The organism is Sphingobacterium suaedae (assembly GCF_042684625.1).
Taxonomy (GTDB): Bacteria; Bacteroidota; Bacteroidia; order Sphingobacteriales; family Sphingobacteriaceae; genus Sphingobacterium; species Sphingobacterium suaedae.
On the sequence record NZ_JBHULR010000001.1, the window covers coordinates 249,118 to 364,460 of the forward strand.

The following is a 115,343-nucleotide window of genomic DNA, read 5'->3' on the forward strand; positions in this document are numbered from 1 at the left end:
GGTGCGTTGGTGCTTAATGCTCGCAATAGGATTACTGCTGTCCCAAAACGTTTCATCGATGGTATACCGGCTGGCTTTATAATCGTTTACTAAATGGACAACCGCTATATCCATATAAAGTGCGTGCGACAATTTTATTCCTAAGCCCATGCTGCCACTGTATTGTTTGTTGTCTGCATTTTTATACGGATTACCGAAGTAATTAAATCCGAGGCGGCCGCTGATGGCGTTTGTAAACAGGTACTCACCGCCGGCACGAACATTGACAACTGCCTGATACGTATCTTTCATATCCGCATCCCAGCCTTCTTCCCACGAAGGATCAATAGCTCCGCTTGTTCTGATTTTTGTACTTCCGTAATTGATATATTCTGCGTCGGCGCTGATTAACCCCCTACTAAAGAATTTCGATAATCCCACACCGAATTTCCAAGGCGTAACGACGCGGTATGTGAATTCTTGATCTTGATAAAAAATATCAGCCCCAAAAAAAGAGTCGCTGGCTGTCTCATTGTCATAATAGTCTGCCGTGATCGTGCTTTCTGCGTACCGATCTATCGTATACCAGGTAGGAGAGGTTATAGTTGCTCCGATATTCCAATCTACTGCCGGTTTGAAAATAGCTCCTACTTTAAAATCTATTCCCGCTCCTTCTGATTCAATGTAATTCTCATCGAACAATTCATAGTTGGCATCCAGGATTTTGGAATTTTCGTGATCAGGATCTGCAAAGGTAGACCCAGGGTTGTCAGCTAATACAGTCGCTCGGTTTTTCGTCCAGCCCCTTTCGGAAAACTGGTCCGAATTTTCATACCGGAAAGAGGAAAATCCAATGGTACCGCCAATATAAAATTTATTGTTATAGTTACCTCCGAAGGCGATGGCTGTACGAGAACTGAACCCTTTCGTGAGGATATCACTCACTTGTTGTTTGTCTTCCATTTCATTGGTAATTGGAAAATAACCTTGTTGAGCATCTGCAAAACGTTCGATTAATTTCAGACGTGTAAGGTCGTCTGCGAATGCTACGTTCTTGGTTATATCAATCTCATCGGAGTAAGCACTAACGATCGTATTATCAGGATTTGTGCCCTCATAGCGTACATGGTTATTAAACGAATTAGTGTTTTCGTAGCTTAGACCGACGTTGAAATTCTGCCAACCGTAGTATCCTTCATTTTTAGGGAAATGAAATACCGTACCAGCATGATCGATTCCAAATCGACCTTTGTTTTTGTTTACCTTAGATCCGAAATAAGAGCCTTCATTAGCGGCATTATTATAACTTGCTGTAATCGATATGTCTGACTGCCCAAAGAAACCCAGCCCAGCGGGATTGCCCGTGATAGAGCTGATATCGCCGCCTAAAGCCGTTTTTGCGTTTCCTAAACCTTTGAAGCGAGCTGTCCCTCCGTTATTTTCTTGCGAAAATAGAAAGCCCTCATTGATCGTTTGTGCTTGGATGGTTGTTGCGCCAAAACTTGATACACATAGAGATGTTAAAAGTATGTTTTTTAGTTTCATAGTCTGTGATAAGCGTAAAAAAATAGCCAATATGTAGAGAGTATATTGGCTATTGGTAATTTTTATAGCGTGTTTATCGTGTCCTTCCGCCTCCAGAACGTGCGCCTCCACCGCCGCCTGAGCTTCTCGATGAGCCGCCTCCGCTGCTACCTCGCGACATGGAACTGCCTGAAGAAGAGCTTCGTGATGGTGTGTATGATGATCCTGAACTTCGGCTGGTGTTACCGCGAGAAGGCGTGTAAGATGATCCTGAACTTCGGCTACTGCCCCGGGAAACGTTGCCGCTAGAAGTAGGTCTAGTCGTAGAACGTGTCACACCAGAGCTCCGCGTAGTTCCAACCCGAGATCCGGTTGTAGGTCTCGTCGTCCGTATTTCAGATCCGCCCCGTGTATTAGGTCGTGTACCGACGCGACTAGAGCCCACCGCCCGGTCTGATGTTCTGGATGTTGTTCCGCGTGTTACCCGCCCATTTTCTGTCCGCACGCCAGAAGTAGATGTACGTGTTGTAGTTGCTGCTCTAGCGGCACGACCGGTAAGAATCCGTCCGCTGCCATCTCGCACGATACCAGAGTTTCGTATGCGTGAAGAGCCCCCTACGCGGTTCGTGTATGCCGACCGAGATCCCGTACGTACCCGTGCGTTATCTGGACGAACGCGATAGCGGTTTCCGCCATAGTAGTTATTCCCGTAATAATAATTATTGTACCCATAAAATGGATGTCCCCAGGCATTATACCCGCCCCAAAAGCTGCCGTAACCGTAATACGGGTATCCCCATCCCCAGTTTCCATAGCCATAATATGGATAACCACCCCAGCCGAATCCTAGAGACCAGCTAGGCCCCCAGCCCCAATTCGACCAGCCGAATCCTAATCCAAATCCAGAGTATCCATACCACGGATCAAACCATGGATCATAATAACCCATGCCAGGCGTTGCGTAATAGAAACGATTGATGCGGTTTGCATACTCCAAATTCTCATCATACCCGGGACCTTCGACATATTGGTCATCAGTGTACTCATCCGCGTAATATTCGTTTTCCGTATATTGGTTTTCGTCTTGTTCAGTTGTTTCCTGTCCATCCGTATAATAATAGTCTGGGCTCTGATAATCTCGAGGAGCTTTGGACTGATTATTATACATATCGTCTTTGTAAGCTACTTGCCTACTCGTCGAACACGAACTCAGTGCAAAGATTGCTGCCAACGTTAGACTTCCGATTAATAATCTATTTGTTTTCATGATATCCACTACAGTTAAAACTTCGTTAATACAGTCTTTATTATTATCTTAGACGCATATTTTCTATAGGGGTTTAATTCCTTATCAAAAATATAAATAAAACTTTAGTACTCGCTAAGGTTTTTAGGAATAAGACGAGAATATTACACGAATTGTTACAGAAAAATTGAAATAAAATACATGGGAAAAGGAATTACAAGCCGGACTGAGGATTATTCACAATGGTACAATGACTTAGTGATCAAGGCCGATTTGGCAGAATATTCAGCTGTCCGGGGATGTATGGTCATTAAACCATATGGATATGGTATATGGGAGCGTATGCAATCGATTTTGGATAAGCGATTTAAGGAAACCGGACATTCGAATGCGTATTTCCCGTTGTTTATTCCAAAATCTTTTTTTTCCAAGGAAGCTTCCCATGTGGAAGGTTTTGCGACAGAATGTGCGGTGGTGACACACTATCGACTTAAGAATGACGGACAAGGTAATATTGTGGTGGACGAAGAAGCAAAGCTGGAAGAGGAGCTGATCGTTCGCCCTACGTCGGAAACGATCATTTGGAACACGTACAGGGGATGGATTGAATCGTATCGAGATTTGCCCATTTTAGTGAATCAGTGGGCTAACGTGGTCCGTTGGGAAATGCGTACTAGACTTTTTTTGCGGACGGCTGAATTTTTATGGCAGGAGGGACATACGGCGCATGCAACGAGAGAAGAAGCTGTCGAAGAAGCAGAGCGTATGTTGGAGGTGTATGCTGATTTTGCTGAAAATACCTTAGCGGTGCCCGTGGTTCGTGGGCGGAAGACCGAAAACGAGCGATTTGCAGGGGCACTAGACACTTATTGTATCGAAGCGTTGATGCAAGACGGGAAAGCCTTGCAGGCCGGTACATCACACTTTCTGGGGCAGAATTTTGCAAAAGCTTTTGACGTTAAGTTTACCTCTAAAGAAGGTAAATTAGAGCATGTTTGGGCGACTTCTTGGGGTGTCTCCACACGCTTGATGGGTGCCTTAATTATGGCGCACTCGGACGATCATGGTTTAGTACTCCCGCCAAAATTGGCGCCAATACAGGTGGTCATCGTTCCGATTTATAAGACGGACGAAGAGAAAGCTAACATTGATCGTTTCGTAAATGAGTTGACGCAACAGCTCAAAGGGATGGATATCTCTGTTAAGTACGATGATCGAGATACGCAGCGTCCTGGATTTAAGTTTGCCGAATGGGAACTCAAAGGGGTACCACTTCGTGTCGCGGTGGGTTCACGCGATCTCCAAAATGGCACAGTAGAGCTGGCAAGGCGCGATACGCAAACCAAAGAGACCGTATCCCAAGAAGGATTAGCGGTCACGATCGAAAACCTCTTAGGAATTATCCAGGAAAATATTTTCCAAAAAGCACTGGATTACCGAAATAGTCATATTACAGAAGTCAACTCGTACGATGAATTTAAGAACGTGCTGGAAAGCAAAGGCGGGTTCATTTCTTGCCATTGGGATGGTTCTGTGGAAACGGAAAAAAGAGTAAAGGAAGAGACTAAAGCAACGATCCGATGTATACCATTAGATGCAAAAGCCGAAGACGGTCTCTGCATTTTTACAGGGAAGCCTTCTAAGCAACGTGTATTGTTTGCGAAAGCGTATTAATAGCCGATCAAATAGGGCAGCCTGCTGTCCACAAGTGTGCATTTTAGTATGAAGTTTTTGATATTAGGCTGTGGTTGGGTCGGAGAGTTTTTTGCGAGACAAATGCTGGCTGAAGGTCATGAGGTCTTTGCCACGACGACACAACAACAAAAATACCAACGTTTAATGGACGGTGGTATTTTTGCTATTCGTGCAGATTTTGACTACGCCGTGTCGAGGGACCATTTTCCGACCGACGTAGACTTTGTGCTCAACAGTATTCCGGCAAGTCGACGCATCGAATCGAATGTGTTGGACGCTCGGCTCACACAAATCAGCGCACTGCTGACATCTGTTTCTTATAAAAAACATATTTTTCTTAGTTCTGTCGGCATTTATCCGGATCAGGACGGCGTGTTTACTGAAGCGTATCCGGTAGATCTCGCGCAAAATCTAGCTGTGGCCGAAAATGCGATGCTGTGTCTTCCTGAAACAACCGTTTACCGTTTAGGGGGACTTTTTGGAGGTAATCGTATTTTTGCAAAATATTTTGAAAATAGAATTTGCACAATAGGTAGACAAACGGCTAATTTTGTTCACCGCGATGATGTCACGGCATTGATCCGTAAAGGCTTTTTATTCCCGTTGAAGCAAAAAATCTATAATATAGTAACTCCAGAGCACCCTGCTAAATCGGAAGTGGTGTTCGCATCAGCCGCGAAGTACAGTTTTTCGCTACCTGCGGCGTTTGAAGACGGGCAAGCCTTTCAAAAGATTGTCGTTGGCCAGCGTATCGCAGATGATTTAAATTATACTTTTCTGTTCAAATCTCCGTTGGAATTTTAAGTTGATGGCCTTGGCGAGAAAGATTGCTTTTCCAAGGTTCTTTTTTTAACTTCACCGGTAGGTTTAACTTCGCTTGGGGACATTTGCGAATCGCTCTGGGCATTTCTTTATTTTATATGGCATATAAATTTGCAACAAAGGCGATCCACGCCGGTCAAGAGGCAGATCCTACAACTGGAGCTGTCATGACACCGATATACCAAACGTCTACTTATAAACAAGTATCACCTGGCGATCATAAGGGTTTTGAATATTCGCGTGGCACAAATCCCACGCGTAAAGCATTGGAAGACTGTCTGGCCGCGTTAGAGAACGGGAAATTTGGCTTAGCCTTCGCTAGCGGGATGGCCGCTACGGATACCGTGCTGCGCCTACTGAAGCCGGGCGACGAGGTGATAACGGGAGACGATCTATATGGAGGATCGTATCGCATTTTTACAAAGGTATATGCGCAATATGGCATTAAGTTCGTGTTTGTTAATACGTCGGATGTCGGTCAGGTAGAGGATGCCGTGACAGAACGGACGAGATTAATTTGGGTGGAAACGCCGACGAATCCGACTTTAAAATTAGCCGATATCGAAGCCATCGGAAAGGTAGCGCGAAAAAGTAATCTCCTTTATGTAGTGGACAATACGTTTGCTTCGCCCTATCTTCAAAATCCATTGGACTTGGGTGCAGACATTGTTATGCATTCCGCTACGAAATATTTAAACGGTCATTCGGATGTCGTGATGGGAGCCTTGATCCTAAACAACGAAGAATTGTACAAGCAACTATGGTTCTATTACAATGCATGTGGAGGCACGCCTGGACCTCAAGATGCGTTCTTGGTCTTGCGTGGGCTAAAAACATTGCATGTCCGCATGCGGGCTCATTGCGAAAACGGACGAAAGGTCGCCGAATTTCTGAAAGATCATCCGAAAGTAGAAAAGATTTATTGGCCTGGATTTTCAGACCATCCAGATCATGAGGTGGCACAAAGGCAAATGCGCGACTTTGGTGGAATGGTTTCTATAGTCCTGAGGGATGCCGATTTACACGAAACATTCCGTATTGCTTCGGATTTTAAAGTCTTTACGTTGGCAGAATCGCTCGGCGGAGTGGAGTCGTTGATCAATCATCCTGCGACGATGACGCACGGATCTATTCCGAAAGAGGCCCGTGAAAAGGTTGGTGTAGTAGACAATTTGTTACGCTTATCTGTTGGTATCGAAGACGCTGAGGATCTGCTTGAGGATCTGCGGCTCGTCTTAGGGGATAAGTAGTAATCACATGTGGCCGTGCTAGGAAAAATAAGCGGGTTGCCGGTGCTGTCGGATGCCCGCTTTTGTTTTCATGCTAAATTGTTTTCTCACTGTAATAAAAAAGCATGCTTGCTATTTTTCTTACGTAATGTTTTCTAAATAATTTTTACCTTTGCAGCATCAATTCAAGCTATGAGTGACGCTATAAAACATGAGTGCGGTATAGCACTCGTTCGATTACTGAAACCCCTCTCTTATTATCAAGAAAAATACGGCACGCCCTACTATGGCATTAATAAGTTGTACCTCCTGATGGAGAAACAGCATAATAGAGGCCAGGACGGTGCGGGTATTGCAACGATCAAATTTGATGTAAAACCCGGTAACCGTTATATTTCTCGATACCGTGCGATGGGATCGTCTGCCGTTGCAGACATTTTTGAGTATGTGCAGAAGAAATTTGCTGCAGTGAACAAAGCTTATCCGGTGGAATCTAAGGACACCCAATGGTTGAAGGAACATGTAAGTTTCACGGGGGAGGTGCTTTTGGGACACTTGCGCTATGGGACGCACGGAAAGAATAGCATCGAGAGTTGTCACCCCTTCCTTCGTCAGAATAATTGGATGAGCCGTAATCTCGTAGTGGCAGGTAACTTCAATATGACGAATGTGGATGAGTTGCTTCAGCAGTTGTATGAATTGGGCCAACATCCAAAAGAACAAGCCGACACCGTAACTGTTTTGGAAAAAATCGGACATTTTCTAGACGACGAAAACCAAGAGCTGTTTGATAAATTTAAAAAGGAAGGATATTCCAATATAGAAATCAGTGCGCTAATCGCGAAGAATCTAGATGTCGAAAAGATTTTGACACGTTCGGCAAAAACTTGGGATGGGGGGTATACCATTGCTGGTATTTTTGGACATGGAGATGCATTTGTTATGCGTGACCCTGCAGGTATTCGTCCTGCGTTTTATTACCAGGATGAAGAGGTTCTTGTTGTAGCCTCGGAGCGTCCGGTGATTCAGACCGCATTCAACGTTCCGTTACAAGCCGTTAAGGAGATCAAACCAGGACATGCCCTGATCGCCAAGAAAGATGGAACCATCACGGAGGAGATGTTCCGGCAGCCTGTCGAACAAAAGTCTTGCTCGTTTGAACGGATTTACTTTTCTAGAGGTTCAGATGCCGACATTTACAAGGAGCGTAAGGAATTAGGCCGTTTATTATGCCCACAGGTATTGGATGCTGTTGACAGCGATATCAAGAATACCGTATTTTCCTTTATTCCAAATACAGCGGAGGTGTCGTATTACGGAATGATGGAGGGGATTAATACCTATGTGCGCAATTACCAAAAGGATGTGTTGTTAAAACGTGCAGATAAAATTTCGGACGAAGAGCTGGAAGAGATGATTAACATCACGCCACGTTTTGAAAAGCTGAACGTGAAGGATGCGAAATTACGGACATTCATCACGCAAGATGCCGACCGTACCGATATGGTACAACATGTTTATGATACGACCTATGGGATTGTCAAAGATCATCAGGACACGATTGTTGCCATCGATGACTCTATCGTACGGGGGACAACATTGAAACAAAGTATTTTGACCATACTCGACCGTCTGCATCCGAAGAAAATCGTGATCGTGTCATCGGCACCTCAAATTCGTTACCCCGATTGCTATGGTATCGATATGTCGCGGATGGGGGAATTTGTCGCATTCGAGGCGGCGATCTCCTTATTAAAGCAAAAAGGGCTGGCCCATGTTGTCGATGAGGTATATCAGAAATGTTTGGCATCTATTTCTAAACCAAAAGATGAAGTCGAGAATTACGTGAAAGCGATATATGAACCATTTACTGATGAAGAGATTTCAGCGGAAATAGCGCGGATCATTCGCCCGCATAACCTAAATGCCGAGTTACAGGTTGTTTATCAAACATTAGATAATCTGCACCAGGCCTGTCCTAACCATTTGGGAGACTGGTATTTCTCTGGAGATTATCCTACCCCAGGAGGTAACAAGGTAGTCAATAAAGCGTTTATGAACTGGGTGGAAGGAAAGAATGTGCGTGCCTATTTTAGCAATTAAAGGCATGTTGTTCAGGCATCCTTTGATTGGATGATAGTGCGGTAATGAATTTTTAGTTTGGATTTTTTATTTTATTTCATATCTTTGCAACTCATTAAATATTAACAAACATATTTTTAACAATGTACGCAATAGTAAATATAGCAGGACAGCAATTTAAGGTTGCAAAAGACCAATATCTTTTTGTGCACCGTTTACAAGGAGACGAAGGCGCTAGTATTGAATTTGACAATGTATTGTTAGCAGAAGACGGTGGTCAATTTACTGTAGGTACACCAAGTATCTCAGGTGCTAAAGTTTCAGCTACTATTTTGTCTCATTTAAAAGGTGATAAAGTTATCGTTTTCAAGAAAAAACGTCGTAAAGGCTACAAAAAGAAAAACGGTCACCGTCAACAATTCACTAAAATCCAGATCACTGGTATCAGTTTATAATTGAATTTTTAATCTGACTTTTCGAGTCATAAATTAAGATAAAGAAATGGCACATAAAAAAGGTGCGGGTAGTTCCAAGAACGGCCGTGAGTCACACAGTAAAAGATTAGGTATCAAAATTTTCGGTGGTCAGCAAGCTATTGCTGGTAACATTATCGTTCGTCAACGTGGTACGCAACATAATGCTGATGCGAACGTCGGTATTGGTAAAGATCATACGTTGTATGCTCTAGTTGATGGTACTGTTGTTTTCCGTAAGAAAGCAAACAACAAATCATACGTTTCCGTAGTCCCTGCTGAGCAAAACTAATACGGATTTAACGAGACAGAAAGCGCTGGAGATATTTCTTCGGCGCTTTTTTGTTTTCTGTTTTCTTCTCTTTTATTTGTTTTGTGGCTTTTGCTTCCCTTTAAGGTATAAATAGAGCCCTACCAAAAATGTAGGCGCAGTCGCGTACAAACAATATTTACTCGTTTGTCCTACCAGTGGGGTTATCGATTTACTTATTTGAGATAGGCATACAAAGCACATAATAATACCGAGTGCCATCAATATTTTACCAGTATTGCTCATATATTCAAGTTTATCTAAGGGATAAATATAAACAAAAAATGGTAGGTGACAAACGTAGCGGTTTGAGGAAGGAGAGAGCAAACTGCACATGGCCAAAAAAACAGAGCTATGTGCGTATGCACATAGCTCTGTTAATACTTCCTCCTTACCCGTGGCCACTTAAATAATCAGCATGGCGTCTCCGTAGGAATAAAACCGGTATTTTTCTTTAACAGCAACTTCATAGGCATTCATGACGTGTTCATAGCCGGCGAATGCTGCAATCATCACCAATAATGTGGATTCTGGCGTGTGAAAGTTTGTAATCATTGAATTGGCAATGCTGAAGTCATACGGCGGATAGATGAATTTGCTCGTCCAATCGTTTGCCGCTTTTAGATGCCTGTCTGCCGATACCGAAGATTCAATGGCACGCATAGACGTGGTTCCGACAGCGCATACGCGTCGTTTTGCATCTATTCCTTTATTCACCACACGCGCAGCTTCGTCTGTAATGATAAATTGTTCGGAATCCATTTTATGTTTGGTCAAATCTTCGACCTCCACCGTACGGAAAGTTCCTAATCCTACATGTAATGTTACTTCCGCAAAATTCACTCCTTTCAATTCCAAACGTTTCATCAATTCACGTGAGAAGTGAAGGCCAGCAGTTGGAGCTGCTACAGCTCCCTCGTTTTTAGCATAAATTGTTTGGTAGCGGAATTTGTCTTCTGGAGTTGCTTTTCGTTTGATGTATTTAGGTAGCGGTGTTTCGCCCAAAATCTCTATGTTGCGACGAAACTCGTCATCCGTACCGTCAAATAAGAAGCGGATAGTGCGTCCCCGAGAAGTCGTGTTATCAACAACCTCGGCAACTAACAAGTCATCATCTCCAAAATACAATTTATTTCCCACGCGAATTTTACGCGCTGGATCTACCAGGACGTCCCATAGACGTAACTCTTTGTTTAATTCTCTTAATAAAAACACTTCGATCGTCGCTCCGGTTTTTTCTTTATTGCCATACATACGTGCAGGAAAAACCTTGGTGTTGTTTAGGATCATAACATCTTGATCATCGAAATAATCCAATACGTCCTTGAAGATTTTGTGCTCTATTTTTCCAGAATCACGGTGTAAAACCATTAAGCGTGACTCGTCACGTTGTTCAGACGGCTCAGATGCTAATAATGATTCGGGTAAATTGAATTTAAACTGTGATAATTTCATCTTTATTCTTCGCTATTTTTTGTTCCGTTGCTACCTTAACAACTTAGCGCTGTTAAGATTTCAGAAAGGCTTACAAAGTTAAGTATAATAAAATGAAAAAGCGTATTTTTTGGCTTTATTATTCCTTTGATGATATAAATAGACTATATTTATAGACAGATATGTTTTTACGTTTTACACTCCTAAGAGAAAGTTTTTTATTCGCGTTGTCGGCATTGCGCGACAACCGAACGCGAACACTTTTGTCGCTGTTAGGAGTGACGATCGGTATCATGACGATCATCGGCGTTTTTTCGGCTGTTGATACATTGCGGAACAATTTAGAGGATTCGGTTCGGAAAATTGGTAGCCGAACGCTATATATTGAGAAATGGCCCTGGGACGGCGGTCCGGATTTTCCGTGGTGGAAATATGTCAACCGGCCAGAACCAAAGTATACTGACTTTGAAGCGGTACGCGATCGAATGACCACAGCAAGTGCCGTGGCTTACGCAATCAATATTCCAAATTCTACCGCGAAATTTAAGAATAATTCAGCATCAAATATCACGGTTGCAGCGGGAACGCAAGAGATTTTACAAATTAGAAATCTGGACATCATCGAAGGACGATATTTTACCGACCAAGAATCTAGATCGGGGGGGAATGGTGTTATTTTAGGAGCGACCATCGCTGAAGGTTTGTTCCCGAGAGAACGTGCCGTGGGGAACTACATTACCTTGCTGGGGCGAAAATTACAAGTTATTGGTGTCTTGAAAAAGGAAGGATCAGGTATGCTTATCGATGTTTCGAATGATGATGTAGCCTATATTCCGTTTAGTATGGCTCGCAATCTCGTGAATTATGAGAATTATAACCCCAGTATCTCGATTGAGGTGCAAGCTCCATTCTCATTGGAAGAAGCCGAAAGCGAGTTGGTTGGAATTATGCGTTCATCCAGAAGACTCTCGCCGCAGCGTGAGGAAGATTTTTCCGTGAATAAAACGACACTGATCACCGCTCAACTGGATCAGATGTTCGGTATCATCAACCTAGCGGGGCTTAGTATCGGCATTTTCTCTATCCTTGTAGGTGGATTCGGGATTGCAAATATCATGTTCGTTAGTGTGAAGGAACGGACGAATTTAATCGGCATCCAAAAAGCCTTGGGAGCCAAGCAGTTTTTTATCCTTTCCCAATTTTTAATTGAAAGTATTCTTCTTTGTTTGATCGGAGGTGCTATCGGTCTACTCTGTGTGTTTGGCTTGGCAGCTCTGGCAAAATTTGCATTGGACTTTGCTGTTGTAGTCAGTCTAAAAATGGTCTTTCTAACGACAGCTTTATCGACCGCAATCGGATTAATTGCAGGGATTGTCCCCGCGATAAATGGCGCTCGATTGGATCCGGTCGAAGCTATTCGAAGTAAGTAGCAGTTCTCCTCTCTTTTGCTGTATCTGCATAAAGCAAATATATCTATAGGTTCTGTGCACGGCAACGCCTAATAGCAGTACAGGTGACCGTATTCTTATATACTTAGCCAGTGGGCTCGCTTTTTGGAGAAAAAAAACGCTCACTTTCAAAAAAATAATTGTAATTTAAAAGCAATGTAAATCAGTGTAAATTTAGATAAGAAAGAATATGGCCGAATCGATAAAGAAAGAAGACTTTGCCACCGACCTATTGGGTGAGGAAAGCTTAGATAATATACACCACGTAAATAATCCTGTCTTAGATGTTCCCACGATAGAAAAAAAATATCTTGGAAAGGTTGTTTCCTATGTAAAAGACCAAAGCGCGTTTATTTTCACCGATGGCAAGGCTAGCGTAGAAATAAAAGTGTTTTCCGATGAGATTATACGTGTTCGATTAGCACCTCAAGGTACCTTCCTTGATGATTTTTCGTATGCCATCAAGAAAGACCTTGATCTTCGTCCAACATCTTTCTCGTTTGACGAAACAGTAGATACGTATTGTATACGAACAAGCGTTGCTGTTTGTAAAATTCAGAAAGAGAATTTTTTAGTATCGTTCGAAGATGCGGAAGGTGCGGTGATCAATGCAGATCGCGCGCCTATGCATTGGGAGGAAAGTCCAGATTTTGGAGGATACTATGTATATTGTACCAAGGAAACCCAAGCTGACGAAGCATTTTTCGGACTAGGGGATAAGTCAACGAATTTGAACCTTCGGGGGCGCCGTTTTCGAAACTGGAATTCCGACACTTACGGGTTTGGTTTTAATCAAGATCCGTTATATAAAACGATACCATTTTATATAGGTGTTAGCTCGGGCCATGCTTATGGGATCTTTTTTGATAATACGTTTAAGACTTTCTTTGATTTTGCGGCGGAAAAAAATGACCGTACAAGTTACTGGTCGGAAGGTGGCGAAATGCAGTATTATTACATCCACGGCCCGCTGATGATGGATGTGGTCAAACGATATCATGAACTTACGGGTACACATTACATGCCTCCCCTTTGGGCGATTGGTTATCATCAGTGCCGCTGGAGTTATTACCCAGAAGCAAATGTTCGGGAGGTGGCACAACAATTTCGTAAACGCGAAATTCCTTGCGATGCAATCTACTTAGATATTGATTACATGGATGGCTATCGTTGTTTTACATGGAATAAACGGTATTTTCCAGATCCGAAAAAGATGATATCCGACCTTGCGGCCAATGGCTTCAAAACCGTGGTAATGATTGATCCCGGAATTAAAGTGGACGAGGATTATTGGGTCTTCAAAGAGGGAAAGGAAAATAAATATTTCTGTCGTCGTGGTGATGATTATTTCATGGAGGGTTATGTGTGGCCCGGACGTTGTCAATTTCCAGATTATACGAATCCAAAAGTGCGGGATTGGTGGGGCACGCTTTATAAAGGACTAGTGGACGATGGGGTTGCTGGTGTTTGGAATGATATGAATGAGCCGGCTGTTTTTGGACGGGGAACGTTCCCTGATGATGTACGTCATTATTTTGAAGGGCTACGTGGCTCACATCGGAAAGCGCATAATATTTACGGAATGCAGATGGTCCGGTCTACATACGATGGTTTAAAAAAATTGCAACGGAACAAACGTCCGTTCACGATTACCAGAGCTGCATATGCGGGAACACAACGTTATTCGTCGGTATGGACAGGAGATAATATTGCCACTTGGGAACATTTACGAATCGGGTTGCTCCAACTTCAAAGGCTCTCTGTCTCTGGACTTTCATTTTGTGGTACAGATATTGGTGGATTCACAGGTGAACCCAATGGCGAATTATATACCCGATGGATGCAGTTTGGTGTTTTTTCTCCCTTTATGCGTGTACATTCGGCAGGAGATACGCGAGATCGGGAACCATGGAGTTTTGGACCGGAGTGGGAGGCCATTTGTAAAAAATTTATCGAAATACGGTATAAACTTCTTCCCTATATCTACACCGTATTTTGGCGTCAACATAAGTATAAAGAACCTATTTTACGACCTATATCTTTGTTAGAGCAGCATAAACCCGAAAATCTGCAACGGGAGGAGGAATTCGGATTTGGACATCATATCTTGGTTTCTCCTGTTATTCATCCTGGACAGCAATCAAAAATTGTTTATTTACCGGAAGGGACATGGTATTATTATTTCGATCATACGAAATATTTGGGCGGACAAGAACATCAAATCGATACACCGCTCGACAAGATGCCTGTGTTTGTTCGGGGAGGTAGCGTTATTCCGGAATATCCGGTGATGCAATATACGGGCGAAAAAAATATAGATACGTTGCAGCTAAATGTGTATTGGGCGGAAGGAAGGTACGATTCGGAGGTATATTTGGACTATGGGGATACCTTTGCTTATGAGCAGAGTGTATACAGCGAAAAACATTTTATTGTCGAAGGAAAACAAGATAGCTTAACCGTTGTTCAATATCAAGAAGGGATGTACAATGAGCGCTTTGATACCTATAAGATGTATTTAGTAGGAGTACCTTTTACCATCAGCCGTATCGATGCAGATGGAAGTATATTGACGATGAATACCGACGATCAAGGTCAGTCGTATGTCAGCGTGGAGAAAGAATTTAGGAAATTAACCATTATATAAAATATTGTAAACACCTGAAATTATGAGTGAGGCGGTTCGTGCGTATTCATTACTAACAGAGTTTGATGTTTCGTTGTTTCGATCGGGGAAACATTTTAAACTTTATGAAAAACTGGGGTCACATACCGTGATCAGAGAGGGAAAAGAAGGGGTGCATTTCGCTGTTTGGGCACCTAATGCGCACGCGGTGTCGGTAATCGGTAATTTTAACGGATGGAATCCGCATAGTCATCCATTGTATGTCCGTTGGGACAGTAGTGGTATTTGGGAGGGCTTCATTGAGGGACTGCAACTAGGAGAGGTGTATAAATATCATATTCATTCCAATACCGGTGAGCATCTTGAAAAGGCTGATCCGTTTGCACTGTTAAACGAGACACCTCCTATGACGGCATCTGTTGTTTCGACGACATGGTACCAATGGGGTGATAGTGCTTGGATGCGTAATAGGAAGGATCAGCAACGATTGGACAAACCGTTTTCGGTCTATGAGATGCATGTTGGGTCTTGGATGCGTGATCCTTCTGACCCAGCACGTTTTTTAACGTATCGCGAGGTGGCGGAAAAATTGGTTCCCTATATCAAGGAAATGGGTTTTACCCATGTAGAGTTTCTGCCGGTTATGGAACATCCATATTATCCCTCCTGGGGGTACCAGATCACGGGATATTTTGCTGCTTCTTCCCGTTATGGAAGCCCTCAGGATCTTATGTACCTGATTGAAAGCCTCCACAAGCAGGATATCGGAGTAATCTTAGACTGGGTGCCTTCGCACTATCCCGGAGACGCGCATGGGCTTTATAAATTCGATGGATCGCATCTATTTGAGCATGCCGATCCGCGTAAAGGATTTCATCCGGATTGGAAATCCTATATCTTTAATTACGGACGTAACGAAGTGCGGTCATTCTTGATATCGAACGCCTTTTTTTGGTTGGATCGATATCACATTGACGGCCTTCGGGTAGATGCGGTGGCGTCTATGTTATACCTCGACTATTCACGTCAGGTAGGAGAATGGGAGCCTAACGAATTTGGCGGACGAGAAAACTTGGAATCTGTACACTTCTTAAAGGAACTTAATGAAGCTGTCTATAACCATTTTTCCGATGTACAGACTATCGCTGAAGAATCGACCTCTTGGCCAGGTGTCAGTCGACCGACGTTTCAGGGTGGGCTTGGCTTTGGTATGAAATGGATGATGGGGTGGATGCATGACACGCTAAATTATTTCAAGGAAGATCCTATTCACCGGGCCTATCATCATGATCAGATGACCTTCGGAACGGTGTATGGTTTTCATGAGAATTTTATGCTGCCGCTATCCCACGATGAAGTGGTTTACGGAAAGAAATCGTTGGTCTACAAAATGCCCGGAGACGAATGGCAAAAGTTCGCGAATTTACGCGCGCTTTACCTATACATGTATACATTTGTCGGAACGAAGCTCTTGTTCATGGGGGGGGAGTTTGGGCAAACTTCCGAATGGAATGTGAATCAATCCTTAGACTGGCACTTGACTCAGTATGCACCTCATCGAGGTATGCAACGTTTTGTTCGGGATTTGAATATGCTTTACCGATCGTCTCCTGCGCTGTATGAAAAAGGGTTCAGTCCCGACGGATTTCATTGGATAGAGTTGGGTGACCGGGAGAATAGTGTGTTTGCGTATAGACGTAGTGGACATGATGATGCAAACGACATTCTTGTGGTTTTAAACTTGACACCCGTGGTGCGAGATTATCGCGTTGGTGTTCCAGCCGAGGGGATGTGGGAGATTGTGTTAAATTCCGATGATGTATCGTACTACGGTAGCGGTATACATCAACAATCGGCGGAGTCCGAGAAAATACCGTGGATGAATTGTCTTGCATCGATTGTAGTAAAATTGCCACCGTTGGCTGGGTTAGTGCTTAAACGAATTTAATATGCATGTTATACATTTGAGTGTCGAGTGTTTCCCGCTGGCAAAAGTAGGAGGATTGGCTGATGTGGTGGGAGCATTACCGCGGTATCAGCGTAAGTTGGGTGTAGACGCGTGGGTAGTTTGTCCCTATTACGACAAGCGTTTCACAGCTGATCATCAATTTTTGGTCGTGTATGAAGGCATTTTTTATCAAGGGTCAGAGCAATTAACGTATCGTGTATTGAAGGAATCTTCGGATACATTGGGTTTCCCATTGTATCTCATTCATATTCCTGGCAAATTAGACCGATCAGAGGTTTACTGCTACCCCGACGAGGCCGAACAATGGATAGCATTCCAACACGCCTTTTTACATTGGGCGAAAAGCTGGGATAAAAAACCTGATATTGTTAATTGCCACGATCATCACGTGGGACTTCTTCCATTTCTGATGAAATATGCGGATGACTATCGGATGTTTGCCTCCGTGAAAACGGTGTTTACGGTACATAATGGACAGTATCAAGGGTGGATGAGTTGGAACAAAGGAATTTTGTTGCCTGCTTTTGATACATGGAAATGGGGACTATTGGATTGGGATGGTTTAATTAATCCGTTGGCGGCGGCGATAAAATGCTGTGATGCGTTTACGACAGTGAGTGCAGGCTACTTGCAAGAGCTACATATGGAAGCGAATGGATTGGAAGGGCTATTCCGATCGGAATCTGCTAAAGGATATGGCATAATCAATGGAATTGATACACTTTATTGGAATCCTGAACTGGACCAATTGATCTCTGAAAAATATGTTGCTGCCAATGTAGCAGAAGGAAAGCTGGTTAATAAAATTTCGTTTTGCAAAAAAATGGGGCTTCCTACCGATCTGCCATTGTTGGCATTCATAGGACGTTTTGCGCTAGAGAAAGGGGCTGATCTTTTACCGCAAATAATTACGCAGGTTTTGTCGAATCCTGAAAATAAAATTAGTATATTTATTCTAGGGTCGGGAGACGCAGGAATTCAAGCTGGTTTAGAGGCACTGTTACTTGAATATCCGAAAAGATTTTCTGTATTTTTCGGTTATAACGAAGCGTTGGCTCATGAGGTTTACGCGGCTGCAGATTTATTGCTCATGCCATCACGTATAGAACCTTGCGGTTTAAACCAATTGTATGCCATGAAATACGGTACAATGCCGATTGTCAGAGGTGTCGGAGGCTTGCGCGACACAGTAGTGGACGTGGATTACGATAGCGATGGATATGGATTTGTTTTTGCAAATGCTGATTCCGCCGATGCGTGCACAGCTATTGAGCGGGCTCTGAAGAAGATGCAAGATACACGTACATTAAATGAAATTCGACAGAAAGAGATGTCTTTGGACTTTTCTTGGGATAAATCAGCGCGACAATATGTTAAATTGTATGACCAATTATTAGATTGAGGTATGGTACACAAAGTAGTTTCCATTGTTTTGGGAGGGGGCCGAGGAACGCGTCTTTTCCCTTTGACCCAACAGCGTTCGAAGCCAGCGGTTCCTATAGCAGGAAAATATCGCTTGGTGGACATTCCAATTTCGAACTGTCTAAATTCCGGATATAATAAAATATTCGTCTTAACACAGTTCAACTCCGCATCCTTAAACAAGCATATCAAAAACTCGTATAACTTCAGTATCTTCAGCAAGGGCTTTGTAGACATCTTAGCTGCGGAACAGACTATGGAGGGAGATCGGTGGTTCGAGGGGACGGCAGATGCAGTGCGGAGGACGCAGAAGAACCTGCATAACGTCGACTATGAGTATGTGCTGATTTTGTCGGGTGACCAGCTCTACCAAATGGATTATTCAGCTTTAGTTGATTTTCATGTGGAGAATGGCGGTGACGTGACGATTGCTACCATTCCTGTGAACGCCAAAGATGCTACAGGATTTGGTATTCTGAAAGCCGACGAGTCCAACGAGATTACGGCCTTTACGGAGAAACCAAATAAAGAAGAAGTACTAAAATGGGCTTCTGAAGTATCGGAAGAAATGGATAAACACGGTCGTCATTATCTAGCTTCTATGGGAATCTATGTCTTTTCAAAAGGGGTGTTACGGAACTTATTGATTGATAATCCAGGTATGGATTTTGGTAAGGAAATTATTCCCGATGCCATTGGCAATCTTAAAGTGTTGAGTTATCAGTTTGACGGATATTGGACGGATATTGGTACCATAAAATCGTTTTTCGACGCCAATATTGGATTGACAGATGATATTCCTGATTTTAATCTCTTCGACGAAACGGTTTACACTCGAGCGCGGATGCTGCCTCCGTCGAAAATATCTGGCACCACTTTGAATAATACGATTGTGGCTGATGGATGTATATTAAATGGCGATAAATTGGAGCGTTCTGTCATTGGTATACGTTCCCGTATTGGCAAAGGTACGGTGATCAAATCTACCTATATGATGGGGACAGACTATTACGAACAGTTGGAAGATGTGCTCGAACTCGGCAATACCCAAAAACCGCCACCGGTAGGCGTTGGTGAGCGGTGTTATATCGAAAATGCTATTCTGGATAAGAATTGTCGTATTGGAAATGACGTGCGTATCAAAGGTGGAGCACATTTAGAGGATGGTGATTTCAAAACACATACCATTCAAGATGGTATTGTTGTCGTAAAAAAAGACGCTGTAATTCCGAACGGCGTGACTATAGGTTGTTGACCAAACCAAACCTTATATACGAGAAGAGGCTGCTACCGATAGGTGCAGCCTCTTTAGTTATCCATACCGCATGTTGCATTATGATTAGAAGCAAATTATACCAATTTGCCTAATGCGTCTTTCATGCGACGTAAAGCTTCTTTTAGATTCTCGTCAGATGCCGCGTAAGAAAGACGGATGTAGTTGTTGTTGCCAAAGGAGTCGCCGCCAACGGTGGCAATATGCCCTTCGTTTAACAAGTACAACGCAAGATCAGCAGAGTCCTTGATCACATTCCCATGAGGATCTTTTTTTCCAAAGAAAGAGCTTATTTCAGGAAAAAAATAGAAAGCACCCTCCGGTAGATTTGTTTTTACACCTGGAATATCATTCAGTAGGTCATACACAAGCTGCCGGCGGCGTAGAAAGGCTTCTTTCATAAGTTTTACACTTTCTAAACCTTGGTTATATGCTGTAATACCTGCGCGTTGTGCTATTGAGCACGTACCAGAGGTAGTTTGTCCTTGGAGTTTATCATTAGCTGCAGCAATTTCTTTGTTTGCCGCGATGTACCCTAACCGCCATCCGGTCATGGCATACGCTTTAGAAAATCCATTTACGATGATCACTCTGTCCTTAATGCCATCGAATTGTGCAATAGATTCATGTTTATCTACAAAGTTGATGTGTTCGTAAATTTCGTCCGACAAGATAAAAATGTTAGGATACTTTTCAAACACTTGTGCCAATGCCGCCAGTTCACTTTTGCTATAAACGGACCCTGTTGGATTACATGGGGAAGAGAACATAAACAATTTAGTACGCGGTGTGATGGCCGCTTCCAATTGTTGCGGTGTGATTTTAAAGTCGGATTCGATATCGGTGTCAATAAATACCGATTTTCCTTCTGCAAGTACGACCATCTCTGAATAAGAAACCCAATACGGAGTTGGAATGATCACCTCATCGCCAGGATTGATCAATGTAAGAATGACATTGGACAAGGATTGTTTCGCTCCCGTAGAAACAACAATTTGAGATGGATCATAACTAAGTCCATTCTCGTTTTTCAATTTATCGACAATCGCTTGACGTAGATCTGGATAGCCAGGTACCGGAGAGTAACGTGTATAGTTCTCGTCCAATGCCTTCTTTGCAGCTTCTTTTACGTGGTCAGGCGTATTGAAATCTGGTTCTCCCACACTTAAACTGATAACGTTGATGCCTTTGGCAGCAAGTTCACGACCTAGTTTGGTCATTTTTAGGGTCGCCGATTCGGATAAATTGTTAATCCTATCGGATAAATATGATGTCGTACTCATGATATTACAAATATATTATATACTCTTCATTTATCACATCGAAATTTTGATAAAAAAGAAACAATGGACGCGTATTTTGGGAAATCTGTCAATCCGTGTGATATGTGCTGAAAGAAGCTTATCTTCGTTCACATGAGATTACGATTTGACGGCTTTATTGTTGCACTGTTCCTTTTTATCCTTTTGGCCTATCTTTTTCCTCAATTGTACCAATGGAGGGACGGAGAGATCCTGTCTGGAATATCAACAGTCGGCATTTCGTTGATATTTTTCTTCTATGGTCTGAAACTGAATTTTAGGCAGATGCGTGAAGGGCTGCAGAACTGGCGTTTGCATGTACTTGTCCAAAGCTCTACGTTTATTTTGTTTCCACTTTTGGTGTTGGCGTTTTATCCATTGGTTCATAATGAGATACATTTTGATTTTTGGCTTTCATTTTTCTTTTTGACGACCTTGCCCTCGACGGTGTCTTCTTCTGTTGTCATGGTGTCAATCGCACGCGGAAATATTCCGGCAGCTATTTTTAATGCCAGCATTTCGGGTTTAATTGGTGTGATAGTCACCCCGTTATGGATGCAGTTTTTTTTAGACGTGGGAGAGATAGATGTCCTTTCAGACGTATATGTTGGATTGGTACGAGAGATCGTCATTCCGGTTATATTAGGGATGTTGTTGCAGCGCTATTTTGGTAATTGGGTGATTCGGTATGGAAAGCAGCTGGGAAGCTTTGATAAATTGATTATTTTATTGATCGTGTATGGAAGTTTTGCAGAGTCTTTTGAAAGCGGTATTTTCGATCAGGTAGGGACGACCTATATCTTCTTCGTATTTTTGCTAGTGGTAGCACTATTCGCTGTCGCCTATTTGATCATTTATGTGCTTTCCAAGCGCGTGTTGCGATTTAATACACCCGATCAGGTAACGGCTTTATTTTGTGGATCGAAGAAGTCGCTGACGCACGGTTCGGTTTTTAGTAAGTTTCTTTTTGCACATTCGAGCAGTGCCGGTCTATACTTTTTGCCGCTCATGCTATTTCATGCATTTCAGATCCTCATTGTCACAATCATCGCGCAGCATTATGCGAATAAAGCTAATCCACGTATTATTACGTAGCTTTTTCTGCCGTCAAAGCATATACCATCGGTAGCTTATTGTCGAGATGTGCTATCCGATATTTATCCTTGGCTACTTTCACTGTGTGTTTAAAACAATTGTACGGTGAATAGTCGAATTCCTGGAAGGCTGTCAGCCGAAGTTGATTGGCGAGTAGACCACTAAGAACTTCACCTATACTATGGTTCCACATCACATAGGATTGCTGCAGCGGAGCGTTGCGATCTGCGTAGGTTCCATCCTCCTGTTCCACAATGGGACCCGTGTTAAAATAATTGTAACTTATCTCGTGAAAGTTATCGTCGAACATCCACACCGCCGGATGAAATTCTACAAATACAAACTTTCCACCAGGTTTTAGGAAATGTGCTATTACGGAAGCCCATTGATGTATATCTGGCAGCCAACCGATGGTTCCGTAACTGGTGAACACAATATCATACGTTTGATGCAGATTTTTAGGAAGCTCGTAAATGTCGCAACAGATAAATTCGGCGGAAACCTGGATTTCCCTTGCCAAATCGATGGCCTCATCGATCGCCTTGTCTGATAAATCGACGCCCGTGACACACGCCCCCAATCGTGCTAAAGATAAGCTGTCTTGCCCGAAATGACATTGTAGATGAAGAATGTTTTTATCGGTAACATCGCCCAACAATGCGAGCTCTATTTCGTTTAAAGAGGAGGCTCCCCGTTTAAAGCCGTCAACATTATAGAATGCGGATTGAACGTGTGTTTCCACACGGTTGTTCCATGATTTCCGGTTGATGTCCAAATAAGGTATCTGATCCATGGCTTATTTATTGCTATGTATTGCAAGCTACGAAATTTTAAACGAGCATAGGTTAAAAAAGCGCCTTTTTCCAACACAAGAAAAAAGCGCTTTTTATAGTTCAGACAGTACTACCGGCCGTATATGTCATTTAGCTCGTGCGCGAGGCGAATGCCGCCTTTTAGGAGGCATTCTTCCATCTTATACTTGAAGCGATAGATATATTCATAACGAAGGTTTGCATTCTCAGCTACCGCATCGTAAATCAGATTAGCAAGCTGATGCGACTCGTACAGCCACTGTTCGAAGTTGGTATTTGTATATTGCCGGTAATATGCATTATTATAAATATCTAACACTCGAGCGTATTCTGTGTAACTGTATTTTTCATTGTCTACGAGATCTGAGTCCCAAACGCGGTGGATATTTGCTTTCTTCCCGAAGAACTCTACTTCGATTTTATTTCCGCCGAGGTCTTCGGCGCGGCTGACGTGCATGGGTTGATGGGCGTCACCGAGCAAATGTATAATAAAATACAAATTCTGCTTTTGCTCTTTTAAGGAGAGGTTTTTTCGATTTGCCTCTTCTTTAATCCGTACATACGATTTATAGAGATTGTTATCAGGGGACGTTGACAGCTCACTCATAAACTGTTGAAAATCTAAATTAGCGGCTGTGTTCAGAAAATGGAAAGAACCGGTACTGTTTAGGTCCGGATCCGGATCTGATTTAATGAAGTCTGCCCAGTTTGACCAATAAGCTAATCTCTGGTTACCGATGATTTTTTTGATGTTTTTTCTGGCTTTTTTGCTGAGGTGGTTTTCGGCAATTTCAGCAATAACGCGATGACCGGTCATTCCCCATGCACTTGCCCATTGATGTTGCATAAAAAGAATGCAAATAAAAGCAAGTTTTACAATATTGTTCATATATCTCATTTTTAACGATTGGGCAAAATTAAAAAACTTCATACGTTTAATCGGTCGTTTTCTTACTTAAATATTTCGAAGCCATATTTTGCCGTTGACCAAAACGCATCCAAGGCGATAATCCTAGGTTTGAAGAAAGAAATGAGTGTTGGCCAGTCTTCCGGTTTAAACACAGAAATCTTTTCGTCCAAGTGCATACTGATACGAGCGGTTTCTTTTCCGTGTATATCATAATATACAGGATCCCATATCCATTGTTCAGCCAACTCTTGATGGAGAACAGTCTGATATGTCAGGAACTGTTCATACATCAATTCGCGTAGATCTTTATCCGGATGAGAAATTTCTATATAGATGTACGCATATTTATTATCTACTTCCATGCGGAAGTAAATATGTTTGACCCCCGTTTTATAGTTGATCCAATTAATTTTTTGGCCTTCACTGTTCGGTACCAACGTCATGAATTTCCCGAAGCTGGTCCAGAATTTTTCTTTTAGTTTTTTTGCTTCTTCTTTCGAGTACAAGGTGCTTTTTTTTTCAAAACTATTAATTTACAAACAAACTTTGCTTAGATCTAACTGTTATTTAAGCATGATGGACAAGAAAAAATCACTTTTGTTATTGACTGCCGTAGCGGCTGGAACGACACTCTATAACATACTAAAGCCTGTTCGGTCAACGGTACCTGTAGTGCAAGGGTTTAAAAAAGAGAAATATTTAGGTGATTGGTATGAGATCGCTCGAATTGACTTTTATTGGGAAAAGAATCTAAAAAACGTAATGGCAACTTACTCGTTGGATGACGAAGGCAGTATAAAAGTGCTTAATCAGGGCTACGATATGGTCAAGGAAAAGTATAAGCAAAGTATCGGCAAAGCTAAATTTATACGAAACGAGGATGAAGGAGCGTTAAAAGTCTCTTTCTTTGGACCATTTTATTCGGGATACAACGTTGTGATGATCGATGAGGATTACGATTATGCACTGGTATTTGGCGAAAATCTAGATTATATGTGGATACTCTCCCGTAGCAAGCAAATTCCAGACGAAATCAAGGAGAGATATTTGAATTATGCGCGTCAATGTGGATACAAGGTAGATAGGCTCGTGTGGACAGAACAGGACTGAATTAATTATTGACGGCTTGGGCGGTTGTTGGTGTAGCACCTGTATTAACAAAAAAAGCCTGGATCGTTGTCCAAGCTTTGTGGAGAATATCGGAGTCGAACCGATGACCTTTTGGCTGCCAGCCAAACGCTCTAGCCAGCTGAGCTAATCCCCCTTAAAAATCATCCAAATATAGGATTTAATATCGAATAGTCAAGTGTCGGATCGGAAATAATTAGTTCGGATAATTGATCTAAATCGGCGTCAGTTATTCGGTTGCCCATCCCTTTGTTAAAAGATTTGCTGAGTATCAATGCGGTATCTTTTCGCTCAGCTGTATCAATAAGTTGGCTACCGCTGTAAAAGTTAGTTAATGAAGTTGCAAAAGAAACGAAGGTTTCTAAAGTAAAGGGACGTTTTTGCAGAAGGACATGATGCATGTACTTCTCAAAATCGCCGATAATCATATTGTGTTGTTGTGTGGTCATCGGCACAAAAATAGGATTTATCGCTGACACCTCGTGTAGGGATTTAAGGATAGCCTGCGATGCTTTACCGCTATTGGTTTTGGAGCGTGTCCCGTTCGGTGCTTGGATCATTTTTACCTTGACATCCTCTGCCAAAGAAAAACCATGCCGCTATAAGAAGTCCTAGAACGATGATCCACCATACATTTGATCGGCGCTGTTGCTTGCCCACCGTCTCAGGAGTGTGCACAATGGATTGCCTGTTGTCAGATCCTTGTCGGGGAGAAGTGTGTGTGGGGTCGATGATGGCATCTGCGACTGTGACGGGGGGCACACCTGTATGCATACCATGATCCATGCGGGTATCTACTGTTAAGGTATTTAAATCGGGTGATAACGCATCTTGAATGCCTAATTGATTATCCTGTAAAACGTTACGGATGTGATCGGACCGCCAATCTGATCCTCCTCGTGACAGAACCGAAAATACAGCGGGAAGGGTGGCGGACAGTAATACGTTTGTCGCATGTGCAGGAACGCCCATAGCATGTTGTAGTGTGTCAAAAATAATATGTGCATTCCCACCGAAAATCTGTTGCTGTAATTCGTCGTGCAACAGGTGAGGTGCTGTCATATATTCTAAGGTGGAGTCTCCATTGTCGAAGACATTGCCTGCATCGAACCCACCGAAAGTTGATTTCGCGCGATCTACGATAAGATGGAGTGTTTGTTGGTCTTTTCGTTGTAATGCTAACAATACCGTCGGGATTATGTAATCCAACCCCTTTTTAACATCGCCGGGTGTTTGTTGAACATTCATGGCGATCTTATTCAGCATGTCCGGAGTGAAGAGCGCTTCGGTCGCATCAATCAGTATGTTTTTCATAACTTTCCGATTATAGTTTCGTTTAGTTGAACAATTTGTAGTATCTTTTGTTTTTGCTTTCTCATTGTAACCTTAACACTGAGTTTATATGAACATCGTATATTTACCGGATAAAAACTTTTGAAATGAAGAGAACCAGTTTACTTTTTTATCTTTTTTTAATTTTTACGCAAGCCGTATCCGCACAACAAAGGCCTAAGTACATTTTTTTTATGATCGGCGATGGTATGGGACTTAACCAAATCAATCTTACGGAGGTGTTTTTAGCTGCGCAGGAAGATCGTAACACGGTATTTCCGCTTGTCTTTTCTACATTCCCCCATGCAACTTTTGCGACATCTTACTCGCTATCACACGGTGTCACAGATTCCGCTGCGGGGGGTACCGCCCTCGCTGTGGGCAAAAAAACAAAGAATGGCGTTTTGGGAATGGACAGTGCGGGAACCGTTTCCTACAAAAGTATTGCGTTTGCGGCGAAAGAAGCCGGATTAAAGGTTGGTATAACGACCTCGGTGAGTATAGATCATGCTACCCCGGCTTCATTTTATGCTCACCAGCCGAGTCGTAACATGTATTACGAGATCGGTCTGGATCTTCTGAAATCAAACTTTGATTTTTTTGGTGGAGCAGGATTTTTACGTCCGGATCAAACCTATAAGAAAGAAAGTGCGCCGTCTTTATATCCTCAATTTGAGCAAGCAGGGTATACATTAGCTTATGGACAGGACGGTTATCAAGCTGTAAAGAACAAGGCAAACAAAACGATTCTCATGAATGTAAAAGGCTCTGACTCGGAATCACTGAAATATGCGATTGATCAACAAGCAGGCGATTTGAATCTCGCTCAAATCACAGATGCAGCCATCGAATCGTTGACTAGGAATAATGAGAAGGGATTTTTCCTTATGGTGGAAGGAGGGAAAATCGATTGGTCGTCTCATGCCAATGATGCAACCACAACTATCCGAGAAGTTCTTGATTTCAATGAGGCCGTGAAACGAGCTTATGATTTCTATCAAAAGCATCCACAAGAAACGTTGATTATTGTCACGGCTGATCACGAGACGGGAGGAATTGCCATTGGCAACGGAAGCAGCAGGCTGAATACAAAGATACTGGCCAATCAAAAAGTATCGCAAACTGCGCTGTCCAAACTGTTGAACGAGTTACGAACAGCGCAAAGCGAGGTGCAATGGGAGCAGGTTAAAACATTACTGAGCAATCATCTAGGCTTGTTTTCTGCTGTTCCGATTACGATGAAGGACGAGGATATGTTGAAGGGAATTTTTCAGAAGAGTTTTGTAAATCACGAGGAAGAAACTGCGAAAAGTTTGTATGCGAACGATGATAAACTGGCTTCAGAAGCTGTTAAAATATTGAACAAAGCAGGTTCGATCAGTTGGGCATCCGGAAATCATTCTGCCGCTTATATTCCTGTTTTCTCGATAGGCGTGGGTTCGGAACTATTTGCCCATAAAATGGAAAACACGGACATTCCTAAGAAACTGGCAGATCTTCAAGGATGGAAAATTGGCGAGTAGATGCAAGGGGTTAAAAAAAAAGCCGCCATGAATCAGAACATGGCGGCTTTTTTATAGTTGCTACCATCAATATGGGAGTTCTTCTGCCTCTTGCTCATCACCTGAAGCAATTTTTTTCGGTGCATTAGGCCCCTCTAATACCATAAATTGTTGCACTCGAATGTCGACAACTTCGCGTTTAATGTTATGGACGTCGACGTATTCCCGATAAATGAGCGAACCTTGAATCATCAACTTAGTTCCTTTTTTTTTGTTTTTTTCGAGTTTGTCCGCAAGTTTTCCCCAAAACACCAGGTTGTGCCAATACGTAATTTCGATCCAGTCGCCCTGACCGTTTTTGGAGTACTCATTGGTGGCGAATCGAACATTCGATACCCTTGTTCCTTGCGTGGTTGTTTTGATCTCTGCGTCTCCGCCCAAACGTCCAATCAATTGGACTGCATTAACTAACGTGTTCATAATGTTAAATTTTAATTGTAAATCAGTATACTTTGTATTAAATTTATATCGTCAATCGTTTTGATTGCTAATTCAAAGTTGCGAAGACTCAAAGGGGGAGTCGGTAGTTAACCAATTAGATACGATTATAAGTAATTATAAGCGTTTGCAAATGAATAAATTATGGAACAACGATTTTGCTTAACATGTGGTAGCCCCCTCAAAGGACGTTCGGACAAACGTTATTGTGATGATGGTTGTCGAAATGCGTACAATAACAAATTAAATAGTGTTTCCAATGACCTGATACGGCGGGTAAACGGGATATTGCGAAAAAATAGACGAATTCTAGAGGAGCTTTTGGGTAGCGAAAGGATGCTGAAAATCTCCCGTGAGAAGTTATTGGCCAAAGGGCTGGAATTTGCATATTTTACAAATCAGTTTTCAAATGCCAAAGGTCAGGTCTACACGTTTATTTATGATTACGGCTATTTGGTTTTGGACAAGGATCTTTTCTTGCTTGTCAGACAAAAAGATTGATATCTCGATCAGAGACTGTCCATCTTAACTTCCTGCGTCCGGTTGGTGCTGAAAACCATGCGCTTAGTACACATCCAACTAATACAAAGCAGCGATCTGTGGAAACAACTGTTCCCAGTTGACTTCTCCTGTCTTTTTACCTAGACGGACAATGATGAGGTGCTTTTCGGGGTGGACATAGATATATTGGCCGAGAAGCCCATCTGCTAGAAAGTCCCCATTTTTTGTTGGGAGCCACCATTGATATTGGTAAAACCACGCACTTCCATCGCTAGAGTCTTGCTTTGTTGATTCTGTTACCCATTTTTCGGATACAATTTGCTTTCCGTTCCAATTTCCATTCTTTAAATAAAGCCTACCCAATTTTGCAAAGTCACGTGCCCGGGCATTTATACAGCAAAACGTTTTTTCTAAACCGTTTTCCGTTCGGTCCAGACTCCAGGATGCATTAAACTCCATGCCTAAAGGTTGCCATACTTTTTCCTGCAGGTACGCACTTATCGTACGGTTTTTTAATGCTCGTTCAAGTACAAGTCCCAGTAGTTGGGTTTGTCCGCTGGTATAGCGAAAGCTTTCGCCGGGTGCGTCTTTAAGTTGCAGTTTAGATATTGCTTTGCGCAGATTAGTGCCATAATAAAATGTGGCGACATGGCCAAATGGGTTAGCGTATCCTTCATTGAAGTCTAAACCGGAAGTCATCTGTAATAAGTGACGTATCCTGACGTTTTCGAAGCCATTTGGCCGCAATTCGGGGATATAGTTGGTTATAGGCTCGTCTACGGATTTGATCAATCCTTCGTCGAGCGCAATTCCTATAAGTATTGATGTGATAGATTTGGCCATGGAAAATGATGCCACTATGGATTCCTCGGAATAGCCATCCCAATAATTTTCGTATTGTATACTATCGTGTTGTATAACGAGGAAGGCAACGGTATGGTGATCTTTTAGGAATCTTTCTAGATCATGTTCTTGATGGCCAAGATTTATTTTAGCTGGAATCTTTTGTCGTGTAGCAGTCGGAAATATGAAAGCCCGTTCAGGAGCTAGGATTTGCCGAGAAGGGAAAATTCGGTAATCGGTTATATTCGCATAGTTGTAATAGACAAAACGTCCTAATTTGCAAGATTGTAATAGCACAAGGCTAAGTGCGAAAGCAAATACGGTTCTGAGGCTCATAGACGTAAATACAGTTAGCTGCGTAGTTAATGCAAGCAAGTTCTGCATTATTTCCAAGAAATCAAAATACCCGTCGCGATCACCGTACGCGATGATTGTTTAGGGGGTGGAAGCAGCTCCCTTATCGCCGAAGGTAACCATAACCATCCCCAAAACAATAACAAGAGATCCAACGATTTGTATCCAAGACAGCGGTTGTTTAAAAAATAAAGCCATGGCAAACTGAACGGTGAGGAAGGTTCCACCTGAACATAAGGCGATGACAATAGGTTGGGAGACCGACTTAAACAATTGGATCAACACCCAACTTGCCGATAACAGAATGATGTTCCCAACGATTAAAGCAATCCAATGGTATTTGGGATGAATCCCTCCATACTTAAAAATGATACTGGAGACAATCTGGCAAGCCCAAAATGTGATGAAATAGATAATCTTCATGTTTCGTTTTGTTATACGTGTGGAGGAGCTGATTAATTTTCGAGTTCCATAATCTCCTCAGCCAGTTGTTCCCAAGACAACTGCAGCTGTTCGAGTGTTGCTTTTGTCGAATTGTAGCTTCGTGTAGCATCCTGAAGTTTTTGAGCATCCGAGTAAATCATCTCGTTCGCTAAGTCTGTTTCTAATATCGTGACGAGTTGATCGACTTCCGTAATTTTTGCTTCTATCTGGGCGAGTTCTTTGTGTTTTCGTTGCAACAATCGGTTCTTGTCCTCACTAGGTGCGGTTTTTTCTTTTTTATGTTCTTCTTTAACTATTTTTTTCTCCTGTTTAGACGCTGTTCTGACGGGACGTTTTGCATTCCATTCTTCATATTCTTCGTATGTTCCGGGGTATTCTTTGATGTCTTTATCTTCAATAAACCATATCTTATTTGCGACATGATCCAAGAAATAACGATCGTGGGAAACGACTATAAATGTACCCTCATATTGTTGTAGCGCTTGGATTAGGATGTTGACTGATGCCATGTCTAAGTGATTTGTTGGCTCATCCAGCACCAAAAAATTCGCGTCGGCGGTTAGTGCCTTAGCAAGAGCAACGCGCGATTTCTCGCCGCCGGAAAGCACCTTAATTTTCTTGAAAACATCATCTCCTGTAAATAGGAAACACCCCAATATGGAACGTAATTCCGTTTCGGTATGTTTGGGTGCGAAAGCGACAAGTTCTTGTAATAAGCTATTCTCTAGGTGAAGTGCTTCAAGCTGATGTTGGGCGAAGAAGGTTTGGGACACATTGTGTCCCTTTGTGCTTTTTCCTTGATATTCCGTGTCTGCGTCTGCAACAATGCGCAAAAGAGTAGATTTTCCTTTTCCGTTCGCACCGATGAGCGCAATTTTATCCCCTTTTTCGATAATAGCACTGGCGTTTCTTAAAATCTCTAGATTAGGATATGATTTGGATACATGTTCCAGTGTAACGACATGGCGTCCGGATGGTTTAGAGAACTTGAAGCTAAAATTAACGACCGGATTGTCATCGTCAATATCGTCGATTTTCTCCATGCGGTCCAATGCCTTAATGCGGGACTGCACCATTTTAGCTTTGCTGGCCTTGGCGCGGAAACGCTCGATCAGCTTTTCTTCTTGTTTTATTTTAGCTTGTTGGTTTTTATATTGGTTGCTTTGAATTTCTTCCCGCAGCGATTTTTCTTCCAGATAGAACGAATAGTTTCCGGCATAGACGGTGAGTTTTCCTTTGCGAGATTCTACCGTCTTATTGATGATACGATCGAGGAAATAACGATCGTGCGACACAATGACTATGGAGCCTTCAAAAGACTGCAAATATGTTTCTAACCATTTGATTGAGGGTAAGTCTAAGTGGTTGGTTGGCTCATCGAGTAAAAGGATATCGGGTGTCTGTAGCAGTATCCGGGCAAGCATGACACGCATCCGCCATCCGCCGGAAAACGTAGCTAACGGTCGAAGCTGTTCGTCTTCAGAGAAACCAAGACCGGCCAAAATTTCGTGCGCACGAAACTCGATGTTATACCCATCCAGCGCCTCAAATTCGGTTTGCTTATCGCTTAGTTTGTTCAGTATGTCGTCCGAATAGTCCGTCTCCAGTTTTTTGAGAAGGTTTTCGATCTCGGCATGGAGTTGGTTTTGACGTTCAAACGCCTCCATGGCCACGTGTAAAATGCTTTTATCCGAATGATAAGAAAGGAGATCTTGATTGAGGTACCCTATCTTCAAATCTTTTGCCATGGAGATTGAGCCCGATGTTGGCGTATAATCTCCAACAATCAATTTTAATAGTGTCGACTTTCCGGCGCCATTAGCGCCAATTAATCCAGCTTTGTCTCCAGGTTTAATATGCCAGTTGGCTTCCTCGTACAAAGCGCGAGAGCCTATTTCGAATGTTAAATTATTAATTGATATCATTTGGCTACAAAAGTAACGAATATTTCTGCTTCTTTGGCTACCTTTGCAGATATGTACAAACTGGTCAAACCTTTATTCTTTACAATGAGCCCCGAAACGGCGCATCACCAAGTCACGGGCGGGCTTCATAGATTTAATAAAATATGGGGAGCAAAGTCGCTGCTAAAATCCATGTATACGGTAGAAGATCCTCGTCTAAACAGAGAGGTTTTTGGTTTGACATTTAAGAACCCGGTTGGCTTGGCGGCGGGGTTTGATAAAAATGCCGAATATATTGAAGACATGATGGGTCTAGGGTTTGGTTTCATCGAGATTGGAACCGTGACGCCCCGTCCACAACCCGGAAATGACAAACCTCGTATGTTTCGTTTGGTAGCCGATGAAGCGCTGATAAACCGAATGGGATTTAATAATCAAGGAGCAGACGTAGCAGCTGGACGGTTACAAAAATTAAAAGATCGTAAAGATCTGATTATAGGCGGAAATATCGGTAAGAATAAAACTACCCCTAACGACGAGGCTGTACAGGACTATATCTATTGTTTCAATGCCCTGTTTGAATACGTCGATTATTTTGTCGTAAATGTGAGTTCGCCGAACACCCCCGGATTACGAGATTTACAGGAAAAAGAACCATTAAAGAAGATCTTGAATACGTTGCAGGATTTAAACCACGCAAGGTATAAACCCAAGCCTATTTTGTTGAAAATAGCTCCTGATTTAACTGATCCTCAGCTTGACGATATCGTAGAAATCGTGACTGAGACAAAAATTGCGGGTGTAATTGCTACCAATACAACCATTTCCCGAACCGGGTTGAAGAGTGATTCTGCGCTGGCCAGTGAGACGGGAGGAGTAAGTGGCAAGCCTTTAGCCAAGCGTTCTACGGAGGTTATCCGATATCTATCGGAGCGTTCGAATCGAGCATTTCCTATTGTTGGTGTCGGTGGCATACATTCTGCAGCGGATGCTATTGAAAAGTTGCAGGCGGGCGCTAGTTTGGTCCAAGTATATACCGGATTCATCTATGAGGGGCCTGCATTAGTGAGTCAAATTTGCAAAGGTCTTCTTCGCAGCATGTAGGATCTTTCTATAGGAAAGTCTGTCTACACGAAAAAAATAATAAGAAAATAAAAAAGCGGCCGTACGAAAGTTGGCCGCTTTTACTGGTTTGTTTTAAAATAGAAGTAAATGAATTATTAACTGAACCAGGCAAGCACCTCTTCCTTGCTCGGCATAATTACATCTAATTTCATCTTTTTGCGCATCCCGCCCAGGTCATTGAATACTTTATTTGGGTTTGCTTCCTTTAGTGCTTCTATGGTGTTGAATCCCATTTTCTGCAAGACCGGAATCCAAGCAGCGGGGACACCCAACGCAATATAGTCTTCATCGGATGCTACTTTCGCAACTTTTTCCGGACGCATTTGCGGAAAGAACAGGACTTCTTGAATCGACGGATTGTTCGTCAGGAACATAATCAACCGATCCATTCCTATTCCTAAACCGGATGTCGGGGGCATTCCGTATTCCAATGCACGGAGGAAGTCTTGATCAATGAACATCGCTTCATCGTCTCCTTTTTCGGATAGACGCAACTGATCCTCGAAGCGTTCTCGCTGATCGATTGGATCGTTCAACTCGGAATACGCGTTTGCAATCTCTTTTCCACATACCATCAATTCGAAACGTTCGGTAAGTTCCGGGTTATCCCGGTGTTTTTTCGTCAAAGGCGACATTTCAATCGGATAATCGGTGATGAAGGTAGGTTGTATATAGTGGCCTTCACATTTTTCGCCGAATATTTCATCAATCAACTTACCTTTGCCCATGGTATCATTGACAGCTATTCCCATGCCCTTAGCTGCTTCCCGAATTTCGTTCTCTGTTTTTCCGATGATGTCGAAACCGGTGAAACGTTCTATCGCTTCCGCCATCGTGACGCGTGGGTAAGGTGCTTTGAAATCTATCTCGTGTTCGCCAAAAACAGCTTTTGTTGTTCCGTTGACAGCTAGTGCACAGTGCTCCAACAAGCGCTCCGTGAAATCCATCATCCAATTGTAGTCTTTGTAGGCCACATAGATTTCCATTGCCGTAAATTCGGGATTATGTGTTCGGTCCATGCCTTCGTTACGGAAATTTTTCGAAAACTCATAGACTCCTTCAAATCCGCCAACAATAAGACGTTTTAAATACAGTTCATTTGCAATACGTAAATACAAGGGAATATCTAGTGCGTTATGATGCGTGATGAAAGGACGTGCAGCGGCACCGCCCGGGATAGATTGTAAAACCGGTGTTTCAACTTCCATATAGCCCGCGTTGTTGAAAAATTCACGCATGGCACTAAACAAACGCGTTCGTTTAACGAAAATATCTTTGTTTTGCGGGTTAACAATCAAATCTACGTAACGCATACGGTAGCGTTGCTCGGGATCGGTAAAAGCGTCGAAAGTCTTCCCATCTGCTTCTTTGACGATGGGAAGCGGTCGTAGCGATTTTGTTAAAATATTGAGCTTCTCCACATGGATCGATATTTCGCCAGTTTGTGTGGTGAATACATATCCTTCCACACCCACAATATCACCAATATCCAACAGTTTTTTAAATACTGTGTTATATAATGTTTTGTCTTCCGCAGGACACAGGTCGTCTCGTTTGACGTATGCTTGTACGCGACCGGTGGAATCCTGAAGCTCCATAAATGAAGCGCTCCCCATTACACGACGGCTCATGATGCGACCAGCCAAACGGATGTTCTTGTAGTTTAGTTTATCTCTCTCGTAGTTCGCTAAAATATCTGCAGCAGAAGCATTCACTTCAAACTCATCGGCAGGATAAGGATTAATCCCCAAATTAATAATCGCTTGGAGGTTTAGCCTGCGTTGCTGTTCCTGTTCGGATAATACAGTACTCATTGTTAATATGTAATATGCTAAATAAGACTGCAAAAGTAGGAAAAAAAGCCCAGTGTAAAGTGACGATGGAGCAAAAATTAAGGAATAATTGCCTGAAATCCACGACCGCTTTAAAAAGTTTCGTTGTTAATAGCTACCTTTGTGCCTTGGAAATATACTGATTGTGCATAAAATAATATGTGTGGATAATTATTGTTTTGTTTTTTTTGAAAATAAAAATTATCTTTGCACCTCGATTGTTGAATATACGTAATCATAAGATAAAAATGAAAAAAGATTTGCATCCATCAAACTACAGATTAGTTGTTTTCAAAGATATGTCTAACGACTACGCTTTCGTAACTAAATCATGTGTAGATACAAAAGAGACTATTACTTGGGAGGATGGTAATGAATATCCATTAGTAAAATTAGAGATTTCTCATACGTCTCATCCATTCTATACTGGTAAAATGAAATTGGTTGATACAGCAGGACGTATCGATAAATTCCGTAGCCGTTACAACAAAAAGTAAGGTAACAGCTACTGCACGTAACTTTGTCCCGGTAAGTTCTCTTATCGGGATTTTTTATGTATTTTTGCCCCTATCTATGCTGGAAGTTGTCTTATATGATCGCGCCGCTTGGCGAGAGCATTTGTTGCCATTTGTGTATACACGGCCGGTAGGCGATCTTCGGGTAGGTATTCTGACGCTACGCGAAAAATGGCAACTTTTTTTAGAGGCTTCTTCGAGCTTCTACACATCTAGCTATCTTACTCAAAAATTCCAAGCTCCAGGACAGGCGGATGTTTATCTAGCTATCCGTGCCAATATTTGTCCATCTTTAGAATTGGTACAGGCCTTGAAACAGTTGGAAGAAGGTAGCGTTCTACTGCGGGGAACTGAATGGATCGCTTATAAGATCGCGATTTGGGATGACGAGCGGATCATCTCCAAATTGAAGAAGGTCATGTTTCACGGAGAGGTAGAACAGATCCGTTATTTGGAAGATATTTTTCTAAAAAACCGTGTGCAGTTAGGTATTGATTATGTATTGCTGACGGAAGGAAAAACATCTGCATTGATAGATAACTCCAATGTGTTATTCGGCGACCAGCTCTTTGTGGGAGAGGGGGTTGACATGAAATGTTGCACCTTGAACACAACAGAAGGACCGATCTACATTGATGATGGCGCTATCTTGGAAGAAGGTGCGCATTTAAAAGGGCCGATTTCGATCGGAAGGAACGCTCGTGTCAAAATGGGCACTCGTTTGTATTCCAACGTGACGATTGGCCCGGGGGCGACTGTTGGAGGAGAGGTAAACAACACCGTTATGTGGGGGGATTGTGCCAAAGGGCACGATGGATATCTTGGGTGTGCAGTGATAGGCGAGGGCTGTAATATCGGTGCAGGAAGTAGTAATTCTAACTTGCAAAACAATTGGTCGGCCGTCAAAGTTTATGATTATGGTGTGGGAGGCTGGCGTTCGACGGGAATAACCAAAGTGGGAACGTTTATGGGCGACTTTTCCATGTGTGGCATCAATTCGTCAATTACTACGGGATGTGTAATAGGCGTGGGGGCGCAGGTTGCAATGTCAAATATTATTCCCAAATTTGTGGCAGACTTCTCTTGGATAACGGATCAGAAAAAGGAGGCCTATGACTGGAGGAAGTTTGAAACCATGATGCATGCGCGAGCAGCTCTGAAAAGGGGAGATTTCGACGCCGGGCATACCATGGTATTGGCGGAGGTTTTTCAAATAACAGCGCAAGAACGAGAAAAATTTATATCAACCAAAACAAAAAAATAACGATTATGCGTAAGAACATTGTAGCAGGAAACTGGAAAATGAACTTGGATTATGAGAAAGGACTTAGTCTTTTTTCGGAAATTGTAAATATGGTGAAAGATGAAGTGGTGGGAAATCAAGAGGTAATCGTATGCAGTCCAGCGATACATCTATCTTCTCTTGCTAAGCTAGCCGCTCCTGTCAAGAATGTCACGGTGGGGGGGCAAAATATACATCAGGCCGAGTCAGGTGCATATACCGGAGAAGTCTCAGCTAGTCAGGTGAAATCTACTGGTGCTGCCTATGTCATTTTAGGGCATTCTGAGCGCAGAGCCTATTTCGGAGAAACGGATGAACTACTAGCTGAGAAAGTGGATGCGGCCTTAAAGCACGATCTTAAACCGATCTTCTGTATCGGGGAAACGATAGAAGAACGAGAAAATGAACGTTTTTTTGAGATTATTCAGTCCCAGCTTGATAAAGGTGTTTTCCATTTGTCGAATGCAGATTTCGGTCAAGTAGTATTGGCTTATGAACCAGTTTGGGCCATTGGCACGGGGTTAACAGCTACTCCAGCACAAGCGCAAGAAGTACATGCGTACATTCGCGAGGCTATCGCAAATAAATACAATCAAGAAATCGCAGATAATACAACTATTTTGTACGGCGGAAGTGCGAATCCGGGTAACGCTAAGGAATTGTTTTCTCAACCTGATATCGACGGCGGTTTGATCGGCGGTGCCTCTTTGAAATCTCGCGACTTTTTGGATATCGTAAAGGTCTTTAACACGTAATAGATGAAATATTCGTCGGTTATATTTACATCTCTAACTATTGAGGAGTGGCAGAAAGACCTATTGGTCTCCTCATTAGCAGAGATTGGTTACGACACGTTCGAAGATGTATATCAAGGGTTTGCCGCTTATATTCCAACGGCAAAACTTGATATACAAGCTTTGGAGACCGTCTTGTTGCATGATACGCAAGGATTTGATGTATCCTATGAAATACATGATCTAGCAGATCAAAACTGGAACACATTGTGGGAAAGTAATTTCCAGCCGATAATTGTGGATAACCTATGTTATGTCCGGGCGACATTTCACCAAGCACAGCCCGATTTGCCTTATGAAATCATTATTGATCCGAAGATGTCATTTGGTACTGGCCATCACCAAACTACGTCGATGATGCTTTCGTTTATTTTGGAGAATGATTTCGACGGAAAATCGGTCTTGGATATGGGATGTGGTACAGGGATTCTAGCGTTGCTCGCAAGGAAGCGTGGTGCACGCGAGGTTTTGGCTGTGGACTATGATGATATCTGTGTGGCGAGCGTGGAAGAGAATAAGCTCCTTAACAACATAGATAAAATCCGGTCAGCACTCGGTTCTAAAGAGCTGTTGGAAGGACTCGTGTTCGACACTATATTGGCGAATATCAACCGGAATATTCTGCTCGATCAACTGGATCAATACAGTGTTAGTACGAAACAGGGCGGCGAACTTTACATGAGTGGTTTCTACGAGGGGGAAGACTTAACTCTGCTGATAGAGAAGGCATCGTCGATCGGATTTGTTTTCGAAAGTAAAAAAGTGTCGGACAATTGGTGTTCGGCAAAGTTTATAAAGGTCGTTTAGGTATGCGCATTCATTTTATTGCCATTGGAGGTGCGGTAATGCACAACTTAGCCATTTCTTTGGCTGGACAGGGGCATCAAGTAAGTGGCTCCGATGATCAAATTGTAGAGCCTTCGAAATCGAGGTTAAAAAAAATAGGATTGTTACCCGCCAAACTCGGATGGTTCCCTGAACAGATCACGGAAGATATCGACGCCGTTATTTTAGGAATGCACGCCGATGTAGATAATCCTGAGCTATTAAAGGCACAAGAACTAAATATAAAGATCTATTCCTTTCCTGAATTTATTTATGAGCAGAGCATGAATAAAACGCGTGTGGTTGTTGCCGGAACTTACGGGAAGACAACGATCATGAGTATGGTTATGCATGTGCTTAAAAAGTTGGGAAGAGACTTTGATTATCTAGTAGGTGCACAGCTAGAAGGATTCGATTCGTTGGTGAAATTGACCACTCATAATAAGTTGATTTTATTGGAAGGCGACGAATATTATGCGTCGCCAATCGATCATCGCTCGAAATTCCATCTTTTTCATCCAAACATCGCATTAATTAGTGGAGTGGAGTGGAATGAGAGTCGAATAAGTATTCAAAAAGAAGAATATTTTCGACAATTCGAAACTTTTGTGGATACCATAAGTGCCAAAGGAACCCTTATCTATAATAAAGATAATAATAACTTACGAGAGATTGTAGAAGATACGGCCGATTGCAAGATTAATCGGCACGGTTACAAATTGCCGGAATACTCGATCAACAAAGGTGTTACTTACTTACACCTGGGCGAAGAGCGTATTCCACTACAGGTTTTCGGAAAATTAAATCTTTCTAATATTGCTGGAGCGTATACTTTATGTGAGTGGCTTGGGGTCAAACGTGTCGAGTTCTACGAGGCTATCAAGGATTTTAAGAGTTCTATACGCTATCTAGAATTTGTAGCAAGCGATAATGAAAGCGTTGTTTATCAAGATTTTAACTTTTCTTCTTACAAGTTAAAAACGAGTATTCATGCCGTTAAAGAGCAATTTCCAGAGCAAGGTTTGGTTACTATTATAGAGTTAAACCCTTATGATGCTCTTGATAAAAATTTTCTTAATCAGTACAGGAGTTCAATGGATGAATCTGATTACGCGGTTGTTCTTGTAAATAAGGACGCTATAAAGGAGAAAAATATATTAATAGGTAATTTAGAAACTGAAATTGCCGAAGTGTTTAATCATCAGAATTTGACATTTTTGACAGATTTGCCCTCTTTAGAGACTTATCTCGAGCGATTTAAATCACTGGGATTCAATTTGTTGTTTATGCTATCGCCTAATCATAACAGTATAAACGTAGTCAGCTTTTCGGATAAGTTTTTTAAAAATTATTAATTATTTTATCGCGGCGTTTTTCTTTAATATTTTTTTTATTACTTTTGGAATAAGAAAACAATTTATCTATGAATGCTTTAGGAAAAAAAATTCGTCTGCTAAGACACCAAAAGGGGTGGAGTCAAGAAGATGTTGCGAAACGCTTGGATATCTCTATTCCAGCTTTTTCAAAAATTGAAACGGGAATTACCGATGTTAATCTTTCTAGATTGAATCAAATCTCCAAATTGTTTGGTTTGTCTCTTGTTCAACTTTTATCTACGACAGATTCTGAAGAAGAAAAACAGATTCAAGATGAGATTAACGAATTAAGTAAGAAATTACAGACGCGGGAGACGGAAGTGATCGAACTACAAAAGAAGGTAATTGATCTTTATGAGCAGTTGCACAAAAAATCGTAAGATTACCATTTCTGCATAAAATCGAAAAAGGCAGTGTTTACACTGCCTTTTTTCGTACATTAACTAATTTCTTTTGTTGTCTATTCAATAGGTTATAGTATTGATTAGCGATTAGAAATCATCATCATCAAAATCTTCAAATTCCCCAATTGAATCGATCTCGTCCATTTCGAAATCGTCATCATAGACATCATCTGCATCATCCTCTGGACCGTTAAAGTTAATGATCTCATCAACTAAAACATCTTGTTCTGCCACTTGCATCATAGTCTTCTCGTGTTAAAAAAATGATAAATCTACTGTTTGTTACTAAGCGTAAAAATAATCAAGAATCTTCTAACTTTAAATTTTTTTTATTTTTTTATCAATTGTAAATCAATGTGTTAAAGTGGGCGAAGGCTATTCGGGGCTTTCTCCGATACTATTCTCTTCTGTAATAATGTCTTTTAACTGTGGCAGATCTTTCGAAGAGTTGATTCCGAAGTGTTGCATAAATTGATCGCTCGTACCGTAAAGTAGGGGTTTTCCAATGGTATCTGCCTTGCCTGCGATTTGGATAAGCTTTTTCTCCAGTAATCGTTGTATGGAATAATCGCAATTGACGCCACGTATCTGTTCTATTTCCAATTTAGTGACGGGTTGCCGATAGGCAACAATAGCGAGCGTTTCCAACGCCGATTGACTTAATTTCCTTCGATCTTTGTGTGCCTGTAATTGATTGACGATTTCATGGTACCGTTCCTTCGTGAGGAATTGATATTGACCATTTATTACCTTTAATGCAAACACTTGATCGTCATCGTTATATTTTTCTGCTATTTTTTTTACCAATTCAACCACCTCGTCTTTATTGATATCAATAGCTAAAACGTCTTGAAGTATCTGTTTTAATTCTTGGGCGCCTATGCCCTCTTCAGCCGCGAAGATAGCTGCCTCGATATTTAATAGGATATCCTTCATGTTAAACGATGTTAGTAGTTAATAACTTGTTCTTCCATAATGGGAAGTTCCCGAAATTCGTATTTCTGCGTACGTAATTGCGGTTCAAATCCAGCTTCCTTAATAGCTTCCTGTATGGATGTCGAGGTGAACCGATGAGGTGCTCCAGCGGCCGATACCACGTTTTCTTCGATCATGATTGATCCAAAATCATTTGCACCAGCATGCAAACAAAGTTGTGCAGTACGTTTGCCAACAGTGAGCCAGGATGCCTGAATATTTTTAATATTCGGAAGCATAATGCGGCTTAGTGCGATCATTCGGACGTATTCTTCGCCGGTTACGTTGCTTGTTATACCGCGTAAACGCTTCAACAATGTTCCATCGTCTTGAAAAGGCCATGGAATAAAAGCGATAAAGCCGTAAGCGTCGGCTGGTTTTTCGTGTTGAACTTCCCGTATCCACACTAAGTGCTCAAAGCGTTCTGCGATGGTTTCAATATGACCAAACATCATCGTCGCTGATGTGGGTAAATTAATCTGATGGGCCGCACGCATAACATCTAACCATTCCTGACCGCCACATTTTCCTTTGGAGATTAAACGACGGACACGGTCGTTTAAAATCTCTGCACCAGCGCCGGGAAGAGAATCTAAGCCGGCTTGTTTCATGGCCGTCAAGACTTCTAAGTGAGAGAGCCCCTCTAATTTGGATACATGGGCTATTTCCGGTGGGCCGAGCGAATGTAATTTTAGGTTAGGGTAAAGTTCTTTCAATTGTTTAAACAGTGTTGTATAGAACGAAAGTCCGAGATCAGGATGGTGTCCGCCCTGTAAAAGCAATTGATCTCCCCCATAGCGAAAAGTTTCTTCTATTTTCTGTTTGTAGGTTTCAATATCTGTGATGTAACTCTCATGGTGCCCGGGACGACGGAAAAAATTACAGAATTTGCAGTTCGCTATACACACATTTGTGGTGTTAACATTGCGATCAATCTGCCAGGTCACTTTTCCATGGGGAACTTGTATCTTTCTCAAAGCATCGGCGACAAAAGTCAATTCTGCTGTCGCTGCATTATGGTAAAGAAATATTCCTTCTTCCTTACTTAAGAACTCAAAGTTCAATGCGCGTTCAAGTAATTTATCTACATTCATCGTAAACAAAGATACGGAGGATTTCTGTTAGTCTGAAATGTTTGCATTCTCGCTTTTGGCGAGCGCATCGTCGGGAATATTATGACGTGTCCGTTCTTTTATTACATATTTATTTCCGCTTTCTTTTTACGATAGGGTGTAAAACTATTCTGCTAAATTTTTGTTATATTTATTGAAAAACAATGGAGGTATGACGGAATCAGCAGCAGTCCTTGTAGAGCGGACCTATTCCGCGAGTCTTGACACCGTGTGGGATGCCCTAACGGACAAGGCTAAGATAAAAGCATGGTATTTTGAAATACCGGAGTTTGAACTACAAGAGGGGGCGGAGTTCGACTTTTACGAACCCGGAGAAGCGAAGCGTTTTCAACATCATTGTAAGATATTAGCTATAAAACCAAAACAGCTACTACGGTACAGTTGGTCGCATCCTTCACATAGCCAGGGCGCGTCTGTGGTGAGTTGGCACCTCATGCCTAGAGGCAATGCTACGACGGTTCGTTTAGTACATGAGGGGATAGAAACATTTGCCGATGCTGGAGAGGATTTTACGCGTGCAAAATATGAAAAAGGGTGGAGCACAATCTTAGGAGCTTCATTGGCTCATTTTTTAGAAGATAATAAATAAGGATTATGGAATTGATACATGTTGCAGAACAGAATAAATGGTTGGCGTTAAATGATGAGGTGCAAATCGGGGAACTTATATACACGATCACCGACGGCATCATGACCATATCATATACGGAAGTGGAGCCTTTTTACCGTGGGAATAAGATTGCAGAGGAATTGGTACTAGCCGCTATTAAACAAGCTCGCGATAATCATTTGCAAGTAATTCCTGCTTGTTCATTTGCTGAGATTGTCTTCGAGCGCTATCCTGAACAACGAGATGTACTGAAGTCCTAATGCAGGATGTCATAATACGAAGGAAATCTCCTATTGAAATATGTTGTTCTTCATCATAGTACGATAAGCAAAACCGCAGAGATTAGAACTAATATCATAATTAAGAGCCGGAACTGCCGTTCGGGCAATATTTTTACTAGTCGGATTCCGACCACCCCACCCAAAATAATAAAGGGGAGTGCGATGAAGTTGAGATATAGACCTGTCCAACTTAAGTTATGCCATACAAACCCTTGTAAGGGCACCTTCGTTAGGTTAAGTATCATAATAAACCAAGCGGAGGTTGCCGCAAATGTTACTTTAGACAGTTTCTTGGAGAGCATATAGACTGACAACGCGGGTCCTGCTGCGTTTCCGATCATAGTCGAAAAACCTAAGATAAATCCGAAAATAGGCGCATACCATCGGTTTTGGGTAAGTTGTTCTCGCTTGTGTGTAGAGGCGTTTTCCAACCAAAGCATAACCGCCATACCGACAATGATGCACGAGCCGATAAGAATTTTGAAGAGCTTGTCGTGCACGTAGTTTCCGAGAAAGAGACCAATACAAAGCCCCGCCAGTGACGCCGGTAATAATTTCTTTACCTCATTCCATAAGAAAGCTTTTCGATAATAGACAACAGCCATGAGGTCAGCAAAACAAAGCAGGATCAATACGATTCCAGTCGAATATTTTGCGCCAAACAAAAAGGCAAATATCGGAACCGCCAGTGTTCCGATATTTTGAATGCCCGTTTTGGACATGCCAATCAGTATAGCGCAGATAAAATAAAGCACCCAACCTGTCGGAGATGCTATTAATTGCAATGCTTCCTGCATTATGAATGCCGTAAAAGTTCAAAAACTTTCTCGGCGTTTACTTCACTGTAATCCCGAATATAAAAGTCACAGGGGGGAAGCTGATCCTTGTGGTGCGTGCTTAGCACACCGACAACTTTCATGCCTGCATTCTTAGCGGCCGATACTCCCGAAAACGAGTCTTCAAAAACAAGACAATCTTTTGGATCTACACCTATTCGCTCTGCAGACGTTAAATACACTTCGGGATGTGGTTTGTGTTGTGCCACATGTTCGCTTGCTAGCAACGATTCCATCTTATTTTCAATTTTTAAGACAGCTAATATAAGATCCAAATTGGCTTGCGGCGCTGATGTTGCCACGGCAGTTTTAAAACCCTGAAATTTTAAGTCTTCCAAAAACTCCATATAGTAGGGCAGTGTCTCTACTTTTTCCCGATAGATGTTCCGGAATAGAGCTTCCTTTTCCTGTTCAAGTTTCTTTAATTCATCTCCTGTCACCGGACGTTTGAAGAAATGGGTCATGATGTAGCTATTGTGTTTCCCGTACATGTGATCTTCAAAATCTTTCGCTGTATAGGGGATTTGATAGTTGTCAAAGAAAGCCTCAAAGGCTTTTGCATGATATGGATTGGTATGACAGATAACACCGTCCATATCAAAAATCACGGCATAATTATTCATGGTGCAAAGATAATCAAAACTATTTTTACAGGTAGATGTTCGTAGTAAAAAGCGGATTTCTGTACGAATTTGACTTCTCCATGAGCTTACTTACTGTCAACGACAATGGTCTTTTTTGCAAGCAAGGTGATTTTTATATCGATCCTTGGCGACCCGTGAAAACAGCAATCATTACGCATGGGCATAGCGATCACATGCGTGCCGGAATGGGAAATTACATTTGTCACCAGCACACTGTTCCATTATTGAAGCTTCGTTTAGGTGGAGACCAAGTGGTTCAAGGCGTGGCTTACGGGGAAAGGTTGGCGCTTAACGGAGTTGAAATTTCATTTCATCCGGCGGGACATATTATCGGTTCGGCACAGATTCGCCTTAGCTACCAAGAGGAGGTATGGGTTTGCAGTGGCGACTACAAGCTGATGGCGGACGGCGTGAGTACACCTTTTGAAACGGTCGAATGCGATCATTTTATCACGGAGAGCACGTTTGGTTTGCCAATTTATCATTTTCCGCCATTGGTTGATGTTTATAGTGATATAAATCGGTGGTGGCGTGTCAATGCAGCCGAAGGTTACAACACGGTTTTGTTGGGGTACGCGCTAGGTAAAGCACAGAATATTTTAGCACACGCCGATCAATCGCTTGGTTCTATCTACTTGCATGGGGCGGTAGCTAATGTCAATCAGGCTTTAAGTGAGGTCGGTTATTCGTTTCCTGGAGAGCGGATAACACTTGATACCGTTCGTAGTTCCATTCAAGGCGCCTTAATCGTAGCACCTCCGTCGGCCTTAGATACGCCTTGGCTCCGAAGCCTGAAACCTTATCGCATTGCGATGTGCAGCGGCTGGATGCAATTGCGTGGGGCGCGAAGGCGCCGAGGTGTTGATCGTGGTTTTGTGTTGTCAGATCATGCGGACTGGACTCAGCTCAACTCTGCTATTGCCAAAACACAGGCAAAACATGTTTATGTCACGCATGGGTACGAACAGCCCTTTACCCGTTGGATGAATGAAGCTCATGGCTTAGAAGCACAAATCTTCAAAACCCTATATAGCGATCAAGAGGAGGAAGAAATATGATAGACTTTGTGGAAATGTTTGAAGCTATTGATGCGACAACCAAGACCTCTGTCAAGGTCGACGCTATCCATACGTATCTCAACCGGGCACGTGAAACCGACAAGGTATGGGCTATCGCTATTCTGATGGGAAACAAACCAAAGCGCCCTGTAAAGACAACCGACTTACGTTCGTGGGCAGCGGATGTTTCCGGCGTACCGCTTTGGTTACTGGAAGAGAGCTATTACATAGTCGGCGACCTGGCCGAAACATTGAGTCTTGTAATTCCTACGGATCAGGCATTGTCCGTGTCCCCTGACCTTTCCCTGTCGCAAGTGTTCGCAGATATACACCGTATGCGTGTTGCTTCGCCCGAGGAACAGCGGCTGTTGGTGTCTAAATACTGGGAGGCGTTGACAGGGACGGCATTATTCGTTTTTAATAAGTTTCTCACCGGTAATTTCCGAATAGGTGTGTCCCGAAAGCTCGTTGTTAAAGCTGTTGCCAAATACCAAGAATTGGGCGAAGCGGTTGTCGAACACCGGTTAATGGGCAAGTGGGATCCTTCGGAAGAATCAATGCATACGTTATTCAGCACAACGTTGGGCGAAGAAAGGCATTTTTTGCCCTATCCTTTTTATTTAGCCTATGCGTTGGATGACAAGGTATCTGATCTAGGCCCTCTAGAAAACTGGGTGATTGAACCGAAGCTAGATGGCATACGTGGCCAACTTATCCTGCGCAGGGGGGAGCTGTTCGTATGGAGTAGGGGGGAAGATCTGATGACGGACAAATTCGTGGAATTTCAAGTGTTGAAAGAACTCTTGCCCGATGGAACGGTTATCGATGGAGAGATTATTCCGTGGAAGGATGATGCGCCGCTGGACTTTGCTTTAATGCAAACGCGTATTAGCCGAAAAAATGTATCAAAGGCGGCATTGGCGGCAGCTCCGTTGGTCATGGTATGTTACGATTTATTAGAATGGAAAGGAGAAGACATCCGCCACTGGCCCCTGGCGGCACGAAGAAAAGAACTTGTTCGGCTATGGAGTAATTTTGCTGTTTCGAAGGTGTTGAAATTGTCTAAAGAACTCCATTTCAAAACATGGGGAGAAGCTGATGCCTATCGTATCCATGCACGGAATTATCAATCAGAAGGGCTGATGTTAAAGCGAAGAGATAGTCCGTATGAGGTCGGGCGAAAGCGTGGCAACTGGTGGAAATGGAAAACCGATCCGATGACAATTGATGGGGTTCTGATTTACGCGCAATCGGGACACGGCCGCCGAGCCAATCTTTTTACAGACTATACGTTTGCGGTGTGGGATCAAGGCGAGCTCGTCCCTTTCGCTAAAGCTTATTCCGGATTGACAGATAAAGAATTACTAAAGATTGATCATTGGATAAAGCGCAATACGATTGAGAAATTCGGACCCGTGCGTAGCGTAAAACCGGTGTTGGTTTTTGAATTGGCATTTGAAGGAATTCAACGGAGTACTCGGCATAAGTCGGGCGTTGCCCTTCGTTTTCCGCGTATTGTACGGTGGCGGCAAGATAAACCGGCGAGTGAAGCCAATACCAAGGATGATTTAGAGCAGTTTTTGCAAGATAGGAACACATAATTTCACATTAGGGAAACACCATCCGACAAAAACAGATTTGTTTGATATGTAATTTTGTCTAAGTTTGATACGTCGATACATGAATCAATTTGGAGATGTCTGGTTTTATAATCAAGGCTGGGAACCCCACAGGTTCCAGCAACAGGCATGGCGTGCAATAGGAAACGGACATTCCGGCCTGCTCAATGCACCCACAGGCTTCGGGAAGACTTTCGCCATATGGTTCGGCATACTCGCGCATTATTATGAAAACAAGGGATATCAACAACGCAAGAAAAAATTTAGACAGACGAAACTACACGCCATATGGATTACCCCACTTCGTGCGCTCTCGAAAGAGATATATAAGGCTACTACTCAAGTAAGCACAGACCTCGACCTGGATTATAAAATAGAGCTCCGCACGGGAGATACGAGCTTGGGTGATCGACAGAGGCAGCGGACCAAACCACCGCAGGCGTTGATTACAACGCCGGAAAGCATACATCTTTTGCTCGCTTCTAAGGGCGCCACTGATTATTTTGGACAATTAGAGTTCATCGTGGTAGACGAATGGCACGAATTGTTAGGAAGCAAACGGGGCGTATTGGTGGAGTTGGCGCTTAGTCGGATCAAAGCGATCAATCCGCGATTGAAGATATGGGGCATATCCGCAACAATCGGCAATCTGAGGGAAGCACAGGAAATTTTGCTTGGCAAAGACCATAAAGGAGTGATGGTACGGGCAAATTTACATAAAAAGTTAGCCATCGAAACTGTATTACCCGATAGTTTGGAACGTTTCCCTTGGGCAGGTCATTTGGGAGTCAAGTTGTTAGATAAAGTGGTAGATATTGTTCAACGGTATGGATCAACGCTTATTTTTACAAATACCCGATCACAATGCGAGATCTGGTATCAGCAAATTATTTCCCAGTATCCTGAGTTTGCGGGTATACTAGCCATTCATCATGGATCGTTGAGCGACGAAATTCGTTTATGGGTAGAAGACGCCCTGCACAATGGGAAGCTGAAAGCGGTAGTATGTACGAGTAGCTTGGATCTAGGAGTTGATTTTCGTCCGGTGGATTGTGTCATTCAGATCGGATCACCAAAGGGTGTGGCTAGGTTTCTGCAACGGGCTGGACGTTCTGGACATCGTCCTCGTGAGACGTCACATATCTTCTATGTGCCGACGAATTCATTGGAGATTATCGAAGGTGATTCACTCAAATATGCAGTGAAAGAACAGATCATAGAGCAACGCATTCCCTACGTGCGTAGCTTTGATGTATTACTGCAATATCTGATGACCTTGGCGGTGGGAGACGGACTGGCGGCAGAACGTACGTTTCAAGAAATTAAGTCTACACATTGTTTTTCGTCGATTACGGAGGATGAATTTGCGGAATGCTTAGCTTTGTTGACGCACGGAGGCAAAACCTTACAAGCCTACGACGATTTTCATCGGCTGGTATTGGTGGATGGTCTTTATAAGGTGGAATCTCGTAAACTCGCTATGCGGCATCGGCTAAGTATAGGTGCGATTGTGTCTGATGCAATGATGAAAGTGAAATTTGTGAGCGGTAAATACTTGGGATCCATTGAAGAGTCCTTTATTTCGAAGCTTCATGCTGGCGACGTGTTCTGGTTTTCAGGTCGGCAATTGGAACTGTTGCATGTTCGAAATATGGAAGTAATGGTGCGGCCCACCACCAAATCTAAAGGCGTTGTTCCGTCGTGGATGGGCGGACGCTTTTCCATATCACCAGATTTGGGAGTCGCTATTCGCCATAGTTTTAAAGAGGTACATAAAACCACAGAGGTTAGCCGTGAAGTTTCTTTTTTACAGCCATTGTTTCAGGAACAACAACGTAGATCGGGACTTCCAAAGGAAAACGAATTGCTCGTGGAATATGTGGAGACTAAATTTGGATATCATTTATTTGTGTATCCTTTCGACGGTAAATTGGTTCATGAAGGGATGGCTCAAGTGCTGGCCTATCGGCTGGGACAACGGCAACCGGCAACATTTAGTATTGCAAGTAATGAATACGGGTTTGAACTATTGTCCGCAACTCGATACGAATTGAACGACGTGCTCATAAAAGAGCTGTTGTCTCCAACCAATCTTCATACGGACATAACGGCTGGCATAAATGTGCGGGAAATGGCACGACGGCGCTTCAGGGATATTGCGGGTATCGCTGGCCTCGTATTTCAAGGGTTTCCTGGTAAAGCGGTTAAAACACGACATCTTCAGGCGAATGCTGGTCTCTTTTTTTCGGTCTTTGAAGATTATGATCCGAACAATCTTCTTCTTCGTGAAGCTTATGATGAAGTGTTTGACTTTCAGCTGGAAGAGGGACGTATGCAGTTGGCGTTTGAACGTATTGCAAACCATGCTATTGTTCTCGTCTTTCCGGCACAACTCACTCCTTTTTCCTTTCCTATTTTTTCTGAATCCTTTCGTGAAAAATATAGCAACGAAGATTGGCAAAGCCGGCTCGAACTGCTTAAATTGCAATTGGAAGGCAAGGTGGAATAATGTCAAAAAAAATAAATCTCAACGGACTGGATGTATTTTTGATGCCCCAAAAGGTGGTGTTTATCCCGAGGTATGATATGATTATACTCTCTGATTGGCATATCGGTAAACTGGGGCATTTTCGCAAAGAGGGACTTTTCGTGCCGCCGATGCAGCTGGAAGAAGAGTTTGCAAGACTTGCCGTTTTAGTAGAAGAACTTTTAATACGGCAGGTGGTATTTTTGGGCGATCTTTTTCATTCTTCATGGAACTATGAATGGGATGAATTTCAAAAATTCTTAGGACGTTATCCCGGCATTCGTTTTACGTTGACCCGCGGCAATCACGATATCCTCCCCGATGCGCTATGGAGGAAATCTATTCTACATGTCAAAGAGCATGTGCTTTTATCGGAAGGGATCCTGTTTTCACACGAGCCTATGCCCAATTTGGATAAAGGTATTATCAATGTGGTTGGACATTTACATCCTGGGTGCGAAGTGGCCACTCGCGGAAGACAATTTTTTAAACTTCCCTGCTTTTATTGGGAAGAAGGGGTGTTGACATTACCTGCATTCGGTCGCTGGACCGGACTATTTCTAGTTGGCAAAAGGTATAATAATCGGATATTCGCAGTCGTTGGTAACGAAGTTGTTGAACTTAAATGATGTTATTTCTTAAGTTGTTTTATTATTTTAGTCGAAAATAATAATAAAATGACAGAAAAAAAGCGTGATGCTAATCGGACTAAGAAGAAGTTGCTTGACGCGGTGGGCACCATATTAGCTACTCAGGGATTCACCGAACTGAAAGTTAATACCATTTGCGATGAAGCAGGAGTCGACAAAAAGTTAATCTATTTTCATTTTGGGGATCTTAACGGCTTGATTTCCGAATTCTTGCGATCGCATGATTTTTGGATGACGGAGGAGGCGGAAGTAACCAACGTAGACAAAGATGTTGCATTTCAAGTGTTTAGAAAACAATTTGAATCATTAGATAATTCCGACTTGCTGAAGCGTCTACTTGTTTGGGAACTTAGTGAGCCTAATGAAATATTACGGAAATTGGCGGATGCTCGGGAGGAACTTGGCGATGAATTGATTGCGCGATATAAAGCACAACAACAACCGGGGCAGGACGTGCATCCGATCTTTGCCCTGCTGGTCTCAGGGATCTATTACTTGACGATTCATAGTGCAATTAATGGCAGCGCGTTTTGCGGCTTAGACCTTCAAATGCAAGCAGATAAAGATCGCCTGTTTAATGGTATTAAGCGCGTGATCGATAACTGTGTTTAATAGAACTTACCGCGATCACGATTAGCATATCATTAATAGAGGGTAGGATTTGCTAACAAAGAAGCCTTGTCACACGGATCTTAACGGAAAAACCTGTTTTTGATAGCTTCCAGATCTTCGGGGTGATCCACTGCTATCGTATCATGTGTCGTCTCTGCTATACGGATATGATATCCATTTTCTAACCAACGCAGTTGTTCGAGTGCTTCCGTCTTCTCTAGGTCCGAAATGGGCAATTGAGTAATTTCTTTTAAGGTTTTAGTTCGGTATCCATAAATCCCAATATGCTTGTAGAACGATCGAGGTTGATCAAACCAATTTTCCTTTTCGATACCTCGAAAGAATGGAATGGTTTGACGAGAGAAATATAGGGCCCGGTTATTTTTGTCGAACACCACCTTTGGTGTATTTTCGTTGAAAAGGTCCTTACTATCTTCGATACGGCGCACTAATGTGCCAATTTCAGTGGTTTGATCGGTGAAAAGAGAGCACAGTAGATCAATTTGCAAAGGATTCACAAAAGGCTCGTCGCCCTGTATGTTGATAGCAACATCAAAGCCCGTGACTTTATTAATTACCTCAGCACATCGATCCGTGCCTGATTGATGGGTTGGCGACGTCATTATCACGTTACCGGCGAAGGAACGCACATGTTCCTCTATACGTACATCGTCGGTTGCAACCACGACCTCGGCAAGGCTGGAACAGCTTTTTACTTGTTCATAGACGCGTTGAATCATGGATTTGCCACCAATGTCTACCAAAGGTTTACCAGGGAAACGTGAAGACGCGTAGCGGGCGGGGATAATTCCGATTATTCTCATAGTTCAAAATAACAAGGAAATTTGCGAAATAAAAAATAGAATACGCAGGCATTAGGTACTTTGTGCAAACAATGGCTGCAAAACGCCTTTTCGTTTGACCAGATTTTTATAATCCCATTGTATATAGGCCGATTTTGCCAACCAGCGTTTCATCTCCAGTTCATTTATTTCTCTCATATCGGTGTACTTTATTTCTGCAGCTTTAAATTTCCCCTCTTGGTGCAACTTTTTTTCGCCGAACGATTGTCCACTCCAAAATAGTAACCGTATGCCGCTTTTTAATTTGCTATAGCCTACAATGGGATTACCGTTTATGAACCACACTGGATGTGCATGCCATATTTTGTTTTCAGCGCCCGGCAGATATTGGTCAATAAGCGTACTCAACGTGCTGCAAATTCCTTGATCTTCGGGGGGCTGTTGTTCGTTATATCTGTACGTATCCGGATGAATCATAACTTACTTTGATTATTTGTTCTATAAATGTACAACTTCATACGCGAATGCGTGCAACACCTCCACGCCAGGTTTGCTTATTGAGTTTTCCTGTTAAACTTTTAGCGAAGACATGTGTTTAACAGATAATGACCATAACAGCGCTTTTAAAAAAAGTCCTCCCTTTCTCGAAGCCGTATAAAAATCTTATTTTTTATACGTTATTTCTCACATTGATCGGATCCTTCGCGGCGCAAGTGAATGCATATATCCTGAAATATACAGTAGACACGATCAGTGAATTACTCGTGCAGAAACAGCCATTGTCGAGGGGATTTTATCTATTAGGTATTATTGCTGCGATTTTATTGGGCAAGGAAATCGTCTATGCCGGTGTACAATTTGGACAGAAATTATACGGTGAAAAGTTGCGTATTATGATGGCGAGAGATTTCTCTCAGGCGATTATTGAACGGATATTGACCTATCGTATGGCCTTTTTTACCTCGGCGGAAAACGAATCTGGAAAATTGCAGACGAGAATAGACGCCGGTATCAGCAGCTTAACGCGGCTCGTACAGAATTTTTTTATTGAAATTCTTCCCTTATTTAGCAACGCAATCATAGCGCTCGTCTGTATGTTCTTGGCTAATATATACTTAGGGCTTGTTGGGTTGCTGTTGATTCCGGTTTATTTTTATGTATCGCAATTGCAGGCGACAAGGCTTTCCGGATTTCGGCGCAACATGCGTAACTACCGGGAGAATAAGAGCAATCAGATTATTAATCTCGTGGAGTCCATTTTAGTTATCAAATCTTTCGGCAGGGAAGCCGTAGAAGCTGCACGTCACAAAGCAATTCAATTCGATATGACCGAAAACCAACTGGAAACACGAAAAATGAGCTATTTTTTTGATAGTATAAAGAGCTTTATCGAACGGATTGGTATGGTGCTGGTGATTATACTCACGGCCTATTTCGTCTTGAATGAACAAATGAGCCTTGGCGCTATCATGTTTCATATCCTGCTTTTCAACAATGTATCGGCGCCGATTCGTCAGCTCCATCGGATTTACGACGAGATGAATGACGCACTGATCTATTCAGAGAGTTTTTTTAGTATTTTAGAAGCTGAAGGACAGCGGGAGCCGACGGGGGTGCATAGACCTGCGGTGATTCGCGGACGCATCGAGCTCAAAAACGTAGACTTTTCGTACCCCAATGGTTTTCAGGCTCTGCGCAACGTTAGCATGTTTATCCATCCAAATGAAAACACGGCGTTGGTTGGGTTGTCGGGTGCAGGAAAAAGTACGATTATCAATCTTCTGGACAAATTCTATACCCCTACCAGGGGACAAATCCTGTTAGATGGTATTGATCTTGCCGATTTTGACACGGCTTACCTGCGTGCTTGTCTTGCAAAAAAATCATATTTTTAAAGGAAGTATTGCCGACAACATCCGATATGGAAAAATTTCCGCTTCTATGGGGGAAGTCATTGAAGCGGCGAAGAAAGCGTATATACATGATGAAATATCAGAACTACCAAATGGATATGATGCAGAAGCGCAATTACTTTCCGGAGGTCAACAACAGCGCGTAGCTATTGCCCGTTTATTTCTGAAGGATCCACCGATCATCTTCTTGGATGAGCCGACAGCGAATCTGGACGCGATTGCTACGGAGCAAATCAAAAATAGCTTAGATGCTATCAAGAGAGGGCGTACGGTGATTATTGTGTCGCATAGCATTTCTCAGATTATTGAGGCAGAACACATTATAGTGATGGAAAAAGGTGCTGTGGTGGAGGATGGGGCGCACGATCAATTGTATGCCAATCGGAGCACCTATTACAAAATTTTTAGCGCTATGGCGAACAGTTTAAATATTTCAAAAATTACAAAATCGATCAACGGATATTGAATGTTCAAAAAAGGTCTGTTTTTTGCTGTATGCGTAGGATAGAAAAACTTGTAAATCGATGTTCACATGTTTTATGCTGTATTAAGACAATTCGTGCGATTGGGATTGCGTTGGTATGCTCCCGGATTAAAAGCGGAATACTTAGCCCAGGCAGCTTATACTGCACCTTCGCTTATCGTATCTAACCATCCAAACTCGTTGTTTGATGCGCTTGTTATCGGTGCATATAGTCCTGTTGAGGTGTATTATCTGACACGAGGAGATATCTTTAACCATCCCGTACTTAACGTTATTTTGCGCGGGTTATTCATGTTGCCCGTTTACAAAAGAGGGGAAGACGAAGAATATGCGGTTAAAAATGATTTTACGTTTGACGAATGCATACGAAAACTGGAGGCTGGAAAGCATATTTTACTGTTTCCTGAAGGAAAATCGCGAAACTTACATGCCTTGCAGCCTTTAATGAATGGGGGGCTCACATCGCTGCTCGAACGTTGCTTCCGAGCAAACATACCCGTGCAGATACAGCCTTATATGCTAAAATACAATTCCTTTCAACATGTTCCAAAAGCTCTAAAAATTCGTGCATTGGATCCGGTGGATAGCACCAATTATATTGCGGGTAATGAGATACAAACGGCAGATATACTGGGTGAAATTCGACAGGCATTGTTAGATGCACAAACAAAAACGGCATTACTACTGGAACAACCTACCTTGATTAATCGACAACGGTGGCGGATACCTGCGATGATGGGGTACTATACACAGTTTTGGTTTTATAAGTTGTGGAGAGATTATGTACAGGAAAAAACACAAGGTACGATCTTTTTCGATTCCCTGCTGTTCGGTGTATTACTAATCAGTTATCCGATTTTTGTGTTATTGTGTAGCATGATTATAGGAAAGTTGGCTGGTTTTTGGATAGGCCTATTAGTGTTTCTGTTTTTGCCGGCGACGTCTTATGCTATGGCGATATATCAATCCATTTACGTGGATACCGAGGAAGGGCCGGGTAAGGATAATTCCTTTTCGTCTAAAAAATAAGAGAGGGCATATGCGATGCCCTCTCCATATATCTTAACGTTGTGTTTCAATCCACTTGCGTGCGTTGACGAACGCCTCTACCCAAGGGGTAACCTCGTCGCGTCTGTCTGCAGGGTAGTATGCCCAATTCCACTGGAAAGTAGAACGCTCGATGTGCGGCATTGTAACCAAATGACGTCCGGTTTTATCACAAAGCATGGCCGTGTTAAAAGCTGATCCATTGGGGTTATGTGGATATTGTTCATACGCATATTTTGCGACGATGTTATATTGATCTTCACTATACGGTAAATTGAATTTGCCTTCTCCATGCGAAATCCAAACGCCCAATGTACTACCAGCCAAGGTGGATAGCATAACGGAATTGTTTTTTTGAATCGTTACCGAAACGAAATTGGATTCGTGTTTTTGCGAGGTGTTGTGCAACAATTTTCCATGAATCTCATGTTCTGGGTTGATCAATTCCAATTCCATGAACAGTTGACAACCGTTGCAAATTCCTATGGATAAGGTATCGGGACGAGCAAAGAAATTTTCCAGCGCTTTTCGGGCGGTTGCATTGTATAAAAATGCGCCGGCCCAGCCTTTCGCGGAGCCCAACACGTCTGAATTGGAGAAGCCTCCTACTGCACCTATAAACTGGATATCTGCTAACGTTTCCCTGCCCGAGATCAAGTCGGTCATATGCACGTCCTTCACATCGAAACCTGCCAGATACATGGCATTGGCCATCTCGCGCTCCGAATTAGAGCCTTTTTCACGGATAATTGCTGCTTTCGGACGTTTTTGTAAGGTGGATACCACCGGCCTTTGGCCGGTAAAATGCTCTGGAAAACGGTAAATCAATGGTTGACTTTTGTAATTTTTAAAGCGTTCGTCAGCCATACTGTTCTTCGATTGTTTCTGATCCAGTAGATAGGACGTCTTAAACCATGTGTCGCGTGTATCAGCAACGTCAAAGGTAAAGCTGTCTGTATAGTTTTTTACGGTTACGGTTCCAATCCCAGTCACTTGACCAATTTTTACAGCTTCTATTCCGGCGTCTTTTATAACGGTTTCAAAAGCCGTATCATTTCGTGCTTGTAAAACAAGCGCGATATTTTCATTGAAAAGTGCTTTTACCGTGTCGGTTTCGCCCAGTCCACTTAAATCATAAGTCGCCCCAAGATCAAGGTCGGCAAAAGTCATTTCGAGCAATGTAGTAATCAAGCCTCCAGAACCGATGTCATGTCCGGCGACGATCTGTTCGTTTTGAACCAGTTGCTGTACAATGTTAAAGGTTTCTTTAAAATAAGTAGCATCCTGAATAGTCGGTACTTCGTTGCCAATTCTGTTCTGGATCTGCGCAAAAGATGAGCCTCCTAACTTTAAGGAATCTTTTGAAAGATTGATGTAGTAAATCGAACCTCCTGTTTTTGAAAGCACCGGTTCAACGACCTTATGGATATCCGTACAATTTCCTGCTGCTGAAATGATTAGGGTCCCGGGTGCGATGACGTGCTCACCGTTAGGATATTTCTGTTTCATGGAAAGTGAATCTTTCCCGGTAGGGATATTGATTCCCAACGCTATCGCAAAATCCGAACATCCCTGCACAGCTTGGTAAAGGCGAGCGTCCTCGCCCTCGTTATTACAGGGCCACATCCAGTTAGCCGAGAGAGATACGCCTGCAAGCCCATTTTTTATAGGTGCAAAAACCAGATTCGAAAGCGCCTCGCCAATAGCATTTTTGGATCCGGCTACTGGGTCAACTAATGCCGTCAACGGCGAGTGTCCAACGGTTGTCGCAATACCCTCTCCGGATTTATAATCCAAAGCCATCACTCCCACATTATTCAATGGTAATTGCAAAGGTCCAGCACATTGTTGTTTCGCTACACGCCCGCCCACACAACGGTCCACTTTATTGGTCAACCAATCTTTAGAGGCGACGGCTTCCAACTGTAAAATTTGATTTAGATAAGTTGGCACCTGTTTGACCTCATATGTCAAATCGGCATATATGCGTTTGACAGTTGTGTCGTTCATGACGGTCTTCGGAGAGGAGCCGAAGAAGTCGGCCAAATCATAGTCCATTGGCTTGGCGCCAGTTGTTTTTGATTCAAACGTGAATCGATGGTCGCCGGTTACATTACCAACCGTATACATAGGCGCGCGCTCTCGTGCAGCTACCTGTTCAAGTTGTTGTATATCCTTTTCTGCAATAACAAGTCCCATTCGTTCTTGCGATTCGTTACCGATTATTTCCTTCGCAGATAGCGTAGGATCACCGACAGGTAATTTATCCAGATCGATCAACCCGCCTGTAGATTCAACAAGTTCTGATAAACAATTTAAGTGACCACCAGCGCCATGATCATGTATCGAAACGATGGGATTGCTATCTGACTCGACGAAGGCGCGAATGGCATTGGCCGCGCGTTTTTGCATTTCAGGGTTGGAACGCTGAATGGCATTGAGTTCAATGCCTGAGCCAAAAGCTCCAGTATCTGCTGAAGACACTGCAGCCCCTCCCATGCCAATGCGATAGTTTTCTCCACCAAGAACGACAATCTTGTCGCCGGTCTGTGGTTCGTGTTTCTTTGCTTGTTCTAGCTTTCCGTAACCTATACCGCCTGCTTGCATGATAACTTTGTCATAGCCCAACTTGCGGCCCTCTTCTTCGTGTTCAAAAGTTAGTACCGAGCCTGTAATTAAGGGTTGTCCAAATTTGTTTCCAAAGTCAGAGGCTCCATTGGAAGCTTTGATGAGGATATCCATTGGTGTTTGATATAGCCAATCTCGCGCATTCATGGCCTTCTCCCAGGGGCGATCGTCCAGCAGACGAGAATATGCAGTCATATAAATTGCGGTTCCTGCCAATGGAAGAGCTCCTTGACCACCAGCTAACCGATCCCGAATCTCGCCTCCTGATCCCGTTGCGGCACCTGAAAAAGGTTCTACCGTAGTTGGAAAGTTATGCGTTTCAGCCTTTAGTGAAATGACTGATTGAAAAGGTTTTTCAGTGTAAAAGTCAGGCTTATCTGCAGACTGTGGTGCAAATTGAGTGACCTTTGGCCCCGCAACAAATGCGACGTTATCTTTGTATGCCGAAATAATATCGTTTGGATTCGTTTCGGATGTTTTCTTAATAAGCTTGAAAAGTGAGGTGGGCTGTTCTTGTCCGTCGATGACGAAGGTGCCGTTGAAAATCTTATGACGGCAGTGTTCGGAATTGGCCTGTGAGAAAGCAAACACTTCCGCATCTGTTAATTTTCGTCCTAATTTTGCTGTTAAATTATTTAAGTACTCGACTTCTTCCGTGCTAAGTGCCAAACCTTCTTTCTGATTATACGCTCCAATATCATCGATTTCCAATATAGGCTCGGGCTCGATGTTGATGGTATACATTTCTTGCGTCAGTGCCGCATATTTTTGCGAAATCATTGGATCGAATTCGGTGAATTCTGCAGAAACAGGTTGAAATTCTTCGATACGTAGAATGCCTTGGATTCCCATATTCTGTGTAATTTCTACGGCATTTGTACTCCACGGGGTGATCATGGCTGCTCGAGGGCCTACGTAATAATCGCTAAGCGTTTGTTTGTCAAGTTTTTTAGCGTTTCCAAAGAGCCAGTTTAGTTTCGAAATATCTTCCTGCGCTAGATCTTCTTGGGTTTGCACACCGTAAACGGTGTTGCTGGGGTTCACAAAGAAATGAATCATTATAACTGTGTATTTTGAACGTTCTTCAAATCAAAGCACAAAGTTACGGAATATTTTTATGGATGGGGACGATTTTTGATTGAAATATATGGGAAAAATTTGTAAAAAAGACGTCAACACATATCATCTGCGGCGCATAGGGCGACTGAGTTGTTCGCATCCACGGGCGCAGGACATTTGTCTAAATATATGTCAGTATTTTATCGAGGATAAAAAAGTTCGGAGCGTAAAAAAAATACGGATTGAACGTTCTCTCTTACTTTCGAAATGAAAGTAAATGAAGCACCTCCTGTGCCGATTGTATTAACGTCCCCCGTCTATGACGGTTGGGAGCAATCAAAACAAGGGACAATTCAAACGAAAACAGAAACGCAACGAACCGAGCAAGGCTACCGAAAGATTCGCTCGTAGAGGATATTCTATTGCAGAAACGCAGACGGCAGTTGCCTGAGCAAGTTGTACAGGTGGACAACGCGTTGAAATCGTTCTCTAAAAATCCGTTGTAATCCGGCGATAGTGGGAACTATTGGATATGATGTTCAGGATTGTCGCGATATTGTCTAAGCAAAATTTTTTGGAGTCCACTAACAGAAGGTGTTCGGATACTTTCTATAATTTTTCTCGGCCATCGATGGGACACACCATTCTAAAATTCTATCTTTGTGCTTTAAACAGAATTTCGAGATGAATATTTCCTATAATTGGCTCAAGAATTATATAGATACAACTAAAACACCGGAAGAACTATCGCTTATATTAACGGACATCGGACTAGAAGTAGAGGTGTTGGAAAAAGTGCAGCAAATCGCGGGTGGTTTGGAAGGACTTGTCGTCGGAGAGGTCAAAACGTGTTCGCAACATCCAAATGCGGATAAGTTGAAAGTGACCACAGTAGATGTCGGAGGAGAATCCCTGTTATCCATCGTATGTGGCGCGCCCAATGTGCGGGAAGGTTTAAAAGTGATCGTTGCCCAAGTCGGTACGACATGTTATCCCACGACTGGAGAACCTTTTAAGATTACTAAATCAAAAATTAGGGGCGAAGTATCCGAAGGCATGCTGTGCGGCGAAGACGAAATCGGACTGGGGACATCACATGCCGGTATCGTTGAGCTGGCAGATAGTGCTATCACAGGCTCTTTGGTGAAAGACTACTATGAAATCAAAGACGACTTCCGCTATGAAATCGGCCTTACCCCAAACCGTTCGGATGCCGCTTCTCATTTGGGGGTGGCACGGGATCTGGCAGCTTACTTTCGTAAGCCATATACCGTGGCCGATGTTTCTGCCTTTACAGCGGGAAGTAAACCAGATTTCGACGTAGTCGTAGAAGATTCAACCGCGGCACCACGTTATGCTGGGGTTACGATCTCTGATATTCAAGTAGGAGAATCTCCGGATTGGTTAAAGGAAAAACTACTTGCCATAGGTATTCGTCCTATTAACAATATTGTTGACGTTACCAATTATATATTGCACGACGTAGGACAGCCTTTACACGCTTTTGATGCCGATAAGATAGCTGGAAGAAAAGTTGTGGTCCGGTTGGCAAAAGAAGGTGAGCCATTCACTACATTAGACGGTGTAGAGCGTCAGCTTTCCGCAGAAGACCTAGTGATTGCCGATGACGAAAAGCCGATGTGCATTGCAGGAGTTTTCGGTGGGGCATATTCCGGTGTGAGCGAGCATACGACAAACATTTTCTTGGAATCTGCCTACTTTAGTGCGGTGTCTGTACGTAAAACATCTAAACGTCACGGATTAAAAACAGATTCATCTTTCCGTTTTGAACGTGGCACAGATCCAAATATGCCTATTTACGCCTTGGAGAAAGCAGCTTTGCTTATTCAGGAAGTAGCAGGGGGATATGTAAGCAGTACAGTGACCGATATCTATCCCGTTCCAGTGTCGCCGTTTACATTCTCGTTGAGCTACACACGTGTGCAGCGGTTAATCGGCAAAGAAATTCCGGCGTCTGAAATTAAAGCCATCATTTTGGCTCTTGGTATCGGAATTACAGAAGAAGGTACAGATGAAATTACGGTCAGTGTGCCTGCATATAAAGTGGATGTGACGCGGGAAATAGACGTGATTGAAGAAGTATTGCGTATTTACGGTTATAATAATATTGAACTCAAACCGCAGATCAAATCGTCGCTAAATACCACCGAAAAACCCGATAAAGAAGTGGTATTAAATCAGGTAGCCGACCTGTTGATAGGAAATGGATACCGGGAGGTACTTAACAACTCACTAACGAAACTCGCGTACGTAGACGACGAAGACACAGCCGTTCGGTTGGTTAATCCATTGAGTTCTGATTTGGATACGATGCGTCAAAATTTGTTGTTCTCGGCGTTGACAACCCTGGCCTACAACCAAAAACGCAAAAGTCCAAATGCGAAGTATTTTGAGTACGGGAAGACTTATTTCAAAACCGAAGAAGGCTATACAGAACGTCAACATTTGGCGTTGACAATTGCTGGGAACCAACTTGATGAACATTGGAGTTTAGAAAACAAGAAAACTAATTTTTACCATCTAAAAGCCGCAGTGGACACTATTGTTCGGCGATTGAATATTCCAGGGCTTCAAGTGGTGGAAGCAGAGGGAACATATTTTGATTATGGACTGACCTATTTCAAGGGACAGAAGGCATTGGTCACGTTTGGCCGTGTCTCTATCGAGCATCTGAAAAAGGCGGATGTTGACGGAAATGTGTTCTTCGCTACATTTGATTGGGAGGTGTTGATGAAAGCAATCCGTAAAAACGTGATTAAGTATCAGGAAGTCTCTAAATTCCCAGCAGTTCGTCGCGATTTGGCGCTGTTGGTTGACGAAGCAATTACATTTGAACAGTTGAAACAAATCGCTGTGAAATCTGAGCGGAAATTGATAAAAGAGGTGAACATCTTCGATGTGTATAAGGGAGACAAATTGCCTGCCGGCAAAAAGTCGTACGCCTTAAGCTTTGTTCTTCAGGACGAGGAAAAAACATTAAATGACAAACAAATTGACGGTATAATTAAAAAATTAATGCTTAACTTTGAGAAAGAGACAGGCGCGGTCGTGCGTTAGTCGAAAGATATAAAGTTTAATTGCGAGATAAGATTATATGGCGACACTATCTACACAAATGAATATCATCGTCGAGAAAACGAGAAATCTTATTCAATTGTGCGAAGCGCTTCAAGAGGAAAACGATCTGTTAAAGTTAGAGGTGCAATCGTTGCAGGTGGCTTTTCAGACGAGTACGGACAAAGTACAACAATTGGAGGAAAAGCTTAAGGCTTTGGCTGTTGCAAAAACTCTGGAAGAGCCGAACGTAGATAGAGCTGCAATAAATGAAAAAATACTTGACACAAAGCAAAAAATTAACGATTTTGTGCGAGAAATAGACAGATGTATAGGCCTGTTGAAGTAGGAAAGTGTTAGAAGAGGCCTGTTACGTTATTTAAGCTCAGAAAAAATGGGAGAGATTTCCATAAAAATAAATATCGCAGATCGTGTTTATCCTTTGCGGGTTGAGACGGCAGAGGAAGAAATCATTAGACACGCTGCGAAGTTGGTTAATGAAAGAATAAAAGAATTGCAAGAAAATTATGCAGTTCGTGATAAACAAGATTTGTTATCCATGTGTGTATTGCAATATGCCACCGGGATGATTAAAGCCGAGCGTAGTGCACAGCAGCATGAAGAGGGAGTAGAAGAGAAAGTTCACGAATTGGATAGCTTATTGACTGATTTTTTTAAGAAATAACATATCGTTCTTTTTACGTATAGAGCTTTGTAACGACGAATTTGCCGCAGTTAAATTCGGGTTGTCACTATTTTAAACTTAACGCTTCAATATCACGGGCGAACATAAGATGTAGACCATTTTGCACGATGCCATCTAGGTCATGATCAATTGCCCAAATCATGTGTAATCGAAGTTTAATAATACATGGGACCTGTACATTTAATTGCGGTTTTTTTTTATAAAAAAATAGAAACAATATATCAATATACATATACAAACAATGGAGTTATCAACAACAATTTCGATTATAATTTCGCTAATTATAGGTGTTGTTATTGGTCGTTTTTTGTTACAATTGGTTTTCAAAAAGCAAGAACAATCAGCACAGGAAAAAGCGAACCGAATCATTAAGGAGGCTGAGCAACAGGCTGAGCACCATAAAAAGCAGCGCGGTTTAGAAGCCAAAGAAAGGTTTCTACAACTGAAAGCGGAACACGAAAAAGAAGTCAACCAGCGTAACAACACGTTGACACAAAAAGAAAACACCCTTCGCCAGAAGGAGCAATCGTTGAATCAAAAATTGGAAAGTGCCAACCGCGAGAAACAAGAACTAGATAATAAGAACAAGAAGCTAGATCAACTTATTGAGGTGAACGAGAAGAAACGGGAAGAAGTTGATCAGTTGAAAAACCAGCATATTAAACAGCTTGAAACTATTGCTGGGCTATCGGCGGACGAAGCGCGCGAGCAATTGGTTAACTCGCTACGTGAAGAAGCACGTTCGCAAGCGATTATGCAGATCAAGGACATTGTGGATGAGGCGAAGCTTACCGCTTCTAAAGAAGCGAAAAAAGTAGTTATCCAAACTATTCAACGTACGGCAACCGAGTCTGCTATCGAAAATACCGTATCCATCTTTAATATTGAAAACGATGAGATTAAAGGGCGAATTATCGGCCGTGAAGGCCGTAATATCCGTGCTCTGGAAGCAGCTACTGGCGTAGAAATTATTGTTGATGACACGCCTGAGGCAATTATTCTCTCTGGTTTTGATCCTGTTCGTCGTGAAATTGCACGCCTTTCTTTACACCGTTTGGTGACCGACGGACGGATTCATCCGGCTCGTATCGAAGAAGTGGTAGCTAAGACACGGACACAAATTGAAGACGAGATTGTGGAGATCGGTGAACGGACGGTAATCGACTTGGGGATCCACGGCTTGCATCCGGAACTGATCCGTATGGTGGGCCGTATGCGCTACCGTTCTTCGTATGGACAAAACTTACTCCAGCACTCACGCGAGGTTGCTAACTTTGCGGCCACGATGGCTGCTGAGCTGGGGCTCAACGTGAAACATGCAAAACGTGCCGGACTTTTGCATGATATCGGTAAAGTTCCTGATGACAATCCAGAATTGCCACATGCGATTTTAGGGATGCAGCTCGCAGAAAAATATAAAGAGCATCCGGATGTGTGTAATGCCATTGGTGCGCACCACGATGAAATCGAAATGACATCTTTGATTTCTCCTGTCGTACAGGCTTGCGATGCGATATCCGGTGCTCGCCCGGGAGCTCGCCGTGAAGTTGTAGAAAGTTATATTAAGCGTTTAAAGGAATTGGAAGAGCTAGCACTTTCGTACCCGGGTGTAGAGAAAACCTTCGCGATACAGGCCGGACGCGAACTGCGTGTGGTGGTTGAATCAGAAAAAGTGTCTGACGCACAAGCTGAAATCTTAGCCGCTGATATTTCCAACCGTATACAGACGGAGATGACGTATCCTGGACAAATTAAAGTGACTGTAATTCGTGAGACACGTTCGGTGTCTTACGCGAAATAAGGTTTTTAAACCATAAAGATAAGGGGTATCTAATATAGATATCCCTTTTTTATGTCTCGGGGTTGATCACCCTGATGTCATGACTGCATTAGAAGTCGATTAGAATCTTAACCAAAAGCCTCCGCTTCCGGCAAAATGTTTATTTTTGAAGAAATTTTCGTGTATGCAAGTTCTTGTTGTAGAAGATGATAACCGAATCAGCAACTTTTTGGTCAAAGGATTGGAAGAGTGTGGATATCTCGTGACGCTCTGTAAAAATGCGGAAGACGTACTCAGGCACTACGTAGCAATAAATTGGGACCTCATTATCCTTGATATCATGCTAGAAGGCGTGGATGGCATACAATTGTTGCAAACTCTACGCTATAAGAAAATATATACCCCCATTTTGATGTTAAGCGCTTTAAATAATGTGCAGGATAAGGTCTCTGCGTTAGACTACGGTGCAGACGATTATTTGACGAAACCATTTCATTTTGATGAATTATTGTCACGCATAAAAGCATTGACACGTCGAAAGCAATATCAGCAACAGGATATCCCCAAGGCTGAGCATCATTTTGGGGATCTGCGGATCAACTTGCAGCAATATACCGTTTTCCTGGCTGACGACAAAATTGAGCTTTCTCCACGGGAATATAAGCTCCTGAATTATTTGGTGGAGAATATCGACAAAACGGTGGCTCGTGTGCAGATCCTAAATGCTGTGTGGGGTATTACTTTTGACAACCATACGAATGTGGTCGATGTATATATATCGTATTTACGCAATAAAATTGAAAAGAACGGAAAAAAATATATCCACACGGTGAAAGGAGTGGGATATATGTTCAAAGCATCGTAGATCATGAAGCTAAAGCATCGATTGTCTCTATATTCAGTTGCCATATTTACTGTTGTGATTTTGGCGTTCTCGGTGCTTATTTACTTTGCTTATTATGCTCAAATGGGGGAAAAAGAAAACCAGTCCTTGGAAAGCAAATCGTTGCTAGCCGCGATCTACTATTTGGAACAGGACGAACTTTCACTATCGGAACATACCCATGTGCAGAACCAATTGTACAAAACGATCTCAAGACGTAATATTGCGGTTTTTGACAGTTTGGATCGTCTACACAGCGGCGACATGCGGTCGACCGAAGCGATCACTCCAGCCTTTTTGCAACAGGTACGTATGGCAAAGATCGCCTTTTTTGCTACTGATGATTTTTTTTACAACGGTATTTTCTATCAAGACAACCAGGGCGATTTTGTCGTGATCACGAGGGAGCCCAAAGGGGAATTCAATGCGCAGATGAAATCTTTGTTCCATATTCTCTTAGCGGTTTTTCTTGTAGGCTTGCTGTTTATATTTTTCTTCTCGCAGTATCTGAGCTATATTGCATACCAGCCTATCGTCCGGATTATTGCACAAATTAGAGAACGGGATAGCCGTAACTTTAATGAACCGTTATCGTTGTTCAAGACTTATACTGAAGTCGAAGATCTAGTAAAGACCTATAACCATTTCGTGACACGTATTGCCGAAACGTTTAACGTGCAGAAGAACTTCATTGATTACGTATCCCACGAACTACGTACGCCAATTGCCGCTCTGCTGGGAACGCTGGAAGTGACGAAAAGCAAGCCTCGCACGGCCGAGGAATACACACACGTGATCGGACAACTACAGCAATATACGACGGACCTACAGGAAACCTTGGACCATATGATGCTGTTATCGGGTGCGAAGACGAATTTTGAATTTAGCAGCATCCGGATCGACGAAGTGGTATGGCAGGTTATTGAAAATAAAATTCTATACCACCGCGCGCATATCGATGTTGATATACAGGTGGTTGATAATGCATTGCTGTGTATCCAAGGAAACGAAAAACTGTTGGAGCTGGCTATTGGAAATATTGTCGAAAATGCGATCAAGTATTCGGATAACCAGCTCGTCCGAATCGTCTTTCGACAAGACGTTGATCATCTGGTCATTTCCGTGCAGGACCGTGGTATCGGTATCCCAGAAAAAGATCTCTCGAATATCACACAGAATTTTTATAGAGGTCAAAATACGCAACATTACCAAGGAAAAGGAGTTGGACTTTCCATGGCTCAGGTGATTTTTACCTTACATGGGATTGGTTTAACACTGAGTTCTTGCACTTCCGGAACAACAGTTCTCCTTCATTTCTAATCAAATTCTAATCCACCCCAAAATTCGCCTTAATACGTAAATCCTAGTTTTGTGCCAAAGGATAAACAAGTGAGATATTTTTATATTTTTTGTTTTTGTATGTGGAATACCTTGTCCGTTCAGGCACAGCCCTACGGCCTGAAGGAGCTTGAGCAACAGTTTCTAGCGTACAATTATCGGTTGATTGCGGCTCGTTACGAGATCGGGCGGGCAGAAGCGGAGGTGGTGCAAGAAAGACTATGGCCCAATCCGGGCTTCGGAGTCAGTGAATTTAATCTTTGGGCCAATCATACCAGCGAAAACCTGCCCCCGTTAATTGGGAACTATGGAGGGAAGCAACAGATTTCCGTCGAATTGGAACAGTTGGTAGAAACGGCTGGAAAACGAAAAAAACGTATAGCGATCAAACGGTTTGAACAACGTATGGCCGTTTATGAATTTGAGGAACTGGTCCGCGAACTAAAAAAGGAATTACGACAAACTTATTATCATGTGAGCAGTAAAAAGCACAGTCAACAACAGTTGCGAACGATTGTCTCTTTATTTGAGCAGCTCGCCCTGCAATACCAACGGCAGTCGCAAGAACAAAATGTGTCTCTGGCTGACTACCGAAGGGTGCAAGCCGAGTTGTTGCGCCTGCGAAAAGAACTGTTGACGTTGGATGATGAGATGGCGTTTTCGCTGCACACCTTGCGGTTATTGACACAATTGGATGATCTGTCGCTTGACCAATTGAAGGATTGGAACGCATTTGAAAGCCGTATTGTTCAAGTACCTGCCGACTTGATTTCGTTGGCGCTCGAACAAAATGTGGGACTAAAACAGCAGGCAACACGCGTGGAAAAGGCAGAGGCCACGCTGAAATTGGAACAAGCAAATCGAAAACCGGACCTGACCTTACAATTGGGCTACGATCGTGGAGGAAATATTATGCAGGATTTTGTAGGACTTGGGGTGAGCTTAGATCTGCCATTATTCAATCGGAATAAAGGCCATATCCAGGCTGCGCGGTATGCTGTTCGAGCTTCACATGCGGAGCGATCCTCGCTGCAGTGGACTTTAGAATCTACGATTCGGCAACAGCGTGACCAGCTATTACGATATGAACGTATGCTAGCCGATTGGACGCCCGAGATCCTGGAAGAACAGCGGATTATGATTGACAACTACCGTAAACATTTACAATTGAAACAGATCACCCTGTTGGAATTTGTAGATTTTGTACAAGCCGTGCGTGAAGCGCAAGAGGCTAGCTTCGAAATCTGGGATACTTATAACAATACGTTTGAAGAATTGCAATATCTAGTCGGGATCGACTTCTAAGACATCATGAGAAATACAATTTATATCGTACTGACAGTGGCATTTACGTCGTTATTTAGTTCTTGTATGCCTAAAGTAGAACAGAAAAAAAAGGACAAAGCCGGAAAGCAGGCTTTTTGTTTGAACGAGCAATTAAAACGATCAACAGAGGTGCTGGAGGTGCACGAACAACCTATCCAAGAACAGCTGACTCTATCGGGAAAAATTGAATATAATGAAAACGATCTCGTCGTGTTCCGTAGTTTGTTGGAAGGAGTAGTAGAACAAGTAGGATTTGAGTTGGGCAACTACGTCCAGAAAGGTCAGGTATTGGCTACCATTAAATCGGTACAGATTCAGGAACTTCATCAGCAGAAGCGGTATCATGAGAATCAAATTGTCTTGTTGGAAAAACAGGTTAACAGCAAAAAGCAATTGGCTGCCGATGGGCTTGTTGCTACTCCCGATGTGCTTGCTGCAGAACATGAACTGGAAAATGCCCGTATCGATTTGGAGCGGGTTAATGAGAACCTTCATTTGTACCGGGCTACGGGAAACGGTAGTTTTCATATACTCGCGCCTAAGAATGGCTACATCATTCAGAAGTCTATTAGCACTGGACAAAGTGTCACGTCAGAAAGCGACCCGCTTTTTGCCATTTCCAACTTAAAGGAAGTTTGGGTCATGGTAAATATCTATGCAAGTAATCTCCGTTTTATCCATGTGGGAGACGAGGCGAAGGTACGGACAATAGCTTACCCCGATCAGTTTTACATCGGCAAAATCGACAAAATATACCATGTGTTCGACGATAACGAACACGTGTTAAAAGCTCGTGTGGTCTTGTCTAACCAGCAGCTCAATCTCATGCCAGGACTGAGTGCCGATATTATTATTAATAAGAAGACCAGCACAGACTCTGCTTTTGCGATACCAAACCGGGCCAAGGTATTCCATAATAACAAGGAGTATATCGTTGTATATACGGATGATTGCCAACTAGCTATTCGGCAAATTACTACCATAGGAGCGAACGAAGAATATACGTTTATCGCTGAGAAACTAGCTGCACACGAACGTGTAATTGCTTCGAATGCGTTGTTATTATTTGATCAATTAAACCAATAGCAACGAAGAATAGAAATGAAAAAACTGGTACAAAAGATCGTAACGTTCTCGTTGCGGAACACCACTATCGTTTTATTTATGGTCATGATGCTGCTTTTTGGCGGGATATATGCTTTACGGTATACTGCTGTCGAAGCGTTTCCGGACGTGACCAATACACGGGCGCGTATTATTACCCAATGGCCGGGACGGAGCGCCGAAGAAATGGAAAAACTTGTGACCCTACCGATTTCCAAAGAGGTGAATAGCATTCCTCGTAAAACGACTGTACGGTCTATCTCCTTATTCGGTTTGTCGGTGGTAACCATTCAATTTGAAGATGGTGTCGACGATTTTTATGCGCAACAATATGTGTCAAATAAATTGGGAGGCGTAGATCTACCAGATGGAGCAGATGCTGCTATTGAACCACCTTCGGGAGCCACAGGAGAGATTTATCGATATGTCGTGAAAAGTGATTTGCCATTGAAGGAAGTTTCGGCCATACAAGATTGGGTTATTGAGCGGGAGTTGTTGAGCGTGCCGGGGGTAGCTGACGTTGTGAGTTTTGGTGGGGAGGAAAAAACATACGAAATAAAGATTCATCCTACTGAACTTAAGAACTATGACCTATCTCCTTTAGATGTATATGAGTCCGTTTCCCGATCCAATATGAATGTAGGAGGAGATGTGATCCAGCAAGGTGACCAAGCTTATGTGGTACGAGGCGTAGGTTTGTTGGACAAACTTGAAGATATAGGCAATATTACGGTTAAACTGAATGGATCAACGCCTGTCCTTATCAAAAACGTCGCTGATGTTGTTATCTCAAATAAGCCGAGATTAGGACAGGTCGGTTTAAACGAGGAAGACGACCTAGTACAAGGTATCGTAATTATGTTACGTGGCGAGAATCCCTCCATTGTTATTGAGAATCTGAAAGCAAAGATTGAAGAACTAAATAGCCGTACTTTGCCGGATGGCGTAAAAATAGAGAGCGTAATCGATCGGACAAAACTTGTTGATAACACGGTTCGTACGGTATCAAGAAATCTGGTAGAAGGCATATTATTGGTTTCTCTGATTGTGTTTGTATTCTTGTACAATTGGAAGTCGACCTTTATTGTAGCATCTGTCATTCCGTTGTCGTTTCTCTTTGCTATCCTAATGTTACGTATACAGGGACTACCCGCCAATTTAATTTCGATGGGATCGTTAGATTTCGGTTTATTACTCGAAGGGACATTGGTCATCGTTGAGACTGTATTTGTGGCGATGGCTACCTTGTCGCACCGTGTCGGTGCTGAACGTTTTGCTAAAATGAGTAAACTTGGCGTGATTAAAAAGAGCGCCGGCGGCGTAGCATCGTATATTTTCTTCGCCCTGCTTATTCTGATTGTGGCGCTTCTTCCTATATTTTCTTTTCAAAAAGTGGAGGGGAAGATGTTCACACCGCTGGCATTTACCTTGGGATATGCGTTGCTTGGTTCGCTTATTTTGAGCTTGACTTATGTTCCGGCCATGTGTAAACTGTTGTTTACTAAAAATATGCAAGAGCGTGAAAATTGGGTGACACGCTTTTTTCAACGATGTATTTATGGCCTCTTCGATATCGCTTTTACGTATAAAAAGACAACAATAGTTATTTTCATAGCACTTTTAGGAGGCTGTTTTTTCCAATTTTTACACTATGGTTCGGAATTTCTACCGAAGCTAAACGAAGGCGCTATATACATCAGGGCGACATTGCCGAATAGCGTGAATTTAACGGAATCTACGCGGTTGACAAAGGAGATGAAGGACATTATGGTAAAAAACTGCGAGGAGATAGATTTCATTCTCACGCAAACAGGACGTCCGAACGATGGGACAGACCCAACAGGTTTTTTTAATATTGAATTTAATGTACAATTGAAAGATGAAAAAGAGTGGCGAAATGGTAGGACGAAGGACAGGGTCATTCAAGAGCTACGTGAGCAGCTAAACCATTATCCCGGAATTAATTTTGGCTTTAGTCAACCTATTCAAGATAATGTCGAGGAATATGTTGCGGGCGTGAAGAGCTCCTTGGTCATAAAGGTCTTTGGGGATGATTTGTACGATCTTGAAAAATATGCCGATAAGGTAGCGACCGCTATCCAAAAAGTCGACGGGATCACGGATATCAATGTGTACAAAAATATCGGTTTGCCTGAATTACGTATACAGCTGCATGATTCAAAAATGGCAAAATATGGAGTGGTCACCGCCGATGTGCAAGCAGTGATCGCTATGACCATAGGCGGCCAGGCGGCTACAAAGTTTTATGAGGGAGACCGGCAGTTTGATGTCGTATTACGTTTTAATGAGGCCTATCGGGATACGCCTGAGAAGATCAAAAACATTCTAATACCAGCAAGCAATGGACAGCGCATTCCGCTGCAGGAAATCGCCACAATAGGTTACCAAACAGGTCCAGCATTCATCTACCGGGAGGGGAATAGTCGCTATATAGGTGTCGGATTCAGTATTGAAGGACGTGATCTTGGGAGTACCATTGCAGAGGCTAAGCAGATCGTGGCAAGGGATGTTGATCTTCCACAAGAGAATCACATGGAATGGGCGGGGGAGTTTGAAAGCAAAGAACGCGCTGCTGGTCAGCTCGCACTTGTTGTTCCGGTTAGTTTGGTGCTGATTTTATTATTGCTTTATTTCAATTTTGGAAATGTTAAGGATACATTGGTTTCGTCCCTGACCTTGGCCTTCGCTTTTATCGGTGGTTTTATATCGCTTTGGGCCACCGGCACCATTTTTGGCATCTCTGCCGGAATTGGCTTTATCATTTTATTTGGTGTGGCGACCATCGATGGTATTGTGTTGATCGGGATTATTCGAGACAACCTTAAGCATAAGATTCCCCTGTTAACAGCTATACAGGTTGGGGTAAAAAGTAGGATACGACCGGTAGTGATGATCGCACTCATGGGGTCTATGGGATTGCTTCCAGCGGCGATGTCGACAGGGATGGGTTCTGAAATCCAGAAACCCTTAGCCATTATGATTGTCGGAGGCTTGATTATCTGCCTCATACTGAGCTTTACGGTACTGCCTGTGGTTTTTTATTGGTTGAACAAAAAGGAATCGCAAAAAACTAAATAGAAAAGGAGGATTTTGACACATGAAGAATGCAATTGGTGAATTATCTGTACCTTTGTGGGCATGAAAAAGAACGATAAAAGGAGAACAAAAACGCCGGCTTTTGATAGAGTTGTGGATAAGTACTTTTATGAATTGGATCAATATTTAATCCACGGCAACAAAATACTGTACGGCGTGTTCCTAGCGTTATTTTTCTTTGGGGTTATGGGGATTGTTTGGATGATTCCATTTCCAAAGCTAGCTTTTTTAGAACGTATGCATATGCAAAACTTCTTGAATTGGGGCTCGTTCTATATTGCCATTGTTATTTATCTTTATCTTCGTTTGGCACCGACGTTATCTTACGCTATGTTATTTAGCATTGGTATCATGAGCTTTTTAATTGTGCAATTGGAGTATTGGGAGCGTGATGGAGGACCGGCGGTATGGTTGGTTAGTTTGTTGATACTTGTTTTCGGAGCAATAGGTATTTGGCTATTAGCAAAAAAAGAACGCCCGACATTATCTTTGATGGCCGTCTGGCGCGTTGTGACGGTAGGGCCGATTTGGTTGTGGTCAAAGGTATTTCGGCAATTGAAAATAAAATATTAACTGTCATCTACATCGTTGGTGACGATGAGTTAGTTCTTTGTAATAAAGGATAAGAATCGTATATGCACAGACGCCTGCTATCCGCAGGCAGACTATATTGTATTTGAAAAAGATTCCTATTTTTAAGGAAATATTTTTGTCACGTTATGGAAAAAGCTTCTTTTATGTCCCAGAATTATCCGCTCCATTTTAAGTTTAAGATTGGAACTATTTCCAATGATTTTGAAGCGACAGACGACTTAGGACACAGTCTGTTTTACGTCCGCGAAAAAATATTCACTTGGCGAGACACCATTAAGGTGTATCGGGATTCTTCTAAATCCGAATTGCTTTATGAGCTCGTTTCCAATAAATTGATTGATTTCCAACAAACATTCACCATTACGCATTATACGGGGCGAGTAGTGGGCAAAGTGCGACGAAAAACACTACGCTCGCTTTGGCGTTCTACATTCCACCTTATGGATGCGATAGATCGTCACGACCATACCATCACTGAAAAGAATCCATGGACAAAGATGTGGGATGGTCTGTTCGGCGAGATACCTATCTTAGGTGCTTTATCAGGCTATATATTTAATCCCTCCTATATCTTACGTAACCAACAGGGGGTAGAATTGTATGAGTTGCGAAAAGAGCCGTCCTTTTTTGGACGTAAATTTACTGTGCACAAGTTGGCTGCAACGCCGGTTGACGAGGAACGATTTCTTCTCTGTTTGATGCTGATAGTACTCGTTGAACGGAGCAATGGCTAAAACATAGGAATTGCGGATAAATAAGGCAAAAAGTATTAAAATAACATATATTTACCTTAATTTTGTTTACTGAATGTTTTTTTGGATAATATTGGTTTATGCATAGCTATAATCTGTAAAATTGTTGTTTTCTCAAATAGGTAACTTTATACTATAATTTTAAACAGTAAGCGTTATGTTAAAAGGATTTTTTAATGTTCCGGCACCGAGCAACGAACCGGTTTATTCGTATGCGCCTGGAACTAAGGAACGGACTTTGTTGGAAGAAGCTATCCAAGCGGCTAGAGCGCAGGAAGCAGATATCCCTATGTATATTGGCGGCCAAGAAATTCGTACGGATAAAAGAAGCAAAATTACACCACCTCACGATCATCAGCATGTACTGGGTTATTATCATCAAGGTACGACAGCACATGTAGAACAGGCCATCGATGCCTCTTTAGCGGCGAAAGCAAACTGGGAAAACTTACCTTGGGAGCAGCGTGCAGCGATCTTTTTAAAGGCTGCCGAACTCGCCTCAACGAAATACCGTTATGCATTGAATGCCGCGACTATGTTGGGGCAGTCGAAAAACCCGTATCAGGCAGAAATTGACTCTGCATGTGAATTTACGGACTTTTTGCGGTTTAACGTGACCTACATGAGTGAAATTTATGCCCAGCAGCCGCCTGCAAATAGCAAGGGCGTGTGGAATAGGGTAGAGCAACGTCCGTTAGAAGGCTTTGTGTTTGCGTTGACACCGTTCAATTTTACGGCTATTGCGGGAAATCTTCCTTCCTGTGTGGCCATGATGGGAAATGTAGTGGTATGGAAGCCATCCAATGCACAAATTTATTCGGCAAACGTGCTCATGAAGGTATTTCAGGAAGCAGGATTGCCTGACGGCGTTATTAATCTGGTGTATGTGTCGGGACCCGATGCCGGCGATGTCATCTTCAAACATCCTGATTTTGCGGGTATCCACTTTACAGGATCTACGGGGGTTTTCCAAAACATTTGGAAGTCAATCGGAGAAAATATTCATCGCTATAAGACTTATCCACGCATTGTTGGAGAAACAGGTGGAAAGGACTTTATTCTCGCGCACCCTTCCGCTGATATCGCTGTTTTAAATACGGCACTGGTTCGTGGAGCTTTTGAATATCAAGGTCAGAAGTGCTCTGCTGCTTCTCGAGCATATATCCCTGTATCTCTGTGGGGAGACCTGCGTGCGCGCATGGAAAAAGATATTCAATCGTTTAAGATTGGCGGAACAGAAGATTTTGGTAATTTCATCAACGCCGTAATTGATGAAAAAGCGTTTGATAAGATTACATCGTATATTGATCGCGCAAAAAACAACGCCGATGCAGAGGTTGTTATTGGCGGCGATTACGATAAGTCGAAAGGCTATTTCATCCATCCAACGGTCATCCTTGCCAAGACGCCGGACTATGAAACATTGTCGGAAGAGTTGTTTGGGCCGGTGTTGACGGTTTATGTTTATGAAGATGAAAAATGGGCAGAGACGTTAGAATTGGTAGATAAAACATCGATCTACGCATTGACCGGTTCGATTATTGCTCAGGATCGCTATGCTATTCAAGAAGCTACGCACGCGCTTCGCAATGCTGCAGGTAACTTTTACATCAACGATAAGTGTACGGGAGCGGTAGTTGGCCAACAGCCATTTGGAGGTGCTAGAGGATCTGGTACAAACGATAAAGCAGGTTCAATGATCAATCTCTTACGTTGGGTTTCTCCGCGTACAATCAAAGAAACATTCAATCCAGACACAGACTATCGTTATCCATTTTTGGGATAAACGATCTACAGTTCGTGTTTTGCATTGGGGTAGTTGGAAGGCTGTTTCGCTTGACATCCTGCCCCGTTGGTATAGAAAAGATGGTGTGAAGATTTATAATCGATCCCATCTTTCTTTGTTATCACGCTACCTAGCTATGAAAAATCTAGACTACCGCAAACCTATTGAGTTTACTGTTCCTGCGCATGGAGATGGCGCATTTTATGTCATGGAGGATATGGGACCGGAATTTTACGGTTACTACCATCGGCATCGGGAATTTCAATTGAGTTATCTATTGAAAGGGAATGGCTCATTCATGATTGGCAACTTAATTCGGCCTTGCTTAGAAAACGAAATTTTTTTGATCAAACCCAACGATCCACACTTGTTTTTTAAAGGTGAACATGCGGAAGAAGAACAACCTGTACATATTGTGCACCTATTCTTTTCATTGGAGAAACTGTTACCTTTCTTTGATATGGCTGAATTGCAGGGTATCCGTAGCTTGTTTTACCAGATTCCGTCTAGCAAGTTGTTGCCCGCTGAGCATGCTGCGGCGATTCGTGATGCTTTTTTATCCTTGAGTAGGGAAGAAGGGGCACATAAATTGATTAAAATTCTAGAGATCTTCGATTACCTGCGTTATCATGAGAAACAGTTGATCTCGTTGTATTCCGGCTTACATAAAGTGGATTTTCATGATTCGGACGGGGTGCGTATCAATACCGTTATCAAACACGCCATTGACCATTACAAACGAAATGTGACAGTAGAAGAAGTGTCGTCCCTTATACATATGACACCAACTGCCTTTTGTAAGTTTTTTAAGAAACATACCAAAAAGACGTTCGTTTCGTTTTTGAATGAAATCCGGATCGAAAAAGCCTGTCAACTCTTGGTCAACAATCGGGTGGAAAGTATTTCGGAAGCGGCGTATCAGTGCGGCTTTAATACAGCTGTGCACTTTAACCGTGTTTTCCGAAATGTGATGCATGAGTCGCCCTCGGAATTTATTGCGCAGCATGCAGTTGAGAAATAGGTCTTTTGGTGGGCACACTGCCTAAAAAACGTTTATTTTTTAGTTTCAACTCTTTTTTATGCTAAATTTAAGGTATGAAAATAATAGCATTCGCCGGGAGCAACAGCAGCCAATCCATCAATAAAAAACTCGTCAGTAGCGTAAGCAAATACTATAAGGAGCCAGACGATACGATTGAAATCCTTGATCTCAATGACTTCGAAATGCCGCTTTTCTCTGTAGACTTGGAGAAGAGGGAAGGAATACCTGCTTCAGCATATGCCTTCGCGGAGAAAATAGATGGAGCAGATTTTCTTTTAATTTCTTTTGCAGAAAATAACGGAAACCATACGGCTGCATACAAAAGCTTGATTGACTGGGTTTCTCGGATTCCTGGCCGAAAAATCTATAACGGAAAACCTGTTTTTATTATGGCGACAAGCCCGGGAAAGCGTGGCGGTCAAAGCGTATTGGATATTGCCACGGCCCGCTTACCATTTGATGGTGCTGAGATTTTGGAATCGTTTAGTTTGCCTGAATTTTACCAAAATTTTGAGGAGGGGAAAGGGGTCGTTCAAGTTGTCCTGCGAAGTCAGCTTGAAGCGAAAGTTCGGAAAACAAAGCGCATGCTTAAGGATCGCGCTGCAGGGGATAATGAATCACTAAACAGGTAAGTATATGGCAAAAAAAGTATTATTGATTGTTGGCGACTACGTGGAAGATTATGAAGCGATGGTTCCTTTTCAGGCAATGGGTGCTATCGGTATTGATGTGCACGCTGTTGCTCCTGATCGTAAAAAAGGAGATGCTATCCCAACCGCTGTCCACGATTTTACGGGAGATCAGACGTATAAAGAGCTCCGGGGACATAATTTCGTTATTAATATGGATTTCGACAATGTACAGCCAGAGGATTATGACGGGTTATATATAGCCGGCGGCCGGTCAGCAGAATATATTCGTTTAAATGAAAAAGTGATTGCTTTTACGAAACACTTCTTCGAGATGAATAAGCCTGTTGCGGCTATTTGTCATGGTATTCAAGTGCTCACTACGGCACGCGTACTTCAAGGACGTACATTGACGGCTTATGTAGCGGTAGGCCCTGACATCGAACTTGCTGGCGGGACTTGGAAAAATATTCCTGCCGATCAGGCGATTGTGGACGGTAATTTGGTTACTTCTCCAGCTTGGCCAGGACATCAAGCCATTTTGAAGGAATTCTTTAAACTGTTGGGAATAACCATAAACGGATAGATGCGAGGAACTAAGAAAATTTGGTGGATTGCGGCTGGCTTAATCATTATCTTGGGCTATGGGATTTGGGAAGCATTTAGTCAACCATCGATCGAGGATTTACCGGGCGATTTTAAGCAGGTCGCTTTTGTGAGAAACGAACAGAATAAAGGAGGGATTATACGCATATATGCGGTTTCCGTTGGAGATTTAGCGAATGCAAAATACGAAGCATGCGCCGACTTGTTTCCCACCAATGATTACGGAAGCGTAACGAAAATTTATTTTTTCGATAAGAATAAGCCAGTTCCAACAACATTAACGATCGATCCTCCGCATTACGATAGTAAACAATACGAGGCGATCATGATCTTGAAACGAACTGGCAATGATAAAAAATAATGGAAATCTTAAAAAAGGCACTCAGCTTTTAGGCTGAGTGCCGGATTTATTAATAGGTGGTTAGTAGTCTACTGCTATTAGCGTAAAAACAATAGCTCACGTAATTTTGGAAGCGGCCATTTGTTATCGTCCACAATTTTTTCCAGTTTATTCACGTGATATCGAATCTCGTCAAAGTAAGGTTTTACGATTTCGTCATATGCAATTGCTCTTTCGCGTGTTTCTTCGATTGTATTGGCTTTTTTACGTGCTTGACGCATTTCTTCTGCCTTCTCTAGAATCAAATTGGTGTGTTTGGAGATGCGCTCTACCAAGTTTAATTGTGAGCTGAATGCTTCTTTCGCTAAACCTAAATCTTTCAAGCCTTTAACGTTTTCGATTAATTCGTTTTGATATACGAAACAAGCTGGTGCAATTTGGCTGGTAACTACCTCACCGATAACACGGGCCTCGATCTGTAATTTTTTGTAGAAATTCTCCAATAAGATCTCATGACGAGCTTCGGATTCCCGTTTCGAATAGATTCCTAATTTTTCAAAAAGTTCTAAGCTTTCTTCTTTTACGTACACATCAAGTGCTTTCGGTGTTGATTTGATGTTGGATAAGCCACGAGCTTCAGCTTCGGCTGCCCATTCATCGCTGTAACCATTACCTTCAAAACGGATCGCTTTCGATTCTTTAATGTATTTGCGGATAACATTTAATAAAGCAAGATCTTTTTTCGTGCCTTTTTTGATCTGTTTATCTACTTCTGTTTTGAAGTCGATCAACTGTGCAGCTACGATGGCATTTAAGATGGTCATCGGCAACGCTGAGTTTGCGGATGATCCTACTGCACGGAATTCAAATTTATTACCCGTGAATGCGAACGGAGAAGTACGGTTACGATCTGTGTTATCCAATTTCAGTTCCGGGATTTTTGGAATGCCGTGCCATAGGTTGGTGTCATTTTTCACCTTTTTTGCAACACGTGCCGATTCTACCTCTTCCAAGATTTCGTCTAGTTGTGAGCCTAAGAAGATGGAGATTATTGCAGGTGGAGCCTCATTTGCACCCAAGCGGTGGTCGTTACTGTGGCTGGCAATAGATGCACGCAATAAGTCCGCATATTCAAAAACAGCCTTAATAGTGTTCACGAAGAAGGTTAAGAACATCAAATTGTTTTTCGGCGTTTTGCCAGGAGACAACAAATTGATACCTGTATTGGTGATCAATGACCAGTTGTTGTGTTTACCAGAACCATTGACGCCGCTGTACGGTTTTTCATGCAATAATACCTTGAAATTATGACGGATAGCTACTTGTTCCATCAGGTTCATCAACAATTGATTATGGTCGATGGCTAAGTTGATTTCCTCATACATCGGTGCACACTCGAACTGGGATGGTGCTACCTCGTTATGACGAGTTTTTAGAGGAATGCCCAATTTTAGGGCTTCGTTCTCCAAATCTACCATGTAAGCCAAGACACGTTCTGGAATAGCACCGAAATAGTGATCTTCTAGCTGTTGACCTTTGGCTGCCATATGCCCGAAAAGCGTACGGCCGGTTAATTGTAAGTCTGGACGACCGTGGAACAACGACAAATCGACTAAAAAGTATTCTTGTTCAATACCTAAAGAAGCATTTACTTTGGAAACGGATTTGTCGAAATACTGAACGACGTCTGTCGCTGCTTTGTCGATAGCAGCTACGGCCTTCAATAAAGGTGCTTTGTAGTCTAGCGATTCACCCGTATAGGAGACGAATACGGTTGGGATACACAGGGTCTTACCGGCAATACTTTCAAAAATGAATGCTGGAGAAGAAGGATCCCATGCGGTATACCCACGCGCTTCAAATGTATTGCGGATACCGCCATTTGGAAAAGAGGACGCATCTGGTTCTTGTTGTGCTAAAGCGTCTCCTGTGAATTTTTCGATCGCTTCGCCATTATCGTCAGGCTCGAAGAATGCATCGTGCTTTTCAGCAGTCGTTCCTGTTAGTGGTTGGAACCAGTGGGTGTAGTGAGTAGCACCATTTTCGATCGCCCATGTTTTCATGGCTTGAGCGATGTGATCTGCAATATCTCTAGAGATTTGAGATCCCTCTTCAACAAATTGTACGAGTTCTTTGTACGTGGTTTTGGAAAGGTAGTCTTTCATCTTAGCTACCGTAAACACGTTCTTTCCGTAAATACTGGTTGCTTTTAATGCTTCTACTTTTTTAACATCACCCAGAGGTCGCGAAACGGCTGACTCTGTTGCTTTAAATCTAAGGCTTGACATTTTTTTATTTGACAGTTTTATTTTTTTATACAGTTCTTTGGTTGTTTTGCGTTGTAAATGTACGTTTATTTTTAAAAAACAAACAAGAAAAATGAAAAAAATATAAAATTTTGATGATTTTTTTGTGATATAAATGAAAATGCGACTTTGTTTTGTGGCAAAATCGCATTTTTAACGGTTTTTTTTTATTTATCTAATCAAATCCCCATTCAATCCCTTTTTCGGTAGCGGGAACGCCCCTATTTATCCATAGAGGTGCTGGCTTGCCTTTCAGGAAGTGATCGAAGAACTGCGCCTCACGCATTTGAATGTCTTTTCGGTTTTGTCTTTTCATCAAGTTATGTTCGTCTCCGTTGTAGTTTAATAGCCAAACAGGCTTTTGTAACCTTCGGAGTGCAGTGAACATTTCGATTCCCTGATACCAAGGCACGGCTCCGTCGCTATCGTTGTGCATAATAACGACAGGAGTATTCACCCGATCTAAAAAGAATAACGGCGAGTTTTCTATATAAAGACCCCGATCTTCCCACAACGTTTTGCCTATGCGCGACTGTGTATGTTCGTACTGAAATTGACGGGAAAGACCGGTTTGCCAGCGGATGCCTCCGTAAGCTGAAGTCATATTAACCACGGGGGCTCCTGTCCAGGCCGCAGCATACATGTTCGTCCGCGTGATTAGGTGGGCCACTTGGTATCCTCCCCAACTTTGTCCCTGTATTCCCATCTTGGTGGAGTCGACCCAGCTGTTTTTCGCAAGATAGCGCATTCCCGAGTTGACATATTCTTCTGCAGACTTCCCCGGGTGCCCGATTTGGTAACGAATATCGGGCGCGAATACCAAGTACTCATTACTTACAAAGTAGGGGATGTTGAGTCTTGATGGAGTGGGGGCGGGAGCTTGGTAGGTATATAGGCCATCGCTCAGGCGCTCATAGAAATAGGCTATAACTGGATATTTTTTGTTCAGATCGAAGTTTTCAGGCTTGTATAGGATACCTTCTGCTTCAAAGCCAGCCGGTGTTGTCCATCGGACAAGTTCGGCAGTTCCCCAATTATAAGACCGTTGTTGTGGGTTAATTTCTGTTAATCGTGTTTCGTCTTTAAATTGCTTTGAGCTATAGAGATCTGGGGGATGCGTATAGTTTTCTTTGGTGTAAACGATAGTCTGCAGATCGTTAGATCCCTTAAATCCACGGTAAGTGAACTCTCCAGAGAACACCTCGTCCGGTCGTTTTCCTTTGGACGAGTTGACGACGTATACGCCGTTCTTTTTCGATACCTCATTGAAGCCGGTCAAATATATATCTTGTTTTTCCGGGATCAATGTAGAACGATAGCGCGGGTTGTCATTTCGTGTTAGATCAATGTAACGATAGGTTGTACGTGTGGCTCGCCCCTCGCCATTTGTAATGAGCTGTTTGTTTTTGCCATTTAGCTCAAACCTCCAAATGTCATACCGATCATATAGATAAGTATATTTGCCGTCGGCTGACCAACCAGCCATACCGTAGGCGCTTGGGAGATCAGGCGAATCGTTCTCTTCGTCAACAAAACTGACCGGAGTGCCATCGTTGAGCCACGCTGTTTTGCCATTGCTAATCTGGTAACTGTACCAATTAGCATTGCTGCGGTCGAAATAGACTACAAATTCTCCGGAAGGAGATAGAAGCGCGTACCCATCTAGATTAGACTTTATAGTCCGCTTTTCGCCAGAACGCGTGGAAACGATGTATACGTCTGTCAAGGTTTTGCCTTCCCATTGACCGGCAATCCGCTTTCCGTAATCAGATGTAGCGAGTATCCATTCGTTGTTAGCTTCATCGGTGGTGCTCGTTCTATTGAATTTATCGTCTACTAACGGCGTGATGCGTGGGCCGTTTTTCGGAGAAATAATGGCAAGATAACTCTTCGAAAGCTCTCTCTTAACGTTCACAAGTTGCTGCGGCTGTAGATAATCGTCTTTCCAGTGCCATATGTCAACCTGCGCATGTTCGAATTCTACTAGGGTAGTGTCTTTTACTTTTGGAATAGGAGCTAAACCAAAAAACAGCTTTTGGCCATCAGCGCTAAAATGTAATTGACCGTCTCCGCTGATGTACCATCTTGAAGGAACGCCAGTACTTTGTTGGCTAGCTAGTATGCGTGCCGTGTCTAACTGGGAGGTGTAGTAATATAGTTTGAAATCCTTGATCAAGGACTTTTCAGGAGATTTGTCGGCTAAAAACGCGATTTGTGCGCCCTGATCATCAAAGCTTAATTCTTTGTAATTGCCCTGGCCGTTACTGATTTTTTTTAAACTTTTATTGGCAATATCGTATATATAGAGTCCTCCGTCCGTAGACAGTGAGTCTTTTGTTTCATTTTTCTTTGAAAATAGGAGGAGATTTTCTTGTGGACTCCAAGCATATTGATCGGCTTTCCAAAAGTTGAGGGTGTCGCCTGTTGCCAGGTTCTTCAACGTTAATATATTCACCGATTTTTCTTTACTAGCTTTTTCTTTTGCCGGAGCTAAGCTATCAGCAACTGACGCGTTCTTCTTTTCTTCGGTGAGATAGGCAATATATTCGTTTTTTAGCCGAGCCAATTTATAGGATTTAACATGGGCTGTTTTCCAAATTTGGTTAGTCTGGAGATTAACGATAACTAACGAGTCTTTTGGCATATCATCGGCTTTCTTTTTTTTGATTTTAGCTGTCCGTGTCTCATCAAAAGTTGGCTTTATCGTTCCAATCAGATAGGATTCGCCCTGCGTGAGTTTGACATCGCTCGTGCGGGGAATTGAAAATAAAAGTTCGTTATTTCGGTTTTTCAGCTGAAAGAGGCCATCACCTTCTTGTGGAGTGATTTGATAGTAAATAAACTGTCCGCTTTTGCTGACCTCGGTATTCGTGACACTTTTCCACCCGTCATAGACCGTGTGGTCTATCGGCCTCTTTTGTGCAAATACCGCCGTGGTCAGGGCCACGGTAAGGCCGAGGATGGCTATTTTTTTCTGCATAGGATAAATTAAACTAGAAATTTAAATTAAAGTAACGAAAAATGCGTAAATTAAGCAGGATGTTTTAACATTTTTACATGTAAACTATGAAGTCAAACAGTCTTATTGCTGCTATAATCGCGGGTGCTGCGGTAGTTATCTTTGCATTTATCCTGGGGAATGCATACAAATTCAAATATAAAATCAACAATACGATCAATGTCACCGGAAATGCAAAGAAGGATTTCGAATCAGATATCGTGAAATGGTCTGCCTCATACAGCCGTAAATCGATGGATTTGAGTGCAGCGTCCGAACAATTGAAGCAGGATCGGGAATTGGTGCGACAGTTTTTGGTGAAACAAGGGATTAATCCTAAAGAAATCTTATTTAACGCCGTGAACATCAACCGGGAATTCTCCTATCATAATGACGGAAACGGGAATAACTTCAACACGTTTACGGGGTATAATCTCTCTCAAAATGTAAGTGTAGAGTCCAAAGATTTGGATAAGGTCGACAATGCATCGCGCGAAATTTCGACCTTGATTTCTCAGGGGTTAGAATTGAGCTCCAATTCTCCTAACTACTATTACTCGAAATTAGAGGATCTAAAGCTAGAGCTCATATCACAGGCTTCTCAAAATGCGAAGCTAAGAGCGGGCAATATAGCGAAGGAAGCCGGTTCTTCGTTGGGTGATCTGATCAAGGCCGATTTAGGTATTTTTCAGATCACGGGACAGAACGATAATGAGGAGTATTCGTATGGCGGTGCATTTAACACGACTTCGCGCAGTAAAACAGCAAATATAACGGTAAAGGCTAGTTATGGTGCCGATTGATCGGCTGCGGCTACGTAGAACTCGACTGCACATTGTGCAAAACCATGCCCACACAAAAGAGGAAAATGCCTAAGAATGAGGTGCAGTTAGGAAAGTGGGCATGGAGTATGAATATCTCTCCGATTAAAGCGAATATGACCTCTGTAGATTGAGTTGTTTCGACAGCAGCTAGACCTTTTGCGTCCTCCCGTACAAGATCCGTCGCGTGGAGAAATAGGCCTGTGGCGACTAAACCTGAAGAGGGGGGCAACTAGTAAGGTTTGGAAAAGAGGTTTCGGGAGGGAGGCGCCTGCCCAAAGCATCCTATGATAGATAACAGCATCCAACAGGGGAAACTACTCAGTGTCATTCCAAAAAACCGTTGCGCAGCGGAAAGTCGTCCGGCGGTAGGTTGCATCATTTTTCTACTCCCAAGGGATAATCAAATGCGGCCAGTAAAACAGGAATACTACTTTGCAGCAGACCATGTGACGATACCATTTTCGCTTGCGGGATTTGTATGATCAAAACCCCAAGAAGGATCAACATCTAGAAGAAGACCGTATTGCATCCAATTGGCCTGCTGTCTGTATTGCCCAACAAGGGAGAAAGGCACATGCTGGCTAAGATGGTGATCTGCCATGTGCTAGCGACAAGCCACCCTAGAGCAAACGACGAGACGTAGGTGAGTCCATCATAAAAAAATCCAAATCCAATTGTGCTCCATACGATCCACGCACGAAGATTGCTGCGCATCTGTCGAAAAAATCAGGGGGCTCTCCGCGACCTAATACAATGGGAAATAGCGGTAGGGCCATCCAAAAGTAGGGGGAGGCGGCACTCCAGATTTTAAGATTTGCCCGCGAGTGCCATAGATCGATTGCGGATAAAAGTAACAGCGAAAAAAGAGCGGAGATTAAGCCGGAAAAAAATTGCTTTAGATTGGGTCCTTATCCCAACTGCGAGAATTTAGGAATTCATAGCACCTTTTTGCTCTTCTACTTCAAATACAGAATCAATTTTCCAGTTGGCTTTATCTTTCGATGCTTTGACAGCCAACTGGTCGCACCGTTCGTTAAGCGGATGACCGGCATGTCCTTTTACCCAAACCAATTTAACCTGGTGGAGCTTATAAAGATTCATGAGCCGAAGCCAAAGATCTTTGTTTTTCTTGCCTTGAAAACCTCTTTGCATCCAACCGTATACCCATCTTTTGTCAATAGCATCGATCACATATTTGGAATCAGAGTAAATCGTTACACGCTGGTTTGTGTTTTTTAGCGCTTCTAGGCCTACGATTACCGCCAAAAGTTCCATGCGGTTATTCGTTGTTTTTCGAAATCCGCCAGAAAACTCTTTTTCGATTAGCTTTCCTTGAAAAGCAGGATTATTACCCTGATATATCGTCCTTAGAATAGTGCCATAACCGCCTGGCCCGGGATTGCCACTGGAGGCACCGTCTGTATACAGTTCAATCATTGGATCAAACTTAGTTAAGATTTCGCTTAAAATGAAATCGAAGCGCCATGGTAAAGGAATTGATCGGGCGGAGTAAACAAAGCGCATTCCTTTTTGTTGTGCTATAATTTGGGGTTGCATCTATTTTGCTTATCTTCAGCCTCGCATTAATGGTTTTAGCAAATGAAATTCAATAAAAAAATGATCATGGCTCTGCTGCTGTTTTCAGGTGCTTCGCATGTCGAAGCTCAATCGTCAAAAACACAGGAACAGCCAAAAATGGAATGGTTTGACGATGCCAAGCTCGGAATTTTTATTCATTGGGGAATTTATTCTGTACAGGGGATTTCGGAGTCCTGGGCATTTTTCAACAATTACATAAGTCATGAAAACTACTTGAAACAATTAGGTGGCTTTACTGCGGCCGCGTATCAGCCAAAAGAATGGGTCAAGCTGATCCGGGAGTCTGGAGCGCAATATGCCGTAATTACCTCGAAGCATCACGACGGTGTGTCCCTCTGGGACTCCAAGGCGCCAAAAGCACTGACGACAAAAAAAGATGCAGCGGCTCAGCGAGATGTATTGTCGCCATTTGTGAAAGAACTAAAAAGTGCGGGGTTAAAAACAGGAATATACTTCTCTCTCCCCGATTGGAGCCACCCCTATTACGATGTAAATACTCGGCTCAAAAAACGTTATAAACTCTCGGACGAGCCGACACGCTGGAATAATTATGTGGGGTATTACCATCAGCAATTAGAAGAGCTTTCTACGCTGTATCGACCGGATTTGCTATGGTTCGATGGCGATTGGGAACACAGTTCGGAAGAATGGCAAGCGCCTAAGACACTGGAAATTTTGCGTCGGCATAATCCTGATATCATCATAAATTCGCGCTTAAATCATCACGGCGATTACGAGACACCTGAGCAGGGGGTGCCGGTGGTTCGGCCAGAAAGCCGTTATTGGGAATTGTGTTACACGATGAATGACTCGTGGGGATTTCAACCCTTTGATAAGCATTACAAGACGCCAAACATGATTGTTCGCACGTTGATTGATTGCATTTCCATGGGAGGGAACCTCTTATTAGATATCGGCCCGAAGGCCGATGGTACGCTGCCGGCAGAGCAGTTGGCCATTTTGAAGGAGCTCAAGCGATGGACAGGAAAGTATAGCGAAGCCATCTATGGAACGCGCGCCGGAGTAGATAGCCGTTTTTTGCGGGAAAAAAATGCCTTTTCCAAAGATGGTAAAACGTTATTCGTTTACCTTGATGCGAAGCAGCAAGACTTAGTTCTGCGTGGCCTGCAGACAGAACCAACAGCTATTCGGCTTCTAGCTAGCGACGGCCGTCTAAAATTTACGTACAATGAAGGTGAAATACACGTCGAATTGCCTGCGGATGAGTTTGATCCCGTTGCGTCGGTTGTGGCTGTCGAGTTTGCGGAAGCGCCTACCTTTTTGTTGCCAACAACAGCGCAGCCACCGGTTTTATCGACCCTGCTGAAGGATAAAAATGATAGGGAGGTGGTTCGAGGCATTGTAGAGCAAACCGAGGCTGGCGCTAATCTATTCGTGGGGAAACTGAGCGAAGATGGTGATTTGCTGAATGGTGCGATATCGTTTGCGGACGACAAAATAGAGGCGTGGGTACGTAAGCACGCGGAGGTGTTGAGTTTTGCAAATCCAGGTCTACCTGCTGGACATTATAACGGCTATTCTGCCTTATCAAAAGATAAACAGACTTTGTATCTCTTTGTGGACGGTGAGCCAACCGGGCCGATTGCCTTGAAAGGATTGAAGAATACCATCGCACGGATACGTATTGTCGGAGAGGGGTCGATGATTGGACATGAAGTTTTTAATAAATTGTATTGGAGCCAAATCCCCGGAATTGTGTACATCAATGTTCCAAAGGAACGTTTGGATCAGCACATGACGGTTGTTGCTGTTTTGTTAGATAAACCCATCGAGCTGTATCGAGAGCAGGTCGGCGCTATTGAAAGTAATCTATAAAGAAAATGGCGGCCGGAGGGACAACATCTTATACCGGCTGTCATTCTTGTTATTCCACCGGTAAACCGTATTGTCGGCGTATGAAACGAATAACGTAGGAGGAAGTGACAACAATCGTCAGCCCGATAAAACAGCCGATACCGACCGCTGCAAAGCGCAAAACCGGCGTATACGATAGCTCCTCCTGATGGGGCTGCACCATGATAATTAATAACGCGACGATGGCTACGCGCGCCATATTCATAATGCGGAACAGTCTACAGGTAAGAATGGTGAGGATAATTCCTATAACAATCATCAACAAGGAATTCCCGTGTATAAGTATACAGAGAAGCGCGATGAATGAACCAACGAAATTAGATTTAAATCTTTCGATTGATAGCCGTTTGGAATCGTTCTCTTCGGGAGAGATGACTAAGATGATAGAGAGGAAGGCCCAAAAAAACTCGAAATGAACAAGCTGAGTGTATAAAATATAACCGATAGAAAAGCCAACCAGGCACCGTAACAGATATATCAATACGGGCGAAAGCATACATCTTCTAATGAAACGATTAAACATTTTTATATTATTCCGTAAGGGGAGGGTCCCCATGTTGTGTAAAGGTTGCAAAAATAAAAAATTGAGTGGAAAAAGCGCAGACGAACTGCTATTCAATTCGGCTGATCTGCTGCTTTTAAACAAAACGGTGGAGACTATGCTCCACCGTTTCTAATCGACTGATGCCTGTAAATCCCTTGGATTTTTAACTTTTTTCTTCAAAAGTGCGAGTTCAACAACATCGGACATTTTGGTCACATAATGAAACGTAAGATCCTTGATATAGTCCTCTTTAATTTCCAGAATATCTTTTTCATTTGCTTTACACAAAATGATTTCTTTAACATTCGCTCGTTTGGCAGCTAAGATCTTTTCTTTAATTCCGCCTACGGGAAGTACACGTCCACGGAGGGTGATTTCGCCTGTCATGGCCAATTTTTCTTTCACTTTACGTTGAGTAAATAACGATGTCAGTGCTGTTAACATGGTAATACCAGCAGACGGTCCATCTTTAGGAGTGGCTCCGGCAGGGACGTGTATATTGACATCCCATTTGTCAAACACCTTGTAATCGATGCCAAAATCAGCAGCATGAGAACGCAGGTACGCCATTGCTATTGCCGCAGATTCTTTCATCACGTCGCCGAGATTGCCCGTTAGGTTCAGTCGGCCTTTGCCTGGACTTAAGCTGGATTCGATAAATAGAATGTCGCCCCCTACCGATGTCCATGCTAGTCCCGTTACGACGCCAGCAACTTCATTGTCTTCATAGAGATCTTTGTCGAAAATCGGTGCACCTAAAATCTCTTCGGTCAGCCGCGCGTCGACCTTCGGATTGTAATCTTTTTCCAGGACAATGCGTGTGGCTACGCCGCGAACAATTGAGCCAATTTTCTTTTCTAAACCCCGAACGCCAGATTCGCGGGTATACTCGTCAATGACCTTTTCGATGACTTTGTTATTTAATGACACGTCTTTCTTTGTTAAGCCGTGTAACTCGACTTGCTTTGGAAGCAGATGTTTTTTTGCGATTTCTATTTTCTCTTCAATAGTGTAACCGTTTACCTCGATAATTTCCATACGGTCCAGCAAAGCCGGCTGAATGCCGCTCAGCGAGTTTGCCGTAGCGATAAACATGACTTTAGATAGATCGTATTCCATTTCTACGTAGTGATCATAGAAATGAGTATTTTGTTCCGGATCTAATACTTCCAATAACGCAGAGGATGGATCGCCTTTAAAATCAGAACCAAGTTTGTCGATCTCATCTAGTACAAATACCGGATTGGAAGCTCCAGCCTTCTTTAAGGACTGAATGATACGCCCAGGCATGGCGCCAATATATGTTTTACGGTGACCGCGTATTTCTGCCTCGTCCCGTATACCACCTAATGCCATACGGGTGTATTTGCGCCCTAAAGCTTTTGCTATCGATTTGCCCAGAGAGGTTTTACCTACACCTGGAGGCCCAACCAAACAAAGTATGGGCGCTTTCATATCATTTTTTAATTTGAGTACAGCTAAATACTCGATGATGCGTTGCTTGACTTTTTCAAGTCCATAATGATCTCTGTCCAAAACTTTTACGGCTCGATTGAGGTCAAAATTATCTTTCGTAAACTCGCCCCAAGGAAGATCCAATAATAGTTCTAAGTAATTGATCTGTACAGAATAATCTGCTGCCGCAGGATTTATACGACCTAGTTTTTCCAGCTCTTTATCAAAATGTTTCTGTACATCGCTAGGCCATTTTTTTGTTCGGGCTCGCTTCTCGAGTTCTTGCATCTCAAGATCCGGTGTATTTCCACCTAATTCTTCTTGGATCGTTTTAAGCTGTTGGCTCAGGAAATAATCCCGTTGTTGTTTGTCTAAGTCGACCCGAACCTTATTTTGAATCTGATTTTTCAGTTCCAGCATTTGGATTTCTGTGGTCAAATGCTCCAAAAGTACTTTAGCACGTTTAACAAAATCTTTTGTTTCTAAGAGACTTTGTTTTTGCTCGGTCTCCAATGACATATTGGACGAAATGAAATTCACCAAGAACGTCGGGCTTTCGATATTTTTGATAGCGAGTCCTGCTTCGCTGGGCAGATTTGGCGAGAGTTGGATGATTTGTAAAGCAAGTTCTTTGATGGAAGATATCAATGCTTTAAATTCCCTGCTCGCTACTTTTGGACGATCCTCCGGAACACGCTCTACTTTCGCCTTTAAGTACGGTTCACTACTGACCAATTCCGTGATGCGGAACCGTTGTTTGCCTTGTATAATGACCGTCGTGTTTCCATCGGGCATTTGCAAGATTTTGATGATATTGGCTACGGTACCGATCTTATGCAGTTGCTCTATTGTAGGCTCCTCAATATTCATGTCTTTTTGAGAAACCACACCGATTGTACGGTCCCCTTTATAAGCTTCTTTAACTAGCTTAATGGACTTGTCCCGCCCTACGGTTATGGGAATGACAACACCTGGAAATAGTACGGTATTACGTAATGGCAGAATGGGTAAAACTTCAGGAATATCAGCCTTGCTCATTTCTTCTTCATCTTGCGAGCTCATCAACGGAAAAAACTCGGTATCCTCGTTTATGACAGAAAGTACTTGGTTGATATCAAATGTGTCGTGTTTGTTCATATATTGTGTGTTCATCCGACAATATGTCAGATTTTTAGATCATTTGTACGTGATTGAATTATTTACCCTATAATTGCAAGAGGGGTGCCAACTTTAAAAATTGGTATCATTTATGATAAGTAAGATCATAACCTGTTAAATAGACAGTGCAAAGTTAGTTAAAAACATTTTCTATATAAAATGTGGAAATGTTAATAACTTCTGGTTGCGTGGTTAAACTATTTCGTGGAGATTTATATCCAATGAATAGTGTGTTCAAATTAGTAGTAGAATTGATAAAAGAGAATATATGAAACGTAGATTTTTGAGTAACCCGTGGAAAATGGTGAAGCTAGGCTTGGCCTCGGCAACTTTAGCCTTGTTTACATTGACAGTTCAAGCGCAAGATCAATCACAGCATAGTAACCCAAATGTTCGTTTAGGTCAAAAAGCTTTGCTAGACGGCGACTTTAAAGCAGCTGCTACACATTTACAAAAAGCCTTGCCAGCAGAGGCCAATGATCCGGATGTTCAATATTTGCTCGGATATTCGCAGTTCCATAATGGAGATTATAACAAGGCCATTGAGACGTTTAAAAAGGTGATCGCACTGGATGCTAAACATACCTCTGCATATTATTATAAAGCAAAAGCCAGCAATAATCTAGCGGTGGCAAGCAACAATAAGATAGCGAACTCAGCCAAAGAACAATTACTTAAAACCGCAATCGAAGATTACAGTAAAGCGATCGCGATATCAGCGAATGATGCGAAATTGTACCAAAACCGAGCTATTGCTTACCGCGATCTCGGAATTTTGACGGGGACGGCTGGAGCCGCAAATTACGATAAAGCAAAAGCGACAGACGCATATAACAAAGCTGTAACAGATTATGAAAAAGTATTAACGTACGATGCTTCTCGAAAAGACATCCAAACGGAAGTGAAAAAAGCAAAGGTGTATCGGGACAATCTGAAATAGTAGATCTTTAGTATAAGGAAAGCGGCGAAGAAATTCGCCGCTTTTTTATTAGGGGTGTATTTCTTTTTGAGACATATCAGTTCTTAATCCGGCGCGAAAGGATGCAAAGCTCACCTTGATATATCGATACAGTTCATAGGTAGACCAATAGCGTATAGTTTGCCAACTCGGTCTAAATATGTTTTTAAATTCAGGTAATTCGTTTGTTCTAATAGAAACAAGAGATTGGATCAACTGATCTGAAAAAATAGAATCAACGCGGGCAACTTCTAATTCTCTGTCGAGTAGAATGTTCAACCGGCGCACCCGCTTTCCACCCACACTAAACCGTTCGTAAAAAAAAGTAATTGGTTTCCCTCCGAAGGGCGAAAGTAGAGATAATGGAGGGGTGCCGTTGTGGTATATTCCAGATTTCGTGGAAACATCATGCTTCCAGTTTTGAATTTCTCGGATTCGACTGTTTATTTGCGGCCCGAACACAAGAACACCGTTCAAGCAGATTTCCTTTGCTATAGTCACGGTATCCTTTTGCTCATTCAAAGCTTCTTGCGCAGTCGCGGGTACGAAATATAGGGTTCCAGTAAGGTATAAAAAGGGCAGTCGCAGGTCAGCCCAACAACAGGTTACACACTTTTTATGTGATTTGGAAAGCACGCTGCTAATATAAATAAGTAGTCGCTCTGTATAAAGTTATTTAACAAAGATTAGCAATTATACTCGCCTACTTGGTCTTTTCGCTAGGGGGAGGGTTGTACAGAATAATGTAGAAAAAAACGGGATCGAATTAAGATCCCGTTTTTTTGTTATGCATACACGTTTTCTTTTTTGAATTTTTTGGTCAAAAGCGCGTAGACGATTACTCTATACTTGTTTCTATTGGATTTCCCAACTTGATCAATTACTTCTTCAATGGCTTTGTCCAATTCGGGGCCATCTTTCAATCCAAGTTTTTTAATTAAAAAATTGGCCTTTAGACGATCTAGTTCTGCTTTATCAGAAGCCGCGATGGTTTCTGCATCAGCATTATAAATCGAGGGGCCTAGCCCTTTTGCAACGGCACCTATCAATTTTTCATCAATAGAGAGATTTAATTTCTTCGCTTCAGCAACATAGGCCGCGATTTTTTCTTCTAACTTGCTCATAAATTTTTATTTAAGATGTATTGATTACTGATTAAAGTTAAACAGGATTTTTCTTAAATAAAAAGCAAAAACATAGATTTTTAAACTTTTTGGACTACTTTAATAAACCTGCCCTCTTCAATAATGCGTCTACTTGAGGCTCTTTGCCTCGAAAATGCTTATACAATGTCATCGGGTGGTCTGTGCCGCCTTGGGATAGAATGGTATCCTTAAATTTGCCTGCCACCGTTTTATCGAAAATTCCGTTTTCCTGGAAATAAGCAAACGCATCGGCATCCAAAACCTCTGCCCATTTGTAACTGTAATACCCTGAAGAATACCCGCCGTTGAAGATGTGCGAAAATGAAGGACTCATGGCATTTTCTGCTACATCGGGATACAATTGGGTGGTTGCGAAGACATCGTTCTCAAAGGCTTTTAGGTCTGTGATTTCTGAGGGATCCTGTCCATGCCATCCCATGTCTAATAAACCAAATCCTAGCTGGCGGATTGTGGCCATGCCTTCTAGAAACGAAGCTGATGCTTTGATTTTTTCAATGAGGTGCATAGGGATGACTTCGTCTGTCTGGTAATGTCTAGCAAATAGTTCTAGGGCTTCTTTTTCGTAACACCAATTTTCCATAATTTGGCTCGGCAATTCAACAAAATCCCAAAATACCGATGTGCCGGACAGGTTCGGATAGATTGTGTCAGCCAACATGCCGTGTAATGCATGGCCGAATTCATGGAACAGCGTCGTTACTTCATTGAACGTTAGAAGGGATGGTTTTGTCGGGGTCGGACGCGTAAAGTTGCAAACGATGGAAACATGGGGACGCTCGTTTAAACCATTTTTCTTGTATTGTGGTTTAAAAGACGTCATCCAGGCTCCGTTACGTTTTCCCTTACGTGGAAAGAAATCCGCATACAAAATGGCAACTAAGGCCCCTTTTGCATTATGTACTTCGAATGTCTGTACTTCTTCGTGGTATTTATCGATGTTGTAAACTTCCGAAAAACGCAGATCAAAAAGTTTGTCAGCGACCCGGAACGCGCCGTGAAGGACTCGGCTCAACTCGAAATATGGTTTTAATAATTCATCGTCCAAACTAAATTTTTCTTGTTTCAACTTTTCACTGTAGTAGGCTCCATCCCATTTTTCCAGTTTTTCCAGTTGGTGAAGCTGTTTTGCAAAAGTTGAGAGCTCGTCAAACTCGCGTTGAGCAGCTGGTTTTGCTTTTCGCAGGAGATCCTGTAAGAATATTTGCACTTTTTCCGGAGTTTGCGCCATACGTTCTTCCAATACGAAGTGTGCATGGGTTTGATAGCCTAAAAGCTGTGCCCTCTGAAAGCGTAGTTGTGCGATCTGTAAAACATGTTGTTCGTTATTGTGTTCATTAGCCTGAAAAGCCTTCCTGCCGGCGGCAATACTAATTTCTTTACGTAACTCCCGGCTATCAGCATAGGTCACAAATGGGAGGTAGCTCGGATAATCGAGTGTAAATATCCACCCCTCCTTACCGCATGATTCAGCCAAGTGACGAGCCGCTTCGATTGTTCCTTCGGGAACTCCGGCGAGGTCTTCCTCCTGTGTGATATGGAGTTGGTATGCATTGGTTTCGGCCAATACGTTTTCTCCGAATTGAAGTTTTAGGATGGAAAGTTTTGCGTCGATGTTGCGAAGCGTTTCTTTTTTGCTTTCTTCTAATAAGGCTCCATTCCGCACAAAACCCCGATAGGATTTTTCCAATAAAATGGACTGTTCCCGGGATAGGGATAGGTGATCTTTGTTTTCAAAAACAGCTTTCACCCGTGTAAAGAGCGCAGTGTTTAGATTAATATCGTTTGCTAACTCGGATAATTTTGGAGCGATTTCCTGTGCGATCTTATCAAGTTCATCTGTTGTTTCTGCCGAATGTAAATTAAAAAAAATGTTGGCTATTCGATCCAATTCCATACCGCTATATGCCATGGCTTCGACAGTGTTTTCGAATGTAGGCGGCTCATTGCTATCAATGATTGTCTGGATTTCTGCTTTGGTTTTTTTAATAGCTGTTTCGAAAGCTGGCAGATAGTCTGCGGTTTTTATCTGGGAAAACGGGGCGGTATCATGCACCGTATTGAATTTTTGATTTAGTATTTGCATGTGTTAAAATTACAATTTTCCGTGTTTTTTATAGCATAACCCGCAAGATGTGGAGTTGTATTGACAAATCAAGTCTAAAAAGAACTATTTATAAAGATTAAGTCTGGCTTCACAGGGGTGAAATTCCGCCAAAATACGAAGGGGATGAAATTTTTTTGGCGGAATTTTATCCTTTTTTGTGATTATTTTCATCTCTTTTTTTGCATAGAAAGCCCTTTTAGGGTTTGTAAAGAGCGTTTTTTTTATGGGTCAGTTTTCATGGTAGTTTCGTCAACTGTTGGCAATGCTCTGTACGATGACAAAGACAAATAATCATCAAACGGGGCGGTTGTGTTACCTGTAGAAAGCCGTTTGTTCACGGGCAATAAAAACAATCTTTGAATTGCCCGGTATTTCAAACCGTTGAGAACATCTCGGCCAAGACGATAAATGGAAAACCAATATACCGGTCTTTTTAAACACGCTCCGTGGCTCCGTGTAACAATGCTTTGCTGCTTGCTGTCATGTAGCTTATGTCTTGTTCTAAGTTGCCTCGTGTCATTAAAAAACAAGACGTCCCTGATAAATTAATGATCTGATGGGTGAAATTCGAGATACCGCTTCAGCCGAACAACTCGCATCGACAAGGATCATATCGGCTGCTGCCCCAGCTTTGGGCCATTGTTGTGTACCTTCGGAATCCAACGGGATTAATCCACCGGTTGCTAGTGCTAGGGTTCGTGACAAATCGTATTCGTTTCCTGAACCGTATAATTCGGCGATAAGTTGCATTTTTTGCAACATATTGCCCGATCCAAAAGTTCCCCAATGGTCTTGTATATTGTCGTTGCCTATTAATACATCTACTCCGTATTTCAGAAGGGTAGGAATTGGCATAATATGTCCGCGAAGAGGCACCGAAGAAGCGATGCCAATCTGAGCGGCAGCTAGACGCTCAGCGATTTCTTGGGTCTCGACAGGTGTTAAGTGAGCTAAAACGAAGGCGTGACTTACGAATGTACGGCCTTGTAATTCGGGATTTTCTAAAACGCGGTCAACTAAGTACTGCATAGTTCGTATACCTGATTCTCCAGTTTCGTGCAAATGGATGTCAATCCCCTTATTGTTTTCCAGCGCAAGTTGGATGATGAAATCTAATGGTTTTTCGATGCTTCCATCGATACTGAATGGATCTAAGCCACCCACAAAATTTACTGCTGGCAATTTCGCTGCTTCCGCTAGCAGGGGAGCAGTATCCGTGTAGTAAATACCATGTTGAGGGAACGCGACAAGTTCTGCACCGAATGATCCACCGATATTCTCCAATGCGGTGAGGAGATGCTCTAAAGAAGTTAGTCCAGAGGTCGGTTCAATGTTGAAATGGGAACGGGAAAAACCGGTTCCATAGCTCTGTAGAAATCGAATGAGTTTCTCTGCCCGTTCGGTTGAAGTCTTCAAAAGCTCAGGAATAAGTTGTTGCTCCATTGCGATCATATCCCTAACAGTGCGCTTGGATTTTGTTATAGCTTGCCACGGTAATCCAAAAAGTGTTTTGTCTAGATGGGCATGCATATCTCGAAACGAAGGTAATAGTAAGCAGCTTTTCGCGTCGATAGCATCAGCGGTCGGATTGTTTGGCCGAATTCGGTCGATGGTTGTTCCAGCTATATCGATGGTAAATAGATCTGTCTGTGTGCCGACAATTTCGTCATTCTCTCTGATAAACTCCGTTTCAAGACGAACGTTCTTTAAACTATAGCGATGAGGTGATGTATGTTGTATCCGCATAATGTTACTATTTGTTGGTGTAAAAGTACGGGATATGAAAAGAAGACGTCGTGTAAATATCCTGCCTCCTTTTGTATAATTTATCATTTTTACTCATCGAACGGTAAGTCAGGGCTTCCTTCTTATTTTTGTTCGCGAAAGGCAGTGGGTGTCATGTTTGTGTGTGTCTTGAAAAATTTAGAAAAATTGGCGTGATCATAAAAGCCCAAATCAAAGGCAATTTGCTTAAATGTTAAATCCGACGCTTTTAGTAGCCGCTTGGCTTCTAGGAGTATACGATCTTGTATGAAATGAGAAGCCGATCGGGAAGCGTGCTTTCTACATAACACATTCAAATAGTTGGCTGATATATGCAGTAGATCCGCATAAAATGAAACAGTGTGTTGCACCTTATAGTGTTGTTCGACGAGATGGATTAATTTTGATATGACAGGCACCGACCGAAAGATGTCAAAATCTTTGAAGGTGCGTTCGGCGATTTTGCTAATGAGAAGGCCAACGACTTGACAACGTGCTTGCACCAATTCCCAAAGTACTGGCGGGTGTTGAATTTCCTGCTCGATGGCTTTAAACTCTTGCAGCAAGGTTTGGAACGTTGGTTCTGTAAGTTGCATTACTGGATGTTGCTGATAATACATAGACGGGTAACGGAACGATGACGAAATACGTTCAAATACCGGACGACGGATCATGAGCTGATAGGCTTCCGTCTGTTCGAAAATATGCCACTGATGGACTTGGTCCGGGAAAACGAGATGGATCTGGTAATCTCCGAGCGTGTACTCGGCAAAATCAATCATATGCAAACCTTCTCCTCGACGAAAGAGCATAATGATAAAAAAGTCATGTTTGTGAGGGCTTTCAATCAACCGCTCACCATAAAGTTTATGAAAGAGTACGTCGCGGTCATTCCGATGGTCGGGATCAAATTTCTGAATATTGAATACCGGGAAATACTCGGAAGATGGAGATGTTAATGATCTACTCATGATGCCACGATTATAATAGTAGGTAGCTTTGAACTGCCGTACGTAAATATAGCAAAAATTGGTGGAGTAAGTCGTGCTGTATTAGAGATGGTCTATACGTCGTTGTATGTATCCCACTGTATCCAACCGAACGGAGGTGATGTTTTTTTTAGACACTTTTGGGATGCGTATACATTTTCGTATTTTACAGCTATCAATCACGTATGTTAGAAAAACCCCTTATCCTTTTATCGCATGCATTATCCGGAGGGATTTTGGTATCACTGGGCCTTGCGTTTTTTTCTGGATTATTACATGTTAATCGACGAGGTAACCGCTGGATGGCAGCTTTCTCGTTATGTTTGAGCACCGTGTTTATCCAGCAGTTGGTTGAGTTGGCATTTGGAGAAACGATCTCTGTGGGGCTTCTTATTGTACTTGAGTTACCGCGATGGGCGATTGTACCGTGCTTTTATATGGCTGTTCGTTTTTATCTTGCCCCCCAATGCGAACAAAAGGCGTATTTGTTGCATTTTATCCCAACCATAGTGTTGTGTACCCTACTTTTTGCTCCGTTGCTGGGCATTGAAATACCAACGCTACCCATGCTTGGCATTTGGTTAGTGCGTTATTTTTTGTACATACAGGTGTTTGGCTATGGAGTAGCGTGCGCGTTGTTGATTAGAAATCACCAACGGAATGTACCTCGTTTTACTTCCGATGTTCGATCTGTAGATCTTTTTTGGATAGAGGCTTTATTAATTGCCTTTGTCCTGATGGGTTTTTGGAAGGTGACCGGTTCCGTTTTTTTTGCAAGTGCCTGGTTAGATACGGGGCTATATTTGTTGCTTATATTGTATTTTGCATATCACATGTTGTTCCAAAAAGCTATTTATCCAGTGGTAGACACTGACGTGTCTGACTTACAGGACGCAATTTCCGATCGGCCGTCGTCCGACCGGGAACGACTCACGGCCGATCAGTTGGCGTTGTTCGTGAATCGATTGCACGTGCTCATGGAAGAGGAGCGCTACTTTTTGGATCCTAGCCTATCGTTGCCTGCCCTAGCGAGCAAGCTGCATCTTTCTGTTCATGAGTTATCGTATGTGCTGAATGCCGGTGTCAGAATGAATTTCTATCAATATATTAACACCTTACGTCTAACCGAGGCAAAGCGGTTGTTGTCTGTAAAAAATACACAATGGTCTGTGCAGGAAGTAGCTGTTCGTTCGGGCTTCAATTCGAAGACAACATTTTATAGTGCATTCAAAAAAGATACGGGATTAACGCCAAAACAATATATCCTCCAATTGCAAACGCATTCGTGACTTTTGATTTCGGCTGTATACAGCGGGAGACACCGTTGATGTTTCCGATGTAATATTGTGGAAAAAAGATGAAAAGATTTTCTTTAATCCTAAAGAAAACCATTGTCGGAACAATGGTGATCTTATCTATTCGGGACGGAGTGAGCGTCGATTATGCGACCGCTCAGGTCGTTAGGGAACAAACACAAAAGAGCCTGCGGCAACTGATTGGCTTTTATCGTTTTCCGAATCGTGTGGCCTTTATTCAGTTTTATATGGAGGGCGATCGCTTATGGCTAAGCAGGTGTGGGATCAACGTATCTATCCGTTGACGCAGATGAATGCCATAACTTTCGTTTCGGAAAAGGAGAGGTATCGCGTGGTGTTCGATTCGGCGACAGCACCAAGGCGAGCGACCATTTTAAATAGGGTAGCTTTGCAGCGGGTTGATTTCGATCCGGCAAATACAGGTATTTTTAATGCAGAGCAAACCAAGACGTTTGTCGGACGTTATGCCATGGCAGGAAAGAGCGATGTTCTACTGGATATAAAGCTTACCGATTTTGGTTTGCTACTCCGACAGCTTTGGGACGACAAAAAAATAGCCTTACGGCATTTATCAACTCATGATTTTATAAATGATTCGTTGGGCATGCCGGTTTCTTTTGAAAGAGACGCGCACGGAGTTCTGCGGCTCCGTTGTTTTGAAAATGATGTTTGGGTACCCGTAACCGATTTGCGATGAAAATTAGCCGGATTAGGATTATATCAACTGTAGGTGTAATGCTGTTTGTCACTTCGGTTGTCACGTTTGGACAAAGTGTTGCGGATCCTCACTTCCGGGTGCGTATTACAGATCCTCTGTCGGAAACAGATAAAGGATCGCTGATCTACTTCGATGTTGCGCATAACAACCCTTTTTCTATACACGGTCAGTATAAAGCGTTCGCGGATGTCCTCCGTGCTGATGGTTACAGGCTGGTAGAATGTGATGAAAAGATAACTCGTGATATTTTAACACAAGCGTCTCTTTACGTGAGCGTAAATGCGCTAAACGATTGGACCGACTGGAAATTAGCAAATCAATCTGTTTATAGCGAAGAAGAGATTGAAGCTTTGTACAGATGGGTACATGATGATGGAGGAAGTTTATTTTTGATTACGGATCATATGCCTGCAGCCGGAGCGATCCGATCTTTGGCAGGTCGTTTCGGCTTCAACGTAATAAACGGATTTACGCAACGTATGGAAAATCAGCCTGAAATGTTTTATAGGAGAATGGCCCAGGTGCTTGCTTCGCCTGCAACAGATTATCGAAATAGAGAGGTGGATAGCTTACGAGGATGGGGAGGGAGCGCTTTCCTTGCCCCTAAGGAGGCTTTGGTATTTTTACAATTAGGGGATCAATTTCGACTTTATTTACCCACTCAAGAAGCGGATATGCGCAATGCCCAACGAGGTTCGGTTGCTTATATTGACGGGCGGCACTTGAATACTGGAGCGTTGTTGGCGTGTGGCAAGGGACGTGTTTGTTTGTGTAGTGACGGATCGCTATTCGCCGCATTACTTCACGGCGTGAACAGTGTCCCTCGCGGGATGAACGACCCTGCTGCAAAGCAGCATATCCACCTCTTGCGTAATATCGTGCAGTGGCTGGATGGTCAATTTTGACGAACGCTTGTTCGTCCAAATGATCGATGTTTACGTGTAATAGCTGGACACCTTCCTAAGTTGTCGGGAGATTCTATCTTCGCGTAAACATCATTTTTTTATGGATTTCAGCGTATGTAATCATTTCAAAAGACGCTTTTCACAACGGCTGGCTTCTGCGTGTCGTGTATATTTGGGCAAATCCTTATGCGTAACGACCATCATCGTATTTTTTGGCAGTCTTCACCCTGTCTTTGGAGCGCTATAAGGGTTGATTGTCTCGGCGAACTATTGTCTGGACGCAACGGCTATCCATCACTTGTATTGTTCTTGCGAGTCTAGGTATGACAGTATTTGGTCAAAAAAAAAGATCCTTTTTTATAATCCTGATGATTATTAGTATATTGGTGTTGCCAATTCACTAGATATGATCATTGCCTTTTTCGTTATTTGTATCGTTATCGCTGCCGTGTACTATTTGCTGCTTCGGAACAAGAATTTTTGATTCATTGTCTCAGAACGGGCGCGAAGAACGAGTTGCATATACCATAATCGGCCTGCCATCGCCAATATGTATTTCCATGTCGCTAGGTGAGGTACGACGGTGTCAGGAATCACTATTGATCGCGTCGATATGTGTGCTGTATAGGCTTTTAAACCGTTTGTTTTCTATCACTATGTTCTTTGTTATCTTCCTGCGAACACGCGAAACAGTCTTTTCGGGTACCTTTGCTTCCTCAAATACTGTGACAGCTAATACACCGGAGAGTGATGCGGGGGTATCCGTTTAGGGAGGAAAAGGAAACAAGCCTCTTCACATATGGGATACGGTTTGGAGACTATTCAAATGGAATTGCGGATGCCGCCTGAGTTCGAAGGCTAATCTGTACGTTGCTATGATGGTATCGTCTTTATGACGATTAAAGGGGATACATTAACCTGAAGGTTCAAGATCCACCTACGTATACCCGAAACATCGATGGACGGGTGTATCTATCGAGTACAAGAGGGTGCGCGACACACTCATAAAAGTGTATAAACACATGGCAGTCGAAAAGGTTTATGCACTTGACGTTCTGTCGTTTGAAACCGTTTCGAGATCCGTCAAATCGTGGCCGCAAAAAGCAAAAATATGGGAGAGGACGCACTTAACGGAAGTCATACTTGTCAGCGCCGATACGTGGGGCATCGATGATCATCGTCTAACGTTTAATCCTGCCGGGCCAGCAAACGGAGATGAGCAAACGTTAATTTGCTAAAAATTGTCTTGCACCAGTTCCATATTAGCCGCGGCACCTGCCAAATTGCCTGCAGCGACTGCATTTGCTACGGAGCGCATACCACTTGAGTTATCGCCACAGGCAAATACCCCGGGTACGTTCGTTTTTTGAAAGGCATCAATTTTAATGTGGCCCTGCTCAGTTTCCGTACATCCGAGTGTACGGTGTATATTACTATGTTGTTGAAAAGGAACAGCTGCATACAGAGCGTCCATTGTAAGATGGTCTGTGCCTTCTAAGACGAGTTGCCGAACATGCCCTTTTTCGTGTATAAGCGAAATGAGGGGAGCCTCGATAAGTGTGATATCGTGTTGGCGTAGTTTCTTTAATTGTTTTGCGTCTAGATTTGCTGTGCCGTTCGTAAGAAGTGTTAAATCAGCTGTTAGGTTCCGAACCAGTGAGACGAGGTGCATTGCGCGTTCACCATTTGCTAATATAGCTGTTTTTTTTCCGCGGAATTCATAACCATGACAGTAAGGGCAGTGAATAGCCGTAATTCCCCAACAGGCGTCAAAGCCCGGTATCGTTGGTAGGATATCCTTGATTCCTGTCGCTAAAATCAGTTTTTTTCCTTTAAAGTATTCCCCGTTTCTATCGGTCCGAACGACGAATATACCATGCTCCTGTGTGACGTTTTGGGCTCGTCCGCTCTCCCAGTACACTGTGGGATAGGCCAGCACTTGCGATTTTGCCGTCAACGCAATCTGCGCAGGTGTGGCACCATCTTGCGTCAAAAAATTGTGCGAGTGCGGTGTTTGCCTATTGCAAGGAAGTCCTTCGTCAATAATCAACACCTTGCGTTGCGAACGTCCGAGAGTCATTGCTGCGGATAATCCTGCAGCACTTCCTCCAATAATAATGACGTCATAGGTACCGTATTTTTCTTCATTTAACATATTGTTTTGGATTTTATTAACTCAAAAATAAGCAAACTATAAATTTTACTGCAATGTTGTTGCGTTTAAAAAATCGAATATGGCATTCTTTTGACGAAATGAAAAAATTGTTTATCGTATGAAATCCATTCTAAGAATTAAGTCGTAGATGTTCTAAAAAATGATTATAAACATTTAAAATTTAGGTTATGAAAGAGACAACCTCTACATCAGGAAGCTTCATTAAGGAGAGGGATCTACACGGAAGCGAGCGATTAGGCAGAAGGCATTTTCTGAAGGTCGCCGGAGTGGGTACTGCAGGAATAGCACTGCTCGGAATGATAGGCTGTGACAAAGACGGCGATGGGCCAGATATGGAAGGGGATGGATTGTATTTTGGCAGCGGAGACATTGCTATATTGAATTATGCATATGCTTTGGAACAATTGGAAGCGGCGTTTTATATCGAAGTTGCAAATAAGCCGTATGGCGGAATGAGTGATTGGGAAAAAATATTATTTATGGATATCCGGGATCATGAGATCGCTCATCGGGAGCTCTTTAAGGCAGCTTTGGGGAATAAGGCTATAGCTACTTTAGAGTTTAACCTTTCTGGCGTCAATTTTTCGAGTCGAGAAAGCGTGTTAGCAACAGCGAAAACGTTTGAAGATTTGGGCGTTTCGGCATATAACGGAGCAGGTTGGTTGATAAAAAATGAAGCTTATCTGCTATTAGCTGGTAAGATTGTGTCTGTTGAAGCGCGACATGCGGCGCTGGTGCGCGATCTTATTGACAATGGGACGTTTGCCAATGATGAAGTGATTGGTAACAATGGCTTGGATGTCGCCATGAGTCCTACCTTGGTCTTGCAGGCTGCAGCCCCCTTTGTTAAATCAAAAATAGACGTCCGCGACTTACCAACATATTAATTCATTTAAAATTACGTTGTTATGAACTTATTTGACATAGTTGACCAGATCACGCAGGTAGATCCAGAGTTTAATGAACGTGTGAACCCACGCCGAGAAGCCATCCGTAATATGATGTCTTTTGGTAAGAAGGTGTCACTGGTCGCAATGCCTTTTGTGCTAAGCGATCTTTTTAAACGTGCATACGGACAGACGCCAACAGACGTAAACGGTGTCTTAAATTATGCATTGACCCTCGAATACCTAGAAGCAGAATTTTATACAAAAGGAGCGGCCTCAGCAAATTTGGTGCCTTCGGGAAAACCCATGGGAGCCATTACGACAATCCGAGACCATGAAATTGCACATGTGGCGTTTCTGAAACAAGTTTTGGGAGACAAGGCCGTATCAAAACCAACCTTTGATTTTACGGCGGGCGGCGCTTTTCCCACGGTGTTTAGCAACTACGATACGTTTCTGGCCTTGGCCCAAGCTTTTGAAGATACTGGGGTTCGTGCATACAAAGGACAGGCTGGTTTGTTGAAAGGGAATAAAGTGGTTTTGACAGCTGCGCTTCAAATCCATTCGGCTGAAGCGAGGCACGCCTCGCATATCCGACAAATGCGAAGGGCAAGGGGTGGTGCAGCGGCAAGTCAGAAACCTTGGATCACGGGCGGAAATGACTCCGGCATAGGGGCTGCCGCGGATCCCATATATGCGGGTGAAGACAATAAAGTGCAAGCGGGTGTAGATATTACGAGTTTGAGCGGAGTTAATGGTAAGCTTCCTATAACGGCAGTAACGCAGGCGTTTGATGAGCCTTTGACCGCCACCGCCGTACTAGATATTGCGCAGCTTTTCATAAAGTAGAGGTAAGAAGTCGATAATCAAGACCCGTATCGGAAGATACGGGCTATTTTATAGATTGATGTTCGTTCTTACTAAAATAGTCGTTAGATGTTTCCCATCACGTACATCTCCGATAGGGTTGGTGTAGCGCTTCCACCTGCTTTTTCTAAGGTAATGGCAAAGGCTTGCGCTTTAGGGATGCGCTTCATTTCTAGCGGGGACTCTGTCGTTGTGATCGGTAGCATGCCTGCGTTGATGGGTTGTCCATCCACAATGGCCCACAGTTGATATTGTTTGCCGGAAGGCGCGGCGGGTAGATTGGTCGCGGCCAAGAAAACGTCGAATGTCCGCATATTCCATAAGACAACTACTTTACCGTCAGGAAATTTGTCTACGCCTTGTAGGGTAATAGTTCTGACTGATGGATGCTGTATTAGCTGCCAGCGTTCGTTTGCTGCGCGTAATTTTTTCTGTGCATGTTCTTGAATGGCGATAGCGCGCGCTGCGTTTTGTTGATCGTGCGCTCGCTGAACGAACAGCACGACGTTGGCACCTAAACTAAGGGCTAAAAGTACTGAAGCTGCAATCCATATCGGCTTTACATTTTTTGACGGTAGCTGTCGGATCGACTTTTCTTCCGGCAGTAAGTTTTCAGACGAAGTGGGGCCGTTCTCCAGTTCGGCAGCGGAGGAAGTAAGACGATTCCACAGGATCGCTTTTAAGGTATCGTCGGGTACAATCGCTTCTTGCGACGCCAATTCTTCTAAAAGCAATTGTGCATCGAGAATAGCTTGTTGCACTTCTGGGCTATTTTTGCGTACACATTCCAGGATGCTCACTTCCTCTTCGGTGGCAAGCCCCAAAACATACGATTCGATAATCCCGGACGATATGTATTCTTTAATATCCAACGTTATTGCGGCTCGTGTAATATTTCCCGTAAATGAAGTAGAGCTGATCGAACTCTTGTTTTTACCGTCCCTAGTGGTATGTTTAGATGATCCGCTATTTCTTGTTGCGAATATCCTTCATAGTAAGCCATTTCAATCAGTACTTTCCACTCCGGTTTCAGTTTTTCCAATATACTCTTGAATCCGATGTAATCGGATCTTTCAGCTTGTTCTGTTCTAGCAAAATTATGATTTTCTGAACTATTTACGACATCGGGAAGTGATTGGTTTTTTTGATCATTTTGTACGGCTTTAGATTTGATATAGTCAATGGCCGCGTGGCGGGCAATGTTAATCATCCAAGTATACAACCGGCCTCTTTCATGGCTGAATGATTCTATATGATTCCATATACTAACGAATACATTTTGTATAACTTCGTCTGCATAATTTTTGTGCAAAACGACACGAATAATTACGCCATATAAAGCTCCAGCATAGTGATCATAGAGATAATTGAATGCCCTTCGATCCTTTTTCTTGAGTAGATCGATCAACGTGTCTTCAGCTAAATAGTGTATTGGGCTCAATCAGTCTGTTTGTGTCTCAAATCTACCACAATATTTATACTAAACATCCTGCGTATTTTTACTGTATTTTGAGCACAAAGGTCGTTTTATATTTTAAAAATTTATTAATTGGTATATAATAATGCTAAATATACATGAGATATGAGCTGTTAAAAGACGTTATTACCCTCATTGAGGAATTTGAGTCGACTCGAAAAGAAGATGGCTGGACAGAGGACGTATTGGGTTTCAAAGGATGGCTATGTCGGCAACATAAGCGAGAAGAAGCTGCAGTCTCCCCTCCTGACTGGGAAGGAAAGGCGGAGGGCCGTAGCGCAGAAAGTGTCATTAGTACTATGTTAGTACATTTGAATCGATATGCGCGCATATATGCTAGGGCCGCAATGACGGGCTCGTCTTTCTCCACGCAGGAAGAGTTTATTTATCTAATAAACCTGAACGTTTTTGGACCGATGACCAAGATGGACTTGATCAAACGGAATATCCAAGACAAACCAACGGGCATGCAAATTATCAGTCGACTGATCAAACAAGGGTGGGTCAGTCAATCAAACTCAGAGGTTGACAGACGCAGCAAGGTAATATCAATCACGTTGACCGGGAAGAAAGCTTTGGAAGCACAAATGCCTAAGATACGACAGGCGACTCAAATTGTAGTGGGAAATTTATCGACCGGAGAGAAATTAGAACTTATACGGCTTTTAAGTAAATTGGATCGTTTTCACCACCCCATTTTCTTAGCGAACATGGATCAAGAGACATTATTAGACAGCGTGATGAAGCAGTATGGTTTGACGGAACAAAAAAAGAAAGATATATGAAGATTTATGTCTTGGAACGTACACAACATTTCAATTGTAGTATAGAGGAAGCATGGAGTTTTTTCACAGATCCGCACAATTTAGCGGCGATTACACCAGAGGACCTGAATTTTCGCATTCTGGGAGAATGGGATGGATTGTCCATTTATCGTGGAATGATTATAAACTATGATGTATCACCCTTGTTCGGTATCCGAATGCGGTGGCAAACAGAAATAACCCAAGTAGAATATCAGCGAAATTTCATTGATTATCAACGGAAAGGCCCATATCGATTTTGGGAGCACATACATGAGTTTGTGGCAGATGAAAAAGGCATTGTCATGAAAGATACGGTGCGTTATGCGCTGCCGTTCGGGTTTATTGGACGAATGGTTCATCGATGGATTGTACGAAAGCGTTTAAACAAAGTTTTTGACTACCGATACGCCGTGTTGGACGATTTACTTAATTATGAAGAATTGGATATCAATGAATTAGAACAAGACGATCAAACCACACGGAAATATGGCAAATAAGAAAAATAAACCAGGTTCCTGTGGATTTGTTTGATTGGGATCGTGTTTGTGGTATCATCATGTGCGACGATGCCACCGGGAGCTGTTCCAGTCCCGCCATTTGAATTAGATCGCTATTCCGATATGGCGGCTTTGGAGACCACTTTTCTGACACATTTTGATGCAGGCTATCATGTGATCGCATTGGCAGAGCAATATCGGTATGCGCTGGTTGCAGGAAAAGATTTGGATTATCTGAGGATAATGGCTCGTAAGCCTAAGATTCCGAAGGATGTCCGTGTCGCATTTCATGAGAAAGCAGAAGGGATTAGGGTATGATACGGATAGATTGGTATGGGTAAAACATTAGACGCTGTAATATGATAGAGAAATCTGTGGTCATTTTTTGGTTTAGACGTGATCTGCGCTTGGATGATAACCGGGGTTTGTGTCGAGCGTTGTCGCATGGAGGGAAGGTCTTGCCTTTATTTATATTTGATACGGACATCTTAGATGCATTAAATAGTAGAAAAGATCGACGACTGGTATATATACAACAAGCCTTGGTTAGATTACAAACAGAACTTCGGAAGCAAGGCAGTGACATCTGTGTTCGCCATGGTGTTCCAGAGATGATTTTTCGAGAACTGTTAAAGACTTATTGCATTAGTGCCGTCTATTGTAACGAAGATTATGAGCCGGAAGCAATACGTCGGGACAACGATGTACGCGAGATATTGGAAGAGCATGGAGTAACCTTTCATACCTATAAAGATCAAGTTATATTCGATGCCAGAGAGGTGCGAAAGGCTGATGGGAGTCCGTACTCTGTTTATACGCCTTATAGTCGACAATGGAGGGCAAAATTAAAGAAAGAAGATTACACAATGGAAGAACCGGACGTAGGGCAATTGCTTTCCATACACTTGGATCCCGTCCCGCCCTTATCTGCTGTAGGATTTTTGGAAACCGGAGACCGTTTTGACCAACCCACGCTGGATGAGCGCTTGATTAAAGATTATGATCGGTTTCGTGATTTCCCTGCTTTAGATCATACTACTCATCTAGGGGTAGCACTTCGTTTCGGTACGCTTTCTATCCGACGATGTGTTGCCGTCGCTCTGCAGCATAATGAGACCTGGCTAGGTGAACTAATCTGGCGCGAATTTTTTATGCAGATATTGTTTCATTATCCAGCGGTCGTAAATCGGTGTTTTAAAGAGAAATACGAACATGTTTCTTGGCGTAATAATGAATCCGAATTCTATCACTGGTGTACTGGAAATACTGGCTATCCTTTAGTAGACGCGGGTATGCGTCAATTGAATCAGACAGGATTTATGCATAACCGCGTACGCATGGTGGCAGCAAGTTTTTTAACCAAACATTTGCTGGTAGACTGGCGTTGGGGAGAGGCTTATTTTGCAGAGAAACTTTTGGATTACGAATTGGCATCCAATAACGGGAATTGGCAGTGGGCGGCTGGATGCGGTTGCGATGCCGCCCCCTATTTCCGTATTTTCAACCCACAAGAACAGACGAAGAAGTTTGACAAAGATCTACACTATATTAAACGATGGAATCCCGATTTCGAATCGCTATCGTGTCCCCCCCTTGTCGATCACGTTTATGCGCGGGAGCGCGCGCTGAAAGTTTACAGGGCTGCACTAGCCGACCGTTAATACACGTTTTGTCGTAGGTTTCCGATCGATCACATACCGATCGGAAACTCGTTAATCAAGGAATTTGACAAAGTCATTGATGTCGTTTCGTACCTTTTTCATGCTCGCCAACCAATCGTTGTCCGTATCGCGGTAGCCGATAGGTAGTAATAATACACTACGCAAGCCTTCTGTACGCAAATGAAGTAGTTCATCCAGTTCATGGTTGCTAAAACCTTCCATAGGTGTGGAGTCAATGCGCAATTCAGCGGCTTGCGCAATGGCTAGGCTAAATCCGATATACGCTTGTCTTGCTGTGTGTACGAAATTCTCGTCCTCAGTCTGTGGCAAATAAAGATTTTTGAGCTTATCGGTATAAGAGCTGAAACGTCCACGGGGCAGACCACGTTGATCTGTGGTTTTGTTGTAAATTTCATCGATGCGTTCCTCTGTATAGCGATCCCAAGCGGCAAATACCAAAACATGAGAAGCTTCGGCAACGATCTGTTGTCCAGCAGCAATAGGAACCATTTTGTCCTTGATGTCCTGATTAGTGATGACTAGTATGCGATATTGCTGAAGACCGGAGGAGGTAGGCGCCAAACGCGCCGCTTCGAGGATGGTACGTATATCTTTGTCAGAGACCTTTTTGCTCGGGTCATATTTTTTGGTGGCATAGCGCCAGGTTAAATCGTCTAATAAAGCCATGATTTAAAAGTTTGATAATAAAACAGATAATATTGCTAACAAGGCGGGTACAGCTTGTAGGAAAAATATTTTTTTTGAAACCGTTATCGCACCGTAAATTCCTGCGATAACAACGCAACTCAAGAAGAATAAGCGAATATGACTTGCCCATAAGACATCCGTTATTAAGAAAGACCAAATCAATCCAGTTGCCAAAAATCCGTTATAAAGTCCTTGATTTGCAGCCAGTTTTTTGGTTGGCTTGAATAACTCGTCGAGCAACGACCCTTTGAATGTCTTTTTGCCTTTGTTTTCCCAAGAGAACATTTCGATCCAAAGGATATAAAAATGTTCAATGGCGACGATTGCTGTCAGTACGGAAGCTACTGTTGTCATATGTTTATGCTAGATTAGAAACTTGAAGTTGCACATCGATATTTCCACGGATAGCAACCGTTTCTACCACCTCGGGCCATTAAAGAGGCTGTATAAAGTGTCTTCATTTATTGGATTTTTTGTAGTATTTTACATGAAATCTGTCGAAGCTGGTGCAGATCTCCCTCGTCGATCTTCAGTGCGTCAATCAATTGAGCGGGAATTTTAGCTGCGCTTTTTTGAAGAGCGATTCCTTCAGGGGTAAGGCTGACCTCAACGACACGCTCGTCTTGGGAAGAACGATTTCTGTTTAAAACGGCCTTCGCTTCCAGCCGTTTTAATAATGGGGTCAACGTGCCGCTATCTAAGTGCAGCTTTATGCCGAGCTGGTTCACCGTTTGTGGACCACGTTCCCATAGTACCATCAGCACCAAATATTGCGGGTAGGTTAGCCCAAGATCTTCTAGTAATGGACGGTAGGCATTGACGACTTCACGAGCCAGCGCATACAATGGAAAACACGCTTGATTTTCCAATTTTAATTGATCAGCTATCTCATTATTAGCATTCATGAAACAAAGATAACGCATTATTATATTGTGCACAATATAATTTTGTAATAGAAAAGTAAAACGTAGTGTAGAGAGAAAGATAGACTCTTACCAGTCGTAGTATTACAGCAGATACTAGCGGACACCGGATTTTACAAATAGATTGGACCGTTTAATTCTCGATCACGGTATAATTTAGTTAATCTCGCAACGTATCTGTAACGTTGGATATGATTGTTGAGAAGATGCTTACGAAAGAAAAAAGTTGCCTGCAATAGGGGCAACTTTTTTATAACATTCGTATTTACTTCTTCTTCGTTGCAGGCTTCTTTTCCTGCCCAGTTGCATCTTCAAAATCGCGATAAATTAGTCGTTCGATAGCTTTTTCAATACGCTCACGGCCTTCTTCCTCGTTGATATCGATACCTCCGATTGTACTACCGTTGTTTTTTGCATGCAATGTCAAGTAATAGATACCTCCTAAAATAATGGCCAATGTTGCTCGGATATCCACACCAGTGCCTTTGAATTTTGGATCAAGAAAATTGAGCAAATGATTGCCTACGTCCTCGCGATCGTCCGCTACTTTACGGAGCAATTTGCTCTTCATCCCCATTTCCCAATGTATAATGCGTTGAATGGATTTGTCTTTTAAAAAGGAGTCAAATTGTACTTGAAACACTTCGTTTGTTTCTGCAGGGCCAATTAGACTTGGGTTTTCGAGTAACTCCGATAGTTGCGTTTTGGATTTTGCTGACCAAAAATCTTTCTCCAAAATATACTCTTCAATGAGACCGTCTAAACTGCCAAAATATAAGTAAATAAGTTTTGGATTTAAACCAGACTCCTTCGCGATGTTGGTAATCGTTAAACCGGAATATGTGTATTTCTGTAATACTTTACCAACGGTAGCCACAAGTCTACGTTTTGTTTTTTCCTTATCCCGGATCGGTCCTGAAACAACTTTCCGCGGTTTTTTTACGGGAACGTTTTCAGATTGTTCTAGTACTTCATTTTTCTTTCGTGCCATGGTAGATAATACCTTCTTTTTTATATAGTGTTCGAGTGTAAAATTGCTTATTTCAATTGGAAATATCAATAGGTTCTTGAAAAAAAAATATAGATCTGATACTTAAAAATTAGGCATTTAGCCCGATAATAGGGCGTTTGCAGGTAATTTAATTCTTCTAATTTTTCCATGTTAAATTTTGTGAAAATCAGTATAAGGTGTGCAGTTGTAACCAAATTTTGTGTTCAAACATCTATCAACGTGTGAGATTATGGCTATTGCCTCAAAATGCGAGGGATTGTCTACACGTGTATGTGTACTAACACCTGAAATACCACTTTGGTTTTTTTCTGTACCGATTGAAAAATAACTTTGATCCAGAATGACGAAAAAATCCCTAACCGAGCTAGGTCAGGGAAAATTCATTAGTGGACGCGCGATTGTCAATGTAGGTTCGATGTATTAACCTTGTTTAATAGTTAAAACAATAAATAAAACAAAAGGCACGCAACATAAGAAGAGCAAACCTAGATATAAAAAGACATCCATGTAAGATAAGATGGTCGCCTGTTTCACCACCGAACCTTTCACGAGCTGTTGAACTTTGGATAGGGCTTCGTTGGGAGCAGAACCTTCGTTGAAGAAGGATGCTTGCATTGCTGTGATCCGTTGTTGCACCTCGAACAGTGTACGGTCGATATGGGAAATAAGGCCGACACAATGATGTTGGCTATCCCTCGAGATAAAGGTGGTAATCAAAGCGATGCCGAAAAATCAACCAAGTTGACGGCTCAATTGCCAAAATTGACAACTGAAGATTGCTTCAATGTATTAGTATCGTTAAGGAAGGTAGACCATTTACACATATCGGTGAAAGTGTGTTAGGTTTTGGCATCTAGTTCATTCCGAGTTCATCAGCATGCATTAATTGCAGCTGTGCGCTTTTTGTATGGATTTCGCCTGGCGTAGATTAATCAAATGAACCGTAATTTCCTCAAAAGGGGCGTCCCGCAGATGAACTGAGTGTTTCGAATACGTTCTTCTCAAGCAGTCTATTTCTTCGGCCTAATTGCGACGTAAAATAAAAGAAAATCGGTATACTTGTCCGCATGAAATTAAATAACATCAAACAGAATCGTTACATAGTTCTCTCGTTAGTTGTTCTTCTCGGTGTTGGATGTAAAGAAAAAATTAAAAAACAAGACCATGTTTTACCCGATACAACAAAGCCATCCTTCGCGATCGACGCGACCGATTTAAAACAGCGTTATACACCGAATGAGATATTGATGCTACGGCTACGCGATGACGCAAATCGACCTATCGATTCGGTAATTTACTATGTGAATGAACGAGAAATTGCGAAGGTGCGTGGGAACGATTCTGTTCGCTACGTATTATCTGATGGGAAATTTGGCATTCAGATTCTAAAAGCTATTGTGTACAGTGATGGTGAGATAGAAGAGGATGCTGTTCGGGTAGATTTCTTACCATCTACCGAACCACAATTGCGTAGTTATAAGCTAATCAATACCTATCCGCACGATAGCAGGGCGTATACCCAAGGTCTGGAATTTTATAGAGAACATCTGATAGAAAGCACAGGAAATGGAGAGGGACCTTCGGGCAATAAAGGGATATCGAGTGTACGCATCGTAAATGCCACGACAGGGGAGATCATAAAAAAACTTGAACTAGACGATGCGATCTTTGGAGAGGGCGCGACCGTATTAGGTGATAAATTATATCAATTGACATATAAAAACAATGAGGCGTATGTGTATGATATCCGTACCTTGGAAAAAGTTCAAACGCTACCTTATTTTCAATATATGGAAGGTTGGGGGTTGACCAACGACGGAAATAAATTGTATATGTCTGACGGTTCTGAAAATATTTATTTGCTCCATCCGTCAGATTTTTCCAAAGCTGATTACCTGCGTGTAGCGACCAATAAAAACATCGTTCCTGCGGTTAATGAACTTGAATGGGTAAACGGTAAAATTTATGCAAATTTTTATGGAGAAGATCTGATCGGCGTGATCGATCCAAGGACGGGCGCAGTCGAAGCATTAGTTGACCTGTCTGCGTTACGGGAACAGGTGACGCCACATGTTGACTTGGATGTTCTGAACGGGATTGCGTACCGAAAAAAAACAGACACGTTTTTCGTGACCGGAAAAAATTGGGACAAAATGTTTGAAATTCAAATTGAGCCTTAGTCTACCAAGTTTGTGCGGTTGAACGGGTCTTGCGGTTTAGTTAACAGCATTTCTGTGAGTCCTTCCAAGCGGAAAAGAATCTGCCCAATTTTCAAATCAGACCATCCTTTTTTTAATTGATACGTAAAACGTGGCACATCTTGCTGTACGTCACAATCAAGATACCATGTTTCCACTTCATGCCTTTGCACTTCAACGGCTTCTTTCAGTTCGTGAATATGCGTAGTTATGAAAAATAAGCTTGTCTGAAAACCCATCAAGCCTTGTATAGTTATTTTGCTGATTTGTGCTGCATCTTCCATATTTGTCCCTTTAAATAGTTCGTCAAATATGGCGAAACAAGCTTCTCCCTTTTGTGCATGTAAGACTACTTCTTTTAGTCGCTTGATTTCCATCATGAAGTGACTATATCCGCTAGCCAAATCGTCGTTATGATCTATCATGATGGAGAAATGGTTAAAGAACGGTATTATTGCACTTTTTGCAGGTATGGCTAGGCCAAGATGAGCTAGAAATACGCATAAGCTCACCGTTTTTAATAATGTAGATTTTCCAGACATGTTCGCGCCCGTAATCAGTATAACCTGTTTCTCTGTGTAAAAGTTAGCAGCCACTGGCGATTCGATATATGGGTGATACGCCTGTTGGACGTTCAACTGACGACCACCTACTTTCGGAAAAACAAAGCCATTTTTATGGATGCCAATGGCTAGAGACATGTACACTTCGAACTGCTGAAGAGCGTTAAAAAAACGTTCGGTTTGTTTGTTTTTTTGTCGTTTAACGAGTAATTCAATGAACGACATAACCTGTCGTAAACCGAATCGGCCTTTTCCTATACTTTTCATAAAAGTAGACAAGTTGAATGCATCGAGAAATTGACAAAGGAATACAAGTTCTTTCTGATAAGACGTGGGAAATGCTTGGATATCAATATCGTCTAATAGTTTGTGTTTTAAGTGATAGAAGAATGTGCATACGTGTATCAGATCCCCAAGGATTCGGTTGCGGAATGTTCCTGAGCTATAATATCGAACAATGTCTCGACTACGGTAGATATGTAAATCCGGATGGAATACAATTTGGTAGGTATCGTAAAAATCCGTAGCCGAGTAAGAGAAGGTGTCAAATAGCGCTTTATTGCTAATAAATCCTTTCAAGATAAGTTGTCGGTATTCTATTTGGTCGAGTGTCGTAGCAGGGA

The 115,343-nt window shown here is 42.6% G+C and carries 103 protein-coding genes, 1 tRNA gene and 1 pseudogene (1 of these 105 running past the window's edge); 63 read left to right on the forward strand and 42 right to left on the reverse strand.

Annotation, left to right across the window (positions count from 1 at the left end; translation table 11 throughout):
• A partial coding sequence (locus ACFSR5_RS01100; protein WP_380899827.1) for an OmpP1/FadL family transporter occupies positions 1-1,524 on the reverse strand: 1,524 nt, incomplete at its 3' end.
• A 73-nt stretch (positions 1,525-1,597) separates the two neighbouring features.
• Positions 1,598-2,770 (reverse strand): hypothetical protein, encoded by a 1,173-nt coding sequence (locus ACFSR5_RS01105; RefSeq protein WP_380899829.1) that lies wholly within the window; start codon positions 2,768-2,770, stop codon positions 1,598-1,600.
• A gap of 180 nt (positions 2,771-2,950) precedes the next feature.
• On the opposite strand from ACFSR5_RS01105, the gene proS reads away from it, so the two are divergent.
• From proS to rpmA, 6 genes are all read left to right on the forward strand, one after another.
• Positions 2,951-4,423, forward strand: a complete 1,473-nt coding sequence (proS, locus tag ACFSR5_RS01110) for a proline--tRNA ligase (protein ID WP_380899831.1) — start codon at positions 2,951-2,953, stop codon at positions 4,421-4,423.
• Between the two features lie 48 nt (positions 4,424-4,471).
• The gene (locus tag ACFSR5_RS01115) at positions 4,472-5,248 is read left to right on the forward strand and encodes an NAD-dependent epimerase/dehydratase family protein (RefSeq protein WP_380899833.1); all 777 of its coding nucleotides are present in this window, start codon (positions 4,472-4,474) and stop codon (positions 5,246-5,248) included.
• A gap of 116 nt (positions 5,249-5,364) precedes the next feature.
• The gene (locus tag ACFSR5_RS01120) at positions 5,365-6,516 is read left to right on the forward strand and encodes a cystathionine gamma-synthase (RefSeq protein WP_380899835.1); all 1,152 of its coding nucleotides are present in this window, start codon (positions 5,365-5,367) and stop codon (positions 6,514-6,516) included.
• 171 nt (positions 6,517-6,687) lie between these two features.
• Entirely contained in the window at positions 6,688-8,598 is a 1,911-nt protein-coding gene (locus ACFSR5_RS01125) for an amidophosphoribosyltransferase (protein WP_380899837.1), read from the forward strand.
• Positions 8,599-8,720: 122 nt separating this feature from the next.
• Positions 8,721-9,032: a 50S ribosomal protein L21 gene (gene rplU, locus ACFSR5_RS01130; RefSeq protein WP_380899839.1), complete on the forward strand. Its 312-nt coding sequence runs from the start codon at positions 8,721-8,723 to the stop codon at positions 9,030-9,032.
• Between the two features lie 46 nt (positions 9,033-9,078).
• Positions 9,079-9,342 (forward strand): 50S ribosomal protein L27, encoded by a 264-nt coding sequence (rpmA, locus tag ACFSR5_RS01135; RefSeq protein WP_380899841.1) that lies wholly within the window; start codon positions 9,079-9,081, stop codon positions 9,340-9,342.
• 423 nt (positions 9,343-9,765) lie between these two features.
• On the opposite strand, the gene queA is transcribed toward rpmA, so the two are convergent.
• On the reverse strand, positions 9,766-10,815 hold the full coding sequence (gene queA, locus ACFSR5_RS01140; RefSeq protein ID WP_380899843.1) for a tRNA preQ1(34) S-adenosylmethionine ribosyltransferase-isomerase QueA: 1,050 nt from the start codon (positions 10,813-10,815) through the stop codon (positions 9,766-9,768).
• Between the two features lie 161 nt (positions 10,816-10,976).
• On the opposite strand from queA, the gene ACFSR5_RS01145 reads away from it, so the two are divergent.
• From ACFSR5_RS01145 to ACFSR5_RS01165, 5 genes are all read left to right on the forward strand, one after another.
• Complete coding sequence (locus ACFSR5_RS01145; RefSeq protein ID WP_380899845.1) at positions 10,977-12,224, forward strand: ABC transporter permease; 1,248 nt, start codon at positions 10,977-10,979, stop codon at positions 12,222-12,224.
• A 208-nt stretch (positions 12,225-12,432) separates the two neighbouring features.
• Entirely contained in the window at positions 12,433-14,889 is a 2,457-nt protein-coding gene (locus ACFSR5_RS01150; protein ID WP_380899847.1) for a glycoside hydrolase family 31 protein, read from the forward strand.
• A gap of 22 nt (positions 14,890-14,911) precedes the next feature.
• On the forward strand, positions 14,912-16,816 hold the full coding sequence (gene glgB, locus ACFSR5_RS01155; protein WP_380899849.1) for a 1,4-alpha-glucan branching protein GlgB: 1,905 nt from the start codon (positions 14,912-14,914) through the stop codon (positions 16,814-16,816).
• Position 16,817: 1 nt separating this feature from the next.
• Complete coding sequence (locus ACFSR5_RS01160; RefSeq protein ID WP_380899851.1) at positions 16,818-18,239, forward strand: glycogen synthase; 1,422 nt, start codon at positions 16,818-16,820, stop codon at positions 18,237-18,239.
• Between the two features lie 3 nt (positions 18,240-18,242).
• Positions 18,243-19,514: a glucose-1-phosphate adenylyltransferase gene (locus tag ACFSR5_RS01165; RefSeq protein WP_380899853.1), complete on the forward strand. Its 1,272-nt coding sequence runs from the start codon at positions 18,243-18,245 to the stop codon at positions 19,512-19,514.
• Between the two features lie 95 nt (positions 19,515-19,609).
• Here ACFSR5_RS01165 and ACFSR5_RS01170 read toward each other — a convergent pair whose 3' ends face one another.
• A complete protein-coding gene (locus ACFSR5_RS01170; RefSeq protein WP_380899855.1) occupies positions 19,610-20,815 on the reverse strand; it encodes a pyridoxal phosphate-dependent aminotransferase in 1,206 nt (401 codons plus the stop codon).
• A gap of 132 nt (positions 20,816-20,947) precedes the next feature.
• Here ACFSR5_RS01170 and ACFSR5_RS01175 point away from each other — a divergent pair, with 132 nt between their 5' ends.
• Positions 20,948-21,928 (forward strand): bile acid:sodium symporter family protein, encoded by a 981-nt coding sequence (locus ACFSR5_RS01175; protein WP_380899857.1) that lies wholly within the window; start codon positions 20,948-20,950, stop codon positions 21,926-21,928.
• Here the strand turns inward: ACFSR5_RS01175 and ACFSR5_RS01180 are convergent.
• The 3 genes from ACFSR5_RS01180 to ACFSR5_RS01190 form a co-directional block, all read right to left on the reverse strand.
• A complete protein-coding gene (locus tag ACFSR5_RS01180) occupies positions 21,921-22,721 on the reverse strand; it encodes a class I SAM-dependent methyltransferase (RefSeq protein ID WP_380899859.1) in 801 nt (266 codons plus the stop codon). The genes ACFSR5_RS01175 and ACFSR5_RS01180 overlap by 8 nt on opposite strands.
• Before the next feature lie 110 nt (positions 22,722-22,831).
• Complete coding sequence (locus ACFSR5_RS01185) at positions 22,832-23,629, reverse strand: S1/P1 nuclease (RefSeq protein ID WP_380899861.1); 798 nt, start codon at positions 23,627-23,629, stop codon at positions 22,832-22,834.
• A 62-nt stretch (positions 23,630-23,691) separates the two neighbouring features.
• Entirely contained in the window at positions 23,692-24,156 is a 465-nt protein-coding gene (locus ACFSR5_RS01190; RefSeq protein ID WP_380899863.1) for a DUF4268 domain-containing protein, read from the reverse strand.
• Between the two features lie 67 nt (positions 24,157-24,223).
• Here ACFSR5_RS01190 and ACFSR5_RS01195 point away from each other — a divergent pair, with 67 nt between their 5' ends.
• The gene (locus ACFSR5_RS01195) at positions 24,224-24,760 is read left to right on the forward strand and encodes a lipocalin family protein (protein ID WP_380899865.1); all 537 of its coding nucleotides are present in this window, start codon (positions 24,224-24,226) and stop codon (positions 24,758-24,760) included.
• Between the two features lie 80 nt (positions 24,761-24,840).
• Here the strand turns inward: ACFSR5_RS01195 and ACFSR5_RS01200 are convergent.
• From ACFSR5_RS01200 to ACFSR5_RS01210, 3 genes are all read right to left on the reverse strand, one after another.
• Positions 24,841-24,914 (reverse strand) — tRNA-Ala (locus tag ACFSR5_RS01200).
• Between the two features lie 7 nt (positions 24,915-24,921).
• Positions 24,922-25,338 carry a hypothetical protein gene (locus ACFSR5_RS01205; protein ID WP_380899867.1) on the reverse strand — a complete coding sequence of 139 codons (417 nt, stop codon included), beginning with the start codon at positions 25,336-25,338 and terminating at the stop codon, positions 24,922-24,924.
• Positions 25,298-26,092, reverse strand: coding sequence for a DUF937 domain-containing protein (locus tag ACFSR5_RS01210; protein WP_380899869.1), 795 nt, complete (start codon positions 26,090-26,092; stop codon positions 25,298-25,300). Before ACFSR5_RS01210 ends, ACFSR5_RS01205 begins: the two co-directional genes overlap by 41 nt.
• Positions 26,093-26,217: 125 nt before the next feature.
• On the opposite strand from ACFSR5_RS01210, the gene ACFSR5_RS01215 reads away from it, so the two are divergent.
• Complete coding sequence (locus tag ACFSR5_RS01215) at positions 26,218-27,633, forward strand: alkaline phosphatase (protein WP_380899871.1); 1,416 nt, start codon at positions 26,218-26,220, stop codon at positions 27,631-27,633.
• Positions 27,634-27,699: 66 nt separating this feature from the next.
• On the opposite strand, the gene ACFSR5_RS01220 is transcribed toward ACFSR5_RS01215, so the two are convergent.
• Entirely contained in the window at positions 27,700-28,092 is a 393-nt protein-coding gene (locus ACFSR5_RS01220; protein WP_380899873.1) for a single-stranded DNA-binding protein, read from the reverse strand.
• A gap of 162 nt (positions 28,093-28,254) precedes the next feature.
• Here ACFSR5_RS01220 and ACFSR5_RS01225 point away from each other — a divergent pair, with 162 nt between their 5' ends.
• The gene (locus tag ACFSR5_RS01225; protein WP_380899875.1) at positions 28,255-28,611 is read left to right on the forward strand and encodes a hypothetical protein; all 357 of its coding nucleotides are present in this window, start codon (positions 28,255-28,257) and stop codon (positions 28,609-28,611) included.
• 78 nt (positions 28,612-28,689) lie between these two features.
• Here ACFSR5_RS01225 and ACFSR5_RS01230 read toward each other — a convergent pair whose 3' ends face one another.
• The 3 genes from ACFSR5_RS01230 to ACFSR5_RS01240 form a co-directional block, all read right to left on the reverse strand.
• Positions 28,690-29,790, reverse strand: a complete 1,101-nt coding sequence (locus ACFSR5_RS01230) for a serine hydrolase domain-containing protein (RefSeq protein WP_380899877.1) — start codon at positions 29,788-29,790, stop codon at positions 28,690-28,692.
• 99 nt (positions 29,791-29,889) lie between these two features.
• Positions 29,890-30,231, reverse strand: a complete 342-nt coding sequence (locus tag ACFSR5_RS01235) for a hypothetical protein (protein WP_380899879.1) — start codon at positions 30,229-30,231, stop codon at positions 29,890-29,892.
• 32 nt (positions 30,232-30,263) lie between these two features.
• Positions 30,264-32,177, reverse strand: coding sequence for an ABC-F family ATP-binding cassette domain-containing protein (locus ACFSR5_RS01240; protein WP_380899881.1), 1,914 nt, complete (start codon positions 32,175-32,177; stop codon positions 30,264-30,266).
• Positions 32,178-32,228: 51 nt separating this feature from the next.
• Between ACFSR5_RS01240 and ACFSR5_RS01245 the strand changes: the two genes are divergently transcribed.
• On the forward strand, positions 32,229-33,260 hold the full coding sequence (locus ACFSR5_RS01245) for a quinone-dependent dihydroorotate dehydrogenase (RefSeq protein WP_380900303.1): 1,032 nt from the start codon (positions 32,229-32,231) through the stop codon (positions 33,258-33,260).
• 116 nt (positions 33,261-33,376) lie between these two features.
• On the opposite strand, the gene lysS is transcribed toward ACFSR5_RS01245, so the two are convergent.
• Positions 33,377-35,095 (reverse strand): lysine--tRNA ligase, encoded by a 1,719-nt coding sequence (lysS, locus tag ACFSR5_RS01250; RefSeq protein WP_380899883.1) that lies wholly within the window; start codon positions 35,093-35,095, stop codon positions 33,377-33,379.
• A gap of 266 nt (positions 35,096-35,361) precedes the next feature.
• Between lysS and ACFSR5_RS01255 the strand changes: the two genes are divergently transcribed.
• The 6 genes from ACFSR5_RS01255 (at position 35,362) to ACFSR5_RS01280 (ending at position 40,285) form a co-directional block, all read left to right on the forward strand.
• Positions 35,362-35,610, forward strand: coding sequence for a type B 50S ribosomal protein L31 (locus tag ACFSR5_RS01255; RefSeq protein ID WP_093096812.1), 249 nt, complete (start codon positions 35,362-35,364; stop codon positions 35,608-35,610).
• Positions 35,611-35,686: 76 nt separating this feature from the next.
• A complete protein-coding gene (locus ACFSR5_RS01260) occupies positions 35,687-36,892 on the forward strand; it encodes a putative sugar nucleotidyl transferase (protein ID WP_380899885.1) in 1,206 nt (401 codons plus the stop codon).
• A gap of 5 nt (positions 36,893-36,897) precedes the next feature.
• On the forward strand, positions 36,898-37,665 hold the full coding sequence (tpiA, locus tag ACFSR5_RS01265; protein ID WP_380899887.1) for a triose-phosphate isomerase: 768 nt from the start codon (positions 36,898-36,900) through the stop codon (positions 37,663-37,665).
• Positions 37,666-37,668: 3 nt separating this feature from the next.
• Positions 37,669-38,511: a 50S ribosomal protein L11 methyltransferase gene (gene prmA / locus ACFSR5_RS01270; protein ID WP_380899889.1), complete on the forward strand. Its 843-nt coding sequence runs from the start codon at positions 37,669-37,671 to the stop codon at positions 38,509-38,511.
• 2 nt (positions 38,512-38,513) lie between these two features.
• On the forward strand, positions 38,514-39,884 hold the full coding sequence (locus ACFSR5_RS01275; protein ID WP_380899891.1) for a Mur ligase domain-containing protein: 1,371 nt from the start codon (positions 38,514-38,516) through the stop codon (positions 39,882-39,884).
• 68 nt (positions 39,885-39,952) lie between these two features.
• Positions 39,953-40,285, forward strand: coding sequence for a helix-turn-helix domain-containing protein (locus tag ACFSR5_RS01280; protein WP_380899893.1), 333 nt, complete (start codon positions 39,953-39,955; stop codon positions 40,283-40,285).
• A 111-nt stretch (positions 40,286-40,396) separates the two neighbouring features.
• Here ACFSR5_RS01280 and ACFSR5_RS01285 read toward each other — a convergent pair whose 3' ends face one another.
• The 3 genes from ACFSR5_RS01285 to ACFSR5_RS01295 all read right to left on the reverse strand — a co-directional run bounded on the left by ACFSR5_RS01285 (position 40,397) and on the right by ACFSR5_RS01295 (position 42,378).
• Positions 40,397-40,552 (reverse strand): hypothetical protein, encoded by a 156-nt coding sequence (locus ACFSR5_RS01285; RefSeq protein ID WP_380899895.1) that lies wholly within the window; start codon positions 40,550-40,552, stop codon positions 40,397-40,399.
• A gap of 132 nt (positions 40,553-40,684) precedes the next feature.
• Positions 40,685-41,245 (reverse strand): SMC-Scp complex subunit ScpB, encoded by a 561-nt coding sequence (gene scpB, locus ACFSR5_RS01290; RefSeq protein ID WP_380899897.1) that lies wholly within the window; start codon positions 41,243-41,245, stop codon positions 40,685-40,687.
• 11 nt (positions 41,246-41,256) lie between these two features.
• Positions 41,257-42,378 carry a CofH family radical SAM protein gene (locus tag ACFSR5_RS01295; RefSeq protein WP_380899899.1) on the reverse strand — a complete coding sequence of 374 codons (1,122 nt, stop codon included), beginning with the start codon at positions 42,376-42,378 and terminating at the stop codon, positions 41,257-41,259.
• Positions 42,379-42,568: 190 nt separating this feature from the next.
• Between ACFSR5_RS01295 and ACFSR5_RS01300 the strand changes: the two genes are divergently transcribed.
• Together ACFSR5_RS01300 and ACFSR5_RS01305 are read left to right on the forward strand one after the other, a co-directional pair.
• Positions 42,569-43,006, forward strand: coding sequence for an SRPBCC family protein (locus ACFSR5_RS01300; protein WP_380899901.1), 438 nt, complete (start codon positions 42,569-42,571; stop codon positions 43,004-43,006).
• 5 nt (positions 43,007-43,011) lie between these two features.
• Entirely contained in the window at positions 43,012-43,287 is a 276-nt protein-coding gene (locus tag ACFSR5_RS01305; protein WP_380899903.1) for a GNAT family N-acetyltransferase, read from the forward strand.
• Between the two features lie 53 nt (positions 43,288-43,340).
• Here ACFSR5_RS01305 and ACFSR5_RS01310 read toward each other — a convergent pair whose 3' ends face one another.
• Both ACFSR5_RS01310 and ACFSR5_RS01315 read right to left on the reverse strand, forming a co-directional pair.
• Complete coding sequence (locus ACFSR5_RS01310; protein WP_380899905.1) at positions 43,341-44,105, reverse strand: sulfite exporter TauE/SafE family protein; 765 nt, start codon at positions 44,103-44,105, stop codon at positions 43,341-43,343.
• Positions 44,105-44,767 carry an HAD family hydrolase gene (locus tag ACFSR5_RS01315; protein ID WP_380899907.1) on the reverse strand — a complete coding sequence of 221 codons (663 nt, stop codon included), beginning with the start codon at positions 44,765-44,767 and terminating at the stop codon, positions 44,105-44,107. The genes ACFSR5_RS01310 and ACFSR5_RS01315 overlap by 1 nt, the downstream gene beginning before the upstream one ends.
• Positions 44,768-44,802: 35 nt before the next feature.
• On the opposite strand from ACFSR5_RS01315, the gene ACFSR5_RS01320 reads away from it, so the two are divergent.
• The 5 genes from ACFSR5_RS01320 to ACFSR5_RS01340 all read left to right on the forward strand — a co-directional run bounded on the left by ACFSR5_RS01320 (position 44,803) and on the right by ACFSR5_RS01340 (position 51,254).
• Complete coding sequence (locus ACFSR5_RS01320; RefSeq protein ID WP_380899909.1) at positions 44,803-45,846, forward strand: ligase-associated DNA damage response exonuclease; 1,044 nt, start codon at positions 44,803-44,805, stop codon at positions 45,844-45,846.
• Positions 45,843-47,447 carry an ATP-dependent DNA ligase gene (locus ACFSR5_RS01325; RefSeq protein WP_380899911.1) on the forward strand — a complete coding sequence of 535 codons (1,605 nt, stop codon included), beginning with the start codon at positions 45,843-45,845 and terminating at the stop codon, positions 47,445-47,447. Before ACFSR5_RS01320 ends, ACFSR5_RS01325 begins: the two co-directional genes overlap by 4 nt.
• A gap of 79 nt (positions 47,448-47,526) precedes the next feature.
• Complete coding sequence (locus ACFSR5_RS01330) at positions 47,527-49,974, forward strand: ligase-associated DNA damage response DEXH box helicase (protein WP_380899913.1); 2,448 nt, start codon at positions 47,527-47,529, stop codon at positions 49,972-49,974.
• Positions 49,974-50,621, forward strand: a complete 648-nt coding sequence (gene pdeM / locus ACFSR5_RS01335) for a ligase-associated DNA damage response endonuclease PdeM (protein ID WP_380899915.1) — start codon at positions 49,974-49,976, stop codon at positions 50,619-50,621. The genes ACFSR5_RS01330 and pdeM overlap by 1 nt, the downstream gene beginning before the upstream one ends.
• A gap of 48 nt (positions 50,622-50,669) precedes the next feature.
• Positions 50,670-51,254 carry a TetR/AcrR family transcriptional regulator gene (locus tag ACFSR5_RS01340; protein WP_380899917.1) on the forward strand — a complete coding sequence of 195 codons (585 nt, stop codon included), beginning with the start codon at positions 50,670-50,672 and terminating at the stop codon, positions 51,252-51,254.
• A gap of 80 nt (positions 51,255-51,334) precedes the next feature.
• Here the strand turns inward: ACFSR5_RS01340 and kdsB are convergent, their stop codons facing one another.
• On the reverse strand, positions 51,335-52,078 hold the full coding sequence (kdsB, locus tag ACFSR5_RS01345) for a 3-deoxy-manno-octulosonate cytidylyltransferase (RefSeq protein WP_380899919.1): 744 nt from the start codon (positions 52,076-52,078) through the stop codon (positions 51,335-51,337).
• A gap of 51 nt (positions 52,079-52,129) precedes the next feature.
• Complete coding sequence (locus tag ACFSR5_RS01350) at positions 52,130-52,534, reverse strand: DUF1801 domain-containing protein (RefSeq protein WP_380899921.1); 405 nt, start codon at positions 52,532-52,534, stop codon at positions 52,130-52,132.
• A 128-nt stretch (positions 52,535-52,662) separates the two neighbouring features.
• On the opposite strand from ACFSR5_RS01350, the gene ACFSR5_RS01355 reads away from it, so the two are divergent.
• The 3 genes from ACFSR5_RS01355 (at position 52,663) to ACFSR5_RS01365 (ending at position 55,483) form a co-directional block, all read left to right on the forward strand.
• Positions 52,663-53,952 (forward strand): ABC transporter transmembrane domain-containing protein, encoded by a 1,290-nt coding sequence (locus ACFSR5_RS01355; RefSeq protein ID WP_380899923.1) that lies wholly within the window; start codon positions 52,663-52,665, stop codon positions 53,950-53,952.
• Positions 53,882-54,436 (forward strand): ATP-binding cassette domain-containing protein, encoded by a 555-nt coding sequence (locus tag ACFSR5_RS01360; RefSeq protein WP_380899925.1) that lies wholly within the window; start codon positions 53,882-53,884, stop codon positions 54,434-54,436. The genes ACFSR5_RS01355 and ACFSR5_RS01360 overlap by 71 nt, the downstream gene beginning before the upstream one ends.
• A 66-nt stretch (positions 54,437-54,502) precedes the next feature.
• On the forward strand, positions 54,503-55,483 hold the full coding sequence (locus tag ACFSR5_RS01365) for a 1-acyl-sn-glycerol-3-phosphate acyltransferase (protein ID WP_380899927.1): 981 nt from the start codon (positions 54,503-54,505) through the stop codon (positions 55,481-55,483).
• A 33-nt stretch (positions 55,484-55,516) separates the two neighbouring features.
• On the opposite strand, the gene purL is transcribed toward ACFSR5_RS01365, so the two are convergent.
• Positions 55,517-59,188, reverse strand: coding sequence for a phosphoribosylformylglycinamidine synthase (gene purL / locus ACFSR5_RS01370; protein ID WP_380899929.1), 3,672 nt, complete (start codon positions 59,186-59,188; stop codon positions 55,517-55,519).
• 684 nt (positions 59,189-59,872) lie between these two features.
• Here purL and pheT point away from each other — a divergent pair.
• The 16 genes from pheT to ACFSR5_RS01450 all read left to right on the forward strand — a co-directional run bounded on the left by pheT (position 59,873) and on the right by ACFSR5_RS01450 (position 78,287).
• Entirely contained in the window at positions 59,873-62,266 is a 2,394-nt protein-coding gene (gene pheT / locus ACFSR5_RS01375) for a phenylalanine--tRNA ligase subunit beta (RefSeq protein WP_380899931.1), read from the forward strand.
• A 37-nt stretch (positions 62,267-62,303) separates the two neighbouring features.
• On the forward strand, positions 62,304-62,612 hold the full coding sequence (locus tag ACFSR5_RS01380; protein ID WP_380899933.1) for a hypothetical protein: 309 nt from the start codon (positions 62,304-62,306) through the stop codon (positions 62,610-62,612).
• A 45-nt stretch (positions 62,613-62,657) separates the two neighbouring features.
• Positions 62,658-62,948, forward strand: a complete 291-nt coding sequence (locus ACFSR5_RS01385; protein WP_380899935.1) for a cell division protein ZapA — start codon at positions 62,658-62,660, stop codon at positions 62,946-62,948.
• A gap of 262 nt (positions 62,949-63,210) precedes the next feature.
• Positions 63,211-64,770 carry a ribonuclease Y gene (rny, locus tag ACFSR5_RS01390; protein ID WP_380899937.1) on the forward strand — a complete coding sequence of 520 codons (1,560 nt, stop codon included), beginning with the start codon at positions 63,211-63,213 and terminating at the stop codon, positions 64,768-64,770.
• A 163-nt stretch (positions 64,771-64,933) separates the two neighbouring features.
• A complete protein-coding gene (locus tag ACFSR5_RS01395) occupies positions 64,934-65,614 on the forward strand; it encodes a response regulator transcription factor (protein WP_380899939.1) in 681 nt (226 codons plus the stop codon).
• Positions 65,615-65,617: 3 nt separating this feature from the next.
• Positions 65,618-66,952, forward strand: a complete 1,335-nt coding sequence (locus ACFSR5_RS01400) for a sensor histidine kinase (protein WP_380899941.1) — start codon at positions 65,618-65,620, stop codon at positions 66,950-66,952.
• 99 nt (positions 66,953-67,051) lie between these two features.
• Positions 67,052-68,275, forward strand: a complete 1,224-nt coding sequence (locus ACFSR5_RS01405) for a TolC family protein (RefSeq protein WP_380899943.1) — start codon at positions 67,052-67,054, stop codon at positions 68,273-68,275.
• A 6-nt stretch (positions 68,276-68,281) separates the two neighbouring features.
• On the forward strand, positions 68,282-69,382 hold the full coding sequence (locus ACFSR5_RS01410; protein WP_380899945.1) for an efflux RND transporter periplasmic adaptor subunit: 1,101 nt from the start codon (positions 68,282-68,284) through the stop codon (positions 69,380-69,382).
• 15 nt (positions 69,383-69,397) lie between these two features.
• Positions 69,398-72,499: an efflux RND transporter permease subunit gene (locus ACFSR5_RS01415; RefSeq protein ID WP_380899947.1), complete on the forward strand. Its 3,102-nt coding sequence runs from the start codon at positions 69,398-69,400 to the stop codon at positions 72,497-72,499.
• Positions 72,500-72,559: 60 nt separating this feature from the next.
• The gene (locus ACFSR5_RS01420) at positions 72,560-73,090 is read left to right on the forward strand and encodes a hypothetical protein (protein WP_380899949.1); all 531 of its coding nucleotides are present in this window, start codon (positions 72,560-72,562) and stop codon (positions 73,088-73,090) included.
• Positions 73,091-73,254: 164 nt separating this feature from the next.
• The gene (locus ACFSR5_RS01425) at positions 73,255-73,845 is read left to right on the forward strand and encodes a hypothetical protein (protein WP_380899951.1); all 591 of its coding nucleotides are present in this window, start codon (positions 73,255-73,257) and stop codon (positions 73,843-73,845) included.
• A gap of 175 nt (positions 73,846-74,020) precedes the next feature.
• On the forward strand, positions 74,021-75,649 hold the full coding sequence (pruA, locus tag ACFSR5_RS01430) for an L-glutamate gamma-semialdehyde dehydrogenase (RefSeq protein ID WP_380899953.1): 1,629 nt from the start codon (positions 74,021-74,023) through the stop codon (positions 75,647-75,649).
• 136 nt (positions 75,650-75,785) lie between these two features.
• The gene (locus ACFSR5_RS01435; RefSeq protein ID WP_380899955.1) at positions 75,786-76,670 is read left to right on the forward strand and encodes an AraC family transcriptional regulator; all 885 of its coding nucleotides are present in this window, start codon (positions 75,786-75,788) and stop codon (positions 76,668-76,670) included.
• A 74-nt stretch (positions 76,671-76,744) separates the two neighbouring features.
• Positions 76,745-77,323: an NADPH-dependent FMN reductase gene (locus ACFSR5_RS01440; protein ID WP_380899957.1), complete on the forward strand. Its 579-nt coding sequence runs from the start codon at positions 76,745-76,747 to the stop codon at positions 77,321-77,323.
• Positions 77,324-77,327: 4 nt separating this feature from the next.
• A complete protein-coding gene (locus ACFSR5_RS01445) occupies positions 77,328-77,906 on the forward strand; it encodes a DJ-1/PfpI family protein (protein WP_380899959.1) in 579 nt (192 codons plus the stop codon).
• On the forward strand, positions 77,907-78,287 hold the full coding sequence (locus ACFSR5_RS01450) for a hypothetical protein (RefSeq protein WP_380899961.1): 381 nt from the start codon (positions 77,907-77,909) through the stop codon (positions 78,285-78,287).
• Between the two features lie 77 nt (positions 78,288-78,364).
• Here the strand turns inward: ACFSR5_RS01450 and ACFSR5_RS01455 are convergent, their stop codons facing one another.
• Together ACFSR5_RS01455 and ACFSR5_RS01460 are read right to left on the reverse strand one after the other, a co-directional pair.
• On the reverse strand, positions 78,365-80,554 hold the full coding sequence (locus ACFSR5_RS01455; protein WP_380899963.1) for a glutamine synthetase III family protein: 2,190 nt from the start codon (positions 80,552-80,554) through the stop codon (positions 78,365-78,367).
• A 193-nt stretch (positions 80,555-80,747) separates the two neighbouring features.
• Positions 80,748-83,552, reverse strand: a complete 2,805-nt coding sequence (locus ACFSR5_RS01460) for a S9 family peptidase (protein WP_380899965.1) — start codon at positions 83,550-83,552, stop codon at positions 80,748-80,750.
• A gap of 86 nt (positions 83,553-83,638) precedes the next feature.
• On the opposite strand from ACFSR5_RS01460, the gene ACFSR5_RS01465 reads away from it, so the two are divergent.
• Positions 83,639-84,373, forward strand: a complete 735-nt coding sequence (locus ACFSR5_RS01465; RefSeq protein WP_380899967.1) for an SIMPL domain-containing protein — start codon at positions 83,639-83,641, stop codon at positions 84,371-84,373.
• Positions 84,374-84,383: 10 nt separating this feature from the next.
• Here the strand turns inward: ACFSR5_RS01465 and ACFSR5_RS01470 are convergent.
• Together ACFSR5_RS01470 and rnhA are read right to left on the reverse strand one after the other, a co-directional pair.
• Positions 84,384-85,108, reverse strand: a pseudogene (locus ACFSR5_RS01470) (multidrug resistance efflux transporter family protein).
• A 213-nt stretch (positions 85,109-85,321) separates the two neighbouring features.
• Entirely contained in the window at positions 85,322-85,831 is a 510-nt protein-coding gene (rnhA, locus tag ACFSR5_RS01475) for a ribonuclease HI (protein WP_380900305.1), read from the reverse strand.
• 162 nt (positions 85,832-85,993) lie between these two features.
• On the opposite strand from rnhA, the gene ACFSR5_RS01480 reads away from it, so the two are divergent.
• Entirely contained in the window at positions 85,994-87,829 is a 1,836-nt protein-coding gene (locus ACFSR5_RS01480; protein WP_380899969.1) for an alpha-L-fucosidase, read from the forward strand.
• Between the two features lie 49 nt (positions 87,830-87,878).
• Here ACFSR5_RS01480 and ACFSR5_RS01485 read toward each other — a convergent pair whose 3' ends face one another.
• Together ACFSR5_RS01485 and lon are read right to left on the reverse strand one after the other, a co-directional pair.
• The gene (locus tag ACFSR5_RS01485) at positions 87,879-88,424 is read right to left on the reverse strand and encodes an FUSC family protein (protein ID WP_380899971.1); all 546 of its coding nucleotides are present in this window, start codon (positions 88,422-88,424) and stop codon (positions 87,879-87,881) included.
• Positions 88,425-88,541: 117 nt separating this feature from the next.
• Positions 88,542-91,004, reverse strand: coding sequence for an endopeptidase La (gene lon, locus ACFSR5_RS01490; protein ID WP_380899973.1), 2,463 nt, complete (start codon positions 91,002-91,004; stop codon positions 88,542-88,544).
• Between the two features lie 289 nt (positions 91,005-91,293).
• Between lon and ACFSR5_RS01495 the strand changes: the two genes are divergently transcribed.
• Positions 91,294-91,965, forward strand: coding sequence for a tetratricopeptide repeat protein (locus ACFSR5_RS01495; protein ID WP_380899974.1), 672 nt, complete (start codon positions 91,294-91,296; stop codon positions 91,963-91,965).
• A 48-nt stretch (positions 91,966-92,013) separates the two neighbouring features.
• Here ACFSR5_RS01495 and ACFSR5_RS01500 read toward each other — a convergent pair whose 3' ends face one another.
• The 5 genes from ACFSR5_RS01500 to ACFSR5_RS01520 form a co-directional block, all read right to left on the reverse strand.
• Positions 92,014-92,505, reverse strand: coding sequence for a hypothetical protein (locus ACFSR5_RS01500; protein ID WP_380899976.1), 492 nt, complete (start codon positions 92,503-92,505; stop codon positions 92,014-92,016).
• Between the two features lie 263 nt (positions 92,506-92,768).
• Positions 92,769-93,107, reverse strand: a complete 339-nt coding sequence (locus ACFSR5_RS01505; RefSeq protein WP_380899978.1) for a DUF2853 family protein — start codon at positions 93,105-93,107, stop codon at positions 92,769-92,771.
• A 94-nt stretch (positions 93,108-93,201) separates the two neighbouring features.
• The gene (locus ACFSR5_RS01510; RefSeq protein WP_380899980.1) at positions 93,202-95,232 is read right to left on the reverse strand and encodes a M3 family metallopeptidase; all 2,031 of its coding nucleotides are present in this window, start codon (positions 95,230-95,232) and stop codon (positions 93,202-93,204) included.
• A 540-nt stretch (positions 95,233-95,772) separates the two neighbouring features.
• Positions 95,773-96,999: an amidohydrolase gene (locus ACFSR5_RS01515; protein ID WP_380899982.1), complete on the reverse strand. Its 1,227-nt coding sequence runs from the start codon at positions 96,997-96,999 to the stop codon at positions 95,773-95,775.
• A gap of 122 nt (positions 97,000-97,121) precedes the next feature.
• Entirely contained in the window at positions 97,122-97,988 is an 867-nt protein-coding gene (locus tag ACFSR5_RS01520) for an AraC family transcriptional regulator (protein ID WP_380899984.1), read from the reverse strand.
• A 203-nt stretch (positions 97,989-98,191) separates the two neighbouring features.
• On the opposite strand from ACFSR5_RS01520, the gene ACFSR5_RS01525 reads away from it, so the two are divergent.
• The 5 genes from ACFSR5_RS01525 to ACFSR5_RS01545 all read left to right on the forward strand — a co-directional run bounded on the left by ACFSR5_RS01525 (position 98,192) and on the right by ACFSR5_RS01545 (position 102,183).
• Positions 98,192-99,295: a helix-turn-helix domain-containing protein gene (locus tag ACFSR5_RS01525; RefSeq protein WP_380899986.1), complete on the forward strand. Its 1,104-nt coding sequence runs from the start codon at positions 98,192-98,194 to the stop codon at positions 99,293-99,295.
• A 68-nt stretch (positions 99,296-99,363) separates the two neighbouring features.
• Positions 99,364-99,606 (forward strand): hypothetical protein, encoded by a 243-nt coding sequence (locus tag ACFSR5_RS01530; RefSeq protein WP_380899988.1) that lies wholly within the window; start codon positions 99,364-99,366, stop codon positions 99,604-99,606.
• Positions 99,567-100,019, forward strand: coding sequence for a hypothetical protein (locus ACFSR5_RS01535; protein WP_380899990.1), 453 nt, complete (start codon positions 99,567-99,569; stop codon positions 100,017-100,019). The genes ACFSR5_RS01530 and ACFSR5_RS01535 overlap by 40 nt, the downstream gene beginning before the upstream one ends.
• On the forward strand, positions 100,016-100,945 hold the full coding sequence (locus tag ACFSR5_RS01540; RefSeq protein ID WP_380899992.1) for a hypothetical protein: 930 nt from the start codon (positions 100,016-100,018) through the stop codon (positions 100,943-100,945). Before ACFSR5_RS01535 ends, ACFSR5_RS01540 begins: the two co-directional genes overlap by 4 nt.
• Positions 100,946-101,967: 1,022 nt before the next feature.
• Positions 101,968-102,183: a hypothetical protein gene (locus tag ACFSR5_RS01545; protein WP_380899994.1), complete on the forward strand. Its 216-nt coding sequence runs from the start codon at positions 101,968-101,970 to the stop codon at positions 102,181-102,183.
• Here ACFSR5_RS01545 and ACFSR5_RS01550 read toward each other — a convergent pair.
• Complete coding sequence (locus ACFSR5_RS01550) at positions 102,180-103,100, reverse strand: NAD(P)/FAD-dependent oxidoreductase (RefSeq protein ID WP_380899996.1); 921 nt, start codon at positions 103,098-103,100, stop codon at positions 102,180-102,182. The two genes, ACFSR5_RS01545 and ACFSR5_RS01550, sit on opposite strands and share 4 nt — an antisense overlap.
• Before the next feature lie 188 nt (positions 103,101-103,288).
• On the opposite strand from ACFSR5_RS01550, the gene ACFSR5_RS01555 reads away from it, so the two are divergent.
• Together ACFSR5_RS01555 and ACFSR5_RS01560 are read left to right on the forward strand one after the other, a co-directional pair.
• Positions 103,289-104,008, forward strand: coding sequence for a ferritin-like domain-containing protein (locus ACFSR5_RS01555; protein WP_380899998.1), 720 nt, complete (start codon positions 103,289-103,291; stop codon positions 104,006-104,008).
• Between the two features lie 21 nt (positions 104,009-104,029).
• A complete protein-coding gene (locus tag ACFSR5_RS01560) occupies positions 104,030-104,857 on the forward strand; it encodes a ferritin-like domain-containing protein (protein WP_380900000.1) in 828 nt (275 codons plus the stop codon).
• An 83-nt stretch (positions 104,858-104,940) separates the two neighbouring features.
• On the opposite strand, the gene ACFSR5_RS01565 is transcribed toward ACFSR5_RS01560, so the two are convergent.
• Together ACFSR5_RS01565 and ACFSR5_RS01570 are read right to left on the reverse strand one after the other, a co-directional pair.
• Positions 104,941-105,747, reverse strand: coding sequence for an anti-sigma factor (locus tag ACFSR5_RS01565; protein ID WP_380900002.1), 807 nt, complete (start codon positions 105,745-105,747; stop codon positions 104,941-104,943).
• A 2-nt stretch (positions 105,748-105,749) separates the two neighbouring features.
• A complete protein-coding gene (locus ACFSR5_RS01570) occupies positions 105,750-106,316 on the reverse strand; it encodes an RNA polymerase sigma factor (RefSeq protein ID WP_380900004.1) in 567 nt (188 codons plus the stop codon).
• A gap of 134 nt (positions 106,317-106,450) precedes the next feature.
• On the opposite strand from ACFSR5_RS01570, the gene ACFSR5_RS01575 reads away from it, so the two are divergent.
• The 4 genes from ACFSR5_RS01575 to ACFSR5_RS01590 all read left to right on the forward strand — a co-directional run bounded on the left by ACFSR5_RS01575 (position 106,451) and on the right by ACFSR5_RS01590 (position 109,316).
• Entirely contained in the window at positions 106,451-107,137 is a 687-nt protein-coding gene (locus ACFSR5_RS01575) for a MarR family winged helix-turn-helix transcriptional regulator (RefSeq protein ID WP_380900006.1), read from the forward strand.
• On the forward strand, positions 107,134-107,655 hold the full coding sequence (locus tag ACFSR5_RS01580) for an SRPBCC family protein (protein WP_380900008.1): 522 nt from the start codon (positions 107,134-107,136) through the stop codon (positions 107,653-107,655). The genes ACFSR5_RS01575 and ACFSR5_RS01580 overlap by 4 nt, the downstream gene beginning before the upstream one ends.
• 69 nt (positions 107,656-107,724) lie before the next feature.
• Positions 107,725-107,973 carry a lipocalin family protein gene (locus tag ACFSR5_RS01585; RefSeq protein WP_380900010.1) on the forward strand — a complete coding sequence of 83 codons (249 nt, stop codon included), beginning with the start codon at positions 107,725-107,727 and terminating at the stop codon, positions 107,971-107,973.
• 41 nt (positions 107,974-108,014) lie between these two features.
• A complete protein-coding gene (locus tag ACFSR5_RS01590) occupies positions 108,015-109,316 on the forward strand; it encodes a cryptochrome/photolyase family protein (RefSeq protein WP_380900012.1) in 1,302 nt (433 codons plus the stop codon).
• A 51-nt stretch (positions 109,317-109,367) separates the two neighbouring features.
• Here the strand turns inward: ACFSR5_RS01590 and ACFSR5_RS01595 are convergent, their stop codons facing one another.
• The 4 genes from ACFSR5_RS01595 to ACFSR5_RS01610 form a co-directional block, all read right to left on the reverse strand.
• Entirely contained in the window at positions 109,368-110,003 is a 636-nt protein-coding gene (locus ACFSR5_RS01595) for an NAD(P)H-dependent oxidoreductase (protein ID WP_380900014.1), read from the reverse strand.
• 3 nt (positions 110,004-110,006) lie between these two features.
• Positions 110,007-110,378, reverse strand: a complete 372-nt coding sequence (locus tag ACFSR5_RS01600; RefSeq protein ID WP_380900016.1) for a DUF1304 domain-containing protein — start codon at positions 110,376-110,378, stop codon at positions 110,007-110,009.
• 107 nt (positions 110,379-110,485) lie between these two features.
• A complete protein-coding gene (locus ACFSR5_RS01605) occupies positions 110,486-110,929 on the reverse strand; it encodes a MarR family winged helix-turn-helix transcriptional regulator (protein WP_380900018.1) in 444 nt (147 codons plus the stop codon).
• A 283-nt stretch (positions 110,930-111,212) separates the two neighbouring features.
• On the reverse strand, positions 111,213-111,938 hold the full coding sequence (locus tag ACFSR5_RS01610; RefSeq protein WP_380900020.1) for a TetR/AcrR family transcriptional regulator: 726 nt from the start codon (positions 111,936-111,938) through the stop codon (positions 111,213-111,215).
• A 1,088-nt stretch (positions 111,939-113,026) separates the two neighbouring features.
• On the opposite strand from ACFSR5_RS01610, the gene ACFSR5_RS01615 reads away from it, so the two are divergent.
• Positions 113,027-114,139 carry a glutaminyl-peptide cyclotransferase gene (locus tag ACFSR5_RS01615; RefSeq protein ID WP_380900022.1) on the forward strand — a complete coding sequence of 371 codons (1,113 nt, stop codon included), beginning with the start codon at positions 113,027-113,029 and terminating at the stop codon, positions 114,137-114,139.
• Here the strand turns inward: ACFSR5_RS01615 and ACFSR5_RS01620 are convergent.
• On the reverse strand, positions 114,136-115,343 hold the 3' portion of the coding sequence (locus ACFSR5_RS01620) for a MutS-related protein (RefSeq protein ID WP_380900024.1). The gene runs 103 nt beyond the window's last position; the window shows 1,208 of its 1,311 coding nt (coding positions 104-1,311); its start codon lies beyond the right edge, outside the window; the stop codon is at positions 114,136-114,138. The two genes, ACFSR5_RS01615 and ACFSR5_RS01620, sit on opposite strands and share 4 nt — an antisense overlap.

Excerpts from the sequence above, each read along its gene's own strand:
- ACFSR5_RS01210 (WP_380899869.1), bottom strand. The coding sequence starts at position 26,092 with ATGAAAAACATACTGATTGATGCGACCGAAGCGCTCTTCACTCCGGAC.
- rpmA (WP_380899841.1), top strand. The coding sequence starts at position 9,079 with ATGGCACATAAAAAAGGTGCGGGTAGTTCCAAGAACGGCCGTGAGTCA.
- ACFSR5_RS01540 (WP_380899992.1), top strand. The coding sequence starts at position 100,016 with ATGAAAATTAGCCGGATTAGGATTATATCAACTGTAGGTGTAATGCTG.
- ACFSR5_RS01115 (WP_380899833.1), top strand. The coding sequence starts at position 4,472 with ATGAAGTTTTTGATATTAGGCTGTGGTTGGGTCGGAGAGTTTTTTGCG.
- ACFSR5_RS01445 (WP_380899959.1), top strand. The coding sequence starts at position 77,328 with ATGGCAAAAAAAGTATTATTGATTGTTGGCGACTACGTGGAAGATTAT.
- ACFSR5_RS01195 (WP_380899865.1), top strand. The coding sequence starts at position 24,224 with ATGATGGACAAGAAAAAATCACTTTTGTTATTGACTGCCGTAGCGGCT.
- ACFSR5_RS01465 (WP_380899967.1), top strand. The coding sequence starts at position 83,639 with ATGAAGTCAAACAGTCTTATTGCTGCTATAATCGCGGGTGCTGCGGTA.
- ACFSR5_RS01150 (WP_380899847.1), top strand. The coding sequence starts at position 12,433 with ATGGCCGAATCGATAAAGAAAGAAGACTTTGCCACCGACCTATTGGGT.
- ACFSR5_RS01425 (WP_380899951.1), top strand. The coding sequence starts at position 73,255 with ATGTCCCAGAATTATCCGCTCCATTTTAAGTTTAAGATTGGAACTATT.
- ACFSR5_RS01575 (WP_380900006.1), top strand. The coding sequence starts at position 106,451 with ATGAGATATGAGCTGTTAAAAGACGTTATTACCCTCATTGAGGAATTT.
- ACFSR5_RS01125 (WP_380899837.1), top strand. The coding sequence starts at position 6,688 with ATGAGTGACGCTATAAAACATGAGTGCGGTATAGCACTCGTTCGATTA.
- ACFSR5_RS01160 (WP_380899851.1), top strand. The coding sequence starts at position 16,818 with ATGCATGTTATACATTTGAGTGTCGAGTGTTTCCCGCTGGCAAAAGTA.
- ACFSR5_RS01615 (WP_380900022.1), top strand. The coding sequence starts at position 113,027 with ATGAAATTAAATAACATCAAACAGAATCGTTACATAGTTCTCTCGTTA.
- queA (WP_380899843.1), bottom strand. The coding sequence starts at position 10,815 with ATGAAATTATCACAGTTTAAATTCAATTTACCCGAATCATTATTAGCA.
- lysS (WP_380899883.1), bottom strand. The coding sequence starts at position 35,095 with ATGAGTACTGTATTATCCGAACAGGAACAGCAACGCAGGCTAAACCTC.
- scpB (WP_380899897.1), bottom strand. The coding sequence starts at position 41,245 with ATGAAGGATATCCTATTAAATATCGAGGCAGCTATCTTCGCGGCTGAA.
- ACFSR5_RS01295 (WP_380899899.1), bottom strand. The coding sequence starts at position 42,378 with ATGAATGTAGATAAATTACTTGAACGCGCATTGAACTTTGAGTTCTTA.
- ACFSR5_RS01320 (WP_380899909.1), top strand. The coding sequence starts at position 44,803 with ATGTTCGTAGTAAAAAGCGGATTTCTGTACGAATTTGACTTCTCCATG.
- ACFSR5_RS01530 (WP_380899988.1), top strand. The coding sequence starts at position 99,364 with ATGAAAAGATTTTCTTTAATCCTAAAGAAAACCATTGTCGGAACAATG.
- ACFSR5_RS01515 (WP_380899982.1), bottom strand. The coding sequence starts at position 96,999 with ATGCGGATACAACATACATCACCTCATCGCTATAGTTTAAAGAACGTT.
- ACFSR5_RS01480 (WP_380899969.1), top strand. The coding sequence starts at position 85,994 with ATGAAATTCAATAAAAAAATGATCATGGCTCTGCTGCTGTTTTCAGGT.
- rnhA (WP_380900305.1), bottom strand. The coding sequence starts at position 85,831 with ATGATTGAACTGTATACAGACGGTGCCTCCAGTGGCAATCCCGGGCCA.
- ACFSR5_RS01600 (WP_380900016.1), bottom strand. The coding sequence starts at position 110,378 with ATGACAACAGTAGCTTCCGTACTGACAGCAATCGTCGCCATTGAACAT.
- ACFSR5_RS01165 (WP_380899853.1), top strand. The coding sequence starts at position 18,243 with ATGGTACACAAAGTAGTTTCCATTGTTTTGGGAGGGGGCCGAGGAACG.
- ACFSR5_RS01340 (WP_380899917.1), top strand. The coding sequence starts at position 50,670 with ATGACAGAAAAAAAGCGTGATGCTAATCGGACTAAGAAGAAGTTGCTT.
- ACFSR5_RS01415 (WP_380899947.1), top strand. The coding sequence starts at position 69,398 with ATGAAAAAACTGGTACAAAAGATCGTAACGTTCTCGTTGCGGAACACC.
- ACFSR5_RS01505 (WP_380899978.1), bottom strand. The coding sequence starts at position 93,107 with ATGAGCAAGTTAGAAGAAAAAATCGCGGCCTATGTTGCTGAAGCGAAG.
- ACFSR5_RS01440 (WP_380899957.1), top strand. The coding sequence starts at position 76,745 with ATGAAAATAATAGCATTCGCCGGGAGCAACAGCAGCCAATCCATCAAT.
- glgB (WP_380899849.1), top strand. The coding sequence starts at position 14,912 with ATGAGTGAGGCGGTTCGTGCGTATTCATTACTAACAGAGTTTGATGTT.
- ACFSR5_RS01595 (WP_380900014.1), bottom strand. The coding sequence starts at position 110,003 with ATGGCTTTATTAGACGATTTAACCTGGCGCTATGCCACCAAAAAATAT.
- rplU (WP_380899839.1), top strand. The coding sequence starts at position 8,721 with ATGTACGCAATAGTAAATATAGCAGGACAGCAATTTAAGGTTGCAAAA.
- ACFSR5_RS01275 (WP_380899891.1), top strand. The coding sequence starts at position 38,514 with ATGCGCATTCATTTTATTGCCATTGGAGGTGCGGTAATGCACAACTTA.
- ACFSR5_RS01585 (WP_380900010.1), top strand. The coding sequence starts at position 107,725 with ATGCCACCGGGAGCTGTTCCAGTCCCGCCATTTGAATTAGATCGCTAT.
- ACFSR5_RS01395 (WP_380899939.1), top strand. The coding sequence starts at position 64,934 with ATGCAAGTTCTTGTTGTAGAAGATGATAACCGAATCAGCAACTTTTTG.
- ACFSR5_RS01175 (WP_380899857.1), top strand. The coding sequence starts at position 20,948 with ATGAGATTACGATTTGACGGCTTTATTGTTGCACTGTTCCTTTTTATC.
- ACFSR5_RS01245 (WP_380900303.1), top strand. The coding sequence starts at position 32,229 with ATGTACAAACTGGTCAAACCTTTATTCTTTACAATGAGCCCCGAAACG.
- ACFSR5_RS01215 (WP_380899871.1), top strand. The coding sequence starts at position 26,218 with ATGAAGAGAACCAGTTTACTTTTTTATCTTTTTTTAATTTTTACGCAA.
- ACFSR5_RS01460 (WP_380899965.1), bottom strand. The coding sequence starts at position 83,552 with ATGCAGAAAAAAATAGCCATCCTCGGCCTTACCGTGGCCCTGACCACG.
- pruA (WP_380899953.1), top strand. The coding sequence starts at position 74,021 with ATGTTAAAAGGATTTTTTAATGTTCCGGCACCGAGCAACGAACCGGTT.
- ACFSR5_RS01240 (WP_380899881.1), bottom strand. The coding sequence starts at position 32,177 with ATGATATCAATTAATAATTTAACATTCGAAATAGGCTCTCGCGCTTTG.
- ACFSR5_RS01550 (WP_380899996.1), bottom strand. The coding sequence starts at position 103,100 with ATGTTAAATGAAGAAAAATACGGTACCTATGACGTCATTATTATTGGA.
- ACFSR5_RS01235 (WP_380899879.1), bottom strand. The coding sequence starts at position 30,231 with ATGAAGATTATCTATTTCATCACATTTTGGGCTTGCCAGATTGTCTCC.
- ACFSR5_RS01420 (WP_380899949.1), top strand. The coding sequence starts at position 72,560 with ATGAAAAAGAACGATAAAAGGAGAACAAAAACGCCGGCTTTTGATAGA.
- ACFSR5_RS01485 (WP_380899971.1), bottom strand. The coding sequence starts at position 88,424 with ATGGGGACCCTCCCCTTACGGAATAATATAAAAATGTTTAATCGTTTC.
- proS (WP_380899831.1), top strand. The coding sequence starts at position 2,951 with ATGGGAAAAGGAATTACAAGCCGGACTGAGGATTATTCACAATGGTAC.
- ACFSR5_RS01300 (WP_380899901.1), top strand. The coding sequence starts at position 42,569 with ATGACGGAATCAGCAGCAGTCCTTGTAGAGCGGACCTATTCCGCGAGT.
- ACFSR5_RS01405 (WP_380899943.1), top strand. The coding sequence starts at position 67,052 with ATGTGGAATACCTTGTCCGTTCAGGCACAGCCCTACGGCCTGAAGGAG.
- ACFSR5_RS01545 (WP_380899994.1), top strand. The coding sequence starts at position 101,968 with ATGGCAGTCGAAAAGGTTTATGCACTTGACGTTCTGTCGTTTGAAACC.
- ACFSR5_RS01555 (WP_380899998.1), top strand. The coding sequence starts at position 103,289 with ATGAAAGAGACAACCTCTACATCAGGAAGCTTCATTAAGGAGAGGGAT.
- ACFSR5_RS01385 (WP_380899935.1), top strand. The coding sequence starts at position 62,658 with ATGGGAGAGATTTCCATAAAAATAAATATCGCAGATCGTGTTTATCCT.
- ACFSR5_RS01605 (WP_380900018.1), bottom strand. The coding sequence starts at position 110,929 with ATGAATGCTAATAATGAGATAGCTGATCAATTAAAATTGGAAAATCAA.
- ACFSR5_RS01170 (WP_380899855.1), bottom strand. The coding sequence starts at position 20,815 with ATGAGTACGACATCATATTTATCCGATAGGATTAACAATTTATCCGAA.
- ACFSR5_RS01280 (WP_380899893.1), top strand. The coding sequence starts at position 39,953 with ATGAATGCTTTAGGAAAAAAAATTCGTCTGCTAAGACACCAAAAGGGG.
- ACFSR5_RS01380 (WP_380899933.1), top strand. The coding sequence starts at position 62,304 with ATGGCGACACTATCTACACAAATGAATATCATCGTCGAGAAAACGAGA.
- ACFSR5_RS01120 (WP_380899835.1), top strand. The coding sequence starts at position 5,365 with ATGGCATATAAATTTGCAACAAAGGCGATCCACGCCGGTCAAGAGGCA.
- ACFSR5_RS01410 (WP_380899945.1), top strand. The coding sequence starts at position 68,282 with ATGAGAAATACAATTTATATCGTACTGACAGTGGCATTTACGTCGTTA.
- ACFSR5_RS01260 (WP_380899885.1), top strand. The coding sequence starts at position 35,687 with ATGCTGGAAGTTGTCTTATATGATCGCGCCGCTTGGCGAGAGCATTTG.
- prmA (WP_380899889.1), top strand. The coding sequence starts at position 37,669 with ATGAAATATTCGTCGGTTATATTTACATCTCTAACTATTGAGGAGTGG.
- ACFSR5_RS01205 (WP_380899867.1), bottom strand. The coding sequence starts at position 25,338 with ATGATCCAAGCACCGAACGGGACACGCTCCAAAACCAATAGCGGTAAA.
- ACFSR5_RS01285 (WP_380899895.1), bottom strand. The coding sequence starts at position 40,552 with ATGATGCAAGTGGCAGAACAAGATGTTTTAGTTGATGAGATCATTAAC.
- ACFSR5_RS01180 (WP_380899859.1), bottom strand. The coding sequence starts at position 22,721 with ATGGATCAGATACCTTATTTGGACATCAACCGGAAATCATGGAACAAC.
- ACFSR5_RS01220 (WP_380899873.1), bottom strand. The coding sequence starts at position 28,092 with ATGAACACGTTAGTTAATGCAGTCCAATTGATTGGACGTTTGGGCGGA.
- pheT (WP_380899931.1), top strand. The coding sequence starts at position 59,873 with ATGAATATTTCCTATAATTGGCTCAAGAATTATATAGATACAACTAAA.
- pdeM (WP_380899915.1), top strand. The coding sequence starts at position 49,974 with ATGTCAAAAAAAATAAATCTCAACGGACTGGATGTATTTTTGATGCCC.
- ACFSR5_RS01435 (WP_380899955.1), top strand. The coding sequence starts at position 75,786 with ATGAAAAATCTAGACTACCGCAAACCTATTGAGTTTACTGTTCCTGCG.
- ACFSR5_RS01580 (WP_380900008.1), top strand. The coding sequence starts at position 107,134 with ATGAAGATTTATGTCTTGGAACGTACACAACATTTCAATTGTAGTATA.
- ACFSR5_RS01230 (WP_380899877.1), bottom strand. The coding sequence starts at position 29,790 with ATGAGCCTCAGAACCGTATTTGCTTTCGCACTTAGCCTTGTGCTATTA.
- lon (WP_380899973.1), bottom strand. The coding sequence starts at position 91,004 with ATGAACAAACACGACACATTTGATATCAACCAAGTACTTTCTGTCATA.
- ACFSR5_RS01185 (WP_380899861.1), bottom strand. The coding sequence starts at position 23,629 with ATGAACAATATTGTAAAACTTGCTTTTATTTGCATTCTTTTTATGCAA.
- kdsB (WP_380899919.1), bottom strand. The coding sequence starts at position 52,078 with ATGAGAATAATCGGAATTATCCCCGCCCGCTACGCGTCTTCACGTTTC.
- ACFSR5_RS01145 (WP_380899845.1), top strand. The coding sequence starts at position 10,977 with ATGTTTTTACGTTTTACACTCCTAAGAGAAAGTTTTTTATTCGCGTTG.
- ACFSR5_RS01560 (WP_380900000.1), top strand. The coding sequence starts at position 104,030 with ATGAACTTATTTGACATAGTTGACCAGATCACGCAGGTAGATCCAGAG.
- rny (WP_380899937.1), top strand. The coding sequence starts at position 63,211 with ATGGAGTTATCAACAACAATTTCGATTATAATTTCGCTAATTATAGGT.
- ACFSR5_RS01495 (WP_380899974.1), top strand. The coding sequence starts at position 91,294 with ATGAAACGTAGATTTTTGAGTAACCCGTGGAAAATGGTGAAGCTAGGC.
- ACFSR5_RS01325 (WP_380899911.1), top strand. The coding sequence starts at position 45,843 with ATGATAGACTTTGTGGAAATGTTTGAAGCTATTGATGCGACAACCAAG.
- tpiA (WP_380899887.1), top strand. The coding sequence starts at position 36,898 with ATGCGTAAGAACATTGTAGCAGGAAACTGGAAAATGAACTTGGATTAT.
- ACFSR5_RS01225 (WP_380899875.1), top strand. The coding sequence starts at position 28,255 with ATGGAACAACGATTTTGCTTAACATGTGGTAGCCCCCTCAAAGGACGT.
- ACFSR5_RS01535 (WP_380899990.1), top strand. The coding sequence starts at position 99,567 with ATGGCTAAGCAGGTGTGGGATCAACGTATCTATCCGTTGACGCAGATG.
- ACFSR5_RS01255 (WP_093096812.1), top strand. The coding sequence starts at position 35,362 with ATGAAAAAAGATTTGCATCCATCAAACTACAGATTAGTTGTTTTCAAA.
- ACFSR5_RS01455 (WP_380899963.1), bottom strand. The coding sequence starts at position 80,554 with ATGTCAAGCCTTAGATTTAAAGCAACAGAGTCAGCCGTTTCGCGACCT.
- ACFSR5_RS01350 (WP_380899921.1), bottom strand. The coding sequence starts at position 52,534 with ATGATTCATCCGGATACGTACAGATATAACGAACAACAGCCCCCCGAA.
- purL (WP_380899929.1), bottom strand. The coding sequence starts at position 59,188 with ATGATTCATTTCTTTGTGAACCCCAGCAACACCGTTTACGGTGTGCAA.
- ACFSR5_RS01360 (WP_380899925.1), top strand. The coding sequence starts at position 53,882 with ATGGTATTGATCTTGCCGATTTTGACACGGCTTACCTGCGTGCTTGTC.
- ACFSR5_RS01355 (WP_380899923.1), top strand. The coding sequence starts at position 52,663 with ATGACCATAACAGCGCTTTTAAAAAAAGTCCTCCCTTTCTCGAAGCCG.
- ACFSR5_RS01610 (WP_380900020.1), bottom strand. The coding sequence starts at position 111,938 with ATGGCACGAAAGAAAAATGAAGTACTAGAACAATCTGAAAACGTTCCC.
- ACFSR5_RS01365 (WP_380899927.1), top strand. The coding sequence starts at position 54,503 with ATGTTTTATGCTGTATTAAGACAATTCGTGCGATTGGGATTGCGTTGG.
- ACFSR5_RS01305 (WP_380899903.1), top strand. The coding sequence starts at position 43,012 with ATGGAATTGATACATGTTGCAGAACAGAATAAATGGTTGGCGTTAAAT.
- ACFSR5_RS01400 (WP_380899941.1), top strand. The coding sequence starts at position 65,618 with ATGAAGCTAAAGCATCGATTGTCTCTATATTCAGTTGCCATATTTACT.
- ACFSR5_RS01315 (WP_380899907.1), bottom strand. The coding sequence starts at position 44,767 with ATGAATAATTATGCCGTGATTTTTGATATGGACGGTGTTATCTGTCAT.
- ACFSR5_RS01450 (WP_380899961.1), top strand. The coding sequence starts at position 77,907 with ATGCGAGGAACTAAGAAAATTTGGTGGATTGCGGCTGGCTTAATCATT.
- ACFSR5_RS01510 (WP_380899980.1), bottom strand. The coding sequence starts at position 95,232 with ATGCAAATACTAAATCAAAAATTCAATACGGTGCATGATACCGCCCCG.
- ACFSR5_RS01525 (WP_380899986.1), top strand. The coding sequence starts at position 98,192 with ATGTTAGAAAAACCCCTTATCCTTTTATCGCATGCATTATCCGGAGGG.
- ACFSR5_RS01330 (WP_380899913.1), top strand. The coding sequence starts at position 47,527 with ATGAATCAATTTGGAGATGTCTGGTTTTATAATCAAGGCTGGGAACCC.
- ACFSR5_RS01590 (WP_380900012.1), top strand. The coding sequence starts at position 108,015 with ATGATAGAGAAATCTGTGGTCATTTTTTGGTTTAGACGTGATCTGCGC.
- ACFSR5_RS01520 (WP_380899984.1), bottom strand. The coding sequence starts at position 97,988 with ATGAGTAGATCATTAACATCTCCATCTTCCGAGTATTTCCCGGTATTC.
- ACFSR5_RS01310 (WP_380899905.1), bottom strand. The coding sequence starts at position 44,105 with ATGCAGGAAGCATTGCAATTAATAGCATCTCCGACAGGTTGGGTGCTT.
- ACFSR5_RS01105 (WP_380899829.1), bottom strand. The coding sequence starts at position 2,770 with ATGAAAACAAATAGATTATTAATCGGAAGTCTAACGTTGGCAGCAATC.